A 112291-nucleotide genomic window follows, 5' to 3' on the forward strand; every position below is an offset into this window, starting at 1 on the left:
AAGCGGCCGGTATGCGTGTCATCTTTCACGATGTAGAAGCCAAGCTGCCGCTGGGCAATGCCCGTGCCACTACCTCGCTGAAAAAATTGCTGGCTCAGGCCGATGTTGTCACCCTGCACGTGCCGGGCGGGAAAAGTACCGCCAATATCATTAATGCGGCTGCCCTGGCTGCAATGAAACCCGGTGCCATACTTATCAATGCCTCGCGCGGTACGGTGGTCGATATTGACGCCCTGCACGCTGCCTTGCAGTCGGGCCATTTGTCGGGTGCGGCGCTTGATGTATTCCCTTCCGAGCCCAAGAGCACCGATGAACCGTTGAACAGCCCTCTTATAGGTATGCACAACGTCATTCTGACGCCTCATATCGGCGGCAGCACCCAGGAATCGCAGGAAAATATCGGCCGCGAGGTTGCTGAAAAGCTGGTTCGCTTCGGGCTGAGCGGTACCACCAAGGGGGCAGTCAATTTCCCCGAGATTGCCTATCAGGAAGCCCTGGGCGCCGCCCGCATTCTGCATGTGCATCGCAACCTGCCGGGCGCCATGGGTACGCTCAGCAACATGATGGCCGAGCACGGCCTGAATATTGTCAGTCAGCAGTTGCAGACGCGTGGGCAGATCGGCTATGTAATTTCCGATGTCGAGGGCAAGGTCGATGACACCGTTATGTCGGTATTGCGATCCCACCCCATTACCGTACGCTGCGACTTGGTGTAGCATCATCGTGTCTTGAACCAGATGCCCTGCATACAAGTAGCATGACGACCGCAAAGCCCGACAACTGCGCAAGTAACGGCCCCACCCAGGCCGACTACCAGACATTGGCACAATTTCGCCTGACGTTGCGGCGGTTTTATGCGTTCAGCGAGGCGGCTGCCCTGCAAGAAGGGCTGAAGCCGCAGCAGCATCAGGCACTGCTGGCGATCAAGGGCATCAGCGGCACGTCCCTGCCTAGTGTGGGCGACGTGGCCGAGCAAATGTTAATACGCCACCACAGTGCGGTAGAGCTCATCAACCGGCTCGAGCAAATGAATCTGGTGAAGCGTCTGGCTGATCCCGAAGACGGGCGCAAGGTGCGGGTGGCTTTAACGCCCAAGGCCGAAGAAACGCTGGCGATGCTCTCGGTTGCGCACATGAAAGAGCTTGATTCCCTGCGCCCCTTGCTGATGAAATTATTGCGGAATCTTCACAAGCCCGGCTGAACGCCAGGCAGGCGCATTAAACCAACCTTGCTGCCGTGGCGCAGCGCGCTACAGGCTTTCTTCAGCAGCCCGGGGGTTGTGAATAAATACCGGCTGCGACGCTTTCGGACATGGCTGCGGAATGATGTCGGCCAGCGTGTACTGATCTATGTGCTGCATGAATTTTTGCAACGCGCCTTCTATGATGGCGGTCAGGTTGCATTGTCCGCTAAGAGTGCAGCTGCTGCCCTCCAGAAAACACTCCACCAGAGCCAGATCGTTTTCAGTATCCCTTACGACGGCGCCCAGATTGATTTCTTCAGGCGGATGCGCCAGACGCATGCCGCCATTCTTGCCGCGTATGGTTTCCAGCCAGCCGCGTTGGGCCAGCCGGTGAGTGATTTTCATCAGATGCGGTTCGGATATGCCGTAAGCCTGGGCGACCTCGGCAATAGTGCAGAGACGCTCAGGATGGCGGCCCACATACATGAGCAGACGCATTGCATAATCGGTCATCGTCGTCAGGCGCATGATGGAATCCCGTTCAGGATGCGCGAGGACGTATGAGCATGGGCACAAAGCGCCACAGATACAGTGCCATGGCAGCAATCCAGGTCAGGGCGCTGGCTTGCAGCAGCAGCTGGCTGAAATTGCCCGGCCAGAGCGCGGCAAGTCTGAAGGCGACGGCGGCCATCGTCAGGTAGTAGCTGAGCAGCATGCTGCCATCGAGTTTCAGGGGGCGTCCAAGGTGTCCCAGGGCTGTGCGTGTAAGCATGCCGATGATCAGGATCATGAAGCCACCCATGCCTATGATATGCACATGCACGGCAGCACGGGCCAGCACGCCGGAGGCCAGCCCGCTTGCATGCCAGGCCGCGAACAGCAATCCGACACCCATGGCGATATAGCCCAGATACAGTATCCACAACATGGGTTTGTGCAGTACGGCCAGTGGTTTCCAGAGCAAAGTCTGCCACAGGCTGATGACGCCGATGATGGCCAGCGCCACCGCCATCAGCTGGACCTGGCCGATAATGCCCAGGATAATTGCCAGCACACTAACGACCATTTGCACATGACCGCTGCGTACCTGCATGGGTAGTTCCAGCCCCTGTACCATGCGCATGGAAAAGAAGGGAATGACCCGGCGGGCAATGAGCAGGGCAATGACCGTCATGCAGATCAGGCCCAGGTCGAAGCGCTGCATGAGCAGCAGATAGTCGCCGCCCAGCGCGGCACGCAGATAAAGCGCGTCGGCTACACCCAGCCCCAGTACCAGCAGGGGCAGGCCATAGTTGCGGCGACTTCTTCCCTTGATCATGACGCGCATGAGGCAGATGGCACTGATGCCGAAAAAGGCAAGCTCGCTGGCGCACGCGACATGCGTGGCAACATCGCCGCCGATCAGAAAGCCAATGCGCGCGACGACCCATAGCAGACATACCAGGCCCAGGGGTGTGCCCTTCAGGGGATTGAAGCCCGTCCAGGTGGCGCTGGCGGTAAGCAGAAACGCGACCGCGATGGTGGCAATAAAGCCCCACAGCATTTCGTGAGCGTGCCAGGCCATACCGACCAGTGGCGGGTTAAGCCACTGTGGCGCGAATATCCAGATTGCTATGGAGATCAGTGCCCAGCTGCCGCCGGCAATGTACAGGGGCCTGAAGCCCAGGCTGAGAAAGGCCTGCATGTTGGGACGGCTGGGACTTGCTTGGGAAGGCGAGGTAGGTTGCAAGACTTCAGCCATGATTGATCTCCGTCAGAGGCTGGTTGGGATTGTTGTTCAGCTGGTATCCGTACCACAGACTGCGCGCGATGCGTTGGGCATATTCGTTGGCGCGTTCGGCCAGAGCCCGATTTGGCAGTTCTTGTGTGGTCAGGTCAAACAGGGCCAGCCAATGCGAGAACATATTGGCTTTCAGGTCGGGAAGCGCAACGTGCTTGGGCATGGGGGTGCCTTCGTAGGTACCGGCGCCCAGCAACATGGAAGACCAGAACCGGACCATGATTGCCAGGTGTTCGTCCCAGTCATCAATGTGAGCATTGAAAATGGGGCCCAGCAGTGCATCTGCGCGGATGCGGTCATAAAAGTTGTGGACCAGCGTGGTGATTTCTTCTTCGGTGCAGAGTTCGCCTCTAGCCATGTGATTTCCAGCAGGGGAGGTTAAAAAGAAAGGACGCGATTGCGGTGATAATGCGTCTTTTTCTTAAAGATTCATTTGATAGTAATCTTATAAAAAATATGCCTGGCCGTCAATGAGGAAGGGCGCCATTTTGTGCATGGCGCGAATCTGGCGATACCTGCTGATGGCCTATTTTTCGGGCGGTTGCGACGGCAAATCGTTGGGTAAGGTAGTGCTGCCTGCGCCCAGGGCACGCTGCATGAATACAACATCAATCCATTGCCTGAACTTGAATCCCGTTGCCGGCTGCGTGCCGGCATGTGCAAAGCCCAGGCGGCGGTGCAGCCCTATGGATGCCAGGTTGTTGTTGCCCGCAATGACAGCGATCATTTGCCGCCACGGCCCCGATTCACAACGCGTTATCAGTGTCTGCAGCAAGGCGGTACCCAGGCCCTGGCCCGACAGGCCGTCAGCCAGGTAAATGGAGTCTTCCAGCGTGTAGCGGTAGGCGCTGCGCGGGCGGTACGGAGCGGCATAACAATAGCCGGCCACCTGGCCATCGACTTCGGCCAGCAGATAGGGCAGGTGCAAGGCCACGATGCGGGCACGGCGCTCCTGCATTTCGGAGGTGGACGGCGGGATTTCCTCGAAGGTTGCTGTGCTTTGCAGCACGTGCCGGGCGTAAATTGCCTGTACTGCGTCCATGTCGCCTGGCGTGGCGTCGCGTATTATGATGTTGTTTATGGTAGCCCTGCTGGTGGCTGGGTCGGGGTGAAGGGCTTGCGCGTGACTGGCGTCGACCATACTATTTGTTCAGGCAAAATGAGGGGTACACTGTCTTAACAGTATATACATCCGGAGGTCATCATGTCTGTTCCCATCAACGCACTTACCGAAGATTTTGCTGTAGCGCCACAGCTTGCCCCTGAAGACATGCAGGCGGTGGCCGATGCCGGATTCCGAAGCGTCATTATTAATCGTCCCGATATGGAAGGCGGACCTGATCAGCCCTTGTCCAGCGAAGTCATGGCGGCGGCACACGTTGCCGGACTTGAAGTGGTCTACCAGCCGGTTGTCAGTGGCGCCATGACGGCTGACGACGTTGTGCTGTTCGCAAAAAACCTGAAGTCGCTTCCAGCGCCCGTTCTTGCTTTTTGCCGTACAGGTACCCGTTGTACTTATTTGTTTCAGGCAGCCAGTGCTTTGTGACGCACTTGATCCCGATCAATAAGGCAGTGTATATACCAGTTATATTTACCATACGGTTGCGGTTAAGCTTGGCCTCATCGATTATTCACGGGGGTAAATGCCATGTTCAAGAAAATACTTATTCCAACAGATGGTTCCAAGCTGTCGGCTCAGGCAGCTAACAAGGGTGTATGTTTTGCACGCCAGATCGGCGCCGAAGTGGTCGCCTTGTATGTTACACAACCGTTTGCGGCTACGGTCGGTTTCGACGGCATGGCGGCAGCCTATGCCATCACCGATGAAGATTACGACAAAACCGCCCAGCAGCAGGCCGAAAAATACCTGAAAGCGGTGCTTGATCGCGCTGAAACCGCAGGCGTCAAGGCCAGTGGCAAGGCCGTATCCAATTTCAATGTGGCCGATGGCCTGGTGCAGGCCGCCGACGAAGAAGGCTGCGACCTTATATTCATCGGCAGTCATGGCCGCAGCGGCCTGTCGCGTTTGTTGCTGGGCAGCGTCACCATCAAGGTGCTTAGCCTGGCTAAAACGGCCGTATTGGTTTATCGCGTAAAAGAAAGCAACGACTAATCAAACAGTCTGGCACCTGCCAGAAAACAAGCCCGGTGAACTACTGTTGCACCGGGCTTGTTTTTGCCTAGTTGAATAAGGCGCCTGCCTTAAGCAGGGTTTCCCACATGCCGAGTGCCAGCGGGATACCGACATACAGCCAGAAAAGTACGAGCAAGACCGGCGAGGTTGCGCTGCCTTGTGCGACGGATACGGTATTTTGTTGCATGCTGAGTCTCCTTTATTTGGCGGCCATGGCGGGCGTCATGCCCGGTTGTTCGTTGCTCATGTGGTGGCGTGTGGCGACCGGTCGCACCAGCATGTTGCAGATAAAGCCAATAACCAGCAAACCGGCCATCAGGTACATGGTGACGGTATACGACTGTGCGGCCGGGATACCCTGGTCAACCTGGAATTGGCGTATGTAATTGACCAGCACGGGGCCGAATACGCCTGCGGCAGCCCATGCGGTCAGCAAGCGTCCGTGTATGCCACCGACATAGCGGGTGCCGAACAGGTCTGCCAAATAAGCCGGTACGGTCGAGAATCCGCCGCCGTACATGGACATGATGATGGCGTAGAACAGTACAAACAGCGCAACATTGCCGGCCGAGCCCATGCCGGGTACCAGGAAATACAGCACGGCGCCCAGGACAAAGAAGGTGTAGTAGGTATTCTTGCGTCCGATATAGTCAGACACTGACGACCAGAAGAAGCGGCCCAGCATGTTGGCCAGCGACAGCACGCCGACGAAGCCGGCGGCAGCTGCGGGGGTAATGGCGCCCTTGAAGCTTTCCTGAATCATGACCGAGGCCTGGCCCAGAACGCCTATGCCTGCCGTGACGTTCAGGCACAAGGCCCACCAGAGCAGCCAGAACTGGGGCGTTTTGATGGCCTGGTCAATATGCACGTGGTTGCGCGAGATCATGACATTCTGTGTGGCGGGAGGCGTCCAGCCATCGGGTTTCCAGTCAGCGGCCGGAATGCGAATGGCGAATGCGCCTATCATCATGGAAATGAAGTACACGGTGCCCAGGACGACAAAGGTTTCGGCCACCCCCGCCGATGTGGGCGACTTGAAATAGTTCATCAGCGAGACCGACAACGGCGATGCGATGAAGGCGCCGCCCCCGAAGCCCATGATGGCCATGCCGGTGGCCATGCCACGTTTGTCGGGAAACCATTTGATCAGGGTGGACACCGGCGATACATAGCCTATGCCCAGCCCTATGCCTCCGAGCACGCCGTACCCAAGGTACACCAGCCAGATCTGGTGCAGTGAAATGCCTGCCGCCGCCACCATGAAGCCCCCGCCAAAGCAGCAGGCGGCCACGAACATGGCTTTGCGCGGACCGACCTCTTCGAGCCACTTTCCGGCAAAAGCCGCCGACAAACCCAGAAATACAATGGCCAGGCTGAAAATCCAGCCCAGGGTGGGCAGATCCCAGTCGCCCGCCGTGGATTCGGTGATGCCCAGCAATTTGGTCATGGGGTTGTTGAACACCGAGAAGGCGTAGGCTTGCCCTATGCACAAGTGCACGGCCAGGGCGGCGGGTGGAATCATCCAGCGGTTGAAGCCAGGTGCAGCTGTGATGCGCTCCTTGCTGAAGAAACCGTTGTCTTTTGAAGCTATGCTCATGTTGTGTCTCCTAGTGGCTACTTCTGTAGAGGCCTTTGTTACTGATATGAGGAAGCAAAAAATCCCCCGCAACGGCTCGAAAGTCGTTGTGTGTGGAGTGCTGCAGGGATGGGTGGATCAGGGCGTGGTACGGGTCTTGGGAGTCAGTTGTTCCTTGTTTCGGATTATGGCCTGCAGGGCAATATCGCTGAGGGCGATATTGCTGGTCTGGCCATCCGGCTGGTGTTCCAGGAAATCCAGCATGGCAATGCGCATGCGCGGTTCCCAGAATTTCTGTATATGGTTGGCTATGCCGGCCAGACCTTCTTCGCGATCCGGCATGGCTTCAAAAAAATCGCCGATGCGGTTGGCCAGTTTTATGAGGTGGTCGATGTTGTTCAAGAGGCGCTCCCGCTATCCAGGTATTCGTGGTGGCTGTATACGGTAAAGAGGCTGCCGCGCGCGAAACCCGCCAGCATGACGTTCAGTTGATTCGCCATGTCGATGGCGTAGGAAGTGGGAGCCGATACGGCAACCAGGGTGGAAATGCCCGCCGAGGCGGCCTTCTGAACCATTTCGAAGCTGGCGCGGCTGGAAATCACCGCAAACCCGGCGTCGTTGGCCGCTGTTTCCTGCGGCGACAGGCGCAGGCGATGGCCTATGAGCTTATCCAGGGCGTTGTGGCGGCCAACGTCTTCACGCACGTATTCAATATCGCCGGCGCTGTTGGCCCATCCGGCTGCGTGGGTGGCGCCTGTGGTCTGATGCAGCGCCTGCATGGAGCGCAGTTGCTCTACCGCCTTTGCGATGGCCTGCGTGGTATACCGCCCGGGTTGCGGGGGTAACGGATCAAGCTGACGCTGTACTTCATCAAGGCTTTCGATGCCGCATAATCCGCAGCCGGTGCGTCCGGCCAGGTTGCGTCGGCGCAGTTTCAGTTCGTTCAGGCAGGCACTGGCGATGGTGACTTCCACCACCAGACCCTGCGGGCGCTCGACGATTTCCAGGTCGTAGACGTCGCGGGCGTTGCGGATAATGCCTTCCGTGTAGGCGAACCCGACGGCAAAGTCTTCAAGGTTGGCAGGTGTCAGCAGCAAGGTGGCATGGCTGATGCCGTTGAACTCCAGCGCCACGGGGACTTCCCGGGCGATCTGGTCGTCTTCCGCCAGCATGGGTTTGCCGGCGCCCGTACGCCAGACTGTGTAGGGTGTGTGGCCAGCCGACACCGTTGTGGTGTCGGGCTGATCGTTGCTTGTTATGGTACTGGTCATGCTATTGGGCGGGAGTTAAAGTTTTAGCCGTAGCCTCGATGGGATCGGCCGGTGCCTTGGGCCGTTCGGGTTCAGCGGCGGCTGCCGCTTCCTGCTTGCGCTGCTCCAGAAGCTCCATCTGGATGTCGCTGAAGCGCGACCACCGGGCCTGCCACTGTGAAGGTTCGGTGACCAGCCTGGCCTGCACGGCGGTCACCTTGTATTCGGGGCAATCGGTGGCCCAATCGGTGCTGTCGGTGGTGACGACGTTGGCGCCCGATTCCGGGAAGTGGAAGGTGGTGTAAAGCACGCCTGGCTGTACACGGGTTGTGACATCGGCCCGCAAGACGGTTTCGCCCGAACGGCTTTGTATGGCCACCATGTCGCCCGGGCGTATGCCGCGGTCTTCGGCGTCGGAAGGGTGTATTTCAAGAAGGTCTTCGTTGTGCCACAAGACGTTGGGGGTACGCCGGGTCTGTGCGCCGACGTTGTACTGCGAGAGTATGCGCCCGGTGGTAAGCAACAGCGGGAAGCGACGTGTGCTGCGTTCGTCGCTGGGGATGTACTTGGTGATCATGAACCTGCCTTTGCCGCGCACGAACTCGTCGACGTGCATGGTGGGCGTACCATCCGGGGCGGCGTCGTTGCAAGGCCACTGCACGCTGCCGCCCAGTTCATCGATTTTCTTGAACGAGACGCCCTGGAAGGTGGGTGTCAGGCGGGCGATTTCATCCATGATCTCGCTGGGATGGTTGTAGTGCATGGGGTAGCCCAGCGCGTTGGAGAGCGCGCAGGTTGCTTCCCAGTCGGCCATGCCGGCCTTGGGTTCCATGACCTTGCGCACGCGTGAGACGCGCCGCTCGGCGTTGGTGAACGTACCGTCTTTTTCAAGAAAGGACGAACCCGGCAGGAAGACATGGGCGTACTTGGCCGTTTCGTTCAGGAAAATATCATGGACGATGATGCATTCCATGGAGGCCAGCGCCGCGGCGACGTGCTGGGTGTCGGGGTCGGACTGCACGATGTCTTCGCCCTGGCAGTAAAGCGCCTTGAACGAGCCGCTGATGGCGGCATCAAACATATTGGGAATACGCAGGCCCGGCTCGGGCTGCAGCGTGACACCCCATTCGCGCTCGAACTGGCCGCGCACGACGTCGTCGGAAATGTGGCGGTAGCCGGGCAGCTCGTGAGGGAAGGAGCCCATGTCGCAGGACCCTTGCACATTGTTCTGGCCCCGCAGGGGGTTCACGCCCACGCCTTCGCGCCCCAGGTTGCCGGTGGCCATGGCCAGGTTGGCGATGGCCATGACGGTAGTGGAGCCCTGGCTGTGCTCGGTGACGCCCAGGCCATAGTAAATGGCGCCATTGCCGTGTGTGGCATACAGTCGGGCGGCGCCGCGCAGGTCGGCGGCCGGCACGCCGGTTTCGGCTTCCATGGCCTCGGGCGAGTTTTCGGGCAACGAGACAAAGTCGCGCCATTGCTGGAAGGCCGCTGTTTCGCAGCGTTCGGCGACATAGGTTTCGTCGATCAGACCTTCGGTGGCGATGACGTGCGCCATGCTGGTCAGGACAGCGGTATTGGTGCCGGGACGCACAGGCAGGTGATAGTCGGCCTTGATGTGGGGAGAGTCGACCAGTTCGATCTGGCGCGGGTCGATGACGATAAGCCGGGCGCCTTCGCGCAGGCGCCGCTTCAGGCGCGAGGCAAATACCGGGTGGGCTGCGCTGGGGTTGGCGCCCATGACGATGACGACGTCGGAATGCATGACTGAGTCGAAGGTCTGGGTACCGGCCGATTCGCCCAGCGTGGTTTTCAGGCCGTAGCCGGTGGGCGAGTGACAGACCCGGGCGCAGGTATCGACGTTGTTCGTGCCGAAGGCGGCGCGCACCAGTTTTTGAACCAGATAGGTTTCTTCGTTGGTGCAACGCGAGGAGGTCAGGCCGCCCACCGAGTTCTGGCCGTACTTGGCCTGTATGCGCTTGATTTCCGATGCGGCATGGTTCAGGGCTTCGTCCCAGCTGACTTCCTGCCATGGATCGCTGATGCTGGCGCGTATCATGGGCTTGAGCATGCGGTCTTCGTGGGTGGCATAGCCCCAGGCGAAGCGCCCTTTCACGCAGGAATGGCCGCGATTGGCCTGGCCGTCTTTCCAGGGCACCATGCGTACGACTTCCTGGCCTTTCATTTCAGCCTTGAAGGAGCAGCCCACACCGCAATAGGCGCAGGTGGTTATTACCGAGTGCTCGGCCTGGCCCATATCGATGACGGATTTTTCAATCAGCGAAGAGGTCGGGCAGGCCTGCACGCAGGCGCCACAGGAGACGCAATCGCTGTCCAGGAAAGAATCATGCTGGCCGGCTGTGATGCGCGAATCGAAGCCCTTGCCTGTGATGGTCAGGGCGAAAGTGCCCTGGACCTCGTCGCAGGCGCGCACGCAGCGGCTGCAGACTATGCATTTGCTGGGGTCATAGGTGAAGTAGGGGTTGGACTCATCTGCCGTGTCGTTCAGGTGGTTCTCGCCGTCGAATCCGTAACGCACGTTGCGCAAGCCCACCACGCCGGCCATGTCCTGCAGTTCGCAATCGCCGTTGGCCGGGCAGGTCAGGCAGTCGAGCGGGTGGTCGGAAATATACAGTTCCATTACGTTGCGGCGCAGTTCGTGCAGCTTGGGCGTTTCCGTTGTGATGACCATGCCGTGTTCGACCGGTGTGGTGCACGATGCCAGATAGCCGCGCCGGCCTTCGATTTGCACCAGGCAAAGGCGGCATGATCCAAAGGCCTCGAGATTGTCGGACGCGCACAGCTTGGGGATGTTGATGCCGGCTTCGGCAGCGGCGCGCATCACTGAAGTACCTGCAGGTACGTCGATTTCGGTGCCGTCTATGGTTAGCGTAACGGTTTCGCTGCTGGTCGAGGCTGGAGTGCCGTAATCCCGTTCACGTTTGGCGATGGTCTCTAGCATGGGGGCTCCGTCAGGCGACTTGCGCGTTGGTGGTGGTGGAAGAAGGCAGGCCGAAGTCTTCAGGAAAGTGCTCGAGCGCAGACAGGACGGGGTAGGGCGTCATGCCGCCCAATGCGCACAGGGAGCCGGCCAGCATGGTGTCGCACAGGTCGCGCAGCAAGACGACCTGTGCTTCACGCTGTTCGTTGCGGCGTATTTTTGCAATGACTTCGGTGCCGCGCACGGCGCCGATACGACAGGGCGTGCATTTGCCACAGGACTCGATGGCACAGAACTCCATGGCGTATTCAGCCAGGGCGGACATGTCGGCGGTTTCGTCGAAGGCAACCAGGCCGCCGTGGCCGACCATGGCCTGCATGGCTGTGTAGGCCTCGTAGTCTATGGGGGTGTCCCACTGCGATCGGGGCAGGTAGGCGCCCAGAGGCCCGCCAACCTGCACGGCCCGCAAGGGCTTGCCGCTGGCGCTTCCGCCACCGAAGTCGTGCAGCAGTTCGTTCAGCGTGATGCCAAACGCCTTTTCAACCAGGCCGCCTTGTTTCAGATTGCCGGCCAACTGGAAAGGCAGGGTTCCGGTGGAGCGGCCCATGCCGTAATCGCGGTAGAAGCTGGCGCCGCGGGCGAGGATGATGGGCACCGAAGCCAGCGATATGACGTTGTTAATGACCGTGGGTTTGCCGAAGAGGCCGCTTATGGCCGGCAGTGGCGGCTTGGCCCGAACCAGGCCACGCTTGCCTTCCAGGCTTTCAAGCAAAGAGGTTTCTTCGCCGCAGATATAGGCGCCGGCGGCGGTGCGGACTTCCAGGTCGAACGCCCGCCCGCTGTTGCGGATACTGCTGCCCAGCCAGCCGGCATCGCGCGCGCGGCCGATGGCGGCTTCCAGGGCCGCGATGGCGTACGGATATTCTGACCGTACATAGATATAACCATAGGTAGCTTCGGTGGCCAGGCCCGCGATGGTCATGCCTTCTATGAGTGCGTAGGGATCGCCTTCCATGAGCATGCGATCGGAAAACGTGCCCGAGTCGCCTTCGTCGGCGTTGCAGACTATGTACTTCTGGTCGGCCGGAGTAGCCAGCACGGTTTTCCATTTGATGCCGGTGGGAAAGGCGGCGCCGCCGCGCCCGCGCAAGCCCGATGCGGTGACTTGTTCGACGATGGCGGCGGGTGTCAAGGCGAGCGCTTGGGTAAGGCCTTTGAAGCCGTCGTGGGCCTGGTAGTCGGACAGTGACAGGGGGTCGGTGATGCCGACGCGCGCAAAGGTAAGGCGTTCCTGGTTCTTCAGGTAGGGGATTTCTTCGGTAAGACCGTGGGCCAATGCATGGGGTTTGCCTTCCAGCCAGCCTGCGTCGAAAAGCCCTGCTACGTCTTGCGGTTCGACGGGGCCATAGGCCGCGCGGCCGGTCGGCGTCTGGATTTCGACCAGGGTTTCAAGCCAGAGCAGGCCGCGCGAACCGTTGCGCACCAGCTCTATGGTCAGGCCGCGGCGTTCGGCTTCCCGGGTGATGGCGGTGGCAACGGCATCGGCGCCGACCGCGATGGCGGCGCTGTCTTTGGGAACAAAAATTTTTGTGATCATGCTCATGCCACACCCCCTTCGGCCGCCATCAGGCGGTCGAGTTTTTCGGGGGTCATGCGGGCATGTGGCCGGCCGTTGATCATGACTGCGGGTGATTGCGCACAGAGGCCCAGGCAGTAAACGGGTTCAAGTGTGACCGCCCCGTTGGCGGTGGTGCCATGGAAATCGCAGCCCAGGCTTGCACAGGCGTGCTCGGCCAAAGCATTGCCGCCCATGGCCTGACAGGACTCGGCCCGACAGACCTGGAGTAGCACCGGCCCGGCGGGCGTTTCGCGAAAATGTGGATAGAAGCTGATGACGCCTTGTATTTCGGCGCGCGATCGTTGCAGTGCCTGTGCCAGCAGGGGAACGGCCGTTGCGGGAATATAGCCCAGCACGTGCTGTATGGCGTGCAGGATGGGCAGTAGATTGCCCAATTGGCCCTGGTACTGTTGCAGTGCTTGTTGTGTGACCTGCCGGACGGTTTCGTAGGACGGGCTGAATTCATTTGAATCTGATGGCGTGTGCATGACGCGTTCCTTCCTTTGCGTAGCTTTTTGTGTTTTTTGTCTCTTATATGCTTTAAATTGCATATATATGATTATTTACTTTGATGTAATCTACACGCGGTAAATCAAACAATCAATAAGAAGAAATGTGCATATAAGATATTTTTGCTGAAATTTTATATGAAATAAAAAACATATAAAACCAGGTGTATATCGGGATGAGGTGACAAATGTCGTACAAATTCAAGGCGCGTCTAAGCTCCGATTGGGTGCTGGAAAAACCTTCGGGCACGGTGTTGCCATTAAGCGAGGTGCTGCGCTTGCTGGCGGCCATCGATGCCACCGGGAATATCTCCGGTGCCTGTAAGGCCTGTGGGCTGTCGTATCGCCATGCATGGGGGCTTTTGCGCAACGCCGAAAAAGAATTTGAGGTGGCGCTCATTGAAACCTCCCGGCGGCAAGGCTCCAAGCTCACGTCCTTCGCCCAGCATCTTATCTGGGCCAATCGCCGTGTCGATGCACGCCTGATGCCCACCCTTGAAAGCATGGCGTCAGAGCTGCAGGAGGAACTGGAAAGGTTGTATCCGGACAGCACCCAGCGTCTGCGTTTGCACGCCAGCCATGGCTTTGCCGTTGAAGGCCTGATGCAGCTGGCCAATGGCATGGATATGTTTCCGCTTGAATTGCGCTACCGTACCGCTATCGAAGCGCTCGCTTCGCTGGACCGCAACGAGTGTGATCTGGCCGGTTTTCAGGTCCCGCTGGGCGAGTTTGAGCAGCCCATACTCCAGCGCTATGCCCAGTGGCTGGATCCTGATCGCCATGTGTTGATCCATTTGGCCGTGCGCAATACGGGCATGTTCATCAAGCCCGATAATCCCAAGCGTATCAGCTCGGTGGCTGATCTTTGCAACCCGGACATTCGCTTCGTGAACAGGCAGATAGGGTCCAGTACGCGTTATCTGGTCGGCTTGATGCTTCAGGAATTGCAGATCGATACCGCACGGGTACAAGGTTTCGACAGCAACGAGTTCACCCATATGGCGATTGCCGCCCATATTGCCAGCGGCATGGCCGATGTGGGCATAGGTGTGGAAACAGCGGCCTGGCGCTGTGGGCTGGCATTCATTCCCTTGGTCAAGGAGCGCTACTTTTTTGCCGTGCACCGTGATACGCTGGGCACGCCCAACATGGAGCGCTTGCTGAATTTGATGAATGGCGACGAGTATCAGGCCTACGTCATGCAGCTGGTGGGCTATGATGCCAGTCGAATGGGGCGGGTGCAGACGCTGGAAGAGGCCTTTGGTGCCGAATTTGTTGCATCTCTGGGTAGATAGATCAATAGCTTTATGATTACAGCATGAGCAAAGTCATTTTCCATCAGCCGCAAGGCGCTGGCAGCATTTCGCAGGGCGGGTTGGCCGATCAGTCTTCCGATACGGCTGCACCTGTGCTCGATACGCGGCGCCGGCCGCTGCGCGATCTGCGCATATCTGTCACCGACCGATGCAATTTTCGCTGTACTTATTGCATGCCACGAGAAGTGTTCGGCGCCAGCTACAAGTTCATGCCTCATTCCTCCTTGCTCAGCTTCGAGGAAATCACGCGCATTGCCGGTGTGGCTGTTGGGCTGGGCGTGCAGAAAATCCGGCTGACTGGTGGCGAACCTTTGCTGCGCAAGAATATCGAAGCACTGGTCGCCATGCTTGCCGGCTTGCGCACGCCGGAAGGGCGGCCGGTCGAGATTACGCTTACCACCAATGGCACCTTGCTGGAAAAGAAGGCCCTGGCCTTGAAGCAAGCCGGGCTGTCGCGGGTATCCGTCAGTCTGGATGCGCTCGAGGAACCCTTGTTCGAGCGCATGAGCGACAGTCAGGTCAGCGTCGAAACCGTACTGCGAGGAATTGATGAAGCCGCGCGTGTTGGCCTGGCTCCGGTCAAGGTCAATATGGTGGTGCGCAAAGGCATGAACGACGGGCAGATTGTGCCCATGGCAAGTCATTTTCGCCGTAGCGGCCATATCCTGCGCTTTATCGAGTTCATGGATGTGGGTACGACCAATGGCTGGAATATGAGCGAGGTGCTTACCGGCGCCCAGATCCTGGAGCGTATTTCCGAGGTTTTCCCGCTCGAGCCTGTGGCGGCCGGCTATTCAGGCGAGGTGGCAAAGCGCTGGCGCTATACCGACCAGGCTGGCGAAATCGGCCTGATCACCAGTGTTTCGCAGCCATTTTGCGGAGACTGTACGCGTGGGCGCCTGTCGCCCGAGGGCAAGTTCTTTCTGTGCCTGTTTGCCGGGCAGGGTCACGACTTGCGCGCCCTGGTACGAGACCCGGCGGCCGGTGATGCGCAGATTGCCGCTGCGCTCTCGGGTATCTGGTCCCGGCGTGATGATCACTATTCCGAGCAGCGCGGGCAGGAAACTGCGGGCCGCGAAAAAATTGAAATGAGCTATATAGGCGGATGATCGCAAGCGATAGCGTAACCGGCCTGATTCTTGCCGGCGGCCAGGCCAGGCGCATGCAAATGGTCGCAGAGCACGCTGGCACGGTCATAGACAAAGGCATGCTGGATTTGCAGGGCGAGCCCCTGGTGCGGCATGCGCAGCGCTTTCTGGCGCCGCATGTGCAAAATATGCTGATCAGCGCCAATCGCAATGAGGCAGCCTATGGCGCCTACGGGAATGTCATCAAGGATGATCCATTGCTGGGCAGTGCCCTGGGCCCGTTGGCAGGCATAGAGCGTGCCCTTGCCCTGGCGCCAACACCCTGGTTGCTGGTGCTGCCTGTAGATGTGGTGAATCTGCCGTCCGACCTTGTGCCACGCCTGTTGCGGGTTGTCGATGAACAGGCCGCACCCATAGCCTACGCCCGAACGGAACAGCGGGTGCATCCCTTGTGCATGGCGCTGCACGTGCGTCTGGCCGACAGCTTGCGCCGCTATTTGATGGACGGTGATCGCAAGGTGCAATTATGGCAAAACCGGCATCATACGGTGCCGGTTTTGTTCGAAGGCGATGAGCTGTTCTTCAATGTGAACACGCCCGAAGACCTGAGCTATGCCAACCAGTGCTGGAAGTCGTAGTAGGGCACGATAGCGCCGTCCTGCACGGGGGTGTTCGCCGGAATCCGGGCCAGGCCACTGGCCCACGACAGTGAGCTGATAATGCCCGAACCCTGCTGGGTATGGGGTGTCAGTTGCATGACACCACTTGCATCAGGCCGGGCACTCACACGCAGAAACTCTTCACGGCTGTCATTGAATGTTTTTTGGGTACATAGCCGCCCGTACTGCAATATGGGCATGACCTGCGCGCGACCCTGCATGCTGCGTATCAGCGTGCTGACCAGGGTGGTAAAGACGGCAAAGGCGGATACCGGATTGCCGGGCAGACAAACGATGGGCTTGTTGGCGGCATGTGCCAATGCAACGGGCTTGCCTGGCTTCATGCTGACCCGCCATAAGTCCAGTGTGCCACCGAACTGTTCGATCGCGGGTTTGACCAGGTCTTTCTCGCCCACCGATACGCCTCCGACCGTGAGCACCAGGTCGCAGTCCTGCAGCAAGGTTTCAAAGGCCTCATGCAGGGATGCTTCGGTATCGAGTGCGTGCAGTACATGCACTGCCCTGGCACCCATGTTCTCGACCAGGGCGGCCAGCATGGCGCCGTTGGAGTTGTATATGTGTTCATCGCCGCGTGGCTGTCCCGGGTTCACCAGTTCGTCGCCAGTAGTGAGGATGCCGACTTTCAACTGGGCGTAAACGGATAGTTCGGCATAGCCTTGCGAAGCCAGCATGGCAATCTGTGATGCACCCAGCAACGTGCCTTTGGCGAACACCTGATCACCGGCGCGTATGTCCTCGCCGCGATATCGTATGTGGGCGCCTTTTGCCGGAGGCCGATGTATGGTGAGTGCATTGTCGACTTCTTCAGCATCTTCCTGCATGACGATGGTATCGGCGTGCTCAGGCAGCAGGCTGCCGGTGAACAGGCGTATGGTGTTGCCTGGTTGCAGGGCTTGCGGCTTTACGCCAGCATAGCAGCGCTGCTGTACCGGCAGGCTCCGGCCCGGCTCGTAGTCGGCATGGCGTATGGCATAGCCGTCCATGGCGCTGTTGTCGGCGGGCGGCAGATCGAGTGTGGCGAATAAAGTCTGAGCCAATACGCGGCCGCGTGCCTGGACCAGGGGGCAGTTTTCTGTAATGGAAGGATGGCCTCCGGCGGCGGCCAGCCGTGACTGGGCGGAATCGAAATCAAGCATGATATTGGCTGCCGAAATTGCAGGGCTTATGTGTGCTGTCGAGCTGCTCTTTGATGATGCCTTCCCACCCGGTCCGGCAAGCGCCGGTCGAGCCTGGCAGGCAAAACACCAGCGTATTGTTGGCGCTGCCCGCGAAGGCGTCTGACTGCAGCATGGAGCTGCCTATGTCCCGATAAGACAGGTGGCGGAACAGTTCGCCAAAGCCGCTGATGATCTGATCCATCAGGGGGGCGATGGCATCGACAGTGGATTTTTCATGTGTGAAGCCCGTACCGCCATTGGTGATGATGACCTGCAGCTCGTCGTTGGCGATCCAGTCGCTGATGATCTTGCGTAACTGATACAGGTTGCCGGATGTGATCGCGCGGGTATCGCAGCGGTGGCCGCTGGCACGCAGGCTTTCGACCAGATAGTCACCTGAGGTGTCGTTGCTGCTGTCGCGGGTATCGGATATGGTCAGGACCGCACAGTTCAGTGAAACCGGCGGCAGGTTGGGTGCTGCTTTGCTCATGGTATCCCTTGTGGTTCAGGTTTTTGTATGGGAGGTGTCCCAGGCGGAAGTTTTGCTTGCGTCGGCTTCGCGCTGCTCTACCCAGAACTGTTCGCCGCTGGCCAGCGTTTCGCGTTTCCAGAAGGGCGCGCGTGTTTTCAAGGCGTCGATGATGTATTCGCAGGCCTTGAAGGCATCGCCCCGATGGGCGCCGGCGGCGGCTACAAAAACGATTTGATCAGCGTTCTGAAGTTCGCCGACACGATGCACAACCAGGCAATCGTCGATGTCCCAGCGCGATTTGGCCGTGGAGCACAAATCTTCGATTTCTCGTTCGCACATGCCGGGATAGTGCTCGAGAAACAGCGATTGCGTGGCGGCGTCGGGAGTGTAGTCCCGCACGTATCCGGTGAAGGTCACCACGGCGCCGGCCTTTCCTGCACAACGCTGGCGCAGTTCGTTCATGAGCTGCGCGACATCGAAGTCGGCTTCTTGCACAATAACCACGGCTCAGCCTCCGGTGACGGGTTCGAAGACGGCGATCTCGTCACCAGGATGAATCAGGCTGCTGTGAGGCGAGTGATATTGGTTGATCGCAAGCTTCAGGCGTTCCATGGGCTCGAGCTGAGGGTAGCGCTGGCCCAGGGCGGCCAGCCAGTCTGTACCGCTTATGGGTTCGGACAGGGGCCATAGTTCTTCACGCAGCTGGGTGAGCTCTGCGATCCGGGCGAAATACTTTACTTTAATCGTTGCGCCATTCACCGCTTTTACCTCCGGATTTGTAGCGTAGTCGTATGTTCTCAAGGACGATGCCCTTGTCGGCGGCCTTGCACATATCGTAGATGGTCAGTGCGGCCACGCTGCAAGCCGTCATGGCTTCCATTTCAACGCCTGTGGTGTGGTCGGTGCGGCAGGTTGCCGTGATGGTGATGCTGTGCGTGGCGTCGTCGGGCATGAAATCTATGCCGGCAAAGCTCAGGGGCAGGCTATGGCACAGCGGAATGAGTTCGGCGCAGCGCTTGGCAGCGAGCACGCCTGCCACACGAGCGGTGTTGAGCACTTCACCCTTGGCGTTTTCGCGGCTGGACAACAGCTGATAGGCGGCGGGGCTCATGCGGATGCGGCCTTCGGCCACTGCACAGCGCTGGGTGGACTGCTTGCCGCTGACATCGACCATGCGGACCTGGCCCGACTCATCAAGATGACTAAGAACGGGTGTTTCGGTGGAAGAAGTGCTCATTGTGTTTATGTAAAGGCTATTGAAACTGCAGCTCTATATCATATACGCAATCCTGGCGGTGTCGACCACGCCGTCGTATGATGTTGGCTTCTATCAAAGGAGAACGTGATGACGATCAAAGTAGGTGATCGGGTACCCGAGGGGGCCTTGGCCGAGTTTATCGAAACTGCCACCGATACTTGCGCTGTGGGGCCCAATAGTTTTCAGGTTGCCGACCTGGTCAAAGGCAAGAAAATTGCCTTGTTTGCCTTGCCCGGGGCTTTCACGCCAACGTGCTCGGCCAAGCATCTGCCTGGCTACCTCGCCTTGCATGACGAGCTGAAAGCCAAGGGTGTGGATGAGATCTGGTGTGTATCGGTCAATGATCCTTTCGTCATGGGCGCCTGGGGCAGGGATCAGGGAGTAGATGGTCGTGTGCGCATGCTGGCCGACGGCAGTGCGATCTGGACCCGTGAACTGGGGCTGGAGCTCGACCTCACGGCTCGCGGTATGGGCATACGCTCGCAACGCTATTCGGCCTTGCTCGACGACGGAGTAGTCACCAAACTGAACATCGAAGAGAGCGGTCAGTTCCAGGTCAGCGACGCTCAAACATTGCTCAATCAGGTTTCCTGAAACCTGTACGAAGGTTCTGGTCCTCATGATGGTGCAAACGATAGGTGCTTTTTTCTCCCTGTATCTGGCAACGATACTGTTGCTGCTGGGGTCCGGGCTGTTCAACACCTATCTGGGCCTGCGCCTTACGTCTCTGTCGGTTTCCGAGTTGTGGGTGGGTGGCCTGATCGCCATTTACTACCTGGGGCTGGTGTTCGGCGCCCGGATAGGGCACAAAATCATTATTCAGGTTGGTCACATACGTGCCTATGCGGCAACCGCCGCCATTGTCACGGTGACCATACTGGCGCTGGCACTGATTGATAACCTGTGGGTTTGGCTGGGCTTGCGTTTCGTGGCCGGCATTGCCATGGTGACCCAGTTCATGGTGCTGGAAAGCTGGCTTAACGAACAAACCGAGAATCACCAGCGAGGCAGGGTGTTTGCCTTCTACATGGTGTGCTCCAGTCTGGGCACGGTGCTGGGCCAGTTGTCGCTGACCCTGTTCCCGACCTTGAACTATCAACCCCTTATCTTTGTCGCCATGTGCTCGGCCATGTGCCTGGTGCCGGTGGCGCTGACCCGACGCCTGCATCCCGCCCTGCAATTGCCCGCACCTTTGCACATCAAATACTTTGTATCGCGTGTGCCTATGTCCCTGACAGTCTTGTTCGTGGCGGGTACGATTACCGGCGCCTTCTACGGTCTGGCGCCTGTCTATGCTGCCAAGCAAGGCCTGACCAGCAGTCAGATAGCCGTATTCCTGGCGGCTTCGGTGGCTTCGGGTGTGGTGGCCCAATGGCCGCTGGGCTGGCTTGCCGATCGTATCAGCCGGGTTGGCATGATACGCGTCAATGCTTTGGTGCTGGCGGTTCTTGCCATTCCCCTATGGGGCTGGTGGACGCTGCCTTACTGGCTGCTGGTGGTGTTTTCCTGTTTTTTTGGCGCCTTGCAATTCACGCTGTATCCACTGGGCGCCGCCTTTGCCAATGACAACGTCGATCCCGATCGCCGTGTGGGTCTTAGTGCCATTCTGTATATGGTGTATGGCATAGGGGCTTGTATAGGCCCGTTAGTAGCCGGCGTCCTGATGCGTGAGCTTGATAGCAGTGTCTATTTTGTCTTTGTGTCCGCCTGCGCGGTGGTGCTGGTGGCGCTTGTACGTCCGCAACGCGTGACCGGAGAAAATTTAAGCGACGATGCCCCCACGAATTTTGTGCCCATGTCGGATACGCTGCATTCCTCTGAGGTGGTCGCTACACTTGACCCGCGGGTTGATGTGGAAACTGATATTTCCTTTGTTCCGGTCGAACCCGAGGAAGTCAAACAGCAAGCAGACAACACGGATCCGCATGAGGTTGCCACCCTGGTGCCCTCTGCAGATTCTGCTGTCACCGGTCAGTCGTCAGCGGGGAATCAGGATCACGATCGCGCTGATGGCCAGGACGATACCCAGCACATTGATCAGCGATAGTTTCTCTTTGAAGAAACCGGCACCGACCAGCGTGCCTAATGAAATAACGCCGATATTCATGGCCGAGAACACCAGGGTGGGGTTTTCGGGGAATACCTGGTGGGCCCGAATATAAAAGTAGATATTGCTGAAATTAAGCAGACCCAGCAGCACCCCTGCCAGTACATTGCGCCGTTTCCAGACGCTGCGGCGAATGATCAGATAGGCAAAGATCAATATGCCGGCCAGCGTGAAGGACGCCAGCAGGCTGCTGGAAAATACGGCGCCGCTCTTGGCCATCTGCTTGAACAGGATATCTATGGTGCCGTAGCCCAGCCAAACAGCGAGCAGGTAGAGCGCGCTCTTCAGTGTTTCCCCCGATCCTTGCTGTGTCTGCGGGCGGATCAGCAGGCAGACCAGGGCCGTCAAGGCTACGGCTATGCCTGTCAGCTTGCTGCCTGAAAGGGCTTCACCAAACAGGAGGAACGAGGCGATCAGCGGGATGAACAGCGACAGACGCTGGGCCGCATCGCTCAGCACGATGCCTGCGTGCCGCACTGCTGCAGCCATCGCCAGAAAGATGGTCGGCAGCAGTACGCCCAGTGTGACAAGTATCCACCAGGGGGTTGCCGGGTTAAGCAGCGTTGAGGGCTCAGGCTGCAATATGAACAGGCACAGCCCGGCGGCTACCACGTAGTTCACGGCAATGGCCTGATCTATCTGGATATCTTTCCGCCGGGCAACTTTCAGCAATATGGATACGGCAACACTGCAGGCGATGCTGATGATTAATGTGTACATGAAAGAGTGTCGGTGGCAGGTTGGTGGGTGTTTGCATTGGCAGCAGCGACCAGGCCGAGGCGCTCGAAAAGCTGCTGATCCTGGTTGAACTGCGGGTTGGACGTGGTCAATAGCTGATCGCCGTAGAAAATTGAATTGGCTCCAGCCATGAAGCACAAGGCCTGCATGGCGTCGCTCATTGCGTCGCGACCAGCCGACAGCCTGACGACAGCGCGGGGCATGGTCAGGCGTGTCACCGCAATGGTACGCACAAACTCAAAGGGGTCGATGTCGGGGGCGTCCTGTAGCGGTGTACCGGCAACCTTGACGAGATTATTGATCGGAACCGACTCGGGATAGGGCGTCAGGTTGGCCAGTTGTGCGATCAGGCCGGCGCGGTCACGGCGCGATTCGCCCAGCCCGACTATCCCGCCACAGCAGACGTGAATGCCGGCTTCACGGACACGCTCCAGCGTGTCCAGGCGGTCCTGGTAACTGCGTGTGGTGATGATGTGGTCGTAAAACTCGGGCGACGTGTCCAGATTGTGGTTGTAATAGTCCAGGCCCGCATCGCGCAGGCGCTCTGCCTGGCCCTGCTTGAGCATGCCCAGCGTGACGCAGGTTTCAAGTCCCAATGCTTTGACCGCAGCAACCATCTCGATCACGTTGTCCAGCTGGCGTGCAGTGGGCGAGCGCCATGCGGCACCCATGCAGAAGCGCTGGGCTCCATTGTCTTTGGCTTTTCTGGCGGCCTTGAGTACGGTTTCTAGCGACATCAGCTCTTCCCGCCTTCCGTCGGCATCGTGTCGGGCCGATTGCGGGCAGTACGCGCAGTCTTCGGGGCAGGCGCCGGTCTTGATGGACAGCAGGCTGGAAAGTTGTACAGCGTTGGCCTGATGATGTTCGCGGTGCACCGTTTGTGCCTGGTGCAGCAAATCCATGAAAGGCAGCTCATAAAGCTGCATGATCCGGGCAGGGGTCCAATCCTGGCCGGGAGTGAGCTGCGGGAGTATTTCGGTTCGGGCAATAGGTTTCATGGCGGCCATATTAGAAGGCCGGCGAGCACGCGACAAGCGAACGAAGGGTGGTTTTTAATTTGTTTTTAAGTGGTTTTGCTGTAATTTTGGCGAATATAGGGGCAATTTGTCTTAACTCGACGGGTGCCTCGGCAAAGCCGGTTTGACCATGCGTGTGTATTATTTTGTAACCTTGATGGGCTGCCCAGAGCGCAATCATGATCCGGCCTTCAGCTGACACCCGAGTAGCGTTGGCCGGCCTCGCGCAGTGCCCTTGCCAGCAGGGCGTAGGCGGGGCGGCGTGGATCCCGTTTTCGGGTGAACAAGGCAATCGGAGGCAGTGACCAGTTTAATGAATAGGGCACGATGGCTACGCCGGCAATGCGCACAAGTTCTTCGGCCACGTCGGCCGGCACGATAGAAATGGCCTGATCATTGGCGGCGATCAGTTCGCCGGTGAGCTTGGTCGAGTCGTTTTCGACTATGGGTGTGGGCGGTGTCAGGCCTGCTTCCAGGAAGATGGCGTTGACCTGCTCGCGTTCGGGGGTATGCAAGGTTCCCAGGATCCAGTCCAGTCCCAGCAGTTGCCCCCAGTCGGAGTGCCGGCGGGCCAGCTGGGCCGCCAGTCTTCGGCTGGAGATCAGGCGTGGTTGCTGGGTGTACAGCACTTCAAAATCCAGGCCGTCGATATCCAGTGCCGGCGTGCTGCGGCCTACCACCAGATCAAGCGTGTGGTCGCGCAGGTGGGCCAGCAGCTCATGGCTGTCGGCTTCGCGCAGGGTCATGACCAGGCGCTGATCGCCGGCCAGAGTGGCTTGCTGGATCGCGCTGGATAGAATCTGTCCGGAAATAAAGGGGATGATGCCGGCATGCAGACGGGCGGTGTGTCCGGCTGCAACCGCTTCCATGTCGCGGGTCAGGCGGTCGAGATCGTTCACCATGGCTCGCGCGTGGGCCAGGGCGACACGGCCCAGCGGTGTAGGGGCCATGCCACGTGTAGAGCGGTTGAACAGCTCTGCGCCGAACATGGACTCGAGTTCGGCCAAGGCTTTCGTGATGGCTGGCTGACTGGTCGACATGGCGTCGGCCACGCGAGTGAGCGAGCCCAATTCTTCGATGTGCAGCAGCAACACACAGTGGCGCATTTTGAAACGCTGGCTGAGCTTATGCAGGACTTCATCCGGGTTGAAGTAGGCCATAATTCCCAATAAATAACTTTTTTATTATTGAATAATACTAAAACAGAATAATTAAGTTATGGTGCAGGCATAGAATATTGCCATTACTCACGACAAGAGGTCAGAAAATGGCTACAGCAGATCGGCAAGCGGCGTTGGATTACCACGAGTTTCCCCGTCCCGGTAAGGTATCAGTCACGGCCAGCAAGCCCATGGCCACCCAGGGAGACCTGGGTCTGGCCTATACGCCCGGGGTGGCGGCGGCTTGCGAAGAAATCGCCGACAACGCCATGAACGCATTCCGGTTCACCGGGCGCGGCAATCTGGTGGGCGTGATCACCAATGGCACGGCAGTGCTTGGCCTGGGCAATATCGGTCCGCTGGCGTCCAAGCCTGTCATGGAAGGCAAGGCTGTCCTGTTCAAGAAGTTTGCCGGCATTGATGTGTTCGATATCGAAATCAATGAAACCGACCCCGACAAGCTGGTCGACATCATTGCCGGCCTTGAGCCTACGTTCGGCGGCATCAATCTGGAAGACATCAAGGCTCCCGAATGCTTTATCGTCGAGCGCAAACTGCGCGAGCGCCTGAGCATCCCCGTCTTTCACGATGACCAGCACGGAACCGCCATTTGTGTGTCGGCTGCCTTCATCAATGGCCTGAAGGTCGTCGAAAAAGAAATCACCCAGGTCAAAGTGGTGGTGTCGGGTGCCGGTGCAGCAGCGCTGGCTTGTCTGGATCTCATGGTAGATCTGGGGCTGCCGCTGGAAAACATCTGGGTTTCCGACATTGAAGGCGTGGTCTACACGGGGCGGGAAAAGCTCATGGATCCGCAAAAAGCCCGATTCTGCCAGGATACCGAGGCGCGCACGCTCGATGAAATCATAGACCAGGCCGATGTATTCCTTGGTTTGTCGGCCGGCGGCGTGCTCAAGCCGTCCATGGTTGCGAAAATGGCTGCCCGTCCGCTGATTCTGGCCCTGGCCAACCCGCGTCCTGAGATATTGCCCGAAGAGGCGCATGCAGTGCGCGATGACATCGTGATGGCCACGGGTCGTTCCGACTATCCCAACCAGGTCAACAACGTGCTGTGCTTCCCCTATATTTTCCGGGGTGCACTCGATGTGGGTGCCACCACAATTACCCGCGAGATGGAAATGGCTGCCGTCTACGCCATCGCCGCACTGGCCGAAGAAGAGCAAAACGAAGTCGTCGCCGCGGCTTATGGCACTTACGATGTTTCGTTTGGCCCTGAATACCTCATACCCAAACCCTTTGATCCGCGTCTGATCGTTCGCATCGCCAGTGCGGTGGCCAAGGCGGCCATGGACAGCGGAGTAGCAACCCGGCCCCTGACTGACTTCGAAGCCTATGTAGGCCAGCTTGAACAGTTTGTCTACCACTCGGGCGCGTTCATGAAGCCCTTGTTCTCCGCCGCCAAGCAACTGGTGCGCGAGGGCGGCAAGGCGCGTATTGTGTTTACCGAGGGCGAGGAAGAGCGTGTTTTGCGGGCCGTCCAGGTCATCGTGGATGAAAAGCTGGCTCGCCCCATTTTGGTCGGCCGGCCGCAGGTATTGCTCTCGCGTATTGAAAAATATGGCCTGCGCATACGCCTGGGTCAGGATGTTGAAGTCACCAACCCCGAGTACGACGAGCGTTTTCATCAGTACTGGACTACCTACTGGGAAATGCGTTGCCGCCAGGGCGTAACCAAGGAAATGGCCCGCGTTGAGATGCGTCGCCGGCTGACCTTGATTGGCGCCATGATGGTGCACCTGGGCGATGCCGACGGCATGATCTGCGGCACGGTCAGCGGCTTCCACGAGCACCTGCGGTTTATCGACGAGGTCATAGGGAAAAAACCGGGCGTACAGACATATGCCGCCATGAACGTACTTTTGCTCAATGAGCGTACGGTGGCGCTGGTTGATACGCACGTGAACGACGACCCCTCGGCCGAGCAGATTGCCGAGTTCACCATCGCTGCCGCAGAAGAAATGAAGTGGCTGAACATGACGCCCAAGGCGGCACTGCTGTCGCGCTCGAACTTTGGATCGGGCAGCTCACAGTCAGGAACCAAAATGCAGCGGGCACTGGCGCTGATACGCGAGCGTGAACCCGGCCTTGAAATCGATGGCGAAATGCACGGCGATTGCGCCCTGGATGCCGCGTTGCGGGCACGCATATTGCCCCAGTCCAGCCTGGAAGGTGCTGCGAACCTGCTGGTTTGCCCCAACGTCGACGCCGGCAATATTGCCTACAATCTGCTCAAGACCGCAGCAGGCAGCAACGTGGCCGTGGGGCCCTTCCTGCTGGGGGCCAATGCGCCGGTGCATGTCCTGACCAACAGTTCATCGGTACGGCGCATCATCAACATGGCGGCCCTTACGGTGATCGACGCCAATCGCTAGTGATAAAATCGCCGCGAACAACTAGCGGCGTAACACACATGAGACCAGGCCAACAGGCGCAACGCAAAGCCGGCTGGATAGCATTGATTGCTTTCCTGCTGGCTACGCTCATGCCTTCGGTTGCCCTGGCGGTATCAAACGATACGGTTGCAAAGGCCGTGTGGATGCAGCTATGTACTGCGAATGGTCCCGTATCCATTCAGATTGACCCTTCCGCAGACGCGGATCCCGACCTGGACAGCACCACCGTCAAGTCCGGCCACTGCGTATTGTGCTTTTATCCGGCTTGCCCGCCTCGGGCAGGCATCAGCGCCAGCGTCCATTTCAAGGGTCGCGATTTTGGCGCACCTCCTCTCTTTTATCGTGCCCCCCGGCTGTTTGCCTGGGCCGTTTCCCTGGCGCGAGCCCCTCCGCGCATAGCCTGAGCTTTTCTGACTTTACGCTGCCTGCGCGCCAAAGCCGGAGGCAGTGACGAAAAATCTGGAATCAGGCAACGTCGTTGCTGGTTCAGGGGAAACCACATGTACACAAAATATCAAGCCAGGCCTGCGGGTCTGGGCGCTGCGTCCCGCCTGGCCGCCGTATCGCTGTGGCTGGTGCTTTTTGCATTGCCGGTGGGGGCGCAGACCGATGTATCGACCCTTTCTGCCGTGACCGTGTCGGGATCACAGGCAGGTGCTGTCCTGACGAGGCCTGTTTCAACAGGCTCAAACCTGGATCTGACACCCATGCAGACTCCTGCAAGTCTGGAGATCATTAGCCGGGATCAACTGGAAGAGCGGGGTGATCACAGCGTAGTTGAAGCCGTGACCAGGTCGGGCGGCATCAGTGCCATGGGCCATCCGGGCAATGGCGGCAGCTCGTTGTCAGCGCGTGGCTTTACCGACACCACCTCGGTGATGAGGCTGTACGACGGAATGCGTCAGTACGGCGGCGTGGGCCTGACCTTTCCTTTCGATACCTGGTCCATCGAACAGATAGAGATTTTGCGAGGCCCGGCTTCGGTGATATACGGTGAAGGGGCCATAGGGGCCGTCGTCAACGTGGTTCCTAAGAAACCCGGGCGCGGACCGGTGGAAAATGAGCTGGAAGTCACCTTGGGCACCGACGATACCGCCCGGCTGGGACTGGGCAGCGGTGGCGCCTTGAGTGAACGCTGGTCCTATCGCGTAGACCTGAGCAGCATGCGCACGGATGGCTGGGTGGACCACGGCGAATCGCGTGATGCAAGCTTTTCGGGGGCGTTGCAGTGGGATGCGACCGAGGACCTGAGCTTGCGTTTAAGCCACGCCTACGGCTATCAACAGCCCATGAAATACTTCGGCACACCTCTGATCGAAGGCGTGCAGCAGGAAGGCCTGCGTGAGAGAAACTATAACGTTTCCGACAGCGAGATCCGCTACCGGGATCAATGGACCGATCTGTATGTCTTATGGACACCCAGCGATACGGCCACTGTGCGGGCCCGGCTTTATCACATAGACAGCCAGCGTGATTACCGCAATGCCGAGCGTTATATTTACAACCCGGGCAGTGGCCTGGTAGACCGCTCTGACAACACCGAGATACATCATGACCAGAAGCAGACTGGACTGACTGCAGATGCGGCCTTTGAGGGCAAACTGTTTGGCATGGATAACAGAGTATCGCTGGGGTTCGATACAAGTGTCAGCAGCTTCAGGCATAGCAACAACACATACACGGGCTCGTCGCCATCGGTTGATCCTTACCAGCCGGTGCCGGGCTATTTTCATAGCGATGAACCCACTATTCCACGCTATCGCAACAAGGCCAGCCAATACGCGCTTTTTATCGAAGATCGCCTGGCCCTGACGCCGGCATGGTCGGTGCTGGCGGGATTGCGTTACGACCATACGAAGCTCAGTCGACAGGATCTGTTGACGGACAGCACAGCCTTTGAGCGCCGCTATGCCGAATTCGGCTGGCGGATCGGTACTGTCTATGATCTGACGCCTGACCTGGCCGTGTATGCGCAGTATTCAGTGGCCGCCGACCCTGTGGGAGGCATGTTGTTGTTAAGTCCGGCCAACAGCGAATTTGAGATGTCCCGGGGCAAGCAGCTGGAGGTGGGGCTGAAACAGACTTTCTGGGAAGGTAGCGGTGAATGGACGCTGGCCGCCTATCAGATCAGGAAAACCAATATGCTGAGCCGTGACCCGGGCAATCCGGCGTTGCGTGTGCAGGTTGGCGAGCAGTCTTCGCGTGGCCTGGAGGCTACGCTGGCCGTCTCGCCGGCGCGAGGCTGGCGGCTGGAAGCCAATGCCACCATCTTGCGGGCCAGGTTTGATGATTTTCAGGAAGCGGTGGGAGGTGCGGCGGTCTCGCGCGAGGGCAATGTGCCGCCGAATGTGGCGCAGCGCCTTGCTAATATCTGGATCAGCTGGAACTTCCGGCCTGGCTGGACGGCCATGGCCGGTATGCGCTACGTAGGCAAGCGGTTTGCCGACAATGCCAATAGCCTGGAGTTGCCCTCGTATACGACAACAGATCTGGCCCTGCGTTGGGATGTCGGTAAAGACACAACCCTTACCGCGCGTGGCTACAATGTATTCGACAAAGCGTACGTCACCACGGCCTACTACACGCCCACACAATGGCTGTATGGGCCTGGTCGTCGGCTTGAGCTAACACTGAACCATAGATTCTGAACCAGGGAGGAAGACTCATGTCTGTTGGAGCACGTGCCCGGCGCCTGACCTACCTGGTGCATCGTTGGACCGGCATGGGCGGATGCCTGCTCATGGTCTTGTGGTTTGTGAGCGGGGTCGTCATGCTGTATGTAGGCTATCCCAAGCTCACGCCTTGGGAGCGCCTTGGAGCGCTGCCCGCGCTGAGCGCCACGCAATGCTGCCTGCCGCTGGATGCGGCACTGGCAAGCAGTGGTGTTCACCTTCCGGCGCAGTCGATGACGCTGACCTCGATACGAGGGCAGCCTCACTTCCTGATCCGCGACCACAATGGCGCGTACCGTGCGATCAATGCCCGGACGGCCAAACTGGCCGGCGAGGTGGACGCAGCGGCGGCGCAGGATGCGGCTGTGGCTTTCATGCCGGCGGGCACGGCCAGTTACGATGGCCTGGTGAATGAGGATCGCTGGACGCACTCCGGCAGCCTCAATGCGCACAGGCCCTTGCACGTGGTGCGGATGCAAGGCGAACAGCCTGCAACGCTGTATATATCATCGACCACCGGCCAGGTTGTGATGGATGCGCCACTGTCGCAGCAGCGCTGGAACTATGTCGGGGCGTGGCTGCACTGGCTGTATATGTTCCGCTTTCAATCGACAGATCCGGTATGGAGCTGGCTGGTCATTGTCTTGTCCGCTGTCGCAACAGTCAGCGCCATCACGGGGCTATGTGTGGGGTTATGGCGCTGGCGTTTCAGCGGACGCTACAAGAGCGGCTCCAGAACACCGTATCGGGCACCATGGATGTGGGCCCACCACATTACCGGCCTGCTTTTTGCAGGATTTGTCTTCACCTGGATATTCAGCGGCCTGATGTCCATGAATCCGCTGGGTGTTTTCAGCGCCAGGGGAGAGCCGCCCATCATGATCCTTTACCATGGCGGTGCTCCCGGCGTGAGCGGGCAGCTGGGCGATGCCCAAGGCGTCGTCGCACGCTTGCATGAGCAGGGCTTTGCCGTGGTTGAGATGGAGTGGCGCAGGCTGAAAGGGCGGCCATATATCCTGGCGCGCAACGGTCTGGGTGAATCACGCCTGGTTCTGGATGACGGTGAAGGCGGCCTGCAGATACGTGAGCGCTGGGCGGAAGCTGATGTCTTGCGGGCGGCTGCGCAGCTATTCCCGTATCAGATATCGGGCAGCCAGCTATTGACGCAATACGACAATTACTACTACGGACGCCAGCCCGAGGCCATGAATGGCTCGACAGAGCGCCGCTTGCCTGCCCTGCGTGTGGATTTTGACGACCCGGGCCAGACCAGGGCTTATATAGACCTGCATACGGGTGACGTAGCCGCAACCCTTGATGGCAGAGAGCGGGCCGGGCGCTGGCTGTTCAATTTTCTGCACAGCTGGGATACCCCTGGAATGCTGTCGGCCGCGGTCTGGCGCGATATTGTCCTGATACTGCTGAGTCTGGGCGGCCTGCTGGTGTCGGTGTCCGGCGTGGTGATTGCCTGGAACCGGCTGCGCCTGTGGCTGAAAGTGCTTAGGTGAAGATGGCTGCGCCGCCTGGTGTTCTTTGTTATTGTTGAGCACCTCACTACATGGATTGCAGCCGGAGATTTCGCAAAGATGGATACAAGACCCAGCACGGACGACTCAGCAGACCAGACATTCCAGGCGGTCAGGCATGCCATCACGTCAAGAAAAAGCACCCGTGCCTTTCTGCCCCGGCCCGTTGATCCGGCATTGATAGACGAGCTGCTGCAGATCGCAGGCATGGCACCCAGCGGCAGCAATATCCAGCCGTGGCAGGTGCATGTGATTACGGGCAAGGCGCGTGACCGCCTGTCTGCCGATCTGCTGGCTGCCCATCAGGAAAATGCCCCCGAAGAGCGTGAGTATCAATACTATCCAGTGAAGTGGCGCAGCCCTTATATCGAGCGGCGCCGGGCTACCGGCTGGGGCCTGTACGGCCTGCTGAATATCGTCAAGGGCGACCATGAGGCAATGGCCCGTCAGCACGGCCGCAACTACGAATTCTTCGATGCGCCTGTCGTCATGATATTCACGATGGACAACGACATGGAGACCGGCAGCTGGCTGGACTACGGCATGTTCCTGCAAAACATCATGGTGGCGGCGCGCGGATGCGGGCTGCACACCTGCCCCCAGGCGGCATTGGTGAGCTATCCGCGCATAGTCAGAAAGCATCTGAACATCCAGGACGACAAGATTCTTGTGTGCGGCCTGTCACTGGGTTACGAGGACACAACGAATATCGTCAATCAGTTCCAGCCTTCCCGCATGAGCCTGGACGAGTTCGTGACCTATCACCGCGATTAAGGAACTCGCCTTTATCCGCCAAGAATATCGGTCGCTCGATGACTGGGCGGTACACCTTGAACCAGAAACACCGTGCCGCTGCTGTTGTTGGTTCTCAGGGGCTTGATTTCGCGATATGCGGCTGATTCATACCACTGTGATGCCAGCTCCAGGGTTGGAAACTCAAGCATGACCAGATCTCCGTCAGGCTCGCCCTCCACGTACTGGTATGGTCCGCCATGGACGATATAACGTCCTTCGTACGGCTTGAGCGTCGGGTCGATACGTTCAAGGTAACTGCGGATATCGTCGTTCACGTCTGTTTCCTTAAGGATGGCTACGACATAGGCTGGCATATATGACTCCCGAAAAGAAGGATGTAAAGTGGCGCCCGGCGTGCTGCCGCGAAGGCGTGATGCCATTGTCGCGTATATTTGGCCCGACGGTTCAGGAACGGCCAGACGGCCGGCGTTGAGCGTCAGTGACGGGCGCATGGCGCGCCATCAACTCAATAACCCAGTCGATGAACACGCGTAGCTTCGTGCTTACATGCCGATTCGGTGGGAATGCAAGGTACATGGGCATGGGCGCCAGCTGCCAGTCCCGGAATAGCGGGATCAGTTCGCCGCGTTCGACAGGTGTGCCGGCCATATAGGTGGGCATCCACACTATGCCAAGCCCTGCCAGGCCCGCGGCAAGGTAGGCATTGCCGTCGTCGACGGCAAGGGAGTAGCGGCCCTGCAATGTCACGCTCTCTGCATTGCGCGAAAGGACGCACGGCAGAACACGGCGGTTGCGGGTCCATACGAAACCCACGATGCGATGATGGGCGTCTTCAAGATCCTGAGGGCGAGAAGGCATGCCGGCAGCCGCCAGATAGGAAGGCGCCGCGTATACACCCATCTGCAGATCGCCGACATGGCGCGCCACCAGAGACAGGTTAGCGACATTGCCGCCACGTATTACGCAATCCACATTCTCGTCTATAAGATCGACCACCCGATCGCTAACCCCCAAGTGCAGCTGGATGCCCGGATATTTTTCCTGAAATGCATGCAGGGCCGGTACAAGAATCAAGCTGGCGAATGGGCTGGGCACGTCCACGCGCAATGTGCCGCGCGTAATTGCCGAAGCACTGGAAAGGCTGGTTTCGGCGTCGTCCATGTCCGCCAGCAGCCGCAGGACTCTTTCGTAATAGGCAGCGCCGTCCGCCGTGACTTTCACCTTGCGGGTGGTGCGGTTGAGCAGCTTGACCTGCAAGCGCGCCTCCAGCTGCTGTATCAGCTGTGTCACGCTGGTTCTGCTCATGTGCAGCGTTTCGGCGGCTTTGGTGAAGCTTCCGGTTTCCACCACGCGGGCAAATGCCTGCATTGCGTCGAAACGATCCATGGTGACTCCCGTCTGTTTGATTGTTTGGGTTTTGCAAATAGTGCTGGGTGCGATTGCCAGTTTATCGCCTGGATGCGGGACGTTAAAGTTTCAGGCACGACAACTCAGGCCGATTCTGGCCAATATCCAAGGAGAAACTCCCATGACGGTACGCGACGCCATTTTCCCGGCTGATCGAAGTGAACTTTACAACCTGCACGGTTATTCGGCAGCCATCAGATCGGGTGATCTGCTGTTTGTCTCAGGCCAGGTCGGCAGCCGCAGCAACGGGTCGCCGGAGCCGGACTTCGAGGCGCAGGTCCGCCTGGCATTTGCCAATCTCAGGGCGACACTGCAAGCGGGTGGTTGCGGGCTGGATGATATCGTCGATGTGACGACCTTTCACACCGATCCCGAGAATCAGTTCGCTACGATCATGAGCGTGAAAAGTGAAATCTTTCCGAAGGCGCCTTATCCGAACTGGACGGCGCTGGGCGTGACCTGGCTTGCCGGTTTCGACTTCGAGGTCAAGGTCATTGCCCGGATCCCGGCCTGATTTCATCCAGTATTTCCTGAGTGTGCTCACCCAGCTCAGGCGCGTGCTTGTAGATGCTGACCGGTGTCTCGCTGAACCGGACACTCGGTCGGAATTGCCGGATGTGGCCAACGGTCGGGTGTTCGCCCTCCTGGAAGAAATCGACGGCTTTCAGGTGAGGATGTTCGGGCAGTTCTTCCAGCGCGTACAGGCGGGTAACCGGAATGTCGAGCTCGCTGCAAATGGCGATCCATTCATCGGTTGTTTTCAAGGGTGTTATTTCGGCGATCATCGCGTAGATTTCTTGAATTCTGGCGTTTCGTTTATGTCTGTCGGCAATGTCGAATTGCTTGATGAGTTCACCTTTGCCCACCGCATTGAAGAAAGCATTCCAGTGTTTTTCCGTATACGGCAGAACTCCGACCCAGCCGTCGCGGGTGCGATAGGGGCGGCGGCCGCCATTGACGATACGCTTGTAGCCTGCAGGCTCGTTCGAGTCTGGAAAGGCCAGCCCAGCCATGTGCTCGGACAGCACAAATGAAGTCATGGTTTCGAGCATGGGTACTTCGATGTACTGACCTTGACCGGATTGCTGGCGGTGGAACAGGGCGGCAAGAATGGCATTGGACACATAGAGCCCGACTGTCTTGTCGGCAATCAGGTTGGGCGAGTATTCCGGTATTTCCTTGCCCAACGAGCTGACGCCGACGAATCCGCAAGAGGCCTGGATAATGTCGTCGAATGCAGGTTTGTCCTTGAAGGGGCCGTCCTGGCCGAATCCTGTCGCTGCGCAATAGACGATGGACGGGTTCAAGGCTTTGACGGCATCGTATCCGAAGCTCAGTCTTTCGATGGCCTTGATGCGCATGTTGTGAACGACCACGTCGGCGGATTTGATCAACGCCGCCAGAGCCTCTTTGTCTTCTTCCTGTTTCAGATCCAGCACCATGGATCGTTTGTTCCGGTTGAGCGACAGATATATCGAACCCATGCCCTTTTTACGTGAGACACCGTTGGAGCGGATAATGTCTCCGGCCGGGCCTTCGACCTTGATCACGTCTGCGCCGAAGTCGGCAAGCAGCTGTGTGGCCAGAGGGCCCAGTACAACGGATGTAAGGTCGACGACACGAACTCCCGAGAGAGGGCCAGGATGTGGATTGCCAGATTTCTGTTGGCGGTTGGGCTCGGTAGTCATGATGTGTGTAATTCAATTCCAGGAAGGGTGGACGGGTTTGCGCCTGAGCATTCTACGGGTCTTTACAGCCCTATTATGATTCATAAATACGAATGTTTTAAATAATTTATTCATGTATGTGAATATTGGATTTCCTATTTCCTGATGTATTCCTATCATCGCTGTCAAATACACGGAGCAGCAGATGAGCGAACTCATTAGATTCTCGATGGCCGACGAGCCGGCAAACCTGAGGGCTTTGCGCCAGGAAGTAAGAGGTTTCATAAAAGACCAGATGGCGTGCGGCGCCATGGTGCCCAGTCCGTACGGATGGGCGGAGCCCAATGCAGCCTTCAGCCGTGCGCTTGGCCAGAAAAAATGGATAGGCATGACCTGGCCAAGCGTCTATGGCGGGCATGAGCGCAGCGCAATCGAACGTTTCGTGGTGACGGAAGAGCTGCTCGCTGCCGGGGCGCCGATCAGGGCGCACTGGGTCGCTGACCGCCAGAGTGGTCCTTTGCTGCTCAAGTTTGGTACCGAGGCACAGAAGCAGGCCTTCCTGCCGCGCATCGCCCGCGGAGAGTGTTTTTTTTGCATAGGCATGAGCGAGCCCGATTCGGGTTCCGACCTGGCTTCCATTCGTACGAAAGCCGAGAAGGTTGAGGGAGGCTGGAAAGTAACAGGCACCAAGATATGGACCAGCAATGCCCATCGCGTCGACATGATGATTCTGTTTGTGCGGACCGGGCCACGCGGCGAGTCCAGGCGTGAGGGGGTAAGCCAGTTTCTGGTGGACCTGACCCTGCCAGGCATCACCATAAGGCCCATCATCAACCTGGCGGGGGAACATGATTTCAATGAAGTCATTTTCGAAGAGGCGTTCATTCCCGACGACATGGTGATCGGCACCATCGAAAACGGCTGGAAGCAGGTGACCAATGAACTGGTCTACGAGCGCAGTGGCCCGGATCGCTGGACGAGTACCTTTCACGTTCTGGATGCCATGCGTTCGCTGGTCCGTCGACATCCTTCCGCGACACGTCAGGCAGAGGTGGCAAGGCTTACCGCCCGCTTATGGACGCTGCATCAAATGTCCACATCGGTGGCCGGGATGCTTGAGAACGGCGAAGTGCCCAATACCGAGGCCGCGTTGGTCAAGGATCTGGGCACCACGTTCGAGCAGGATATCCCCGAGGTGGCCAGAAAGATATTTCCCGAAGAGTTGCGTGAAACCGATGAAGATTTCGCCCAGTTCAATGAAGCCTTGCGCTACTGCACGCTGTACGCGCCCGGCTACACATTAAGGGGTGGAACCAAAGAAATTCTTCGCGGAATCATAGCCAAAAGCCTGGGGTTGAAATGAACGAAATCGATCAAATGCTGAATGACAGCGCCATCCGGTTCTTCACCGATCTTTGTACCCGTGATGTGCTCGACGAAGTCGAGCGCGGTGTATGGCTACAGGAGCCCTGGCAGGATATGCAGGCCATGGGTTTGACCTCGGCCGCGGTCATGGACACGGATGACATTGATGGCAACCTTGGCCTGAAATCGCTGGGACTGCTTGCCAGGCAAGCTGGGCGGTTCAATCTGCCGCTACCCCTGGTGGAAACATTCATGGCGCATCGGGCGCTCAGGACTGCAGGCATCCCGGTGGACGAGGACATGCCCATCGGCATGAGTACTTTGTGCAGCACCAGCACGCTGACTGCACAGCAGGACGGTGACGGATACATAGTGGATGGCAAGGCTGGGCGGGTGGCATGGGGACGACATTGCCCCTGGATACTTGCGACCGGCAGCAAGGAAGGCAAGCTGTTCCTCGCCTTGTTGCCGGCGGCAACTCGTGTGCAGCCAGGCGTAAACCTGGCGGGTGAGCCACGGGACACCTTGCATTACGAGAATGTAAGGATAGATGGAGCGCATCTGCGCGTTCTGGAAACAGACGAACTGCTTGATCAAATCATTTGCGAGGGCGCACTGTTCCGCTGCATGCAGCTGACCGGAGCCATGCAGCGTGCGCTCGAGATGACGATAGAGTACGCACGTGAACGCGAACAGTTCGGTCGTCCGATTGCCAAGTTTCAAGCCATACAGCACCAGATTGCCGAGCAGGCAGCCCAGACCGCCAGTGCTACCGCTGCGGCTGATGCGGCGGCCCATGCGAGCCGTGTCGGCCCTGCGCGACTGGAAATCGCGATGGCAAAAATCCGTTGCAGTGAAGCGGCCACCGTTGTCTACCGGGTTGCCCACCAGGTTCACGGCGCCATGGGTTTCACACACGAACACAACCTTCATTTGACGACACGCCGCCTGATGTCTTGGCGTGATGAGTTCGGCTCGGATGACTACTGGGCGCAGTGGCTGGGCGCAACCTTGTCAGGCATGGAAGAAGGTTCGATATGGCCTTTTATTACTGATCCGGCCGAGGCGCTGAACCAGGGAGCAGCATGATGACCGACCAGCTTCGTTTTGAAATCAACGACCACATCGCGACCATTACACTCAATCGCCCCGAGAAGCTCAATGCTTTCACGACCGGGATGCTGCATGCCTGGGCCGACGCTTTGCGGGAATGCCAGCGCAACGAGGACGTACGTGTCGTCGTGCTGACCGGAGCAGGGCGAGCCTTCTGCTCCGGTGGCGATGTGGGGGGTATGGGTGAGCGCAAGCAGGTCGAGACACCCATCATGCGCAAGGCCTCGCTGGCGGATCGTGTTCATCAGATACCCCTGATTCTGGAATCCCTTGGCAAGCCACTGATTGTTGCAGTCAATGGCGTTGCCGCCGGCGCGGGCCTTGATATGGCGCTGATGGGCGATATACGTATCGCGGCAGAGAGTGCACGTATGGCCGAGACCTATGTACGTATCGGCATTATGGCCGGCGATGGCGGTGCCTGGTATCTGCCTCGCATCATAGGCATACCCAAAGCGCTGGAACTGCTGTGGACGGGCCGTTGGGTAGAGGCACAGGAGGCGGAACGCATAGGTCTGGTGAATAAGGTGGTTCCTGATGATCGTCTGATGGAAGAGACCTATGCCATGGCCAGACGCATCGCCAATGGTCCACCACTCGCTATCCAGATGATGAAAAAGAGCGTTTATCAAGGGATGGCAATGAGCTTGCCCACGCATCTCGAGCAGGTGTCATCCCACATGGCAGTACTTTTTTCAACCGAAGATCACCAAGAGGCGCTGAGCGCATTCAAAGAGAAGAGAGATCCGGTCTTCAAGGGCAGGTAAGAATAGACACCGCCCAAACTTCAAGGAGATACAGCGTAATGAAGTTCTTCAAATATCTGGCCGTCACGGCGGCGGCCACGCTGGCATTTGCCGGCACTGCATCGGCAGACAGCTATCCGGATCGTCCGATCAGGATGATCGTGCCGTTCTCGGCCGGCGGGCCAACCGACAACATGGCCAGGATTGTGGCGGAGTACATGGGCAAGCAGCTTGACCAGACCATTATCGTTCTGAACAAGCCGGGTGCCGACAATCTGATTGCCGCTCGTGAGTTGATCAAAAGCCCCGCCGATGGCTATACCGTGATGTTCACGACCAATGGTTTGCTGAGTGTCGCCCCGGCCATCCACAAGGATTTCCCCGTCAAGCCGCTGGAGCAGTTCTCGTATATCGGCGGGGTAACGACGTATCCCTACGTCTTTGTGTCGAGCATGGAAGACAAGCGTGAGCAGTTCTCCGGCTTTCTGGAAGATACCCGCAAGGATCCGGGCAGTGTTTCTTACGCTGTGGTTGGCAACGTGAGTGCGGTGGCCGGTGGCTTGCTGACCGACTCGCTGAATGTCCAGATGCTGCCGGTCCGGTACAAGGGGAATTCGGAAACCGTGCCCGATATCATTTCCAAACGTGTTGCGCTCGGTATGTTTGCGCCGTCCTTCACGCTGACGCTCATCAATGACAAGAAGTTGCGCCCGCTGTTTGTGACCGGTGAGAATCGCCTGAAATCGCTGCCCGACCTTCCCCTGGCCTCTGAAGTTGACCCGGCGCTGAAAGAGTTTTCTGCAAGTGCCGTGGTCTGGACAGCCGTTGTTGCTCCCAAGGGGTTGCCGGATGATATACGTGCCAAACTTGAGTCTGCACTGAAGAGCGTAGTCGATGACGAAAGTTTTGTCGCCAAGGTTGAGGACCTGGGTGACCAGGTCGCCTGGAAAACCAGTGCCGATACACGAAAGCGTGTCGAGCAGGATGGCCAGACCTGGACGCGTGTCGTACAAAGCACTGAACTGGCATTATGATGCGAGGGGTATGCGCCGTACCGGGCTACTTGTACGATGTACGGTGCTCACCCTTCGCCCACGTCAGCTCCTTGTTTAAATGACCTCTTTCGAACCATCATCCACTGGTGTGGTCAAGTCGGCAGATCGCGTACTGGCCATACTGGAGCTGTTTGCACTGCGCCAGCAGCCGCTGAATCTGACGCAGATATCGTCTGAACTCGGCTATCCGATGTCCAGTGTGCTGGCGTTGATGAAAAGCCTGTGCGCCAAGGGCTATGTCGTACTGAATCCGGAGCAGAAAACCTATAGCCTGACCATACGGGTTCCGATGCTGGGTACCTGGGTTATGGGCGATTTGTTCCAGAACGGTGCGGTGATTGCGCTGATGGACCAGATCCAGAAAGACACGGGCGAAACAGTTATCCTTGGCGCGCAAAATGGCTTGCATGCCCAGTATCTGCATACAGTGCAATCCCAGAAGCTTTTGCGTTATTACCTCAAGCCCGGCCTGCTTCGTCCCATGACCCGGAGCGCCATAGGCAAAGCGCTTCTGATGCATCACGACGACGAAGCACTCACGGCATTTGCAGCCTCGGCCAATGCAGCGTCCTCTCTGGAAAAAAGCTATGTTGATGCTGCGGCACTGATTCACGAAGTTGGCCAGCTTCGCAAACAGGGCTACGCATACACTGAGGGGCTCACGGAAGGCATATGCGCCATCGGCCTGCCCTTGAGGCTGACGCACGGGGATTGCGCTGTGGCGGTTGCCGGGCCCGTCTTCAGGCTCAGGCGCAAGCGGGAAAAAGTCGTTTCTATCGTTCGACAACTGTCGGGCATATACCTGAATCAGTATCTCGGTCAGGGGGCGTTGTAGTAGTGTTCGGGACAGGCGCGCACATGTTCAATCCGTGCGCCCCGTCACTCAACCCAGCATCGCGTGAGGCAGAAATGTAACGAGTGATGGAAAGGCTATCGCCATGAGCGCTACGAAAAGATAGACACCTACAAATATTGCCATATAGCCGATACAGCGTCCAGGAGTCACTCCAGCCAGACCGCAGGTGACATTCAACAGGATTCCCACGGGCGGTGTGGCGCCTCCGATCTGCATCAGGATGGCCAGTATCACTCCAAAAAATATCGGGTCGAAGCCATATCCTACGGCCAGCGTATGCAGCAGCGGACCGAAGATGGTCGCAATAGCCAACACCTCCATCACGGTTCCCAGTACCAGAACAAAGACGATGACAATGGACAGATACATATAGGGAGTGGTGGCGAATGATTTGATCCATTCTCCGAGTGCTTCCGGCACATTCTGCCAGGCAAGCAGCCACCCGAATATGGCTGCAAACGCAATGATAGCCATGACCATCACGGTGACACCGGCTGAGGCAATGATGATTTGTGGCAAGTCGCGGATTCTGAAACCGCGATAATAGAAGCGTCCAATGAAAAATGCATAGACGACAGCTATTGAACCGGCTTCGGTGGCGGTAAAGATGCCTCCGGCAATACCGCCGATGATGATCAAAGGCATTGCCAGAGCAGGTAACGCCTGTATGGTTGCTGCCTTGATGGCTGCCCGGCCTGCAAAACGTTCGCGCACGATCCCAGGCTGGTATTTGGGAGATGTCAGCACGTGAACAGCAACCATCAATCCCAGGGCGATAAGGTAGCCTGGTATGAGTGCACCCAGGAATAGAGCGCCTATCGAGACATTGACGATAGAGCCATACAGAATCAACAAAATACTGGGTGGCACGATAGGGGCGAGGCAGCCGGCGCTTGCTTGCAGTGAAGCCACAAAAGTCCGCTTATAGCCCTTATCTACCATTGCCGGTATGAGAACAGACCCGATTGCGGTTGTGTCCGCGACGGCAGAACCGGACACGTTCGCAAAGATCAGACTCGAAAACACGCCGGTCTGACCCAATCCTCCGCGCAAATGGCCAATGAGCGACTGCGCAAAACCAATCAGACGTTTAGTCAGGCCACCATGGTTCATCAACTCGCCCGCGAGTACGAATAGCGGGATCGCCAGAAGCGAAAAACTATCTGCGGCATTGGCTGCTCGTTGTGCAAAGATCAGAAGGGGTACGTCGCTTAACATCAGCATGGTGAGTACCGACAGCCCGATTGAAAATGCAATTGGTATGCCTATCGTCAGAAAAACGAATAGCAACAACAGCATGATGACTGCTTCCATGTCGATCCCCTTCAGGCCTGGTCTTGACCGGACAATCTGCGCTTGATGCGCGAGATATATTCGATCAGCATGAGTACCGCACCGATCGGTATGGCCGCGTATACCCAGGACTTGGATATGCCCAGGCCTGGTGTAATCTGAGTCTGTGCCATCTCCATCAGGAGTACGCCCCCGTAAAGCAGGCCTCCAAATAGCACCATCCCGGACAAGTCAATCAAATTCAACATCCATACGCGGAGTTTCCCCTGATATTTGCTCAAGAGCTGTTCTACACAAACGTGCTGGCCGCGCACCAGAGAGCTGACCATGCCGATATAGACCAGCCAGACCAATGCGTAGCGGGCAACTTCATCCGCCCAAGGCAGCGAATATTCGAGTACGTAACGGCTGACCACTCCAAGAAAGGTAGCCAGCACAATCGCCACAAAACAAATAATGACGACCACCTCGCTGATCAGCGGATACAAGCGCTTTTGCATGAGGAAACTCCACTATGGTGAGATTATTTATTCAGTGTCTGACGAACCTTGACGACATAGTCATAAATTCCGCGTTCTTTCGCGTAGTCATCAACCATAGGGCCAAATAGGGCGTTCAGTTCCTTTTGATCCAGTTCGACAACTTTCACGCCGTGTTTTTCCTGAAGAATCTTGCGAGCGGCGAGTTCGGCATCCAGGCCGGTCATGGGCCTGAACCAGATCCCGGCCTCGCGTGCCGCATCCAGAAAGATCTGGCGATCTTTTTCGGGTAGCTTCTGGAAGAATTTCTCGCTCGCTTCCCAGACGGCAGATTGGTACATGTGGCGGGTTACTACAGCTGTGTTTTCTACTTCGTAGAACTTCATGGCCAGCATGCCCGGATCTTCCTGTTCGTGGCCGTCAACCACGCCTGTTTGAACTGCGGTGTAGATTTCGTTGAAGCCCATAGGTGCAGCATTGAAGCCCATGGTTGTCAGGACCTTGAGGTACAAGGGGGAGTTCGGTGAGCGCAGCTTGATGCCCTTGAGATCCGCAACAGACTTTACGTCCTTGTCATTAAGAAAGACGTTGCGATGCGCCTGGTCGACAAACCAGAGGATACGTACGCCGGTCTTGTCCAGGACTTTCTGGGCGAGATCTTCACCGATGGGGCCATTCATGACCTTGTGTACCTCGTCAAAGTTCGAGAGCAACCCAGGCAGGCCAATGATCTCGGTTTCCTTGACGTAGTTGGGCAAAATCGCGGAGTAGCCAAACATCATGTCAAGCATCCCGGCCTGCATTTGTTCGAACATCTCGGTTTCGCTGCCCAAGGTACTGTTGTAGTAAACCTTGAACTTGTATGCGTTATTGGTTTTTTCGCGGACTATCTCCTCAAACTTATGTATGTAAGGGTTCATGTAGAACTCTTCGGACTGAATGCTGCCTACGCGTACTGTTGTTTCTGCCTGCAGCACTGTTGGTCCAAAAGAGAACGCAAGTGATGCAGCACATATGGTCAGTAATTTTTTCATGGTTCATCTCCTTTGGTTGGTTGTGATCGCGAACTTGGTTTCTCGGTATTAATAATTTGACTGATGAGCATCCAGGACTGCAGCTGCCAGGCGCTCCTGATCCAGTGGGTATGTAAAAGCTTTGATATAAGGGGCGCGTTCCCAAGTGATTTTCGCGATCAATTGAGCAGCCGCGGCGGGATCACCTTGCAAGCCAAGATCTGTCAGGGTCTTTGGTAATCCGATACGGCCATAAAAAGACAGCAGATCGTTCATAAAAGACGAAGATCTGCCTTCCAGCAATAGTTGCACCAGCAAACCAAACGCGACTTGTTCGCCATGCAGTGCGGAAGCGGGTCCGGGAATCGCTGACAAGCCACGTGTCAAGGAGTGCGCAATGGATAAGCCTGCGTTCTCGAACGCCAGACCGGACAGCAGGATAGTTGCTTCAACAGTGCGCTCGAAATCATCATTGACCTGCCTACGCCTGACGGCCTCCAGGCCCCGTTCGGCATGTTCGCGCACTGTGTCGTAGCACAACCCTGAGACGGATTGTGCCAGGAGCGTTGCCTGGCCATCATAAAAATTATCTTTCCCGCTGGCGATGCATTGAGCCGCTTCGAACTTCTTGCTGAGTGCGTCGCCAACGCCGGAGATGTAGAAGCGTTCCGGAGCCTTGACCAGAATGTCGGTATCCACGAGAACCAGATCCGGATTGGTCGGCATGCGCAGGACTTCATCCACGGCATGGTCCGGCGTATACAGCACGACCAGACGGCTGGTGGGGGAGTCATTCGAAGCAATGCTGGGCACAATGAATAGGGGCAGCTTGCACTGAATCCGCACACCTTTTGCGCTGTCTATCGTTTTGCCGCCGCCGACCCCCACGATGAGGTCTGCTCCGCACTGGGCCGCCATCCGAGCCAGACGCTCAACTTCGGCTCGAGTGCATTCACCCGAGAAGTCCACGCAGTGTGCGGTATCGGCCAGTTTCCCAAGGCCTTGCATGACTTGGGGTAGCAAGAGGTCTTGAATAGACTCGTCGATGATAATCAAGGGTTGTCGGGCGCCCAGCGAAGCAGCGAGCTCACCGAGCTGGACAATTGCTCCTGGTCCCTGGACATAGCGGTGTGGGGCGCCGAAGGTTCTCAGCATGGCGACTACTCCTTATTCAGGGCGGATAAGCGATGATTGACATCAAATAGCGCCTTGGCCGCGTCACGGTAAATCGCATGTAGTTCGCGGTAATGCTGGTGCTGCTGCGCATTGGGCTCGTGGCGTGCGGCGATGGAAACTGTGTGCTCGGCGGCTGTAGGCAGATCGGGGAAAGCTCCTGCACCAACGGCGGCGACCAGAGCTGTGCCGAATGAAGCATCTGTAATCCGTGGCATGACAACGGTAATGCCGAGCACGTCAGCCACAATCTGGCGCCAGATGGCGCTGCGGGAGCCGCCGCCGATAATACGTGCCTCTGCCATGCCCTTGCCTTGTTCTTCAAGTGCCAGAAGTACGTCGTACAACGAAAAGGCAACACCTTCATACAGCGCACGTACAAAATGGCGACGGTCGTGAGCAAAGGTGATACCCAGAAAATCACCGCGCAACAAAGGGTCCCAGTATGGTGTTCGTTCACCTTGCAGATAGGGATGGAACAGTAATCCTTTCGCCCCAGGCGCTACGCTGCCGGCCGCTTTATCCATGGATGCAAAGGCCTGTGCGCCGGCGACCCCGTTTTCGGCAAAAAATGTATCGCGCAGCCAGCGATGTGCCGAGGCGCATGAGTTAGTTGCGCCTATCAGATACCAGTGATCGGGCACGCAAAATGGATAATTGATAACCGATGTGCTTTGTCCTGGTTCGGGGCTGACCATGGTGATTGTTGCTGCGGTTGCGAGCTTTACCGCTCCTGTACCCACAGCGACTGCTCCGGCGCCGTATGTCTCTATGGAAGTGTCGGAACTTCCACACACTACCGGGGTTGCAACAGGCAGGCCGGTTTCCCGAGCCGCGTCAGCCGTCACGCCGCCAATCACGTCGGTCACGTCAACAATAGGGGGCAAAACCGATGGATCGAGGCCGATCATTTCGCAGAGACGACCCGACCACTCCTTGCGGCGAGCGTCGTACAACATCGTGCCGGCCGCTTCCGTGTGATCAGTCTCCCATGTGCCGGTCAATTGGGCACGTAACCAATCCTTGGCGACATACAAGCGTTTGGTCCTGGTGAGCGATTCGGGTTCATGGCGTGCCAGCCAAAGTAATTGTGGTTGCGTCCATGTGGCGGCAGGAACATTACAGGCTATATCGAATATCTCGGTGCCGTGGTTGTCCTTCAGTTCGGCAGCCTCGACACGGCTACGCGTATCGCTCCATAAGATTGCCGGCCTTACGACTTGCCCGCCGGCATCGACCAGAACCGGTGTGTGGGCACCCGCGCTAAGGGATACCGCAGCAATATGTTCGGGGCGGATGCCTGACTCCGCCAGCGCTTGTCTTATGGTTTTGCACAAGGCTCGCCACCAGTCTTGCGGGTCCTGCTCACTCCATCCCGGGTGCGGATTGTGCGTTACCAATTCCTCGCTGGCCGACCCCGCAACGGTTCCGGCCAGATCGATAATCATTGCTGTAAGGCTACCGGCACCAACGTCAATGCCGACAAAGTATTGTTGAGTCATGGTTACCTGTATCGGTTGAAAACTATCCCCAGTAATAATCGCGGCGCCCACCGTCCATACAAATCAGTTCGCCGTTAATAAAGCCGGCGTGTGTTGAAGCGAGGAATGTTGTAAGTGCGGCAACCTCTTCGGGCAGACATAAACGACCTGCAGGATTCTGTTTTTTCAAGCGATCCATCATGTCGGCAGAGAATTGCGATATTAGCTCGGTTGCTACATAACCTGGCGCAATTGCGTTGACCGTGAGGCCGAACTTGGCGACTTCCTTGGCCATCGTTTGTGTCAGGCCAACGATACCGGCCTTGGCCGCTGAATAGTGGGCAACACCCGGACGACCGCCACCTGTGAAATTCATGGAGGAAGTATTGATGATTCGTCCGTAGCCATTCTTGCGCATAGGATCGACAGCGGCACGTGACCACACAAAGGTGCTGTCCAGGTGGATATGCAGCATCCGTTGCCAGTCGCTCAGTGGCATGTGTTCCACCTCGCTTGCGGGCTTGACGCCGATGCCTGCATTGTTGATCAGAATGTCCAGACGGCCGTGTTTCTCAAGAGTGAAAGACACTGTCTGGTTGACCACTTCGGGGTCCGTCGCGTCGCCAGTCTGGCTTGTGGCGTTGATACCTTGCGCCGACAGAACTTCGACGGCATGCATTGCCGCTGTGCTGTCCTGATCGTTGATAACGATCGAGACCCCTTCAAGACCGAGGGCGCGGGCATGTGCCAGCCCAATGCCTCGCCCTGCACCGGTTATGATTGCTACGCGTCCTGCAAGTCCTAGATCCATTGTTTCGCACCCATAATGTTCGTCTCCGGATTCTGGAACTCAAAACACATTAAATCGATATGCTTGAGTTCAGGCCCAGCTTTCCGGGGCATAGAATGCCTGCTGGATCCAGTCCTGATTTCACACCTTGCAGCAAGCTCATGCCTGCTGATCCAAACTGTGCTGCCATGTGTGGTGCCAGGCGCATGCCTACGCCGTGGTGGTCGTTGATGACACCGCCGGCAGCCAGCGTGGCGCGTACTGCGGCTGCCACGATCTGATCATGCAGGGCAACGGCTTCATCGAGGTTGTCGGGGCCGCGAGGGACGCCAACCCTCGCGTAGATCATCGCCCCCCATTCATACCAGTGTGACAGGTGCGTTTTTAATGTCAGGCCCCATTTGGGATCGATCGATTTTGCGAGGGCCTGGGTCACTCCGTCGTATAGCCCTTGAATGGAGCGGAAGTCGGATACGGCGTCCATGGTCATCCAGATCTGTGGCAGTTCCGGCGAATGAGGTGGGCGCGACATATCGTAGCGGTTGTCCCACCATAATTGCCCCATTTGCGCATCCAGCAATTTTCCGCCGTGTGAAATGCAAATCTGTTCGCAAGTGCTGCTTTCGAGGTCGACGAGTGCTGCGTGTTGACCCTCGACCATCACTACCATCGCGACGCCTTCAAGGCTGGATCTCACGATTTTTGACAGGCTCAGGGCCGTAGCCTTGGCGTCGTATAGACGGATCACGGCCGGACGAAGGCCTGTGGTCATGATCTCTTGTCCCGCAGCAATTCCGGCAGCGAGCGAGGGGAACTGAATCGCACTGAAACGACGTGCTTTAGGCTGACGCTGTACCTTCACACGTGCCGCAGTAACGATCCCCAGCACACCCTCACTACCCACGAAAAGCTGACTTAGTTCAGGACCCACCCCATGGCGAGGGACTGCAGGCAGCTGAACCACCTGGCCATCGGGCAGCACGACTTCCACGGATAATACGTGATCCTGAATGTTGCCGTAGCGTGTGGATAGTACTCCCGATCCACGCGCTGCAATGGCCCCCCCGATGGAGGCCCACTCAGCAGAGGCAGGATCGTGCGTGAAGGTTAATCCGCACTTGCCAAGTTCTGCGTCGAATGCCATGACGTTCATTCCGCATTCAACTGTACAGGTGAGGGACTGTTCATCGACTTCCCGGATGCGGTTCAGGCCGGTGAGATCCAGCAGGAGCCCACCCAGATTTGCGTTGGCAGCGCCCTGCACACCAGACCCTCCACCCAATGGGGTCACGGCCAGCTTGGTGCTGGACGCGAACTGCATGATCTTGGCAACCTGTTCCACAGTTGTAGGTGCTGCAGCCAGTTCGGGTTGATTCAGGGGACGCCCATGGTGTGCATGGACGATAGTGAGCCAACTCTTATCGCCTGGATAGCGTTGTTGTGCCTGTTGGCCACTCCAGACTCGATCTGCGCCCACAATGCGAACGAGTTCCGACGTGATGGAGGCAAGGGTTTCTGGGGAAAATGTCTGACTACGACGATACGCATCATGAACCTGGCTAACCACTCTTTTCTCCTTGAATTCCGTCTGGTCTTTAGACTCGTTCCATTGTATGGATGGTTCGAATCGAATAAAAGTTGAATATACTGACCATTTAATTCATAAATTCTGAACATGCGTGAGCTCAATCTTGATCATCTCAGAACATTGGTGGCCATCGTTGAACATGGGTCCTTTGTTGCGGCTGCGCGGGTGTTGCATCTGGCTCCTCCAACGGTCAGTCTTCATATCAACGAGCTCGAAGAGCGACTTGGGGCACAGCTATTGCTGCGCAAGCGCAAGAAAGCGGAGCCGACCGGAGTAGGGGCGGCTCTGATTGAACGAGCCCAGCGGCTCTTGAATCAGACTGATGCGATGCTCGACGATATTCAGCTATATGCCGAAGGCAAAACCGGACGTGTACGCGTCAGCGCCGCCACGCCTGTTATTGCTTATCTGTTGCCGGCAGCGCTTGAGCGGCTGTCACAGAAACACCCAGGCATTGAGGTAGAGCTGGCTGTGCTTAATTCGACTGCAGCCATGGACAAGCTGGCCAAGGGCATGCTGGACATCGCTGCGGTGGCTTTGCCGCAGGGCCAAATGGCAGAGGTGCTAGTGCGTCCCTGGAGGAAAGATCCGGTCGTAGCACTCATCCCCGCGCATTGGGATCATCCGGAAAAGGCGACAGCCAGCTGGCTGGCAACCAAGCCACTTATTCTGAATGACGACAGCACTCAGCTGGCCAGAATTACAAATGAATGGTTTGCCGCGGCTGGCTTGCGGCCCCAGGCCAATATCAGGGTCAATTACAACGACTCGGCAAAAAGCCTAGTGGGTGCGGGCTACGGTGCAACCCTGCTGTCGTATGAAACGCTATATCCTCAAATCGACAAACGGATCAAGACTCTTCAACTGGATCCGCCGTTATGGCGTCCCATGGGGATTGCACACCGCAGCGGCCCGCTGGAAATCGCAGTGAAGCATGTGCTTGAGGAGCTGAGGCGTATATGAGCCAAGGCGCGCGCCTTGGAGATTGTGTACTTTGTATGCCCGTCTTTGGTAGATCGCCCTGATATTCAAATCAGTCGGCTTGCTGATAAGGGCTCAGACGAAAAAAAAGCACCTACATGAAGTAGATGCTTTTGAACTCTTTGGCGGAGCGGACGGGACTCGAACCCGCAACCCCCGGCGTGACAGGCCGGTTATCGAAGTCAATGTTCATGCGGGTTTCCAGCCAAATCATATTCCCAAAAACGTTAAAAACAGGTCGATTTCATGCGGTTTTGCGAACTTTTATTCCAAAGTCTTTGGCTCGAAACTCTAGGGCCCAACACTAGGCAGGTTCAAGTACACGCATCTCAATGTGCAGTCCAGCGGCAGCGGTCATATTCACCAGTGCATCAAGACCAAAAACATTGATTTTTCCACGCATCAGGTCAGAGACGCGGGGCTGAGTTACGCCAAACAGCTTGGCGGCTTCGGCCTGGCTCATCTTGACGTGAATAATGTGCTGCTTCAGCGCTGTCATGAGGACTGAACGAAGTTTCATGTTTTCAGCTTCTTCCGTGGTGTCCTCAATGGCATCCCAGACGCTGGTAAATCGTTGCTTGCTCATTTGCTTAGCTCCTGCAATAGGTCCCGATAACGTTTCGAGGCCAGGTCTATATCCGCTTTACTGGTTTTCTCCGTCTTTTTCTGAAAGCAGTGAATCACATAGACGGCATCGGCGAACTTGGCGATGTAGATGACCCTGAAAGCGCCGTCACTATCGCGAACGCGGATTTCTCTGACGCCTTGGCCCACTGCTTTCATAGGCTTCCAGTCGTCCGGGTCCCAACCGTTTTGCACCTGATCGATCTGGTAACCCGCTTCGCGCTTGGCAGAGGGCGGGAAGGCGCGAAGATCATCAAGTGAGGTTCCGAGGAACTCGACAGGCTTGGATGGTGACATGCGCAATTTATATAATATTTTGTATGTTTTGACAAGCCCAATGTTGCTGTTTTATCAGCATATGGATAAACGACGCTGACCGGCAGTTATCGACCCATTGCAGCCGTTCACCTTTGAGGCAAGCAGTCGCTCAGCTGTTAGAGTTGACCGACACGCAGCGCGATGCCGCTGCGTGACCGAGTCGAACCATCTGCTAGAGAGTTCTCCCACCTTGACCACTGCTTATCGGATCTGCATCTATGTAGATGCAACCATCCTTGTCACAAACTCTCGGAAACCCATTGGCAAATCCGAGCGAGAGGCGAGCGAGCGGTGGGTAATGACAGTGGAAGAAAACTTTATATTCAAACGAGTCGTGAAAACTTCGCCAGAAGGATTCCGGGCCTCATCGGCAAGCCTTTCCACCCAAGTGACAAGAAACTGGAATAGGAACTTCCCCCGGTGGCGCGATTGCGGATCGAGTTGCTCGAAATCACTTCGTAAGGTTTCAACTGCTTCCTCCGGCAACTGAGATTCGACCGCAAGTTCCTTGTCAAGGACTTCTGGACCAACGTTTGCCTCGATTCGCCCTACATGAATGCGAGCAAACCTACGTACTTCTGGCGTGACGGAGGGCAAACGCACTCCCAAGCGCCTACAACAATAGATTCGAAAATTAGCGCTGGTGAGTGCAACTACCAAATCACGTAAAGTACGATGGTACGCTTGCTTTGCTGCATCGAATTCAGCAGAGCCTTCCTCAAGTCGAAACTCATCCCGCAACACACTTGCGACAACATGCTCATCAACAAGATAGCTCTCAACGGAGTAGCGATCCGTGCAGAAGATATCTGGTCCCGACTCCTGCCCCAACAGTTCGTCGAAGTCCCGATCCACCGCAAAGAATACGCCGGGACGAAGTTCGGTTTCGTCTCTGGCTAGCAACGTTCGAAGGCCCAGTAATTGCTCCTTGCCGTTGCCCGAGAGCATTCTTATCATGCAAATATCAGCGACTCGGTTGACCCAAGTTTCGTAGGGACCAATATCGTCGACACCCTCCACAATCAGAATCGGGGGCTCCTGAAACCGCGAGCGTAGCTGGCTCAGCCTCAGCTTCAATACGGTAGGAGACTTACGCGCCTCACGTGCCCTCTCCAATAACTGGGCGGTCATTTACGGCTTACCTCCCTGCCTACGAATCTGCATAGGTCCTGCATACTTGTCCAAGTCGTTGTCAAATATAAAGGGAGAGTGAGTAATCGCGAGAAGCTGGGCGCAACCGGGCGAAGTGATAACGTCAGGGAGTAGCCGCTTCTGCCAGTCAAGAGACAGAGAAAGCTCGGGCTCATCTATCAGCACGATTTTCTGTCCAGACTCCAAGTACAGATGCGAAAACAACGAGATTACCTGTTTTTCACCGGACGACAGCGCCTCGAGGTCAATTTCATCGCCGTTGAAGACGTTCCTGACTACCACTTTCATGAGGTTCGAATCGTACGTCAGCGTCTTCTCATCGCTGGACAGGCTCAAGTAGACATTCACCTGTTCAACAAACTTCTCCACATTGGTTTCGAGCTGCTTGGTACGGTCCACTACGGCCTTGAGCTTGGAGAGAAAGTATCTCAGTATCAACTGATCAGGTTGATGGATTTCACCTGTTTCATAGAGGTGTTTGAGTGATTCGAGCCGATTGGTTTTCGATTGGTCCGACTCTACTCTGGAGAAAAACAGGCGAAGTGCATCGATGTCGGGGAGAGTTTCAAACTGATGGCTATTCGGGTTGATCTTGCCCCCGAGTGCATCGTCAATGATCGCGGCACTGATTGTTCGATACTGGCTGTTCGAATATCTCTGGATGTCGGCTAGGATTTCAGCAAGTCGATCTTGGACATCGCGTAGACCGTATCTAATACGATCTGTATTCTCAGGCTCACGCTGTCGCCTTCCCGGGGTGGTTCGCCGTTGGGCCTTTGGAGCGGAAAGCTCTACACGTCGATACGTCGGAAGGTACAACAGTTGAAACTTGCTGATTAGTGAATTGAGTGTTGCAGTCGTTTCCGAGAGCGCCGTGGGCATCTCAGCTGCCGATTCTCGAATAGTCGAGAGTATTTCCGTGAAATCGTCTGCATCGTATGGAGATGAGTAGTAGATCTCGTTTAACAGGCGTACGTCGCCGAAAGACGAAATGTCTTCGGGGTCGAGTTGGAGGATGGCCTCCCGAATAGCTGCAGGAGAGCTCACGGTAAATCGGCTCAACTTATCGAGCTCAGCGTCAGTCGATCCCGCCATTTCAAAACCCAGCAGGTCCGTCTTGGCTACTTGTAGTGGTGAAGCATGACCTGAGATGTCGCACTCTATCTTGTCGAATCGGATCTTCGCCAGCCGATAGAAATCCCTCTTCAAAAACGCATACAGTGCAGCAAGAATCGTTGTCTTACCAGCACCGTTCTCAGCGATGATAACCCGTGCTGGCCCGGTGAATGCGATCTCGACGTCCTTGTATCCATGGAGGCCGGTTATTTGGAATCTCTTAATGATGGGTTCTGACATTTGGAATACCCTTGTTGTCATTCAGCTCTGCTGCGAACATATCTGAACTGGCAAGCTTTGTCACCTCGTGGTTATGGCCCTCGGGCTAAACGGATGTGGGTTGATAGCGACAAACCTTAAACGCAGATGGTCACTCTCTGAACGGCAAACGAATCGTTATACAAAATAATAAGGCCGGAAAAGCAGTAGCCAACGGCATAGTTGTTGTGCGCCCCACGTGGCATGAACGTAGAGCATATCGCTTCGCAGGAATGACCGCTATCAGAATCGGGTTGCGACTGGCCGCTTCTGGCCGTAAGCAGACGTTCTCGGCAACTCTGGCGCAGGCGCTCGCTATCTAGCAGGCGTCGCCTCCCGCACCCGCCGACGGTCATATACCTCCCGGATCATCCGTTCCGAAGAGTGCAGCGTTGCATCCATCACATCGTCATGGCCCGAGGCCAGCTTGTCTGTGATGCCCTTAGGGCGGCAATCTTGAAGAGAAAAGCGCTGGAAGGGCACATTCTCTTCATCTGCAAGCGCCTTTGCTTTCACCATGAGCTTGTGCAGCATTGTTTTCCAGCCGCCTTTCGTGTACCGCTCCCCGGTGCTGGTTCCAAACACGAAGCACTCCTGCGATGGTTCTGGACCTCGCAAGGAAAGGGCCTCACCGATGGTGGCCTTGAGCTCGGCGCTCCAATGTATCAGGCCTACAATGGGTACATCGCTGCGTCTGATCTTTCCCGCCTTCCAGGAGATGCCTTGCTCGTTGATTTGCTGCACCTGCAGCGCTCGGACCTCAACAGACCGGCGTAGGCACAGCCAAGCCGTCTTCAATGCCAAGGCAACCACCAGGTACTGTCCTCCCATCTGTCGGCCCGCCCTGACCGTCAGATCCATCTCATTGTCTGTCACCAAACGTGCAGTGCGTTTGGTTTTTGACTTCTTCACACGGTCGAATGGATTGCCGGCAAGAATGCCAAGCGTGATTGCATACTCAAGGATGAGTCTAGCCAATGCGATCTCTTTGTTGCCTTTCGCGGAGCGTCCCTTGCTTTGGGAGTCGCGCAGGTAGGTATAAGCATCAACTTTGGTAAGCGCTGTGACCCGTCTTCTGCCGAAGGCCCGATTGAGTTGAGCTATCTCCCTTTCGTTTTCTTCCAACGTGCTATCGGCTCGTTTTTCTGCTGAGTCCCGTGGTAAGGTCTTTTGCCAGCTGAGCCAATGCTTGGCAACGGTAGTGAATGTTTTACTGTGGAGGCAGTCTTGCTGATCTCCTGTGGCTCGATATGCTGCTTCCTCTCGAAGGGCGGCGATTTCCTCTTGGTCGGAAACATCACAACGCAGGCGAAAGGCCCATGTGCCATCGGGGCGCTTGTAGCCGATGGAATAGACTCTTACCCCGTGTCTCTCGTAGACGCGGGAAGGTAAAGTTCCGACTGGGTGCTGGCAATGCATGAGATGTCTCCCTGCGTTGTGGTGTGCTATTTGATCCAGGGCTTGCGGGGCCGAGTCGCCGCTAGGGGGCGCTCTGTTGGAACGAGTTTGCGAAAAACAGCCAAGTTTCGCAGGTATGTGCGGGGGGGCGTCGGAGCGTCGCTCGTCATGCTCCGCGAAATACGTATTGCGCAATGCGCATTGTGCATTGCATGATGAGCGGAGTGTAATGCGCACCCATCTGGGGGCGCATATCAGCAGGGAAGCGGGACACGAATACCGCCAGCCTGTGCCGGTATTCGTACAGGCGGGCCTACTTGGAAAGCCAGGCCTGGCGCGGCTTTCCAGCCAGACAGAAAATCGGGTAATCCAAATTTTGGAACAAAGACTCCGACTTTGGAATAAAAAAGCAGACGAAAAAAAAGCACTTACATGATGTAAGTGCTTGATTTTACTGAATTATTTGGCGGAGCGGACGGGACTCGAACCCGCGACCCCCGGCGTGACAGGCCGGTATTCTAACCAACTGAACTACCGCTCCGCAGCGGTGTACTACTTATGCCAGAATCTCTGGCGTCCCCTAGGGGATTCGAACCCCTGTACCCACCGTGAAAGGGTGGTGTCCTAGGCCTCTAGACGAAGGGGACCGGACAAAACAAGCTGCGTATCATAGCATATTTAATACGCTGTTTTACTGCTATCTGTCGTTACCGAACAGATTTTCTTCGAAAGACTGGTGGAGGTAAGCGGGATCGAACCGCTGACCTCTTGCATGCCATGCAAGCGCTCTCCCAGCTGAGCTATACCCCCGTACTGGCTTGTCTAGCGAAGAAGCGAGATTATGCACCATATTTTTAAAGTGTGCAAGTCATCGCGCCTTTTTAATCATTTTTTTAGTTGCTCATCCTTTTTCTTACTGAAAATCCCAGCAACAGCATCAGCAAAGATGCGACCAGCACGGGTGTATTACCCCAGCGCACATAGGGTGTCAGCCCGGTCATGCCTTGGACTTCCACGTCCAGTACGCCTTTGCTCATGGGGTTCAGGGCTGCGCGTACGTGGCCGTTGGGGTCTATGGCTGCGGTCATGCCTGTATTGGTGGCGCGCAGCATCGGTCTTGCGGTTTCCAGCGAGCGCATGCGCGATATCTGCAAGTGTTGGCGTAGCGCCCACGAATCACCAAACCAGCCAAGGTTGCTCAGGTTGACCAATATGTTTGCTCCTGGTCCTGCAGTGTCGCTGTCACGTACGGACTGGATGATTTCTTCGCCAAAGACGTCTTCGTAGCAGATATCCGGTGCAATGATCTGGCCCTGGATGGGAAACAGGGCTTGCCTGACCGGGCCGCGGTTAAAGTCGCCCAGTGGAATCTGCATGCTGTCCACAAACCATCGGAACCCTGTTGGCACGAATTCGCCGAATGGCACCAGGTGGTGTTTGTCGTAACGCAGGTCCAGGGCGCCGCTGATCAATGTCTGCAAAGGGGTGTTGGCGTCAAAGGTAATGGCGCTGTTGGTGTAGCGGTCACGATTCTCGTGGCGGTCGTGCAGGGGAATACCCATGAGAATCTGGGCGTTGCGCTCGCGTGCGACGGCAAGCGAGCGTTCCCAGACCTGCGGGGCAACCCGGTTCTGGAACAGCGGTATGACGGTTTCCGGCAGGACGATCAGATCGGGAGCGCCGTCGGGCTCACGCGGGGGAAGGGCCGCGAGCTCCAGGTAGGTGTTCAGTCCGTTTTGCAGCAGTTCCGGATCGAATTTTTCTGACTGGGGCACATTGCCTTGTACCAGCCGTACGATCAAGGGATCGCCTTGCGGTTTGGACCAGCTGACGTGACCCAGCGCAATGCCGGTCAGGCCAGAGAGTATCGCCAGCCCCACGCCGACGGCGGCTTTGGCGTCGTTGGTGGTGTCTTTGGAGCAGGCCAGCAGCGCGATGGCGCCGGCGGCAAAGGCCGCCAGCCACGCCAGGCCATAGACGCCCAGTATGGGTGCCCATGCCGCCAGCATGCCCTCGACATGGGCGTAGCCGATATTGAGCCAGGGCAGGCCGGTAAACAGCGTGCCGCGCAGCCATTCAAACAAAGCCCAGCTCGAAGCCCAGACGGCCGCCAGCAGCACCTGACGCTTGTAGCTGGCCTGGGTGTATGACTGATAGCCGGCCAGCAGGCGTGTGAGGGCTGTCGCCAGTGTTATGTACAGCGCCAGAGCGGCGGCGAGCAACACTACCGCCGTGGCTGCCAGTGGCGCAGCCATGCCGCCGTACTCGTGCATGCTGATATAAAGCCAATACAGGCCCACGGCGAAATGGCTGATGCCGAAAAGAAAACCGCCCAGTGCAGCTTGGGCGGTTGTGTTGGCTTTGAAGACAAAATATGCCAGCACTGCCAGCGTAAATATCTGGACAAAAGGCAGTATCCAGTGCGGCAAGGGGCCGGGCGCAAATGACAGTGCATGCGCGGCACCCAAAACCAGCAGGCCGGCCTGGCGTCGGTCGATGTGCTTGATTGTTTTCAAGTGATTATCCGGACGTGTTGGCGGGAGCCGCGGGCTCGGCGATGTCGTGCTGCAGATGCAGCCATAGCGCACGCTTGGCATCGGCACCGACGACAGTAATATTCAGGCCCTGGTGGCTGATGCTGTCTCCGCGCCGGGGTATGCGCCCCAGCTCGGCGGCCAGCCATCCACCCAGCGTATCGTAGTCATCGTTGGGCAGCTCGGTATTGAAACTGCGGTTGAATACGTCAATTTCGGTAATGCCCATGGCGCGCCAGCTATTGGTGCCTGTCTGGAAGATGGTTTTCTCGGCGTCTTCATCGTATTCGTCTTCGATGTCGCCAACAATTTGCTCGAGTACGTCTTCCATGGACACGAGGCCCGATATGCCGCCATGCTCGTCAACCACGATGGCCAGGTGATTGCGGCTGCTGCGAAATTCGTGCAACAGAACGTTCAGGCGCTTGGTTTCGGGGATGAAGACTGCCGGGCGTACGAGCGGGCGCAGGTCTATGGAGGGGTTGGAGATGGAGAGCAGTAAATCTTTGGCCAGCAATATGCCGACGATATTGTCGCGGTCGTCTTCATAGACGGGGAAGCGTGAGTGGCCGGTTTCTATAATGTCGGGCAGTACTTCAGCCAGTGGTTTGCCGACGTCCAGCATATCCATTTTGGATCGGGGAACCATGATGTCGGCGACGGTCTGGTTTGCGACCTCGAGTGCGCCGGAAATCATGGCGTAGGATTCGCCGTCGAGCACTTGGCGGTCGTGTGCGGCTTCAAGCACGGCCTTGATGTCTTCCCGGTCTTCGGGCTCGGAGCGCCGCATGAAGGTGGTAAGCCGTTGGAGCAGGGATTTGGAGCTGTTTTTTGCCGGGCGAGGCTCGGCGTCGGGTGAATTAGGTTCTGACATTGTCCATTGGACTGAATACAAGATGGTTTAGCATAACCGATATTATCGACCCGGGTGGAGGTCGGGATCGTCCTGGTAAGGGTCGGCAATTCCCATTTCGGCAAGTATGGCGGTTTCCAGCGCTTCCATGTCGGTTGCGTCCTCGGGGTCGATATGATCGTAGCCCAAAGCATGTAGTACGCCGTGCACGGTCAGGTGCGCGGCATGCGCCAGTACGGTTTTCTTTTGCGTCGCGGCCTCACTGTGCAACACAGGCACGCACAGCACGATATCACCGCCCGCCATGCCGTCCGGGTCTATGCCATACTCGAACGTCAGGACGTTGGTGGCATAGTCTTTCTGGCGGAATTCATGGTTCAGGCGACGGCCTTCGTCAGCGTCGACCAGGCGTATGGTCAGCGATACGGCGCGAAAGCGGTCGGGCATGCCTGCCTCGGTTTCGTCCTTGTGAACACCCGAGACGGCCTGGAGCACCCAACGGCGCAGGCGCCAGCGTGGCAGTTCGGGCACCGGTGTTGCATATTGAACCGATAGGGAAAGTTCAGGAACCATGACCGGCGGCCTTGTCGTAGGCGTCCACAATACGGGCGACCAATGGGTGCCGCACTACATCGCGGCTGGTGAAGTGAGTAGTGGCGATGCCCTGTACTGATTCGAGTACGTCGACGGCCTGGACCAGACCACTGGCCTGACCGCGCGGCAGGTCGACTTGGGATGGGTCGCCATTGATCACCGCTTTGCTGCCAAACCCTATGCGGGTCAGGAACATTTTCATTTGTTCCGGCGTTGTATTCTGGGCTTCGTCCAGAATGACAAAGGCGTGATTGAGCGTACGCCCACGCATATAGGCCAGCGGCGCGATTTCTATGGTCTGCTTCTCAAACAGGCGCTGGACCCGTTCTATGCCCATCAGGTCGTACAGTGCATCATACAGCGGTCGCAAATAGGGATCGACTTTCTGGGCCAGATCGCCGGGCAGAAAACCCAGACGCTCACCCGCTTCGACGGCGGGGCGCGTCAGTACCAGCCTTTGTACCGTTTCGCGCTCGAGCGCATCAATGGCACAGGCAACTGCCAGCCAGGTTTTGCCTGTGCCGGCCGGCCCCACGCCAAAGGTAATGTCGTGACGCAGTATGTTGTTCAGGTAGTCGCGCTGTCTGGGCGTGCGCGGACTCAGGTCTGATTTGCGGGTGCGCAGGCTCAGGCTCAGGTCGTCGACAGGCGGCAGTTCGGGTAATTCCGGCTGCGGTGCCTGAATCTTTTCCGTGGCCTGAGGGCGGCCTGCACCCAACTCAACCATGCCCAGCTGGATATCGTCGATAGACAAGGCCTTGTGTACCGCACGACGATGAAAAAGCGACAGTGCGTTCGCGGCGGCCTTGGCCTGGTCGCCGGAAATGGATACGCGATCGCCGCGCCGGCTCAGCGTGACATTCCAGCCGTCGGCAATCTGGCGCAGGTTTTCATCCAGAGGGCCGCACAGATTGGCCAGATGTGTGTTGTCGCCATCAAGGGTGACGACTATCGGGGCCTTGCTCCGGGCAGCACGCGTCATGCGCTTTCCTTGCTGTCGGATACGCGGGTCACGATGTCACCCTTCAGCGTATTGGTCATGGCCTGGGTGATGCGTACGTCCAGCATCTGGCCAATCAGGCGAGGCTGGCCGATAAAGTTGACGATGCGGTTGTTCTCGGTGCGCCCCGACAGCTCGTTGGGGTCACGCCGTGAAGGTTTTTCGACCAGAATTCGCTGGACCGTGCCGATCATGCTCTGACTGATGGCATCGGCCTGCTCGTTAATAAGAGCCTGCAGCCTGTGCAGTCGCTCGAGTTTGATCTCTTTTGGGGTGTTGTCTTCAAGGTCGGCGGCCGGTGTGCCCGGGCGACGCGAGTAGACAAAGGAGAACGATTGATCGAAACCCACGTCGCGTATCAGCTTCATGGTCTTTTCGAATTCGGCCTCGGTTTCGCCCGGAAAGCCAACGATGAAGTCGGAGGACAGTGTCAGGCCGGGGCGTGCAGCGCGCAGGCGGCGAACGATGGACTTGAATTCAAGGGTGGTGTAGCCGCGCTTCATCGCAGCCAGTATGGTGTCGCTTCCGGCCTGTACGGGCAGGTGCAGGAAAGGCACCAGCTTGGGCAAGGCGCCATGGGCTTCTATTAGCCGGGTGGTCATTTCCTTGGGGTGCGAGGTGGTGTAGCGTATGCGTTCTATGCCAGGTATTTCGTGCACGTACTCCAGCAGCATGGCAAAGTCGGCGATCCCGGCGCTGTCTCCCATGGGGCCGCGATAGGCGTTTACGTTCTGGCCCAGCAGGGTCACTTCCTTGACGCCCTGATCAGCCAGGTCGGCGACTTCCATCAGCACGTCGTCAAAGGGGCGAGAGACTTCGGCGCCCCGCGTATAGGGCACAACACAGAAACTGCAATACTTGCTGCAGCCTTCCATGATGGAAACAAATGCGGTACAGCCCTCGACACGGGCGGGGGGCATGGCATCGAATTTTTCGATCTCGGGAAAGCTGATGTCGACCTGGGCGCGCCCGGATTCGCGCCGGCGGGCGATCAAATCGGGCAGGCGATGCAAGGTTTGCGGGCCAAATACCACATCTACGTACGAAGCACGCTTGACGATGGCATCGCCCTCCTGGCTGGCAACACAGCCGCCAACCCCAATGATCAGGTCGGGATTGCTCTGTTTCAGGTGCTGGACACGACCCAGGTCGGAAAAGACTTTTTCCTGCGCTTTTTCGCGTACCGAACAGGTATTGAACAGAATGATGTCGGCATCTTCGGGCGTCTGGGTAAGTTCCACGCCCTGGTCTTCGCGCAGGACGTCCGCCATTTTGTCGGAATCATATTCGTTCATCTGGCAGCCAAAGGTCCGTATGAACAGCTTGCGCGTTTTCCTGGGAGTGGGCTCGGGTTCTTCCGGAATCAGGAGCCGGGCAGGTGCCTCGGGTTCGCTGGGAATGAGCAGGGCGGAAGGTTGGGAAGGCGCCGCGACAGCAGCGGGGCGGTTGCGCTTGACAGTGGTTTCTTGCATGACGGTTGCCGTTGCGGGTGTATATCCCGGGGGCTAAAGGTAAAACCCCTATTGTAACGTTCTTTGCCCGAGCGGAATGGTCATGCAGCCCGGCCCGGGCACGTCATGGTCTAGGCGATTCTTATCACTATGCGCTATATTAATATAGATCAATAATATGAGCGGAAGTGCCGCAGTCATTGTCACACCTATTAGTCGGCTGCACCGTTTGTCATATCCGTAAGGTCTTGCCCACATCAAAGGAGATAGGAATGAGTGAACTTAGCAATGCGAGCCGGCGCCGCATGCTCGCCTCCACCGGAGGCATTGTGGCTCTGGCGGGTCTGGGCGGGGTAGCCCGTGCCGATACCGGCGGCCCTGATTCGGCAGCCGCGAAAGCGGTCAAGTCTTTGCCCGACTATGCCAGCTGGAAGGATGCCGACAGCCTTATCGTGCACAGTGCCAACACCATTGAAACCAAGCGCACCGCTTTCGGCAGCAGCGTAATCACCCCAACTGACCGGCTGTTCGTGCGCAACAACGTTACGCCGCCCAAAGATCCCGCCATGATCAATGACCCTGACAGCTGGACGCTGGAAGTCAGTGGTGTGGGCAAGCCTCGCAGCTTTACCGTGGCAGAGCTCAAAGGCCTGGGCTTGGCCGCTGTTCCCATGGTTCTGCAATGCTCCGGCAATGGCCGTGGCTGGTTTCCCCACAAGCCCAGCGGTACTCAATGGACGGTGGGTGCAGCCGGATGCGTGATCTTTACCGGTGTGCCCGTCAAGGCGTTGCTGGAGGCCGTTGGCGGCATGGCAGACGGCATGGTCTACATGACCAGCACGGGTGGTGAGGAAATCCCGGCAGGTCTGGACCCGAACACCGTCAGGATAGAGCGTTCGGTGCCGATTTCGGCCATTGAGGATGCGATTCTTGCCTGGGAGCTGAATGGCGAGCCGTTGCCACTGGCGCATGGCGGTCCCTTGCGCATGATCGTGCCCGGCTATACCGGTGTGAACTCCATCAAATACATCAAGCATCTGGCCTTTACCAAGGAACAGTCCCCGGCCAAAATCCAGCAAACCAGCTACCGCTGGACGCCGGTGGGTGGCAAGCCCAGCCCCAGCGAGGATTCGATCTGGGAAATGCCGGTCAAGTCCTGGATCAACTACCCCTCCGATCCGGATCAGACCGTCAAGGCGGGCAAGGTGCAGATCAGTGGCGTGGCCATGGGTGGCATGACCGCTGCCAAGTCTATAGAAGTCTCGGTCAATGGCGGAAAAGACTGGCAGAAGGCCGAGTTTGTCGGGCCTGATCTGGGTAAGTATGCCTGGCGTGAATTCGTGTTTGCTGCCGACCTGGCTGCAGGCTCGCACGAGCTGGCATGCCGGGCTACCAACGAGGCCGGTGATACCCAGCCGGAAGAACGCCGCGAGAACAATCGGGGTTATATCAACAACAGCTGGCGTGACCACATGGTGGTCATCAAGGTTGCCTGAGCACTGGCTCGATAACTGACATGCCCCTTGAAATGGGGCATGTCTGCATTGGAACACCTAAGATGAGCATGAAGAAGTTTGCAGTATCACGCATGGCAGGACTGTTGTTACTGGGTGCCGCAGGCGCCAGTTGGGCGGGAGGGCCTGATGCCCAGTTGCTGGAAAAGGGCAAGGTCCTGTTCAGCACCGACGCTGTACCGGCCTGTGCTATTTGCCACACGTTGCAGGATGCAGGTGCCGAGGGCACCATCGGGCCTGATCTGGATGAGCTCAAGCCCGATGCCGATCGTATACGCAAGGTGCTTGCTGAAGGCATGGGTGCCATGCCTTCTTTTGCCGAAACGCTGAAACCGGACGAAATCGACGCGATTGTTGCGTACGTGGTCAACGCTACCGGCGGCGGGCAGTAAGCGCCGCAAGGGCGCGTACCGGCCCGGCGGCCACTACATTACTTCGGTGGCCGGGTCGTCTTTCTTGACGGGTTTGATCAGGTCTTCACGCTTGATGCCCAGCCACATGGATATCGCCGCGGCAACGAACACCGAGGAATAGATACCGAACCAGATGCCGATGGTCAGCGCCAGCGAAAAGTTATGCAGCGTGGGGCCGCCGAAGAAAAACATCGACAGAACCATCATCTGCGTGGAGCCGTGGGTGATGATGGTACGCGAAATGTTCTGGGTGATCGAAAGGTCGATGATCTCGGACACCGGCATCTTGCGTTGCTTGCGGAAGTTCTCGCGGATACGATCCATGACCACCACAGATTCGTTGACCGAGTAGCCCAGCACAGCCAGTACACCGGCCAGCACCGATAGCGAAAACTCCCACTGGAAAAGGGCGAAGAAGCCCAGAATGATCACCACGTCGTGCAAGTTTGCGATGGCGCAGGCCAGGGCCAGCTTCCATTCGAAACGGAAGGCCAGATAGATAAGAATGCCGGCAACCACGAATAGCAGGGCCATCAGCCCGTTGTGCAGCAGTTCCTGGCCGACCTGAGGCCCCACGAACTCGACGCGGCGCAATTCTGCGTCGGGGTGCTGCTGTTGCAAGACCTGCATGACACTGGCGCTTTGCTGGCCGGCATCCTGGCCTTCGCGCGCCGGCAGCCGGATCATAATATCTTGCGAGGTGCCAAAATTCTGAACCTGGAAATCGCTATATTCCAGGCTGTTGATGGCGGTGCGCACCTCATCGACCTGGACCGATTCCTGGTAGTGCACTTCCATGACGGTGCCGCCGGTGAACTCGATCGACAGGTGAAAGCCCTTCAGTACGATAAAGGCCACGGCCGCGATAAATGTCAGCAGGCTGATCAGATTGAGCACCAGTGCATGCCGCATGAACGGGATGGTGCGATGAATGCGAAAGAATTCCATGTTGCTATGCCTGTAGTTTTGACAGGCCGCAGGGCGTGTGCCCCACGGCGGCTTGCATTATTTTTGACCGGGTTTCCAGACTTGACCGATAGAGATGCTTTGCAGACGACGCTTGTTGCCATACCAGAGGTTGGCCAGCGCACGTACACCCACGACTGACGAGAACATCGATGTAAGGATGCCGATGCAGTGCACGACGGCAAAGCCGCGTATGGGGCCGGAGCCAAATGCCAGCAACGCGACACCGACGATGAGACTGGTCAGGTTGGAGTCGAAAATCGTGGCCCAGGCGCGGTCAAAGCCCAGGTGTATGGCCTGTTGCGGGCTGGCGCCGTTGCGCAGCTCTTCGCGGATGCGCTCGTTGATCAGCACGTTGGCGTCAATGGCCATGCCCAGAGTCAGGGCGATGGCGGCGATGCCTGGCAGCGTCAGGGTGGCCTGCAGCATGGACAGCACGGCCAACAGCAGCAGCACATTAAGGGTCAGGCCTATGGTCGAAAATACGCCCATCAGGTGGTAGTAGATAACGATGAAGACGGCAATGGCAATGAAGCCGTACAAGGTTGAGTTAAAGCCTTGCTTGATGTTGTCGGCACCCAGGCTGGGGCCTATGGTGCGCTCTTCGATGATCTCCATGGGGGCGGCCAGAGCACCGGCGCGCAACAGCAGGGCCGTGTCGGCGGCTTCCTGTGCGGTCATGCTGCCGCTGATCTGCACTTGTCCGCCTGGAATTTCGCTGCGGATGACCGGAGCGGTCACGACTTCGCCTTCGCCTTGCTCAAACAGCACGATGGCCATGCGTTTGTTGATGTTGTCGCGGGTGACGTCGCGGAAGATGCGTGCGCCTTTCGAATCGAGGGTCAGGTTGACCGAGGGTTGCTGGGTCTGCTGGTCACGTCCGGGCTGGGCGTCTTGCAGGTTTTCGCCAGTCAGGATGACCTGACGGCGCAGCAAAAGAGGGCGTCCGTCGCGGTCGTTGTAGCGCTCCAGACCAAAGGGCACGGTGCCCGAGGCGAGTGCGGCCATCGCCGAGGGGCTGTCGTCGACCATGCGGATTTCCAGCGTGGCCGTACGACCCAGGATTTCCTTGGCCTTGGCAACGTCTTGTACGCCGGGCAATTGCACCACGATACGGTCGGCACCTTGCTGCTGGATAATGGGTTCGGCCACGCCCAGCTCGTTGATACGGTTGTGCAGCGTGGTCATGTTCTGGCGCAGGGCATGGGTCTGGACCTGCGTGGCGGCGATATCGGTCAGTCGGCCGGTCAGCAGGAACTGGCCACCGTTTTCTCCGCTCTCGGTAAAGACCAGGTCGGGCATGCCGCGTCGCAGTTCGGAAACTGCGTTGTCACGCGCTTCGGCACTGGCAAAGCTTGCCACGATGGACATGTCGGAGCGCTCGACTCCGGTGGTGGCAACCTTGCCCTCGCGCAGTATGCTGCGCACATCGCTGGCAAGCGAGTCGTAGCGGCCGGTCAGGGCGCCTTGCATGTCGACCTGCAGCAGGAAGTGCACGCCGCCGCGCAGGTCAAGACCCAGATACATAGGGCGTGCGCCCAGGGCGGTGAGCCAGTTGGGTGACGATGGCAGCAGATTCAGCGCCACCGTGAAATCGGGGTTGGACGGATCCGGATTCAGGTTCTTTTCTATGATGTCCTTGGCCTTGAGCTGGACATCAGTGGTTTCAAACCTGACCCGGACGGTACCGATAGGGCCATTCTGCTCGAAATAGGCGCCTGTATGGGTGATGTTGTTCTTGGCGAGCGTGTCTTCGACACGGCTCAGTACGGCAGGATCGACTTTGACCGTGGATTTTGCCCCCGCTATCTGGACTGCGGGAGATTCCCCGAAGAAATTGGGTAGCGTATAGAGCAGGCCGATTAGCACGGCCCCCAGTACGAGGAGGTATTTCCAGAGAGGATAACGGTTCATTGTTGATCAGTGGCTAAAGCAAAAGAAACCCTGGAGATACTCCAGGGTATGCGCAGGGGATCAAAGAGCCTTGATGGTGCCCTTGGGCAGAATCGAAGTGACGGCATTGCGTTGCACAACCGTTTCTACCGGCTTGTCGCCCAGCATGCTGATTTCTACCGTGATGTAGCTGTCGCTGACTTTGGTGACTTTGCCCAGCAGGCCGCCGGTGGTGATGACTTCGTCGCCTTTGGCCAGTGCTGCGACCATGTTGCGGTGTTCTTTCTGACGTTTCATCTGGGGACGAATCATCAGGAAGTACAGAATAACGAACATCAAAATGATGGGCAGCATGCCCATCAATGCGTTTTCTCCGCCGGCGGCTGCCTGCGCAGTAATCAGTGTCAAAGTATCAATTGCAACCATCGGGGTCTGCTCCTGAAAATAATCTTGGTTAACTCTGTATTGTAGCGATATCTTGGCTATTCGATACCACGGGCCCGATCACGGGCAAATTTCTCCCGCCATTCCTGAAAATTGCCCTCTTCGATGGCGCTGCGCATTTCCTGCATGATGGTCAGGTAAAAGTGCAGATTATGCAGTGTATTCAGGCGTGAACCGGTAATTTCGTTGGCGCGTTGCAGATGATGCAGATACGACCTGGAAAAGTGCCGGCAGGTGTGGCAATGGCACGAGGGATCAAGTGGCCGGGTGTCGTCGCGGTAGCGGGCATTGCGTATCTTGATATCGCCGTAGCGGGTAAACAGCCAGCCATTACGCGCGTTGCGGGTGGGCATGACGCAATCGAACATGTCGACGCCGCGGCTGACACCTTCGACCAGATCTTCGGGCGTGCCTACTCCCATAAGATAGCGTGGCGCCTGCACAGGCAGACGTGGGGCGACATGGGCCAGCACGCGCATCATGTCTTCTTTGGGCTCTCCGACCGACAATCCGCCGATGGCGTAGCCCTCGAAGCCGATGTCGACCAGGCCCGCCAGCGATTCGTCGCGCAGGTTTTCGTACATGCCGCCCTGGACGATGCCGAACAGCGCATTGGGGTTGCCCAGCGCATGGAAGGCGTCGCGCGAGCGCTTGGCCCAGCGCAATGACATGCGCATGGATCTGGCCGCTTCCTCGGCCGTAGCCGGTCGCCCGTCTATGGAATAGGGGGTGCATTCATCAAAGACCATTGCGATGTCGGAGTTCAGGGCATACTGGATGCGCATGGACTCTTCCGGCGTAAGGAACAGCCTGGCGCCATCTATGGGCGATGCAAACTTCACGCCTTCTTCGGTGATCTTGCGCAAACCATTCAGGCTGAATACCTGAAAGCCTCCGGAGTCGGTCAGTATCGGCTTGTTCCACTGCATGAAACCGTGCAGGCCCTGGTGCTTTTGCATGACCTCGGTACCCGGACGCAGCCAAAGATGGAAGGTGTTTCCCAGGACGATCTGGGCACCGATCTCTTCGAGCTCGTGGGGCAGCATGGCCTTGACGCTGCCGTAGGTGCCTACAGGCATGAAGATGGGAGTCTGGACCACGCCGTGGTTGAGTGTGATCTGACCGCGGCGTGCGGCGCCGTCGGTGGCCAGCAGCTTGAAATGCAAACCGGTTGTTGTCATGGTTGGGTAGCGGATTCGATAAACATGGCATCACCATAGCTGAAGAAGCGATACCGGGATTGGACGGCATGCGCGTAGGCGCGTCGTATGGGTTCCATGCCTGCCAGCGCTGAAACCAGCATGAGCAGGGTGGACTGCGGCAGATGGAAGTTGGTCAGCAGGGCGTCGACCCAAGCGTAACGGTAACCCGGGGTAATGAACAGGCGGGTGTCACCCTCGATGGTACCTGCCTGGGGGGCATGCTGTGCTGCCGACTCAAGCGCGCGCACACTGGTGGTGCCTACTGCAATCACGCGCCCGCCTGCGGCCCGCGTGGCATGGATCAGCGCGATGGTTTCGGGCGGAACCGAATAACGTTCGGCATGCATGATGTGGTCTTCCAGCTTTTGCGTGCGAACGGGCTGGAAGGTGCCGGCGCCGACATGCAGGGTGACAAACGCCTGGGCGATGCCCATGGCTGTCAGTCGCTCCAGCATGGCCTGATCGAAATGCAGTCCGGCGGTCGGTGCCGCTACTGCGCCCGGCTCGCGGGCGTAGACCGTCTGGTAGCGTTCGTCATCTTCCTGTTCGGCGGCATGCTCTATATAGGGCGGCAGCGGCGTCGCGCCGTAGCGATCCAGCAGGTCGAGCACGCGTTCGGGAAATTCCAGTTCAAACAGCTCGTCCTGACGGCCGGGCACGGTTGCGGTGAACGTCTCGACCAGAACCAGCTTGCTGCCCGGCCTAGGTGATTTGCTGGCCTTGATATGGGCAAGTGCGGTGTTGGGACCGGTGATCCGTTCAATCAGAACCTCTACCTTGCCGCCGCTTTCCTTGCGGCCCAGCAGCCGCGCCTTGATGACACGGGTATTGTTGAATACCAGCAGATCGTTGGGCCGCAGTAGCTGGGGCAGGTCGACAAACTGGCGATCGTGCAGGCCGGCGTGGCTGTCCAGGTGCAACAGACGGCTGCCGGTACGGCGGGCGGCGGGAGATTGGGCAATCAGTTCAGGGGGCAGTTCATAATCGAACTGGGAAAGTTCTAGGTCAGGGTTCACGTAATGGATCTTTGAGGGCGGCTTGCTATGGGTCCAGGCCGTGCCTGGAGACATCTTGAGCGTTATTTTAAGCTGTTGCGATGTATTCCTGCTTGGCGCGCCGGCAAGCAACCGCCTGGACAGCCTCGTTTTGTATCGCAAAAATGTGTTGCCATGACCCACGGCTGGACGCAGTTTGGTTATGCTGACGTTTTTTGTTCCCGAGGATCTGCTCATGATGTTGCGGCAATTTCGACCATTGGCAGGCTATGCAGGAATGCGCCGGATAGGTCGTGTTGCGGCGGGTGTCCTGGTTGCTTTGGCCGGTACCCTGGCCCAGGCCCAGTCTTTGCCCTCCGAGCTGGATCAGGCACTGCGCGCCTCGCGAGTGCCGGTCAGTGCGTTGTCCCTGCATGTGCAAGAGGTTGGTGGTCCGGTGCTGATGTCCGTCAATGCGGCCGAGCCACGCAACCCGGCTTCGGTCATGAAAATGGTCACCACCTGGAGCGCGTTATCCGGGCTGGGGCCGGATTACCGATGGCGCACCACATTTTATGCGCGAGGTGGCGGACGGCTTGACGATGCCGGCACGCTGGCGGGCCCGCTGTACCTGAAGGCCGGCGGAGACCCCTTCATGACGGTCGAGGAGCTCTGGGGTTTGCTGCGTCAGCTGCGCTTGCGCGGCATCAAGAACCTGAGCGAGGTTATCGTCGACCGCTCTATTTTCGGGACTGTCGCCTCTGATCCCGGAGAGTTCGATGGCGCGGCGGATCGCCCGTACAACGCCAGTCCGGACGCCATGATGGTGGGGCTTGGTGCTGTGCGTCTGGTCTTTCATCCTGACCAGCAGGCCAGGCGATGGGTGCCGATAGTCGACCCGCCCGTCCATGGTGTACGTATCGATGGCGAGGTCAAATGGAGCGACGCCGTCTGCCCCGGGTCGCCTTCTGTGGCGACGCAGATGATCAACACAGGCACGGACATTGTCGTTCAGGTCAGCGGAACGGCCGTCGGGTCCTGCGGCGAATTCAGCGTCTATCGCCTGGCCCAGTCTCAGCCCGAATATTTTTCCGCCTTGTTCCAGATGCTGTGGCGGGAGCTGGGTGGCACGCTGGCCAAGGGGGTGAAGGCGGGAAAAGTACCGTCGGGCACCCAGCCGGTGGTCTGGCATGATTCCGAGAGCCTGGGAGACACCATCCGGCTGATCAACAAGCAAAGCAACAACGTCATGGCGCGTACATTGTTGCTCACATTGGGAGCGGAAAAGTTCGGGCCGGGTGCCACGACCAATACCGGTGGCCGTGCGGTGCTGGCCGTGCTGCAGGAGCAGCAAGTGGATACCCGGGGCTGGGTGCTGGATAATGGATCGGGCCTGTCCCGCACGGGACGCATTACCGCGCTGGGGCTGGCGGACATGCTGGATACCGCGTGGCGATCGCCGCTCATGCCTGAGTTCGTTTCGTCCCTGGCGATCTCGGGTGTCGATGGCACCGTCAAGCGCCGGCTGCGCAATGGCGATGCACAAGGCATGGCGCATCTTAAAACTGGAACCCTGCGCGATGCGCGGGCTTTGGCCGGTTATGTGCTGGGTGCCAGCGGAAAGCGCTATATTCTCGTCAGCATCGCAAATGGCGAGCGTTCAGCCGCCATACGCAGTTTCGACGACGCGCTGGTCAATTGGCTGGCAGCGCGCTGACTCATGCCACAATCAGAACCGGAAACAAGGAAGTACCATGCCTATACATGAAATTCGTCACCCTCTTATTCGCCACAAGCTTGGCCTGATGCGCAAGGCTGAACTCAGCACCAAGAACTTTCGCGAGATGTCGCAGGAGATCGCCGCACTGCTCACCTACGAAGCCACTAAAGAGCTGCCGCTGGAGCCTTCGCTTATCGAGGCATGGGCCGGGCCTTTGCATGTAGAGAAGCTGGCGGGCAAGAAAGTGACGGTTGTGCCTATTCTGCGGGCCGGCATAGGCATGCTTGACGGTGTGCTCAGCCTGATTCCGGGTGCCAAGGTCAGTGCAGTGGGCATTGCACGCAACGAGGAAACGCTCGAGGCACAAACCTATCTCGAGCGGCTGGTGGGTCAGCTGGACCAGCGCCTGGCGCTGATTGTCGATCCCATGCTGGCGACCGGCGGTTCCATGGTGGCCACGATAGATCTGCTCAAGAAGGCGGGTTGCCGCGATATCCGCGCCCTGGTCCTGGTGGCAGCGCCTGAGGGCATCAAGGCGGTCGAAAGCCGTCACCCCGATGTACACATTTACACGGCTTCCATCGACAGTCACCTGAACGAAGACGGCTACATTATTCCCGGACTGGGTGATGCGGGTGACCGCATTTTCGGCACCCGTCAGAAGGATGTCTGATTCCTGGCAGCCAATACGTTTTTTCCAGATACGTCAGATTTGCTAACGTTTCAACGTGAATTGTGAATGGTGGGGGCAGGCAAATCAGGTAGTATGAAACCTCGATCACTAGACCGGCGGTACAAGAATGCGAGTGTTCTGTTGTTCAGGCATGATGGCATTGCTGGCGAGCTTGCTGGCAACGCCGGCCACGGCAGGGCTGTGCCAGGCGCCTTTCATGCATGATGGCGGCCAGGTGCAGCTTAGCGGTTCGGGCGGATTGCAGCTGGGGGCCGACCTGTCCTTTTCCGAAGTCAGCCAGCACGGCGCCGATAATTGCGATGCCCGGGTGCAGGGCGTGGCCACTTATGGCCTGGCAGGCTTGCCGCCAGGCAAGTCCACGCTTGACTATCGAATGAGAATCCGTAATGGCAAGGCGTCATTCGAGCGGCCAGGGGCTGGCGGTAAAAGTGAGCCCACCGAAGGCAGATTCGATCTGCGCATGATCGGTTTGTTTTCCTACGGTGTACCGGTTACGCGCAGTGGCCAGACGTTTCCCGAATTGCGCTTCCAGATCAATCTGGACAAGAAAAAGGTGCAGACCCAACCTATAGTGGTGCAAACGGGTGTCAAAACGGTAGGCGAACGCCAGAACATCAGTACGGCAGCGGGCGACCAGTCATGCTGGCCCATCAGCTATACCCGCCATACCGAGGCGACGCAGGCCTCTTTCAGTGGTCTGGTGCTGCCCATCCCCGCCATGACCTCATCGGTGACTGACTGGTTCTGCCCGGATCTGAATATGGTCATGCGCCAGGAAAGTACGCAAAGCGGTGTGGCTTCTGTGGTCGAGGTGACCAAAATCCAATAGCAAGTAGTATGCTCTAGGCTAGCTAGTGGTTTCTTTTCTTAACTCATGAAGGAGCTGAATTATGGCAACGAAGAAAAGTGTACAAACCAGTGAAGAAGAATTCATTGCAAGCGTCAAGGAAAGCCTGGACGACGCCGAAAAGCTCTTGCGTGAAGCGGCCGATGCCACCGGTGACAAGGCAGCCGAATTGCGTGAAAGCGCCATGATTTCCCTGCGGCGTACCCGCGAGGCCTTGTACGATACGCAAGATGCAATGCTCGAGCGCGGACGCAAGGCCGCACGCGCCACCGACGACTATGTCCACGACAATCCCTGGCAGGCCATAGGCATGGCAGGCCTGGCCGGTGTGCTGATCGGTGCGCTGATCGGTCGTCGCTGATCTCCGGCGGCCACCACTCAACCATCGTCAAGGGCAAGTCATGGCATTAAGACAATCGGTAGGTGATCTGGCATGCACGCTGCTTTCCATCGTGCGTACCCGCCTCGAGCTGTTTTCGCTCGAGGCCTCGGAACAGAAGTCGCAGCTGATCACCATGCTGGGCATGGCGTTCGGGGCGCTGCTGTTCCTGACCCTGTCCGTGCTTGTGTTTTCCCTGACGGTGGCGTTGTTTTTCTGGCCTACTGAACATCGCTATCTGGCGCTGGGCCTGCTGACGCTTTTCTATGCGTTGGTGGGCGGTGGCCTGTTCTGGGGCGTACGACGCAAACTTCTGTTCTCGCCCATGCCGTTCTCGGGCACCATAGACGAGTTGCGTCGCGACCTGGCCCTGGCCGAGCGCCTGCGTGAACCAGACACGCCTCTGACCCGAACTGACGTACGCAGGGATCAACCATGAAGCAACAGGCTTTGACAGCAAAAGAGCGGGCCTTGCAGATCGAGCTGGTCAGGACCCGCGCTGCGCTCGAACGGCAGGCCATGTCTCGTGGTGTTCGCAACCTGGGCGAAGACCTCAGGCCCAGTGCCGTATTGCGCAGTGTATTTCCGCGCGCCACATCCAGGTCTGCCTCCGACTGGTTGTTTCAAGTGATTAGCCTGACCCGACGGTACCCGCTGCTTACATCCAGCGCGTCCGCCTTGCTGTCTGGCGTAGGCAAGCGACGCCGGTGGTGGCGTATCGCAGGGGGCTTGCTGCTTAGCTGGCAGGTGGCGCGCAGCATGGGCCGCAAGCACGACTGAGGCCGGCGCCTGGTGCTACAGGCCCAGATCCTTCCACAGCGCATCGACTCGTGCCGACACTTGCTTGTCCATGACGATGGGTGTGCCCCATTCACGTGAGGTTTCGCCCGGCCATTTGTTGGTGGCATCCAGCCCCATTTTCCCACCCAGGCCCGACACGGGTGATGCGAAATCCAGATAGTCGATAGGCGTGTTTTCGACCAGTACTGTATCGCGCGCAGGGTCCATGCGGGTCGTCATCGCCCATATCACCTCTTTCCAGTCGCGTACATCGACGTCGTCATCGACGATCACGATGAACTTGGTGTACATGAACTGTCGCAAGATGCTCCAGATACCGAACATGACGCGTTTGGCATGTCCGGCGTACTGTTTTCGCATGGATACCACGGCCATGCGATAGCTGCATCCCTCGGGCGGCAGATAGAAGTCGACGATTTCCGGCAGCTGGCGCTTCAACAGCGGGATGAACACCTCGTTCAGTGCTACGCCCAGCACGGCGGGTTCATCTGGTGGTTTGCCGGTATAGGTACTGTGGTAGATCGGGTTACGGCGCATGGTGATGCGATCGACCGTAAAAACAGGGAACCAGTCCTGTTCGTTGTAATAGCCGGTGTGATCACCGTAAGGGCCTTCCAGCGCCATTTCATAGCCGGTGTCGGTCGGGCCGGCGACCCCTTCGGGAGGCACGGCGGGGATGGCCCGGGGATCGGACGATGGCAGCAAATGCCCCTCGAGCACGATTTCGGCATAGGCGGGTACCGACAATGTGCTGCCTATTGCCTGGGTGACTTCCGTTCTGGAACCGCGCAGCAGGCCGGCAAACTGGTATTCGGACAGGCTGTCGGGTACGGGCGTGACCGCCCCGAGTATGGTGGCAGGATCCGCGCCCAAGGCGACCGCCACGGGAAATGGCGTACCGGGATGGGCGATTGCGTGGTCTCTGAAATCCAGCGCGCCGCCGCGATGTGACAGCCAGCGCATGATCAGCTTGTTGCGCCCGATGAGTTGCTGGCGGTAAATGCCCAGGTTCTGTCGTTTGGCGTTGGGGCCACGGGTGACCACCAGACCCCATGTCAGCAAGGGGGCTACGTCGCCAGGCCAGCAGCGTTGCAAGGGAATCTGGTTCAGATCGACGTCATCGTCTTCCAGTACGATTTCCTGGCAGGGGGCATTCTTCACCGTCTTGGGGCTCATGTCCCATAAGGCGTTCTTGAGCATGGAAACCGTGGCCAGCGCACTGCGCAGGCCACGCGGCGGCTCCGGCTCGCGCAGCGATGCCAGCAACTCACCGGTTTCCCGCAGGGCGCTGACCTCTTCGGCGCCCATACCCCAGGCCACGCGCTGTGGTGTGCCGAACAGATTGGTCAGGACGGGCATGCTGGATTGCGCCCCGTTGTGGGTGGCCTGCTCGAACAGCAGGGCCGGCCCGCCGGCGCGCAGTACGCGGTCGCTGATCTCGGTCATTTCAAGATCGGTTGAAACCGGAACCTTCAGGCGTTTTAGTTTGCCAGCGCGTTCAAGTTGGGCGATAAAGTCTCTTAGGTCACGATATTTCACAGCAATAGGCCAGTTGGGTTACATTCGGGCGGGAATAGAAGGTTAACATCGACTTTCTTCATTTTGTGTGGAAGGGGCACCATGGCGGTTATTTCTTCCGATAGCATGGCTGGACGTTCTGCCTTGGGCGTATCGCGCCGGGTCAGTGAGTTCACTTATGTGTGCGCGATTTATCTTGGCATAGCCGTGCTGGTCACCATCGTGCTTGGAGCCACGGTGCCGTCCTTGCGTCAGCAGGCGCAGCAGGTGCATCAGGCGTTGCTGATAGCTTTGCGCCCTGCCCAGGATCTGAATCAGATCTGGTATGCGTCGTACGGGGCAGACGAGCAGGCTGTGCCGGGCGCTGAAGCGGCAAGCGGGGCAGGGGCACTGCCGCCCGAAGATGTCAGGGCCGACAAGCTTGCCGAATCAGAGACGCGGGCGCCTGACTCTCCGCATCTGAGTTTCAGCCGGGCCTTGCAGGCCTCGGTCGCCGGACGTCATGTCACTGGCATCACCGCCGCTCAGGCGCAGGCTCTGCGCAGTTATCTGGCACGCAAATACCGGATAGCGCATAGCGTGGCAGGCGCTCTGGTCAATACGGTGTTTGTCGTGGCCCGCGAGAAAAATCTGGATCCGCAACTCGTGCTGGCAGTGATCGCCATCGAGTCGCGTTACAACCCTTATGCCGAAAGCCATGTTGGCGCACAGGGCCTGATGCAAGTCATGACCAAGGTGCACAAAGACAAATTCGAGGCGTTCAGCGATGGTCCGATTGCGGCCCTGAATCCGATCGCCAATATTCGCGTCGGAACACAGATTCTGTACGACTGCATCAAGCGCCGGCGCTCCGTCGAGGGCGGGCTGGCCTGTTATGTCGGGGCCACGGGCCCCAGCGACGGTGGTTATGGGGCCAAGGTGCTTGCCGAGCGCCGGCGCATAGCGCTGGCGTCGGGTATTCCTATCGGGCGTTAGCCCAGGAAGCGCTCCATTCTTGCTATTGCTTCCTGCAGTCTGTCCAGGCCTGTGGCATACGAAAACCGCATTGAATAAGCTGCGTGGGCCGGTCCGAAATCCCGGCCGGGCACGGCGGCAACGCCTGCCTCGTGCAGCAGCCGATGAGAAAAGTCGTCGCTGTCCTGGCTGTACTCGCGAATATCGGCATAAATGTAGAACGCGCCATCCGGTGCAACCGGTACATGCAGACGCAGGCGTTCGAATTCGGGCAGCAGGTAGTCCCGTCGTTGCTTGAACGACAGTCGTCGTTTTTCGTAGATCTGCATGACTTCGGGGTCGAAGCAGGTCAGGGCGGCATGTTGCGCCAGCGAAGGCGCGCAAATGGCCAGGCTGGCGGCCAGTTTTTCGATCGCAGCCACCATGTGTGGTGGAACAATCAGCCACCCCAGGCGCCAGCCCGTCATGTGAAAGTACTTGGAAAAACTGTTGATGATGACGATATTGTCGTCCAGCGTCAGGGCGCTTTGTGGTTTTTCATCGTAGTACAGCCCCAGATAAATTTCGTCCATGATCACAAAGCCGTCATGACGCTTTACTTCGGCGATCAGGGTTTTGAGGTCTTCCCGGGCAATAGTCGTGCCGGTGGGATTGCTGGGCGATGCAATCAATACCCCGCGTGTAGCCGGCCCCCAGTGCTTGCCTACGGTCTCGGCATCGAGCTGAAAACGCTGTTCGGCCGAGCATGGAATCAGGCGCGGTATGCCGCCGGCGCCGGTGATGAAGTTCTGGTTTGCCGGATAGGAAGGGTCGGGCATCAGGATTTCATCGCCCGGATTGATCAGGGCCATGCTGGCCAGCAGCAGGGCGCCGGAGGCTCCGGAGGTCACTATGACACGGGATGGATCAACGGATGCCCCGAATTGCTGATGATAGTAGTCGGCGATGGCGGCCCGCAGTGGGGAAATCCCTGCAGGCGGGGTGTAGCCGCTCAGGCCGGCCTGGGCCGCGCGATGCATGGTTTCGACAACCTGAGATGGCGCCGTAAAATCAGGTTCGCCTATTCCCAGGCTGATGATGTCGTGACCTTGTGCGTTCAACGCACTGGCCTGTTTGAATAATTCCACAGCGTAGAATGGCATCACTTGTTCAGTACGCTTGGCTAGGCGAGGCATAAGGCAAGAATCTCAGGCAAAAACAGGGATTGTAATCGTTGGCTCATTTAAGTGTTTTGGAACGTATCGGTAAGGAAGCATCTATGCAGTCTAACTCCCGGCGATCATTTTTGACCGGCCGTCGTGCGGCCCAGGGGCCCTGGAAGGCCTTTTGCCAGCGTATGCGCAATGCAATCGAAGGCAGTTTCCATGAATTCAATGGGAACGACGATACTGGCAGTGCGCGGCTGGTGCCCAAAAAAGCTGCCGATGTTCACAAGGCCCGTACACTTTGCGTTGAGTACGGTGTGTTGCTGGCACTCGACGGCGTGCAGCATGCTGCGCGCCTCGACGAGCAGTCCGTCTTGTGGGTAGACCCTGGCCGTGACATGAGCGCGTGCCAGCGGCTGGAGCCCGACAGTACCAGATGGTTCGTGCAGCCGGGTTGTTTGCTGGGTGAGCTTGCAGAGGCGGGGCTCAGCCAGTTTTCCGAACTGCCTTGCCATATTACGGTGGCCGCCTGGCTTGCCGATCGTGTTCTGTGCGACTGGGATACCGGATCAACCGGCGCCTCGGGCCTGGTCCATGCGTCCGTGCTGCTGGCCGACGGTACCGTGGCCAGTCTGGGGCCTTTTGGCGCACAGAACAAAAAACCGCTGGAAGGCGCACGCCTGCAAAAACTGGTTGCCTCGTTGTTTCAGCTGTCTGCGGGCGCCGAGTCCAGGGCTTGTGGCGCAGAGCGTCGCTGGCCGGCGCGCTACCGGCTCGATGCTCTGTTCCCGGCCAACGGGCAAACAGTGAATCTGGCGCACCTGTTGCTGGGCCACGGAGGGGATCTGGGTTGGGTTGAATGGCTGGTATTCGATGAGCGGCTGATTCAGCCGCAGCTTGAGCTGCCGTACTCTGAGCGCTTTGCCGCGCGCAGGGCGCACGACGTCGGGCTGACCGTACAGGCAGATGAGCTGGACATGCAGGTCAAGCATTTGTTCGACGAAGGCGGGGGCTATCCTCATCCGGGGCAAAATCTGTAACGATCGCTTATCCATTTGGCTCGCTGGGCTGGACCAGGCCCATAAAATGAGGTTCACTGACGCGTCATGGCATACGTAAACGTCGAGGCAATGGAACGCGAACCGGTCGGTCTGGTGCTGACCGGGGGTGGCGCGCGGGCGGCTTATCAGGTGGGGGTGCTCTCGGGCATTCTTGAAATCCTGGATCCTGAACGCCGCGCGGGCTTTGCCAATCCTTTTGATATCATCTGCGGTTCGTCTGCGGGAGCCATCAATGCGGCGGCCCTGGCCTGTCGCGCCAACGACCCTCATCGTGCGGTAACTGGCTTGCAGGATTTGTGGGGCAATTTGCACACAGGCGACATCTATCATGCAGATGCGCTCCGCTTGTTGCGCACAGGCGTGCGCTGGCTTGCCATGCTGACGATGGGCTGGCTGATGCCCGATCTGCGCAACCGGCAGCCTCGTTCGTTGCTTGATAATCAGCCTTTGGGCGAGCTGTTGTCGTCCGCGCTGGATTTCGACCGCCTGAAGCACAACCTGGATAGCGGCATGCTTCACGCCCTGGCAATCACGGCAACCGCCTATACAACGGGCGAGCACCTGACCTTTTATCAGTCGGATGACGTGATCAAGCCTTGGCAGCGCTCGCTCCGGCAGGCCGTGCCGTGCACCATAGGTGTTGACCATCTGCTTGCGTCCAGCGCCATTCCGTTTATCTTTCCGGCCCAGGCCATCCTGGTGCGGGGCCAGACCCAATGGTGTGGTGATGGCTCGATGCGGCAATTGGCGCCCATGAGCCCCGCCATCCACCTGGGCGCGAAAAAAATAGTCGTGATCGGTACGGGCTACAAGGACGACATCCACCCCGAAGAACGCGAGGTCAATCCCAAGTATCCCACTCTGGCCCAGATCGGGGGGCATGCGTTATCCAATATTTTCCTTGATAGCGTTTCCATGGATGTGGAGCGTTTGCAACGCATTAATCAGCTGCTCAGCCTGTTGCCTGAAGAGCGTGCGCAAGGGCTTTCCCTGCAGCCGGTCCGCACGTTTGTCGTCACGCCCAGCCAGTCGCTGGATTACCTGGCAACCGTACACCTGGAGCAACTGCCGCGCGCGGCACGTACCCTTTTTCGCGTCCTTGGTGTATCGTCAGCCTCCAGAGCTACAACAGGCGGCGCGCTGGTCTCATATTTGCTCTTCGAGGCCAGCTTCACACAGGAACTTATCCGTCTTGGAAGAGCCGATAGTCTGAACCGTATTGACGAAGTGAAAGCGTTTTTCAAGGAGACGCCAGCATGAGCCAGGTGCAGTCATTGCAGAAGAAGTTGCGTAAGGGTGGTTTGATCAAGGCGTCTGATGTGTCCAGGGACCAGGCGCTTGATGCCGCACGTGAGAGTGGCATGGCCGCGTACGTGGTGGATTGCAATCGCGCCCGAAGCCGTTCGGCCGTCTTGAGGGCAGTGGTCAAGGCGGTCGATTTTCCCGAGTTTTTCGGCGGTAACCTTGACGCTTTGTACGACTGCCTGTGTGACACCATCCTGGATAACAAACAGGGGCTTTTCCTGTGGTTCCATAATTTGCACTCCGGAGATCCTGCGCTGACCGAGGACGCGGGAGCCATACTTCAGGTGTGCGACGATGCAGTAGAGTTCGCCGCCAACAACGAGCGTTGTTTCGCCTATTTTGTTGTGCACGCCGGCAAGCATCCCGACCCTGAGCCCGGGGTGCAGCCCACGCCTTATTCAGGCGTTACCGAAAACGAATAAGGCTTGCGCAGGCCGCTCAGCTCCAGCCCCGCAATGCGCTGACTGCGGCAATCAGGGCCAGGCCGGCCGTTTCTGTGCGTAGCACGCGGTTGCCGAATCCCACAGTCGTCAGGTTGTGGGATTCGGCCAGCGCCAGTTCTTCGTCTGACCATCCGCCTTCGGGCCCCACCACCAATGCCAGCGCGTTGCCGGCCGCTTGTGCCGCCTGCGCAAGTGTCAGTGTGCTGCCGGGATGGCAGAAAAGAATGGAGGCCGGCGGCAAAGTCGATGCCGCGAGATACTGCTGCAGGGTTAGTGGCGGAACAACTTCCATGATGCGATTGCGTCCGCATTGCTCGCTGGCTGCCTGGGCAATGCGACGCCAGTGATCCAGCCGCTTGGTCAGCCGTTCTCCGGAGAGTTGCAACACGCTGCGCTGGGCAGCCACGGGCACGACCCGGGCTGCACCCAGTTCGACGGCTTTTTCAATCACCCAGTCCATTTTCTCACCCGAGGCCATGCCTTGCACCAGGGTGATTTGCCCGGTCAGTTCCGCCTCTGTGGATTCGTGGGGCCCCAGGCGGGCGGCGGCTTTTTTTCCGTCTATGAGCAAGGTTGCGGGGTATTGTCCGCCACTGCCGTCGAAGAGAATGACTTCGGTGCCAGTTTTAAGCCGCAGCACACGCACAGCATGGTGGGCGAGTGCAGCCGGCAGCTCGACCGTGGTTTCGGGTGAAAGCGGCGTGGCACAATAAAAGCGGGAAATGGCCATGGTGACGGTTGCGTTACAGGTGATGACCTTCGGATCATAACTCCGTCTACGATGGTAAAATCAGAAGCTTTGTAAACTTAAGCAGCCTTTTTCGGGCTGACGCTTCCTGCGAGTTTTAAATGAGCCTTACGCCTGCCCAAGATTCTTCCATGGCCAGCGCCATTCGTGCGCTATCCATGGATGCGGTTCAACAAGCCAATTCGGGCCATCCCGGTGCCCCCATGGGCATGGCAGATATTGCTCAGGTCCTCTGGACGCAGCATTTGCGTCACAATCCGACAGACCCGTCCTGGGCTGATCGCGACCGCTTTGTGTTGTCCAACGGCCATGGTTCCATGCTGATCTATGCGCTGTTGCACCTCACTGGCTACGACCTTCCCATCGAAGAGCTCAAGAATTTCCGCCAGTTGCATTCGCGCACGCCCGGCCACCCCGAAGTCGGTATTACCGCCGGGGTCGAAACCACCACGGGGCCCTTGGGTCAGGGTCTGGCCAATGCGGTCGGCATGGCGCTGTCTGAAGCTTTGCTGGCCCGGGAATTCAATCGCGAAGGCCATTCAGTCGTTGATCACTACACCTATGCGTTTGTGGGCGATGGCTGCCTGATGGAAGGCATTTCGCACGAGGCCTGCTCTTTGGCCGGCACGCTCAAGCTTTCCAAGCTTATCGTTTTCTACGACGACAACGGCATTTCCATTGACGGCCGCGTCGAGAACTGGTTTGGCGACAACACGCCTAAGCGTTTTGAAAGCTATGGCTGGAACGTGCTCACCGGTGTCGATGGCCACGACGTCGCCGCTATCGATGCGGCGGTGGTAAAAGCCAAGGCGCTGGCACAGCAGGGCAATGGTCCTACGCTTATATGCTGCCGCACCGTCATCGGCAAGGGTGCACCCAACGCGGCCGGCAGTGAAAAAGTACACGGCGCGCCTTTGGGGGCGGATGAAATCGCAGCAACCCGCGCAGCCCTGAACTGGCCGCACGAACCGTTTTTCGTGCCCGCAGATATCTACGCACGTTGCGACTGCAAGGAAAAAGGCCAGCAACAGCAGGCCGAATGGCAAACCCGCTTCGATGCTTATGCAAAGGCGTATCCTTCCGAAGCCGCTGAACTGTTGCGCCGCCTGAAAGGCGACTTGCCTGCCGATTTCTCGCAGCAAGCCGAACAGTTTGTCGAGGCCACCAACCAGAAGGCAGAAACCGTGGCTACGCGCAAGGCGTCGCAGCTGGCCATCAGCGCCTTTGTCGACCTGCTGCCCGAAATGCTGGGCGGCTCTGCCGACCTGACCGGTTCCAACCTGACCGACTGGAAAGGCGTGCAGCCTGTGCGTGCGGGCCAGACCGGCCTGCAGTTTGGTCGTCACATCAACTATGGCGTGCGTGAGTTCGGCATGGCTGCCATCATGAACGGCGTAGCCCTGCATGGCGGCTACCTGCCTTTTGGCGGCACGTTCCTGACCTTCTCCGACTACTCCCGTAATGCCTTGCGCATGGCTGCACTCATGAAGCAGCGCGTGGTGCACGTATTCACTCACGACTCCATCGGTCTGGGCGAAGACGGACCCACGCACCAGTCGGTCGAACACGCCGCCAGCCTGCGACTTATTCCCAATCTGCATGTCTGGCGTCCTTGCGACACAACCGAAGCGGCCGCTGCGTGGGCTTACGCCATACAGCGTCCGGTCAGTACAGGCATGACGGTACGCGACGGCGGCCCCAGCGCCTTGCTGTTGTCCCGCCAGAACCTGCCTTTCGTTGCTCGCGATGCTGAAACGCTGAACGCAATCCGGCGCGGTGGCTATGTACTGCGCGACGCGCCCGAAGCCAAGGCTGTCATCATCGCCACGGGGTCCGAGGTCGCTCTGGCGCTCAGCGCCCAGGAGCAGCTGGCGGGCAAGGGCATCGCCGTGCGCGTGGTTTCCATGCCGTGCACCAATGTATTCGATGCACAAGACCAGCAATGGCGTGATGCCGTATTGCCCAAGGGCTTGCCGCGCGTGGCAGTCGAGGCCGGCGCAACCGGTGGCTGGTATAAATATGTTGGTCTGGAAGGCGCTGTCGTGGGCCTGGACACCTATGGTGAATCCGCTCCGGCCGGCGCGCTGTTCAAGCATTTTGGCCTGACCGCCGAGCACGTTGCTGCGGCTGTCGAAAAAGTTTTATAAAACAGGAGAGTAGCAATGACGATTCGCGTTGCCATCAACGGTTATGGTCGTATCGGCCGCAATATTCTGCGTGCCCACTACGAAGGCGGCAAGAAACACGATATTCAAATCGTGGCAATCAATGATCTGGGTAATCCCAATACCAACGCCCACCTGACCCGCTTTGACACGGCTCATGGCAAGTTCCCGGGCACAGTAACTGTCGACGGCGATTACATGGTTGTCAACGGCGACAAGATTCGCGTATTGGCCAATCGTGACCCTGCGGCCTTGCCCTGGGGTGAGCTCAATGTAGACGTCGTGCTCGAATGCACCGGCTTCTTTACCAGCAAGGAAAAGGCCAGTGCTCATATCAAGGGCGGCGCCAAAAAGGTCATTATTTCGGCTCCCGGCGGCAAAGACGTCGATGCCACCATCGTCTACGGCGTCAATCACGACGTCCTCAAGGCCAGCGATACCGTCATTTCGAACGCTTCGTGCACTACCAACTGCCTGGCACCACTGGTTCAGCCCCTGCACCAGAAACTGGGCCTGGTCAGCGGTTTGATGACCACAGTTCACGCTTATACCAACGATCAGGTTCTCACCGACGTCTATCACGAAGACCTGCGCCGTGCCCGTTCGGCCACGCAAAGCATGATCCCCACCAAAACCGGTGCGGCTTCTGCCGTTGGTCTGGTGCTGCCTGAACTGAACGGCAAGCTCGATGGCTACGCAATTCGCGTTCCCACCATCAACGTCTCCATCGTCGACCTTTCGTTCATCGCATCGCGCGAGACCACGGTGGAAGAGGTCAATGGCATCCTGAAGGCTGCAGCCGAATCCGGTCCGCTGAAAGGCATACTGAACTTCAACGAAGAGCCTCTGGTTTCGGTCGACTACAACCACGACGCTGCGTCCAGCACGGTTGATGCCGGCCTGACCAAAGCGTCCGGTACCTTGGTCAAGGTTGCTTCCTGGTATGACAACGAGTGGGGTTTCTCGAACCGCATGCTCGATACCACCGTGGCCCTGATGTCGGCAAAATAAATGCCGGGCCAGCCTGTGTCGGCCATTAAATCGGCACGGGCTGTCGCGTAAGCCATGCATGAAGTGGGCGGGATTTCCCGCCCTTTTTATTCTTTTTCTGCGAAAAAACATGTCTACTGTCAAAACACTGTCCGAGCTTGCCAAGTCCGGCGCCCTGTCCGGCAAGCGCGTCTTTATCCGGTCCGACCTGAATGTGCCGCTGAAAGATGGCCAGATTACCGAAGATACCCGCATACGCGCCTCGGTGCCGGCCATACGCATGGCGCTGGACGGTGGTGCGGCTGTCATGGTGACCTCGCATCTGGGCCGTCCCACCGAGGGCACTGTGGGGCCTGACGATACGCTGGCGCCTGTCGGTCGCCGTCTGTCCGAATTGCTGGGTCAGCCCGTTACCCTGGTTACCGACTGGGTCGAAGGTGTAAAGGCCGAGGCCGGGCAAGTGCTCTTGCTGGAAAACTGCCGTTGCAATGTCGGCGAGAAGAAAAATGATCCCGGGCTTTCACGCAAGATGGCGGCTCTGTGCGACGTCTACGTCAACGATGCCTTTGGCACCGCGCACCGCGCCGAGGCTACCACGCATGGCATAGCCCAATTTGCCCCGGTAGCCTGCGCGGGCCCCTTGCTGGAAGCGGAACTGACCGCCCTGGGGCGCGCGCTGCAAGAGCCCAAGCGTCCGCTGGTGGCGATTGTGGGAGGCTCCAAGGTATCGACCAAGCTTTCCATCCTGCAAGCCCTTGCGGACAAGGTAGACCAGCTGGTCGTGGGTGGCGGCATTGCCAATACTTTCATGCTGGCTGCGGGTCTGCCTATAGGCAAATCCCTGGCCGAACCCGATCAGCTGGATCAGGCCCGGGCGGTGATTGATGTGATGAAGTCGCGTGGCGCTGCCGTGCCGATCCCGACCGACGTGGTGTGTGCCAAGGAATTCAGCCCTACGGCCGAGGCCACCGTCAAGCCCGCCGATCAGGTTGCCGATGATGACCAGGTGCTGGATATCGGACCCGACACCGCAAAGCACCTGGCCGGCATACTCGCCGAGGCAGGCACAATTGTATGGAATGGTCCGGTGGGTGTATTCGAGTTTGATGCATTTGCCCAGGGCACAAAGGTTGTGTCGCAGGCAGTGGCTGACTCTGCAGGATTTTCGATCGCAGGGGGGGGCGACACTCTGGCCGCAATAGCCAAGTATGGCATTGCCGACAAGGTGGGGTATATTTCCACAGGTGGCGGCGCTTTCCTTGAGTTTCTCGAAGGCAAGACCTTGCCGGCCGTCGATATACTGCAGCAGCGGTCACAAGACTGAATACCCGGAGACCTGCATCAGGTCTCCTTTCATATCTGGCCTGTCACTATGGAATCAAGCAATATGAAGTACAAAAATTTCATCGCAAACAAATGGGTTGATGCCTTGTCGGGGCAGTATGTAAAGGTGATCGATCCGTCGACGGGCCAGCCTTATGCCGAAATCGCCCGGTCCAGCGCTGCCGATATTGATGCCGCCGTTCAGGCCGCCCAAGGGGCCAGCGTGGGTGCCTGGGGCAAGATGGCGCCTGCGGCACGCAGCCGCTTGCTCTTGCGATTAAGCCAGGCCTTGCTGGATCAGCAGGAAACGCTCGCACAGATCGAATCGCGCGATACGGGGAAACCCATCAAGCAGGCCCGCTCTGATGCGGCCGCCGTGGCCCGTTACTTCGAGTTCTACGCCGGCGCGGTCGATAAACTGCACGGAACGACCATTCCTTATCCCCACGACTACACCGTACTGACGGTGCGTGAACCGCATGGGGTGACAGGTCATATCATCCCCTGGAACTACCCCTTGCAGATTTTCGGGCGCAGCGTAGGTGCGGCGCTGGCAACAGGCAATGCCTGCGTGGTCAAGCCTGCTGAAGATGCCTGCCTTTCCATACTGAAGGTGGCCGAAATCGCCGTGGAAGTCGGCTTGCCCGAAGGCACACTGAACATCTGCACCGGCCTGGGTTCGGAAGCCGGTGCGGCGCTTTCCGCCCATCCCGGTATCGCGCATATTTCCTTCACGGGTTCGCCCCAGACAGGCAAGCAGGTGGCCCAGGCTGCCGCCGACCATTTCGCTCCGGTCACCCTCGAACTGGGCGGAAAGTCACCGCAGATCGTCTTTTCAGATGCCGATATCGATGCGGCCGTGCCGGTATTGTTGAACGCCATCATCCAGAACGCGGGCCAAACCTGCTCGGCCGGGAGTCGCCTGCTGGTGCAGCGTGCCATTTACACTGACCTGATGGGTCGCCTTGCCGAACAGTTCAAAGCGACCCGCACGGGGGCCGCTGCCGATGATCCCGATTGCGGCCCATTGATCAATGCACGTCAGCTCGAACGCGTCAAAGCATTCCTGCAAGAGGCCGACGAGGCCGGCATCAGCGTGGTTGCGCAAGGCCAGCTCGACATCAATGCTCCCAAGGGCGGGTATTATCAGCCGCCTGTTCTGTTGGGTGACGTACCGCCTTCTCATCGTCTGGCCCAGGAAGAGATCTTCGGGCCCGTACTGGCAGCGATACCTTTCGACACCGAAGAAGAGGCCCTGAGCATCGCCAACAGCACGCCTTTTGGCCTGGTCGCTGGCGTCTGGACACAAGACGGCGCACGTCAGCTGCGATTCGCACGCAAGGTCCGGTCCGGGCAAGTCTTCATCAACAATTATGGTGCGGGTGGTGGTGTGGAACTGCCTTTTGGTGGTACCGGCCAGTCAGGCTACGGGCGTGAGAAGGGCTTCGAGGCCCTTTACGGCTTTACCGTACTCAAGACCATTGCCATCAAACATTAAAATCTTGATACCACGGTCGCTCCCATGGGTGGCCGACAGAGGAAAACATGTCCAGTTCAGTTCGTCTAGTCCGCCGTCATCCTGATGAGTTGCTCGTAGGCCTGGTGTCTGTTTCAGATCGGGCCGCCAGCGGCACTTACCAAGACGAAGGAATTCCAGCCCTGCAAGACTGGCTGAGCAAGGCGCTGACAAGAACCCCTCAGTTTGCGGCGCGCCTGATCCCCGATGAGGCAGCGCAGATTTCCGCGACCCTGACCGAGCTGGTTGATGAGCTAGGCTGTGACCTGGTGCTGACTACGGGCGGCACCGGACCCGCCGCACGAGACGTTACCCCCGAGGCCACGCTTGCGGTGGGCAGCAAGGAAATGCCGGGATTTGGCGAGCAAATGCGTCAGATCAGCCTGGCATTTGTCCCCACCGCAATCTTGTCGCGACAGGTTGCCGTGATACGCGAAACCGCAGATCATGCGGCGCTCATCATCAATCTGCCGGGACAGCCCAAGGCGATCAAGGAAACCCTTGAAGGCCTGAAAGATGCTGACGGCAACGTGAAGGTGCCGGGTATTTTTGCAGCCGTTCCCTACTGCATAGACCTGATCGGAGGTCCGTACACCGAGACCCGGCCGGACGTGATCAAGGCTTTTCGGCCCAAGTCGGCAATTCGGGTTGCACCGGGCGCAGCGCACGAATAACAAGTTTGAATTACCTTGTATCGCATGGATACGTGGCCGATCATGATTGCCGCCACATTCGGGTAAAATGATCACCATCCCTATCAACTGATTTCAGGAGTCTCTTCATGGCCCTTGTTTCCATGCGCCAGCTGCTCGACCACGCAGCAGAGAACGGCTATGGCATCCCCGCGTTTAACGTTAACAACCTTGAACAGGTCCAGGCCATCATGGAAGCCGCGGCTGAAACCGACAGCCCGGTGATCATGCAGGCTTCGGCTGGTGCGCGAAAGTACGCAGGCGAAGGCTTTCTGAAGTATCTCATTCAGGCAGCTGTTGAAACCTATCCCAACATTCCTGTCGTCATGCACCAGGACCACGGTCAGTCGCCCGCCATCTGCAAGGGCGCCATCGATCTGGGCTTTTCCAGCGTCATGATGGACGGCTCGCTCGAGGAAGACGGCAAAACCATTGCCGACTACGAATACAACCTTGACGTCACCCGCCGTGTGGTGGAAATGGCCCACAAGCTGGGCGTGACCGTCGAAGGAGAGCTGGGTTGCCTGGGTTCGCTGGAAACCATGAAGGGCGACAAGGAAGATGGCCACGGTGCTGAAGGCACCCTGACCATGGATCAATTGCTGACCGACCCCGAGCAGGCTGCCGATTTCGTGCGCCGGACCCAGCTTGATGCTCTGGCCATCGCCATCGGTACCAGCCACGGCGCGTACAAGTTCACCCGCAAGCCCACAGGCGACATTCTCTCTATTTCCCGCATCAAGGAAATCCACGCACGCCTGCCCAACACCCACCTGGTCATGCACGGCAGCTCCAGCGTGCCTCAGGACCTGCTGGCGGAAATTCGCGAATTCGGCGGCGACATGAAAGAAACCTACGGTGTGCCCGTGGAAGAAATTCAGGAAGCCATCAAGTTCGGCGTGCGCAAGGTCAACATCGATACCGATATCCGCCTGGCCATGACCGGCGCGATTCGCCGTTTCATGGGCGAGAATCCATCGAAGTTTGATCCTCGTGAATACCTGAAGCCGGCCCGTGCGGCTGCCAAGCTGATTTGCAAGCAGCGCTACGAGCAATTCGGCACAGCAGGCAACGCCAGCAAGATCAAGGTTATCCCCCTGACCGACATGGCAAAACGCTACGCTGCAGGCGAGCTGGCCCAGGTCGTTCAATAAAATCAGCTGCAAGTTTTGTCAGGGCCTGTCAGCAGGCCCTTTCTTTTCAAGGAAACATCGTGCTCAAGGCCCTACATCAATCCAGCATCACGTCTTTGCCGCTGCTTGCACGAGGCAAGGTGCGCGACATGTATGCGGTGGGCGATGATAAATTGCTGATTGTTGCGACCGACCGCATCTCGGCCTTTGATGTCATTCTTGATGATCCTGTTCCGGGCAAGGGCCAGGTGCTGACCGAGCTCACCGAGTTCTGGCTCAACAAGCTGGCCCACATTTTGCCCAATCATTCCACGGGCATTGATCCGGCCGATGTCGTGACCGCACAAGAGCGCGATCAGGTGCAGGGCAGGGCAGTAGTGGTCAAGCGGCTCAAGCCCATTTTGGTCGAAGCCGTGGCACGTGGCTACCTGATCGGTTCGGGCTGGAAAGACTACCAGCGTACCGGCAGCATATGCGGAGTCGCTCTGCCACCAGGTTTGCAGCAGGCCAGCCGTCTGCCTGAACCCATCTTCACGCCGGCCGCCAAGGCGGAATTCGGCGAGCACGATGAGAACGTCGATTTCGGGTATGTGGTCAATCAGGTAGGCAGCGAGCTGGCCGAGGCCATACGTTCGGCCACCTTGTGCCTGTACTCCGAGGCTGCGCAATTTGCCGCCGACAAGGGCATTATCATTTCCGACACGAAGTTCGAATTCGGGCTCGACGAGCAGGGTCAGTTGCATCTGATGGATGAGGTTCTCACGCCAGACTCCTCACGGTTCTGGCCCGCGTCCGAATACGCCGTCGGCATCAGCCCGCCATCGTTCGACAAGCAGTTCGTGCGTGATTGGCTCGAAACCCAAACCTGGGACAAGACACCGCCCGCTCCGCGCCTGCCGGCCGATGTGCTTGAAAAAACGGCAGCCAAGTATCGCGAAGCGGCAACCCGGCTGATGGCCTAGACTGACATAGTGGAACTCAACATGAGCAATACGACACAGCATGATGCGCCCATTGTGGGTCTGATCATGGGATCATCCAGCGACTGGGATGTCATGCAGCATGCGGCCGCAATGCTCGATGAATTCGGCATTGCCCACGAAACCCGAGTGATTTCTGCGCATCGTATGCCGCACGATATGGCCGACTACGGGGCGAGTGCCGTCGATCGCGGCCTGAAGGCGATTATCGCCGGTGCGGGCGGTGCGGCACACCTGCCAGGCATGATGGCGGCCCTGACGCCGCTGCCGGTCTTTGGTGTTCCGGTACCATCACGTTACCTCAGGGGCGAAGATTCGCTTCTGTCCATTGTTCAAATGCCCAAAGGCGTGCCCGTTGCCACTTTCGCTATAGGCGAGGCCGGCTCGGCCAATGCGGCCTTGCATGTCATTGCGTGCCTGGCAACAACCGACGCCGCGTTGCAACAGCGACTGATAGCCTTTCGCGCCCGACAAACCGAAGCAGCACGCGCCATGGTGGTTCCTCCGCACGTTACGCTGTGAATCCCGCAGATCGGTGCGCCGGTCTGTGCTGACAATCATTTTTTGCATTACCGATTACAGGTCATATTTTCATGAGCCCAACTTCACATGATTCTTCCATAGCGCCGGGTGGCTGGCTGGGAATACTGGGTGGAGGCCAGCTGGGCCGCATGTTCTGCCATGCAGCGCAAAGCCTGGGCTATAAAGTGGCGGTGCTGGATCCTGATGAATCCAGTCCGGCCGGTGCTGTGGCCGACCTGCATATACAGGCAGGCTACCAGGACCAAGCTGCATTGGCACGCCTGGCCGAGCGTTGCCAGGCCATCACGACCGAATTCGAGAACGTTCCCGCATTCAGCCTGAAGACCCTGGCGGACAAGGTTCGCGTCAGTCCGGCGGGTGAGGCTGTGGCCATCGTACAGGATCGCATTCAGGAAAAAGCCTTTATACAGTCCGCAGGTGTTCCGGTCGCGCCTTATGTGCCCGTGCGTGAGCAAGCTGATATCGCAGCCGCACCCGACGCGCTCTTTCCGGGCATACTGAAGGTCGCGCGCCTGGGCTACGACGGCAAGGGTCAGGCCCGGGTCGGCAGCCGTGCTGAAGCGGCCGCTGCGTTCGATGAATTCGGGCAGGCAGAGTGCGTGCTCGAAGCGATGCTGCCGTTGGCCAGCGAGCTGTCTGTGGTCATGGCGCGTGGCCATAATGACGAAGTCGTACTGTACCCCTCGGCACAGAACGAGCATCGCAACGGCATCCTGGCCGTATCCACGGTCGATGCGGCATTGCTTGATGCCGCGCAGGCACAGCAGGCCGCCGATGCGGCGCTTGCGATTGCGCGAGCGCTGGACTACGTCGGCGTGATGTGCGTCGAGTTCTTTATTCTGCAGGACGGCAGTCTGGTCGCCAACGAAATCGCACCCCGTCCGCACAATAGCGGACATTTCACCATGAATGCCAGCGTCTCCAGCCAGTTCGAGCAACAAGCCAGGGCCATGGCCGGCCTGCCTCTGGGCAATACCGACAGCCTGTGTCCGGTGGTTATGCTGAACCTTCTGGGCGACCTCTGGTTCGATGTCAACGGCACCCAGCGTGAACCCGACTGGAGCGGCGTACTGGCGGTGTCAGGTGCCAAGCTGCACCTGTATGGCAAGACCCAGGCAAGGCGCGGGCGCAAGATGGGCCATGTGAACGTGTTGGGCGCCACATTGCAGCAGGCACGCACAAGGGCAGCGCAGGTCGCACAGATACTGGGTCTGGAATATCACCCATGAGCGAGCCTGCAGCACCTGCGACCCCAAACATCGATCGCCAGCTGACGCAGGCGACCCGACGTTTGCTGGATGGCGGTCTGGTCGCTTTTCCCACTGAAACCGTTTATGGCCTGGGTGCCGATGCAGAGAATCCGCAAGCCATTGCGCGTATTTATGCTGCCAAGGGGCGTCCGGTCAATCATCCGGTCATCGTGCATGTGGCTCCCGAAGCCGACCTGAGTTATTGGGCTGCCTCGGTACCGGCTCAGGCACGAGCCCTGATACAGGCGTTCTGGCCGGGACCACTGACTTTGATCCTGCCACGCGCCGCCCATATTCCCTCTGCTGTCAGTGGCGGGCAAGACAGCATAGGGTTACGTTGCCCGTCGCATCCTGTTGCACAGGCTCTGCTGCGGGAGTTTGCTCGTGGCAAACCCAATGGCCAGGGCGGTGTTGCCGCACCATCGGCCAACAAGTTCGGTCAAGTCTCGCCTACCCATGCGGCACATGTGCGCGCCGAGTTTCCCGAGTTGGGCGTCGATCGCCTGCTGATACTGGAAGGCGGCCCGTCCGAAGTGGGTATAGAGTCCACGATTATCGACGTGTCCCGGGCGGACGAAGGCGTTGGCGCCGTATTGCTGCGGCCCGGGCATATCTCTGCAGCCCAGATAGCAGAGGTGCTGGGCGTGATGCCGGCGCGGCCCGACGAAGGTGCTCCCCGGGTTTCGGGCTCGTTAAAGGCGCATTATGCGCCGCGCACACCCTTGCGGGTTTTGCCTCTGGAGCACTTGCTGCAGGCTGCACGGCAAGGTGTTCCGGGGCAGTCACGCGGGCGTACCGCAGCCCTGGTGTTTGAGCCACAACATCAGGAAGATACTGTCGGCGTTGACTGGCTCAAGTGTGCCAGCGAGCCGGTCGCATACGCACGCGAGCTGTATGCCTTGCTGCGACGGCTCGATGGTCAGGGGTATGACCGCATCCTGCTCGAGCAGCCGCCGCTGGACTCCGGCTGGCAGGCGGTTAACGACCGTATAGGCCGAGCTTCCGCCGCATTTTTCTAGAGCCCGTCCACGCACTTGCTCCTGGCGCTGGTCTTGAGTTCCTGGCGGCTGCGCTGCTGCCGGCCCTTCAATGTGTATTAAGGGTAAACTGTAAGGTTTGTTGCTAACCACAAAGGTTCTGGCCTTACCATGAAATTTAGCGAGTTTAAAGTCGGGATGGTCATCAGGCATGACCCGATTGTCGTCACCGAAGAGGAAATGCTGGCGTTTGGCAAGGCATATGATCCTCAGTGGTTTCACGTCAATCCCGAGCAGGCCAAGGAAGGCCGCTGGGATGGGTTGATTGCCAGTGGCTGGCTGACTTGCAGCCTGGCCATGCGCATGGCTGTCAATGCAGCATTGCGCAATTCCGAATCGTTCGCGTCTCCCGGTCTTGAACGCTTGCGCTGGATTCTGCCTGTGCGGGCTGGTGACGCCCTGCGTCTCGAGGCAACTGTAGACTCGCTGCGTACCTCGTCGACCCGCAGCGATCTGGGCATACTGCGCTGGACCTGGCGCGTATTCAACCAAAAAGATGAACAGGTTCTTGAGGTCGAGGCTACCAGTCTGTTTGATCTCGAGGCCGAACCTCGCTAGCACAAAGGAAACAGGGGCAGTTCATTATGAACTGCCCCTGTTTTTATGTGCGGCGCATTTGCCGGATTAGAAGAATGCCTGCAGTCCCGTCTGGGCACGGCCCAGAATCAGGGCGTGCACGTCATGCGTCCCTTCATAGGTATTGACCACTTCCAGATTGACCAGGTGCCGGGCAACGCCGAACTCGTCGGAAATGCCGTTGCCGCCCAGCATGTCGCGGGCCAGGCGGGCGATATCCAGGGCCTTGCCGCAGGAATTACGCTTCATGATCGAGGTGATCTCGACGGCTGCAGTGCCTTCATCTTTCATATGGCCAAGACGCAGGCAACCTTGCAGCGCCAGAGTGATTTCGGTTTGCATGTCGGCCAGTTTTTTCTGGATCAGCTGGTTTTGTGCCAGCGGACGGCCAAACTGCTTGCGATCCATGGTGTACTGACGGGCAGTGTGCCAGCAGGCTTCAGCTGCGCCCAACGCACCCCAGGCGATGCCGTAGCGTGCCGAGTTAAGACATGTGAACGGGCCGCGTAAACCGGTGACCTTGGGCAACATCTGTCCGGCGTCGATCTCGACTTCGTCCATGACGATTTCTCCGGTAATGGAAGAGCGCAGGCCTACTTTGCCATGTATGGCAGGTGCCGACAGACCCTTCATGCCTTTTTCCAGAATGAAGCCACGGATCTTGCCGTCGTCTTCACCGCCAACGACCTTGGCCCACACGACGAATACGTCGGCTATAGGCGAGTTGGTGATCCACATTTTGTTGCCGCTGAGCTTGTAGCCGCCATCGGTCTTGACTGCACGTGTTTCCATGCCGCCGGGATCGGAGCCATGGTTGGGTTCGGTCAGGCCAAAGCAGCCTATCCATTCGCCGCGCGCAAGCTTGGGCAGGTACTTCTGTTTTTGCTCTTCGCTGCCGAACTCATTGATCGGCACCATGACCAGCGACGATTGCACACTCATCATTGAGCGATAGCCTGAATCGACACGCTCGACTTCGCGGGCGATCAGGCCGTAGCAGACGTAGTTCAGGCCGGCGCCGCCGTATTCCTCGGGAATGGTTGCGCCCAGCAGACCGAGTTCGCCCATTTCGGAAAAAATCGCGGCATCGGTTTTTTCGTGACGAAAGGCTTCGAGCACGCGTGGTGCAAGTTTGTCTTGTGCATAGGCGTGTGCGGCGTCGCGCACCATGCGTTCCTCATCCGTCAGCTGGGCGTCCAGCAACAGGGGATCTTGCCAATGAAAGGTTGGGGCTGCCGACATAGTGGGGTTCCGTTATCAGGTTGAATTAAAAATGGGTGCCAGGCTGGATTGGTGCTGGCCGTCAGGCCTGTGCGGCCTGAGCCTGTTCTCGTATCTTCTGCAGTGTGGTCGTCGGGGAAATTGCTTCCGGATCGATCAGGCAATGCAGGATGGCGGGTTTGCCACTGGCCAGTGCGCGCTCGAATGCGGGTGCGAATTGCTCGGTGGTTTCCACGCGCTCGCCATGGCCGCCAAAAGCCTGGGCATAGGCGGCAAAGTCAGGGTTCTGCAAAGCGGTTGCCGACAGACGCGCAGGGTAATTGCGCTCCTGGTGCATGCGTATGGTGCCGTACATGCCATTGTCGATCAGCAGCACGATTATGGGAAGCTGATACTGCACGGCGGTGGCGAATTCCTGGCCATGCATCATGAAGCAGCCGTCGCCGGCGAAGCACACGACCGTTCTCGAGGGGTTGATGCGCTTGGCGCCCACGGCAGCGGGCAGGCCGTAGCCCATGGACCCGGATGTAGGTGCCAGTTGGGTGCCGTAGCGGGTGAACGGATGAAAGCGGTGCACCCAGGTGGCGTAATTGCCCGCGCCATTGCACAGAATGGCGTCGTCGGGCAGGGCCGTACGCAGGTAATTCATGACCTGGCCCATTTGCAGCGTGCCCGGATGGGTGATGGCTGTCGGGTCGTTCCAGGCCACGTAACTGGCGCGCAGGCGATCACGTTCGGCAGACCAGACCGGTGTGTGTGCAGGGCTCAGGTCAGACAAGGCCTGGGCGAACGCCATGGGCGACACGTTAATGCCCAGGTCGGCCCGATAAACACGGTTCAGCTCGCTTGCGTCGGGGTGTACGTGAATCAGGTTCTGGGCTGGTACAGGAATATCGAACAGACTATAGCTTTGGCTGGCCACCTCGGGCATGCGTCCACCCACCAGCAGGACCAGGTCGGCTTCTTTGATGTAGCGCATCAGCTCGGGATTGCTGCCCAGGCCGACATCACCGACGAAGCAGGGATGGGCGGTCGAGCAGAGCATTTGCCGGCGGAACTGAACGGCTACGGGTAACTGGTGGCGTGTGCAGAAGTCGGAAAACTGGTCAACGGCCGATTGATTCCAGCGGGTGCCACCCAAAATGGCGATGGGCTTGCGGGCCTGGGCCAGCTGTTGTGCCAGTGCCTGCAGTTGCTGGGTGGTGGGAGCACTTTCAATGACCTCGTAACGAGGAGCGTCGGCGACGGCGGCCATCTCGACCAGCATGTCTTCGGGCAGGGCAATGACGACCGGGCCCGGACGACCCGAGGTCGCAATGTGAAAGGCTCGTGAAATAATTTCCGGTATGCGCTCGACCTGGTCTATTTCGGTCGTCCATTTGGTCTGCGTACCAAACACTGCGCGGTAATCCATTTCCTGAAAGGCTTCGCGCTCACGCATGCCACGTTCAATCTGACCAACGAACAGAATGAACGGCGTGGAGTCTTGCATGGCAATATGCACCCCTGCCATCGCATTGGCCGCGCCCGGTCCGCGCGTTACCATGCAGATGCCAGGCTTGCCGGTCAGCTTGCCATAGGCATCGGCCATCATGGATGCACCGCCTTCCTGACGGCATACGGTTACCTGTATGTCGGCATCGTGCAGGCCGTCAAGAACCGCCAGATAACTTTCGCCAGGTACGCAAAATACGTGCTCGGTGCCGTGTGCAAGCAGCTGATCGACAAGTATGTGTCCGCCCATACGGGGGCTGGGTGTGGGAAGAGTGCTGGATGTCATAATGGGTGAGGATAATGTGCGTTGCATGCACAACGCAATTGATAAAATTGCACAATGTCTTGCTATTTCCGCAAGACATGCCATACAGTCCGGAAAGCTGATTCTACTCTGGTAGCATCGGGCGATGGCCTGTGCCGGCATATTGCACCCCGTATCCGCAGTATGGTGATCAAGGTATATGAGAAACGGAATTCCCCATTTGGGAGCTTTACAGGCGTTCGAGGCAACCGCAAGGCTGGGTTCGTTTTCCCGGGCTGCGGAAGAGCTGTCGCTGACGCATAGTGCCATTTATCGTCAGGTGACCGGGCTGGAAGAAAGGCTCGGCGTTCAACTGTTGACGCGCGTGCGCCGCCGTGTCGCGGTAACCGATGCCGGTGCGGAATACGCGGCACGGGTGCGCCATCACCTGGAACAGCTCGAGAAAGACACCTTTGGCCTGATCTCGCGCTCCGGCATGGGCCGCAGCCTGCATATCGCCGTGTTGCCGACCCTGGCGACTACCTGGCTGCTGCCGCGTCTGCCGGATTTCCAGCGGCAACATGAAGACGTGGTCATCAGCCTGTCGGTTCGCACATTGCCTTTTCAGTTCAAGGACCATCCCTTCGATGCGGCCATCTACCATGCCGCGCAGATATGGCCGGATACGGCCGGAATCAAGCTGTTCGACGAAAGAGAGCTGCTGCCCGTGTGCATTCCCGAGCTCCGGGATCGGGCTAAAGCGTCCGGACGCGGTATTGCCGGCCTGGTTCATCTGCACATGAGTTCGCGTCCGGATGCCTGGCGCAACTGGTATAAGGCGCAAAATAAAGAGTACATTCCCTCCATCAGTGCCGGGCCACGCTATGAGCTGTTTACCATGACACTGGCGGCGGTCAGGGCCGGTCTCGGAGTTGCACTTGTGCCGCGCTTTCTGGTTCAACAAGAGATTTCAGATGGTGTGCTGGTCACCCCGGCGGAAGGCATGTTGAAAGTGCCTGAGGCTTATTTTTTCAGCTATCCCTTGGTCAGCGAGCGATCCGAGGCGTTGGCATCATTCGAGACGTGGCTGGCGCAAGCTGCCCATTCCAGCAAGGAGTTTGATTGATGAATAGCGTTCAGGCCCGGTTCAAAGGTCTGCTGATGGCGGTAGCTTTGTTGTGCGTGTGGCCGGCCGCCCGGGGGGCCGACATCCCCGCGCTGTTGCTGCGCGGGGATCCGGGGCAAGGCGGTGTGCTGGCCAAGGAAGATACTCAACCGGAAATCGCCACTGGCCGGCAGCGCTCGCAAGCGGCTTACGCTGAACATTACATGGTCAGCAGCGCCAACCCGCTGGCGACCGGGGCGGGTGTCGACATACTGGCGCAAGGGGGCAGTGCCGCCGACGCAATCATTGCGGCCCAGATGGTGCTGACACTGGTCGAGCCTCAGTCGTCCGGCATAGGGGGCGGCGCTTTTCTGGTCGGCTATGACGCACAGACTCAGAAAGTCCAGGCTTACGATGGCCGCGAAACCGCACCGGCAACGGCACGAGGCAACCGTTTCATGCTGGGAGGCGAGGCCATAAACTTCAAGAGTGCCGTCAATAGCGGCCTGTCGGTGGGTACGCCTGGCGTGCTGCGCATGCTCGAGCAGATCCATAATGAGCACGGCAAGCTGCCGTGGGCGCAGTTGTTCGAGCCAGCCATACATATGGCGGAACATGGCTTTGCCGTGTCGCCTCGTTTGCATCACATGCTGGTGGATGACGTCGAGCTGCGCCGACAGAAAGCGTCGGCTGCTTATTTTTACGATGACAAAGGCCAGGCCTGGCCGGTAGGGCATATCCTGAAGAATCCCGCCCTGGCGCAAACCCTGCGTGAACTGGCGGAGCGTGGGGCAGACGCTTTCTACAGCGGCCGGATAGCAAACGATATCGTGCAGGCTGTGGCTGCGCACGTGGTCCCGGGTGACCTCAGCATGGATGACCTGGCCGGTTACCGGGCGCTGGAACGTGAGCCGCTATGCGCGCCGTATAAAGTCTATGTTTTGTGTGGTGCTCCGCCGCCCAGTTCGGGGCCGTTGGCTATCATCCAGATGCTGACGATGTTGTCCCATACGCCTATCGCCACGCTGGCGCCCGAGTCGGCGGGTGCCATACATTATTTTTCCGAGGCCGGGCGGCTGGCCTTCGCAGACCGGGCCATGTACGTGGCGGATCCGGCCTTTGCCAAGGTGCCTGTCGAAGCCCTGCTGGATCCACGATACCTGAGCCTGCGTGCAGACCTGATCATGCCCAAGCGTTCAATAGGCAGGGCACCGGCAGGTGATCCTCTGGGCATGCTGGCGGTACTCGGAGCGGATGCCTCGCCCGAGTTACCGTCCACGACACATGTGGTGGTCGTCGACAGCGATGGTGACGTAATGTCCATGACCAGCAGCATTGAGTCGGCTTTCGGCAGCAAAATATTTGTGGATGGCTTTTTACTGAATAATCAGCTGACTGACTTTTCCCTGTCTGACGTTGATGCCGATGACAAACCCATACTCAATCGGGTGGAACCCGGCAAGCGTCCGCGCAGTTCGATGTCGCCTATGCTGGTTCTGAAGGATGGCAAGCCTTATATGGCACTGGGCTCACCCGGTGGCGCCTCGATCGTTAACTATGTGGCGAAGGTGTTGCTGGGCGTGCTTGACTGGGACATGAGCATGCAAGAGGCGATAGATTTCCCCAACTTCGGCAGCCGCAATCTTTATACGGATCTTGAAAAATCCACGAGCTTGCGGGGAGTGGCCGATGAGTTGCGGATGATGGGGCACGAGGTGCGGCAGATTGATTTCCCGAGTGGTGTGCAGGCGGTGCGCCTGTTGCCCGGTAAGCTGGAGGGAGGTGCCGATCCACGCCGGGAAGGACTGGCGGCCGGCGACTGAAAGCGTCTGCCTGGGCGCTCGGCTGATGCCGGGCCCGGGCGCCAGAAGCCGGTTACCGGAAAACCACCGTCCGCTGGCCATTGAGCAAAATGCGGTGTTCTACATGTGATTGCACAGCCCGCGCCAGCACCAGAGACTCGACGTCGCTGCCGACCCGGGCCAGATCGTGGGCTCCCAGTGCGTGGTCCACGCGCTCGATGTCCTGTTCGATGATGGGGCCTTCATCCAGGTCTGCGGTTACGTAGTGGGCTGTGGCCCCTATGATTTTGACACCGCGTGCGTGGGCCTGGTGATACGGGCGGGCGCCCTTGAAGCTGGGCAGGAAACTGTGGTGGATATTGATGGCTTTGCCCGACAAGGCCTGGCACAGATTATTGGACAGAATCTGCATATAGCGGGCCAGCACAACCAGATCTACGTTCTCTTGTTTTACCAGATCAAGAATCTGCTGCTCCTGTGCTTCGCGGGTCTCGGGACTGACAGGCAGATAATGATAGGGAATCCCGTAGGCCTTGGCCATGCCTTCATAATCCCGGTGGTTGGACACGATTCCGGCAATCTCGACCGGAAGCTGGCCGCTATGCGTGCGGAACAGCAGGTCATTCAGGCAATGGCCCTGGCGACTGACCAATATCAGCAGACGCGCCTTGCGCTGCGCATCATGGATATTGGCCTGCATGTTGAACTTGTTTGCAGTGCTTTCGAAAGATGCCTTGAGCTCGGCTACGTCGGCGGCTTCGGGCAAGGCGAAGTGTACGCGCAGGAAAAAACGTTCGGTTTCTACCTCGCCGAACTGCTGTGCATCGATAATATTGCCGTGCAGGCCCAGCAGCCAGCCGGTGACGCTGTGCACGATGCCTATGCGATCAGGGCAGGACAGGGTCAGGATGTAGTCATTCATGTTTTGGTGTTCCATCAGGCTTGGGCGCTTTGCCAAGCGCTTCGTGTACGTTTCGGGCGATGGCCAGGCTGGCCGTCAGGGCCGGAGATTCCATGCCAAACAGGTTCACCAGGTTGGGAACGCCGTGCACGGCAGGCCCTACGATGGCGAAGTCGGCGGCGGGTTCGCCGGGGCCGACAATCTTCGGCCGGATGCCCGTGTAACCTGGATTAAGCGCGCCATCGGGCAAAGCCGGCCAGTAGCTGCGTACTGCGGCATAGAAGCTATCGGCCCGGCGGGGATCCAGTGAATAGTCTTCGCCGTCTATCCATTCCGTATCGGGGCCGAACTTCGCCTGCCCTCCCAGGTCTATGGTCAGGTGTACGCCCAGACCTGCGCTGTCGGGCATGGGATAGATCAGACGGTTGAAGGGAGAGCGGCCAGACAAGGTAAAGTAATTTCCCTTGCAGAAGTACGCTTCCGGAATGAATTGTTCGGGCTGGCCGGCCAGTTTGCGGGCCACGGACGGTGCATGCAGGCCGGTAGAGTTGATCACGCAGTTGGCTGTCAGCGTCATGGGCTCGTCGCCATCGAACTCCAGTTCGAATTCTCCTGAGTCCAGGATCTTGCCTTGGCGGAAAGTGGTATGAAATACGCACTGTGCACCATGGTTTTCCGCATCGCCCTGCAGGGCCAGCATCAGGCCATGGCTGTCGATGATACCGGTCGAAGGAGAGACCAGTGCTGCATCACAAACCAGCGCCGGCTCCAGCGCGCGAGCCTGTTCGCCACTGATCTGATACAGGTCATCCACACCATTACGTCGGGCTCGCTCCGCAATCAGGTGCAGTTGTGCACTCTGTTCCGGTGTGGCCGCGACGATGAGCTTGCCGGTTCTTTTGTGCGCGATGCCGCGCTCGGCGCAATAGTCGTAAAGCATGTGCTTGCCGGCGACGCACAGTTGCGCCTTCAGGCTGCCTGCCTCGTAATAGATCCCGGCATGAATGACTTCCGAATTGCGTGAGCTGGTACCTGTGCCGATAGCCTCTGTGGCCTCTACTAGCAATACTTCCCGTCCTGCCAGGGAAAGTTCACGCGCGATGGCAAGGCCGACGACGCCGGCGCCCAGTACGACGCAGTCTATATCTGCTGTCATAGTATGTCCTGCATGGTTGTTAATTCCGTCTGTCGCCTGTCAGTTGCTTGATAAAGGTTCGGTGGACGGAGTCAAGTCGAAATCGCCCGCATGATACACCAGCGGCTGATTGAAATTTCGATGGCAATGCTCGACCTGCCCGACAAATATCACGTGGTCGCCTGCATCGTGCTGCGTAAGGTTGAAGCACTCGAACCAGGCAGCGCATTCCTGATCATCAAGCATCAGTGTACCGCCGGGCGCACGTGTCAGGGCCAGGCCTTCAAAGCGCTTTGTTTGCGGGCCGTAGGCAAAGCGCTTGGCCAGATTCAGCTGGGGCGCGGCAAGCACATGGATGACATAGCGCTGTGCAGCCTGGAAGTGAATCAGTGACGAGGCATTGCGTGTAAGAGACCAAAGCACCATCGGCGGTTCCAGCGAGACCGAGTTGAATGAGCTGATGGTAAGCCCGAGTGGCTTGTGATTCGTCGGGTCTTCAGTGGTGATCACCGTGACGCCGGTTGCAAATCGGCCCAGGGCGGAGCGAAAGAAAGCCGAATCAAAATCGGGACGTGTTGGCGCCATGGTAATTCTGGTGCCGCTGCTTACGGCGCCAGCCGCACATGCGTCCAGGCCTGGTGTGCATCGCGTTGGAACACCAGCCTGTCGTGCAGGCGCGATGGGCGCCCCTGCCAGAATTCAACGCGCTGCGGATCAAGGCGGTAGCCGCCCCAGTGTTCAGGCCGTGCCGGATTCTCGCCCAGTGATGCAGTCAGTTTTTCCTTGCGTTCTTCGAGCTCTTCACGGGTGATGGGCTGGCTTTGTGGCGATACCCATGCCCCTATGCGCGAGCCCAGGGGGCGGCTGTGATAGTAGGTGTCAGATTCCTCGCCAGCCACTTTTTCGATTGAGCCTTCCAGCCGTACCTGGCGCTCGAGAGCCGGCCAGAAGAACAGCAGGCTGGCGCTGGGGTTTTCTGCCAGTTCGTGACCTTTGCGGGAAAGATAGTTGGTAAAAAAGACAAAGCCACGTGAATCAAAGCCTTTCAGCAGCACGATGCGGGCCGAAGGTTTGCCAGACAGCGTGGTTGTCGCCAGTGTCATGGCATTGGGCTCGGGTACGTTGGCCTTCAGGGCTTCATCGAACCACAGTGCGAACTGTTCGAAAGGGTCAGCCGCCAGCGATGCCTCGGTCAGTTCGAATTTTTCGTAGCTCTGGCGGATATCGGCAACGGTCATGGTGGCGGCAGAAAATGAGGGAAGGAAGAAAATACTAGTTTACCGGATGTCGCACTGGAACGACGCCGGATGCAGTTCAGTTGCGCTCTTCCATGGAGTGACGCAGTGCGCCGACCAGGTGCTGCAGCCGTTTGTCGTGGATATTTGACTGTTTCAGCGCTTGTGCAGTTTCCAGCACATATTCTATGCATGGGCCGTAACTGCCATGAGCGTTGCGTACGATTTGCACCAGGCGCTCGACAGGCAGTCCGCTTACGTAAGCGTCGGTATTGCGGTTCATGGTGAAGGCCAGGGCAGAAACAGATCCGTCGCGCGTACGACAATTGAGCCATTTGGGGATATAGGCGCCGCTGGGCATTTCGCGCCGCCACAGGGCTTCCATGGTGGTGGGCACATCGCCGGCCGGGATGCGGAATACGACACCCTGGCAGGAACCGCCGGTATCCAGGCCAAACACCAGCCCCGGCTGATCAGGCGTACCCCGGTTAACCCGTGACCACAGGCACAGGGCTCGATGATAGCCATGCAGCAGGGCTATGCGTTTCTCGGCAAAGTCGAATTCGGGGCGCCATATCAGTGAGCCATAGCCGTACAGCCAGAGATCCTGATCAGGTTGCCAGTCAGCCAGCGCTGCCTGCAGCGACTCATGACGTTCGGCGTCGGTAAGGAGCCGGAAATTGGCGGGAGCGGGAATCGAATGGGGGTCTGGCGAAAATGTAGACACTTTGCTGGCGGCTCCAGGGGTTGGGAACAGTGCTATTTTAAGCCTCTCGTGGAATGCCGCTAAAGTCCGCTGTCTGTTTGTGGTTTTTTTGTAAACTGCTGACTGAACGTGGCGATGCCATTTCGCGCCGAGTTCCAGGGTCTTTATCACTCTACATTTTTTCCGGGTTTGCGATGTCCGATGCTGTTTCTGTTGATCCGGGGCGCCGTTTTGGCGGCCTGGAGCGCTTGTATGGTCCGTCCAGCCTGGAAAGGCTGGCTGGAGCACATGTGGTCGTGGCCGGTATAGGAGGGGTGGGCTCGTGGTGTGCCGAAGCGCTGGCCCGTACCGGCGTTGGGGCGATCGGGCTGATCGATCTTGATCATATCGCCGAGTCAAACATCAACCGTCAGTTGCATGCCCTGAGCGCAACCCTGGGTCAGGCCAAGGTCGAGGCCATGGCTCACCGTGTACAAGGCATTAATCCTGGCTGTCGCCTGCAGGTTATTGACGATTTCGTCAGCCCCGAGAACGTGGCGGATCTGTTTGCCGATGATGTCAGCGTCATTATTGACTGCACCGACCAGGCCCAGGCCAAGATCGCCATGATTCTCGAAGCGCGGCGCCGCCGGATACCTGTCGTGGTGTGTGGTGGCGCTGGCGGCAAGACCAATCCCCTGACCCTGCGGGCGGGCGACCTGTCTGCCGCTGTCAATGATGCTTTGCTGTCCAGGTTGCGAAATACACTGAGGCGGCTGCACGGCTATCCCAAGGCAGCCGATCAGGCAGGCAAGGTACGCAAGCGGATACCCAAAATGAATGTCCGGGCGCTGTGGTTTGACCAGCCGGCCCTGTTGCCGGCGCAATGGCAGCAGGCGGCCGGGCAGGGAACAGATACAGAAGCCCTGCAGGGTTTGTCGTGTGCAGGTTATGGTTCGGCCGTCACCGTAACGGCGACCATGGGTATGGCGGCCGCCAACGAAGCCATTCAATACATTCTGAACGGAAAATTTGTCAGCTAATTCGCCGCTTGCTCAGCGGCTCAGGCGGCTGTCCAGCTGGCGCGGCCCTGAAGGCGTAAGAATACGCGCGGTCAGGTAAGGGGCCTCTCCGGTTTCCAGTGACGTGACAGTACATGGGCCTTCAAAGCCGGTTTGCTCGAGCAGTTTCCGGATGCTTGCGGCATCGGGATGAAAGACTTCAAGTCCTTGCAGTGTGCAGCCTATGTCCTCCATGCGCAGGACGGGGTGTTGCTCGCCTGCCCACTGTATCAGAGCCGGTGCGGCGCCTTGCATGACCAGGTTGCCGTCATCGGGGATGGTGATTTGCCATGCCAGTGATCCGCGCGTCATGGCCTCTACCTGGCCCAGCGGTATTGGCGATGCCTGGCTGGCCGCCACTAGGTCATTTGTTCTGGCAACCCAGCCTGCCAGGCCGGTAGTCTGATGATGGTCGTCGCTCAGGCCAAACCAGTGGGGTCGGTCTGGCTGCTGGGCTTCCGGGTTGATGGCAATGACTTCCAGATAGCAGTCGTCGCCCAGACGCAGCAACAAGTTATGTGTGCCCATGCGGGGGTGCTCGCCGCCTGCTTCAAGTTGAACGCCCAGCGCCCGGTAAATATATTCCGATCCCGCAGCCAGTGATGATGCGGTAATGACAATGTGATCGAGTTGAGTCTTGAGCATGACAAATTCCTGTAGTGAGTCCCGATACTTGTGTGGAAGGATTATGGCGTGGCGATGTCTTTGGCCGGCCCGTCCTGGTGCAGCACGGCATCAAGCCAGCCACGCAAGGCGTTGGAGACACGGATGGCTGGTGCCTCGAGAAAATCACGCCGGCTGATTACGGCTTCCGCAACAAGCCCCCGATCCAGCAAGACCTGTCTTTGTACCCCAGGCAGCAGACCGCAGGAAAGCGGTGGTGTCAGCCAGCGGCCTGAGGCGTCCTGTATGTACACATTGCTGCGACTGGCTTCACATACTTCGTCACGGACATTGCAGTAAACAATATCAAAGAAGGCCGGGTTTTCGGTAAGCCAGGCTTGTGTCGCGTCATACCAGGGCCTGTGCGTGGTCTTGTGCCTGAGCCAGTGGTGGTCGGCCTGCAGCGCCTCAGCCTGCATGGCAAGCAATACAGGCTGAGGGGTATCGGGCAGGGCAGCGGAAGTCAGTGTGTAGCTGCCATCCTGGCTGAGCAGCAGTCGAAGACGGTGGCTTTTGGTGCTGTCCAGTCCAGCCGCATGCTGGCGTAGTGCCGTGTCCAGGGCCATGCCGGGAGACGTGTACTCCAATGCCAGGCAAGTGGCGTTTAATCGCCGTATATGGCCTGCCAGCAAGGGTATGGCGCCGCCGGGTTCGACACGCATGGTTTCTATCAACTGTATGTTCGGGGGCGCCGTCATGCCGTCTCCGTGAGTCCGTTTGTACCGGCCGTATTCAGCAGGCGGGCCTTCCAGAGGCACTCCTGCCATTCCTGCTCCGGCACCGAGTCGTACACGATGCCGCCTCCCACCCCAAAAATGCCGTGCCGGTCATCATGCATTTCTATAGTGCGTATGGCCACATTCAATGAGCAGTCTCCGTCGGGGGCCAGCCAGCCTATGCTGCCGCAATAAATACCGCGAGGCTGATCTTCCAGCTGCCTGATTTTTTGCATGGCAGCGATCTTGGGTGCGCCGGTAATCGAGCCGCAGGGAAACAGGGCTCGCAGCAGTTGCTCAAGGCCGACATCAGGTGCCTGGGCGGTGATGGTCGATGTTAATGTCCAGACGGAAGGGTATTGTTCCAGTGTGAACAGCTTTTCTACCTTGACCGAGCCGGGCGTGGCCACGCGGCCCAGATCATTGCGCAGCAGGTCGACGATCATGAGGTTTTCGGCACGATTTTTTTCACTGTGCAGCAACTCCTGGGCCGAAGCCTGGTCCTGTGCCGCATCGGCATGGCGCGGTGCCGTGCCTTTCATGGGGCGCACTGTCAGCGTTGTGCCCTGGCGCGCAATAAAAAGCTCGGGCGAAAACGAGAGCAGGCTGCGTCCGTCGTCTTCCACATAAGCGGAATGGGCAGCGGGGTGCCTGGCGGCAATCCGTCGATAAAGCTCTTGCGGAGGCACCTGGCTTTCGATGGCGATCGGGAAGGTGTAGTTGGTCTGGTACAGATCTCCCTGGGCTATGCATGCACGCAAGGTGTGTATGTCGGCCAGGTAGCGTTGGGTGTCTATCAGGGGGCGTGACGCCAGAACAGAAGCTGAGCCCGTTTCGGGCGCAGTCCATACGGCTTGCGGCTGTGCCTGTTCAAAGGCCAGTGCGGTAAAACGGGGTCGTGCTGCCGCGTCGGAATTCATTGCCGCAGGCATGAGGGCGGGCTCCAGCCACGCGCCCAGCTCGTAATCCAGCAGCAAGGCCAGCCACAAGCCTTGCTGCTGGGCCTCGATGATTTGCGCAAAGGCGGCGTCGAGCTCCGGGGCCGCCTTTGCTGTGATACGGTGGCTGAATCCGGTCAGTTCCAGGGCCTGGCCCGACAGGCGGTTTTCAAATCGGCAAAGCATGTCAACAGGCCCTAGCTCGATGTTTGCTTCAGGAACGCTTCCAGTGCCGCTCCGGTATGCGAGACGTCCTTAAGGCTGATGACCTGCTCGGGTGTGCCCTGCGCAACCAGATAGCCACCACCGTTTCCGCCCTCCGGACCCAGGTCCAGTACCCAGTCAGCTTCAGCGACTATATCCAGATTGTGTTCGATGACCAGCACGGTATTGCCGGCATCCACCAGGCGATGCAGTACATGTATCAGCTTCTCGACGTCGGCAGTCGACAAGCCCACGGTGGGTTCGTCCAGCACATATAAGGTGTGCGGAATCCGGGAAGCACGGCCGGTCTTGATCACACCTTCCGTTAGGCGTGCCTTGGCCAGTTCCGCCACCAGCTTTATGCGCTGCGCTTCGCCGCCCGACAGGGTGGGCGAGGGCTGGCCCAGGGTCAGATAGCCCAGCCCGACGTCCTGCATCAGCTGCAAAATGCGTGAAATTCTGGAATGTGCGGCGAAGAATTCCACTGCTTCATCCACTTCCATGCGCAGGACTTCTCCCGCGCTTTTGCCGCGCCACGTTACGCTCAGGGTGTCGCGGTTGAATCGCTCGCCATTGCAGCCGTCGCATAGCACCTTGACGTCAGGCAGGAAGCTCATTTCTATGGTGCGCAGGCCCTGACCTTCGCACACCGGACAACGACCCTCACCGGTATTGAAGGAAAAGCGCGCAGCGGTCCAGCCGCGTATCCGGGCTTCGCGCGTATCGGCGAAAAGCTTGCGCACGTCATCCCAGAAGCCCACGTAGGTGGCCGGACACGAGCGCGGAGTCTTGCCTATGGGGGTTTGATCGACTTCCAGCACGCGGTCGATTGCTTCCCAACCGGTGATGCCGGTGCAGCCCTGCCATGGCGGATCCTTGCGCTGCGAAACGGCCTGTGCAAGGTTATCGAGCAACACGTCGCGGGCCAGTGTGGATTTGCCAGATCCCGAGACGCCGGTGACGACGCTCAGTCGTCCAACCGGAAGCTGTGCCTCGACGTTGTGCAGATTATGCAAATGTGCGCCCTGTACCGTGACCATGGGTGTGTCGCTGGTGACGGCACGGCGTGCCTGCAAGGGGTGTGACAGGGGATGCTTCAGGTAGCGGCCGGTAACGGATGTGGGACTGTCCATCAGGTCTTGTGCCGTGCCTTGTGCAACCACCATGCCGCCCCGCGTACCAGCCCCCGGGCCGATGTCAATAATATGCGATGCCCGTCGTATGGTGTCTTCGTCGTGCTCGACCACAACCAGCGTATTGCCATTGCCCTCCAGCGTTGCCAGGGCATTGAGCAGGATCTGGTTGTCGCGCGAATGCAGGCCTATGGTGGGCTCGTCCAGCACATAGCAGACACCTTGCAGATTGGAGCCCAGTTGGGCTGCCAGTCGTATGCGCTGTGCTTCGCCTCCCGAAAGGGTGGGGGCGGCGCGATCCAGCGCCAGGTAGCCTAGCCCGACTTCCCGCATGAAGTTAAGCCTGCCCTTGATTTCGGCCAGTATGTCTCGCGTGATTTCGCCTTCACGTCCGCGAATGATCAGGCCATCGAAAAACACCTGCGCGTCAGATACCGGCATGGCGGCCAGTTCGGCGATGGATCGTCCGCGCCACAAAAAGGCGCGGGAAACCGGGTTAAGACGCTCGCCATGGCAACTGGTGCAGGCCGCGGTGCTGCCTTCGTACCATGCATTCCATGCGGTTTCTTCGCCGGTTTGTTCGGCGTCGAACCCCGTCAGTTGCAGGCCGGTACCAAAGCAGCTGGTGCACCAGCCATGTTTGGAGTTGTAGCTGAACATGCGCGGATCCGGCTCGGGAAAGCTGGTGCCGCAACTTGGGCATGCACGTTTGACGGAAAAATGCCTTTGCTCTGCAGATGCGTTGGGGCTGGCGCTGCGGCGCTCATCCAGGCTGGCGGCCTGTGGGGCAGACAGGTCCAGCAATATGCTCATGGAGCCCTGGCCGTGTTCGAGTGCGCTGCGCACGGCCTCACGCAGTGCTGCCTCTTGCCCGGCATCGACCACCAGATCGGCGACGGGCAGCTCCAGTGTGTGTTCTTTATAGCGATCCAGCCTGGGCCACGGGGTTACCGGTATGAATTCGCCGTCAACGCGCAAATGGGTATGACCTTTGCCGGCGGCCCACTTGGCCAGATCGGTGTAATAGCCTTTGCGTGCGCTGACCAGCGGCGCGAGTATGCCTATATGGCGGCCCTTGCAGTCCTTCAGTATCTGGGCAACGATCTGTTCGGCTTTCTGCGGTTCGACGGCCACATTGCAGGTGGGGCACATTTGGGTGCCCAGCTTCACATACAGCAGACGCAGAAAATGATGGATCTCGGTCATGGTGGCGACCGTTGATTTGCGGCCTCCACGGCTGGTACGTTGCTCGATGGCGACGGTGGGCGGTATGCCGTAAATGGCATCCACATCAGGTTTGCCTGCAGGCTGCACAATGGCCCGGGCATAGGCATTGAGCGATTCCAGGTAGCGACGCTGTCCTTCGTTGAAAAGTATGTCGAAAGCCAGCGTTGACTTGCCCGATCCCGACACACCTGTAATCACGGTAAACGTATCGTGCGGAATGCTGACGTTGATGCCCTTCAGGTTGTGCTCACGCGCATTGACCAAGTCTATGCTCGAGCCCTGGCCGCGCTTGCGCCGCAGGGCGGTCTGCAGTGGCGTGCCGGCCCCGTCCTGATAGCGTGGCGCAGGCTCGGCCAGCTGTCTGGCTTGCTGCGACTTGTCTTCGTAGACAATGGCGCTGGTGTAGTCGGCCAAGGCCTGGCCGGTATGTGATGCCTTGTTCTGCATCAGGTCTTGCGGGGTGCCGGTGCCTACGATGTATCCGCCGCCGTCGCCCCCTTCAGGCCCCAGGTCTATCAGCCAGTCGGCTGCGCGGATCACGTCCAGATTGTGTTCGATGATCAGCAGTGAGTGACCGGCGGCCAACAGCTTGCGGAAAGCGCGCATCAGGCGGGCCACGTCATCGAAATGCAGGCCTGTCGTGGGCTCGTCGAAAAGAAAAAGGCTGCCTTTCTTGGCCACCTTGGCGGACGATATGCCGCTGCGGGCGGCCGTGGCCAGATGTCCGGCCAGCTTGAGGCGCTGGGCCTCGCCACCTGACAGGGTCGGCACCGGCTGACCCAGGCGCACGTACTCCAGGCCCACGTCGGCCAGGGGGGCCAGTGCCCACTGCACGTCGCGCAGACCACTGAAGAAGCCCAGGGCTTCGCTGATGGTCATCTCCAGGACTTCGTCTATCGAGGCGCTGCGGCCCAGATGTTCGACACGCACCTCTTGTATTTCAGGACGAAAGCGCTTGCCGTCGCAATCGGGGCAGCGCAGGTAGACGTCGGACAGAAACTGCATTTCAACGTGCTCGAAGCCGGTGCCGCTGCAGGTCGGGCAGCGCCCGTCGCCGGTATTGAAGCTGAAGGTGCCCGCGGTATAGCCGCGCTCTTTGGACAGCGCAGCCTGGGCGAACAGCTTGCGTATGGCATCGAAAGCGCCGACATAGCTGGCCGGGTTGGAACGTGCCGTCTTGCCTATGGGGCTTTGGTCCACCATGACGACTTCCGCCAGCTGTTCCGCGCCCAGCAGGTGATCGTACTCGCCCGGCGCCTCGGTGGGCTTGCCCTGCTGCTTGAGCAGGGCCGGATGAAGCACATCCTGGATGAGTGTGGATTTGCCCGAGCCTGATACGCCGGTCACGCAGACCAGTCGTCCCAGCGGCACGGACAAGGAGACGTTCTTCAGATTATTGGCCCTGGCGCCTTCCAGGATTAGCCTGGGCGTGTTGTCGGCCACCGGCATGGGGCGCGGCGCCTCGACGCGCAGGCGGCTGCCCAGATAGTTTCCGGTCAGGGTGTTGGCGTTGCGAAGCTGTTCCGGCTTGCCGTCGAATACGACCTGGCCGCCGCGCTCGCCGGGTCCGGGACCCATGTCGATGATCCGGTCGGCGGCGATCATGACCTGGGGGTCGTGTTCGACCACGACCAGGGTATTGCCATTGGCACGCAAACGATGCATGACCTGGACTACGCGATGCATATCGCGCGGATGAAGGCCGATGGAGGGTTCGTCGAGCACGAATAGTGTGTTGACCAGCGAGGTGCCCAGGGCCGTGGTCAGATTGATGCGCTGGACTTCACCGCCCGACAGGGTCCGGCTCTGGCGATCCAGCGACAAATACCCCAGACCCACATCACACAGAAATTTCAGCCGGTTGCGGACCTCGTCCAGCAGCAACTCGATGGCGGCATCCATGCTGGCGCCAAAGCTGATGTCCGCAAAGTAGTCTTTTACCCGGCTGATGGGCAGGCGCATCAGGTCGTGTATGCCTAGTCCGGGCAGGGTGTTGAGCTGTTCACGGCTCCATTGCGCATGCACCGGCATGAAGCGCGGATAGTTGTCGTCGGTATCGGCGATCTGGCTGCCAAGACGCCATAGCGTTGCATCCGGCTTGAGCCGGGCGCCGCCACAAGCGGGGCAGGGCGTGTAGCTGCGGTACTTGGAAAGCAGCACGCGCACATGCATTTTGTAGGCCCGTGACTCCAGCCAGTCGAAGAATCGCTGTGCCCCATACCACTGGGTTTTCCAGGCGTTGTTACCGCCTTTCCAGTCAGGGGTGCCTCCGATGACCCATTCCTTTTCCTGTTCGGTCAGATCTTCCCAGGGCGTATCAAGACGTATGCCGGCAGCCGGTGCGTACTGCTCCATTTCGGTCTGGCATTCGTTGTAGCTCTTGGTTTGCCAGGGTTTGATGGCGCCACCACGCAGTGTTCTCTTTTCGTCCGGAACGACCAGCCCGTAGTCTATGCCCATGACGCGTCCGAAGCCGCGGCATGATTCGCAGGCACCCAGCGGGGAGTTGAAGGAAAATGTGCTGGGCAGCGGCGTTCCGTATTCGATATTGCAGGCAGCGCAATGCAGGCGGTTGCTGAAGCGCCACACGGTTTCCTGGCCGTCTTCTGTGTCGGGCAGCGCGTGAATGGCAATATGGCCATCGCCTTGACGCAGCGCCGTGTCGAGGGCCTCCATGACGCGCTCGGGCTCGGCGGAGCCGTGGCGGAACCTGTCCTGCACCACATGCAGCACCCGCAGTTTCTCTGCCTTGGGGACGCGCTTGCTTTTGCCTTTGGCCGGAGCAGGCGTATGCATGCGCATCTCTTCATGATGGATGCGTGTGTAACCCTGCTGTTCCAGAAAGCCACGGACTTCTTCTTCGGTGTAGTTGGCGGGAATGACGATGGGAAAGGTAATTACCAGACGGGGATCGCCGGCTTCGGGTGCGCGTACAGCAAGGTGTTGCTGTATGGATCCGGGGTTGTCGCGTTGCACGCGCTGGCCGCAACACTGGCAGTAAAGCCGGCCCAGACGGGCGAAAAGCAGTTTCAGGTGATCATTCAGCTCGGTCATGGTGCCGACCGTACTGCGTGAATTACGGACCGGATTGACCTGGTCTATGGCGATCGCGGGCAGTATGCCCTCGATGCGTTCGACCTGTGGTTTGTCCATGCGGTCCAGGAACTGCCGGGCATAGGGGGAAAATGTTTCCACATAGCGGCGCTGGCCTTCGGCGTACAGGGTATCGAAAGCCAGCGAACTTTTGCCGGATCCGGATACGCCCGTCACGACCAGGAGTTCGCCGGTGTTGATGGACACATCAAGGTTCTTGAGGCTGTTCTGGCGTGCGCCGAAAATGCGGATATGTGAGCTCATTTCGCTATGATAATCGTTCTTGCGTTGCGACTTTTTGAAGCTGGTTTTTGTGGAATTGACCCATTTTGGGGTAGAATCATGGGTTAACTGAATTTTTAGGACCGCGTCTTTGCGTGCCTTCTACACACAGATCGGAGATCATCATGGCAGAAATCAAACGTACGCGTCGCAATACTCTTGAACGTCGTTGCCTTGGCAAAGCATTCAAGCGCCTTTTCGTTCGCGCACCCAAGGGCGTTTTCAAGATGCTGGAAAAGGTCAAACGCGTCTAAGGTGATACCCTGCCGGTAAAGGCCGCCCGCCTTTCCGGTATCAAGACGTAACGATGGCAAGAAATCCGCAGATCCTGTGTCTGCGGATTTTTTTTGTCCTATCATGACCCATGGAGAGGGGAAAAATGGCGTGGCACAGCATATTCAGGCCCGCCTTTCATAATTAAAGAAGATCAGCATGTCGAATTGGCGCCATCTTTTTACGGTTGTGACACCAACCTACAACCGGGCCCATACGCTGGAACGGGTCTATGAATCTCTGTGCGAACAATCGTTCCAGGATTTCGAGTGGGTGATTGTCGACGACGGCTCCACTGACGAAACCAGGCCCATGGTAATGCGCTGGCAACAGGAAGCCAGTTTTCCCATCCACTATATGTGGCAAAAGAACCAGCACAAGAAAACCGCATTCAACCGAGGGGTCCGGAAAGCCAGTGGCGAGCTTGTGGTCGCACTGGACAGCGATGACAGTCTGGATACCAATGCGCTGTACGCCATGGCCACGGTCTGGCGTGACATACCGCTAAACGAACGCGACCGTTTTGTGGCGATTACAGGCTTATGTGCCCGCCCCAATGGTCATATTGTGGGCGATATGTTCCCCAGCGATCTGATCGATGCGTCGTCGCTCGACATGACTTTCAAATATCACGTCAAAGGCGAGAAATTCGGCTGCTTGCGCACCGATGTGCTGCTGCGCTTTCCCTTTCCCGAAGAAATTGCCGGTTTTGTACCCGAAAGCCTGGTGTGGCGTGCCATCGCCCGCGCAGGCTATCTGACGCGCTTTGTCAATCAGGTATTCCGGGTTTATCACGACAGCCACGACTCCATTTCCGGCCAGGGCCGCGACGGGCAGCAGCATGCGCTGGGATTGTGGCTGCTGGCTCATGACACGGTCGTCGAGTGCTTGCCGTGGTTCCGCTACCGTCCTCAGGCATTCCTGATGGCGGCAGCGCGTTACACGCGATTTTCCATGCACCTGAGGCGTGGCAGGCAGACGCTGCCACAGGGAAGGTCGCTGCATGGCTGGGCATCAAGGGCGCTGGTGGGTCTGATGTGGCCGGTAGGGTGCCTGCTGTATGTGCGGGATCGGGTGCGCTAGCAAGGCTTAGTGCAATATGCGAGGCTGGTCGGGGTCGTCTGCTTCAGAGGGTTCGTCGTCATCGTCGTCTTCGGGGGCTGCCGTGGCATCGTCGGTCATGATGAAGGGCAGGATTTCCTGCAAGGTTTCCGTCCAGGCAACTTCATCGCCATTCTGGTCGACCTTGATAAACCTGATGCCCTCGAGGTCGGACAGCTGAATGGCCCATAGATACTCGCAGTCGAAGATGTCGCCGTCTTTCATGGTCAGGCCGCCGGTATTGCCTGCGAATCGTGCGCCTGGGCCGCCGATTTCGACAACGACGTAGTCATCGGGGCTGTCGTGGATGTCGAGCGGGACGGCAAAGATGACCCATTCGAAGCCCGTCTCTTGTGCGTCCATGATCTCGGCCAGCACGGGCTTGCCCATGTACGCGCTCATGGCGTCGGCGGTGCGGCCGATTAAATCGATCTCGTCGGCAGTAAAGGTTAAGGTTTCGTTAGACATGGCTGCTGCCGGGATAAGGAATTGTCCAATTTTAAAGCATCTTCAGGCCCGCCCTCTGCCGCTGCTGCTTTTTTGGGGAATGACGGCCGATTCCCGGTTTTAATTTTCCTTACGGCCTACAATCTGGGATTGTTCAATTTTTGACTTGCTTGTTATGGCCCAATACGTTTATACGATGAACCGGGTTGGCAAAATCGTGCCCCCAAAACGCCAGATTCTGCGCGATATTTCCCTGTCTTTTTTTCCGGGCGCCAAAATTGGCGTGCTGGGTCTGAATGGTTCGGGCAAGTCGACATTGCTCAAGATCATGGCCGGCATCGATCGCGAGATCGAAGGCGAGGCGATTCCCATGCCCGGGCTGAACATCGGCTATTTGCCGCAAGAGCCCGTTCTGAATCCCGAACATACCGTGCGTCAGTCGGTGGAAGAGG

The 112291-nt window shown here is 58.3% G+C and carries 110 protein-coding genes and 4 tRNA genes (2 of these 114 cut by a window edge); 51 read left to right on the forward strand and 63 right to left on the reverse strand.

Annotation, left to right across the window (positions count from 1 at the left end):
• Window positions 1-716, forward strand: partial view of a phosphoglycerate dehydrogenase gene (gene serA / locus LKR43_RS00525; protein WP_227681871.1) — the 3' portion only. The gene continues 484 nt to the left of window position 1, outside the view; 716 of the gene's 1200 nt are visible here — the last part of the coding sequence; the start codon falls outside the window, past its left edge; it ends in the stop codon at window positions 714-716.
• Between the two features lie 41 nt (window positions 717-757).
• Complete coding sequence (locus LKR43_RS00530; RefSeq protein ID WP_227681873.1) at window positions 758-1201, forward strand: MarR family winged helix-turn-helix transcriptional regulator; 444 nt, start codon at window positions 758-760, stop codon at window positions 1199-1201.
• A gap of 48 nt (window positions 1202-1249) precedes the next feature.
• Here the strand turns inward: LKR43_RS00530 and LKR43_RS00535 are convergent, their stop codons facing one another.
• The 4 genes from LKR43_RS00535 to LKR43_RS00550 all read right to left on the reverse strand — a co-directional run bounded on the left by LKR43_RS00535 (window position 1250) and on the right by LKR43_RS00550 (window position 4104).
• Complete coding sequence (locus LKR43_RS00535) at window positions 1250-1711, reverse strand: Rrf2 family transcriptional regulator (RefSeq protein ID WP_227681875.1); 462 nt, start codon at window positions 1709-1711, stop codon at window positions 1250-1252.
• A 13-nt stretch (window positions 1712-1724) separates the two neighbouring features.
• Entirely contained in the window at window positions 1725-2924 is a 1200-nt protein-coding gene (locus tag LKR43_RS00540; RefSeq protein ID WP_227681878.1) for an NnrS family protein, read from the reverse strand.
• The gene (locus tag LKR43_RS00545) at window positions 2917-3321 is read right to left on the reverse strand and encodes a group III truncated hemoglobin (protein ID WP_227681880.1); all 405 of its coding nucleotides are present in this window, start codon (window positions 3319-3321) and stop codon (window positions 2917-2919) included. The genes LKR43_RS00540 and LKR43_RS00545 overlap by 8 nt, the downstream gene beginning before the upstream one ends.
• A 168-nt stretch (window positions 3322-3489) precedes the next feature.
• On the reverse strand, window positions 3490-4104 hold the full coding sequence (locus LKR43_RS00550; protein ID WP_227681882.1) for a GNAT family N-acetyltransferase: 615 nt from the start codon (window positions 4102-4104) through the stop codon (window positions 3490-3492).
• Between the two features lie 63 nt (window positions 4105-4167).
• Here LKR43_RS00550 and LKR43_RS00555 point away from each other — a divergent pair, with 63 nt between their 5' ends.
• Window positions 4168-4509 carry a TIGR01244 family sulfur transferase gene (locus LKR43_RS00555; RefSeq protein ID WP_227681883.1) on the forward strand — a complete coding sequence of 114 codons (342 nt, stop codon included), beginning with the start codon at window positions 4168-4170 and terminating at the stop codon, window positions 4507-4509.
• Between the two features lie 102 nt (window positions 4510-4611).
• Window positions 4612-5076, forward strand: a complete 465-nt coding sequence (locus LKR43_RS00560) for a universal stress protein (protein ID WP_227681885.1) — start codon at window positions 4612-4614, stop codon at window positions 5074-5076.
• Window positions 5077-5143: 67 nt separating this feature from the next.
• On the opposite strand, the gene LKR43_RS00565 is transcribed toward LKR43_RS00560, so the two are convergent.
• From LKR43_RS00565 to LKR43_RS00595, 7 genes are all read right to left on the reverse strand, one after another.
• Window positions 5144-5284 carry an oxalate:formate antiporter gene (locus tag LKR43_RS00565; RefSeq protein WP_227681888.1) on the reverse strand — a complete coding sequence of 47 codons (141 nt, stop codon included), beginning with the start codon at window positions 5282-5284 and terminating at the stop codon, window positions 5144-5146.
• Between the two features lie 12 nt (window positions 5285-5296).
• Complete coding sequence (locus LKR43_RS00570) at window positions 5297-6694, reverse strand: OFA family MFS transporter (protein WP_227681890.1); 1398 nt, start codon at window positions 6692-6694, stop codon at window positions 5297-5299.
• A gap of 117 nt (window positions 6695-6811) precedes the next feature.
• On the reverse strand, window positions 6812-7075 hold the full coding sequence (locus LKR43_RS00575) for a formate dehydrogenase subunit delta (RefSeq protein WP_227681892.1): 264 nt from the start codon (window positions 7073-7075) through the stop codon (window positions 6812-6814).
• Window positions 7072-7944: a formate dehydrogenase accessory sulfurtransferase FdhD gene (gene fdhD / locus LKR43_RS00580; protein ID WP_227681894.1), complete on the reverse strand. Its 873-nt coding sequence runs from the start codon at window positions 7942-7944 to the stop codon at window positions 7072-7074. Before fdhD ends, LKR43_RS00575 begins: the two co-directional genes overlap by 4 nt.
• 1 nt (window position 7945) lies before the next feature.
• The gene (gene fdhF / locus LKR43_RS00585; protein WP_227681895.1) at window positions 7946-10885 is read right to left on the reverse strand and encodes a formate dehydrogenase subunit alpha; all 2940 of its coding nucleotides are present in this window, start codon (window positions 10883-10885) and stop codon (window positions 7946-7948) included.
• 10 nt (window positions 10886-10895) lie between these two features.
• The gene (locus tag LKR43_RS00590; RefSeq protein ID WP_227681897.1) at window positions 10896-12467 is read right to left on the reverse strand and encodes an NADH-quinone oxidoreductase subunit NuoF; all 1572 of its coding nucleotides are present in this window, start codon (window positions 12465-12467) and stop codon (window positions 10896-10898) included.
• Window positions 12464-12970: a formate dehydrogenase subunit gamma gene (locus LKR43_RS00595; protein ID WP_227681899.1), complete on the reverse strand. Its 507-nt coding sequence runs from the start codon at window positions 12968-12970 to the stop codon at window positions 12464-12466. Before LKR43_RS00595 ends, LKR43_RS00590 begins: the two co-directional genes overlap by 4 nt.
• A gap of 209 nt (window positions 12971-13179) precedes the next feature.
• On the opposite strand from LKR43_RS00595, the gene LKR43_RS00600 reads away from it, so the two are divergent.
• From LKR43_RS00600 to mobA, 3 genes are read left to right on the forward strand one after another with little or no spacing between them, the layout of a single operon-like run.
• Window positions 13180-14286 carry a substrate-binding domain-containing protein gene (locus LKR43_RS00600; RefSeq protein WP_227681901.1) on the forward strand — a complete coding sequence of 369 codons (1107 nt, stop codon included), beginning with the start codon at window positions 13180-13182 and terminating at the stop codon, window positions 14284-14286.
• Window positions 14287-14309: 23 nt separating this feature from the next.
• Window positions 14310-15416, forward strand: coding sequence for a GTP 3',8-cyclase MoaA (gene moaA, locus LKR43_RS00605; RefSeq protein ID WP_227681903.1), 1107 nt, complete (start codon window positions 14310-14312; stop codon window positions 15414-15416).
• A complete protein-coding gene (mobA, locus tag LKR43_RS00610; protein ID WP_227681905.1) occupies window positions 15413-16033 on the forward strand; it encodes a molybdenum cofactor guanylyltransferase MobA in 621 nt (206 codons plus the stop codon). Before moaA ends, mobA begins: the two co-directional genes overlap by 4 nt.
• Here mobA and glp read toward each other — a convergent pair.
• The 5 genes from glp to moaC are packed head-to-tail and all read right to left on the reverse strand — an operon-like array spanning window position 16006 to window position 18941.
• A complete protein-coding gene (gene glp, locus LKR43_RS00615) occupies window positions 16006-17211 on the reverse strand; it encodes a gephyrin-like molybdotransferase Glp (RefSeq protein ID WP_227681907.1) in 1206 nt (401 codons plus the stop codon). The two genes, mobA and glp, sit on opposite strands and share 28 nt — an antisense overlap.
• Entirely contained in the window at window positions 17204-17722 is a 519-nt protein-coding gene (gene moaB / locus LKR43_RS00620) for a molybdenum cofactor biosynthesis protein B (protein ID WP_227681909.1), read from the reverse strand. Before moaB ends, glp begins: the two co-directional genes overlap by 8 nt.
• 15 nt (window positions 17723-17737) lie before the next feature.
• The gene (locus tag LKR43_RS00625) at window positions 17738-18208 is read right to left on the reverse strand and encodes a molybdenum cofactor biosynthesis protein MoaE (protein WP_227681911.1); all 471 of its coding nucleotides are present in this window, start codon (window positions 18206-18208) and stop codon (window positions 17738-17740) included.
• Between the two features lie 3 nt (window positions 18209-18211).
• Window positions 18212-18463 carry a MoaD/ThiS family protein gene (locus tag LKR43_RS00630; protein ID WP_227681913.1) on the reverse strand — a complete coding sequence of 84 codons (252 nt, stop codon included), beginning with the start codon at window positions 18461-18463 and terminating at the stop codon, window positions 18212-18214.
• Window positions 18444-18941, reverse strand: coding sequence for a cyclic pyranopterin monophosphate synthase MoaC (gene moaC, locus LKR43_RS00635; protein WP_227681914.1), 498 nt, complete (start codon window positions 18939-18941; stop codon window positions 18444-18446). Before moaC ends, LKR43_RS00630 begins: the two co-directional genes overlap by 20 nt.
• Window positions 18942-19049: 108 nt before the next feature.
• Here moaC and LKR43_RS00640 point away from each other — a divergent pair, with 108 nt between their 5' ends.
• Entirely contained in the window at window positions 19050-19556 is a 507-nt protein-coding gene (locus tag LKR43_RS00640) for a peroxiredoxin (RefSeq protein ID WP_227681915.1), read from the forward strand.
• A 28-nt stretch (window positions 19557-19584) separates the two neighbouring features.
• Entirely contained in the window at window positions 19585-21009 is a 1425-nt protein-coding gene (locus LKR43_RS00645) for an MFS transporter (protein ID WP_227682287.1), read from the forward strand.
• Here LKR43_RS00645 and LKR43_RS00650 read toward each other — a convergent pair.
• From LKR43_RS00650 to LKR43_RS00660, 3 genes are all read right to left on the reverse strand, one after another.
• Window positions 20941-21789: an EamA/RhaT family transporter gene (locus LKR43_RS00650; RefSeq protein ID WP_227681916.1), complete on the reverse strand. Its 849-nt coding sequence runs from the start codon at window positions 21787-21789 to the stop codon at window positions 20941-20943. The two genes, LKR43_RS00645 and LKR43_RS00650, sit on opposite strands and share 69 nt — an antisense overlap.
• Window positions 21777-22805, reverse strand: a complete 1029-nt coding sequence (gene bioB / locus LKR43_RS00655; RefSeq protein ID WP_227682288.1) for a biotin synthase BioB — start codon at window positions 22803-22805, stop codon at window positions 21777-21779. The genes LKR43_RS00650 and bioB overlap by 13 nt, the downstream gene beginning before the upstream one ends.
• A gap of 209 nt (window positions 22806-23014) precedes the next feature.
• The gene (locus tag LKR43_RS00660; RefSeq protein WP_227681917.1) at window positions 23015-23983 is read right to left on the reverse strand and encodes a LysR substrate-binding domain-containing protein; all 969 of its coding nucleotides are present in this window, start codon (window positions 23981-23983) and stop codon (window positions 23015-23017) included.
• A gap of 107 nt (window positions 23984-24090) precedes the next feature.
• Between LKR43_RS00660 and LKR43_RS00665 the strand changes: the two genes are divergently transcribed.
• The 5 genes from LKR43_RS00665 to LKR43_RS00685 all read left to right on the forward strand — a co-directional run bounded on the left by LKR43_RS00665 (window position 24091) and on the right by LKR43_RS00685 (window position 31366).
• Window positions 24091-26373, forward strand: coding sequence for an NADP-dependent malic enzyme (locus LKR43_RS00665; RefSeq protein WP_227681918.1), 2283 nt, complete (start codon window positions 24091-24093; stop codon window positions 26371-26373).
• 38 nt (window positions 26374-26411) lie between these two features.
• Complete coding sequence (locus LKR43_RS00670) at window positions 26412-26798, forward strand: DUF2946 domain-containing protein (RefSeq protein WP_227681919.1); 387 nt, start codon at window positions 26412-26414, stop codon at window positions 26796-26798.
• A gap of 96 nt (window positions 26799-26894) precedes the next feature.
• On the forward strand, window positions 26895-29042 hold the full coding sequence (locus tag LKR43_RS00675) for a TonB-dependent siderophore receptor (protein WP_227681920.1): 2148 nt from the start codon (window positions 26895-26897) through the stop codon (window positions 29040-29042).
• 17 nt (window positions 29043-29059) lie between these two features.
• On the forward strand, window positions 29060-30574 hold the full coding sequence (locus LKR43_RS00680) for a PepSY domain-containing protein (RefSeq protein WP_227681921.1): 1515 nt from the start codon (window positions 29060-29062) through the stop codon (window positions 30572-30574).
• A gap of 78 nt (window positions 30575-30652) precedes the next feature.
• A complete protein-coding gene (locus LKR43_RS00685) occupies window positions 30653-31366 on the forward strand; it encodes a nitroreductase (protein ID WP_227681922.1) in 714 nt (237 codons plus the stop codon).
• Window positions 31367-31377: 11 nt separating this feature from the next.
• Here the strand turns inward: LKR43_RS00685 and LKR43_RS00690 are convergent, their stop codons facing one another.
• Both LKR43_RS00690 and LKR43_RS00695 read right to left on the reverse strand, forming a co-directional pair.
• Complete coding sequence (locus LKR43_RS00690; protein WP_227681923.1) at window positions 31378-31701, reverse strand: DUF1330 domain-containing protein; 324 nt, start codon at window positions 31699-31701, stop codon at window positions 31378-31380.
• Window positions 31702-31792: 91 nt separating this feature from the next.
• A complete protein-coding gene (locus LKR43_RS00695) occupies window positions 31793-32734 on the reverse strand; it encodes a LysR family transcriptional regulator (RefSeq protein WP_227681924.1) in 942 nt (313 codons plus the stop codon).
• Window positions 32735-32876: 142 nt separating this feature from the next.
• Between LKR43_RS00695 and LKR43_RS00700 the strand changes: the two genes are divergently transcribed.
• A complete protein-coding gene (locus LKR43_RS00700; protein WP_227681925.1) occupies window positions 32877-33269 on the forward strand; it encodes a RidA family protein in 393 nt (130 codons plus the stop codon).
• Here the strand turns inward: LKR43_RS00700 and LKR43_RS00705 are convergent.
• Entirely contained in the window at window positions 33247-34443 is a 1197-nt protein-coding gene (locus tag LKR43_RS00705) for a CaiB/BaiF CoA-transferase family protein (RefSeq protein WP_227681926.1), read from the reverse strand. The genes LKR43_RS00700 and LKR43_RS00705 overlap by 23 nt on opposite strands.
• Window positions 34444-34627: 184 nt before the next feature.
• Here LKR43_RS00705 and LKR43_RS00710 point away from each other — a divergent pair, with 184 nt between their 5' ends.
• The 5 genes from LKR43_RS00710 (at window position 34628) to LKR43_RS00730 (ending at window position 39536) form a co-directional block, all read left to right on the forward strand.
• Window positions 34628-35785, forward strand: a complete 1158-nt coding sequence (locus tag LKR43_RS00710) for an acyl-CoA dehydrogenase family protein (RefSeq protein ID WP_227681927.1) — start codon at window positions 34628-34630, stop codon at window positions 35783-35785.
• Window positions 35782-36876 carry an acyl-CoA dehydrogenase family protein gene (locus LKR43_RS00715; protein WP_227681928.1) on the forward strand — a complete coding sequence of 365 codons (1095 nt, stop codon included), beginning with the start codon at window positions 35782-35784 and terminating at the stop codon, window positions 36874-36876. The genes LKR43_RS00710 and LKR43_RS00715 overlap by 4 nt, the downstream gene beginning before the upstream one ends.
• Window positions 36876-37667 (forward strand): enoyl-CoA hydratase/isomerase family protein, encoded by a 792-nt coding sequence (locus LKR43_RS00720; protein WP_227681929.1) that lies wholly within the window; start codon window positions 36876-36878, stop codon window positions 37665-37667. The genes LKR43_RS00715 and LKR43_RS00720 overlap by 1 nt, the downstream gene beginning before the upstream one ends.
• Before the next feature lie 38 nt (window positions 37668-37705).
• Window positions 37706-38680, forward strand: coding sequence for a tripartite tricarboxylate transporter substrate binding protein (locus tag LKR43_RS00725; RefSeq protein WP_227681930.1), 975 nt, complete (start codon window positions 37706-37708; stop codon window positions 38678-38680).
• Window positions 38681-38759: 79 nt separating this feature from the next.
• The gene (locus tag LKR43_RS00730; RefSeq protein WP_227681931.1) at window positions 38760-39536 is read left to right on the forward strand and encodes an IclR family transcriptional regulator; all 777 of its coding nucleotides are present in this window, start codon (window positions 38760-38762) and stop codon (window positions 39534-39536) included.
• Between the two features lie 48 nt (window positions 39537-39584).
• Here LKR43_RS00730 and LKR43_RS00735 read toward each other — a convergent pair whose 3' ends face one another.
• The 7 genes from LKR43_RS00735 to LKR43_RS00765 are packed head-to-tail and all read right to left on the reverse strand — an operon-like array spanning window position 39585 to window position 47353.
• Window positions 39585-40871 carry a TRAP transporter large permease gene (locus LKR43_RS00735; protein ID WP_227681932.1) on the reverse strand — a complete coding sequence of 429 codons (1287 nt, stop codon included), beginning with the start codon at window positions 40869-40871 and terminating at the stop codon, window positions 39585-39587.
• Window positions 40872-40882: 11 nt separating this feature from the next.
• Window positions 40883-41350, reverse strand: a complete 468-nt coding sequence (locus LKR43_RS00740; RefSeq protein WP_227681933.1) for a TRAP transporter small permease — start codon at window positions 41348-41350, stop codon at window positions 40883-40885.
• Window positions 41351-41373: 23 nt separating this feature from the next.
• Window positions 41374-42363, reverse strand: coding sequence for a TRAP transporter substrate-binding protein (locus tag LKR43_RS00745; RefSeq protein ID WP_227681934.1), 990 nt, complete (start codon window positions 42361-42363; stop codon window positions 41374-41376).
• 48 nt (window positions 42364-42411) lie between these two features.
• Window positions 42412-43497: a glycerol dehydrogenase gene (locus LKR43_RS00750; protein ID WP_227681935.1), complete on the reverse strand. Its 1086-nt coding sequence runs from the start codon at window positions 43495-43497 to the stop codon at window positions 42412-42414.
• A 5-nt stretch (window positions 43498-43502) separates the two neighbouring features.
• Window positions 43503-45017, reverse strand: a complete 1515-nt coding sequence (xylB, locus tag LKR43_RS00755) for a xylulokinase (RefSeq protein ID WP_227681936.1) — start codon at window positions 45015-45017, stop codon at window positions 43503-43505.
• 22 nt (window positions 45018-45039) lie between these two features.
• Window positions 45040-45807, reverse strand: coding sequence for an SDR family NAD(P)-dependent oxidoreductase (locus LKR43_RS00760; RefSeq protein ID WP_227681937.1), 768 nt, complete (start codon window positions 45805-45807; stop codon window positions 45040-45042).
• A 49-nt stretch (window positions 45808-45856) separates the two neighbouring features.
• Entirely contained in the window at window positions 45857-47353 is a 1497-nt protein-coding gene (locus tag LKR43_RS00765; protein ID WP_227681938.1) for an FAD-binding oxidoreductase, read from the reverse strand.
• Window positions 47354-47461: 108 nt separating this feature from the next.
• On the opposite strand from LKR43_RS00765, the gene LKR43_RS00770 reads away from it, so the two are divergent.
• Complete coding sequence (locus LKR43_RS00770; protein WP_227681939.1) at window positions 47462-48337, forward strand: LysR family transcriptional regulator; 876 nt, start codon at window positions 47462-47464, stop codon at window positions 48335-48337.
• Window positions 48338-48478: 141 nt separating this feature from the next.
• Here LKR43_RS00770 and LKR43_RS00775 read toward each other — a convergent pair.
• The 6 genes from LKR43_RS00775 to LKR43_RS00800 form a co-directional block, all read right to left on the reverse strand.
• Window positions 48479-48574 (reverse strand) — tRNA-Asp (locus LKR43_RS00775).
• 85 nt (window positions 48575-48659) lie between these two features.
• Window positions 48660-48941: a helix-turn-helix domain-containing protein gene (locus LKR43_RS00780; RefSeq protein WP_227681940.1), complete on the reverse strand. Its 282-nt coding sequence runs from the start codon at window positions 48939-48941 to the stop codon at window positions 48660-48662.
• A complete protein-coding gene (locus tag LKR43_RS00785) occupies window positions 48938-49276 on the reverse strand; it encodes a type II toxin-antitoxin system RelE/ParE family toxin (RefSeq protein WP_227681941.1) in 339 nt (112 codons plus the stop codon). Before LKR43_RS00785 ends, LKR43_RS00780 begins: the two co-directional genes overlap by 4 nt.
• Window positions 49277-49513: 237 nt before the next feature.
• Window positions 49514-50428, reverse strand: coding sequence for a DUF4435 domain-containing protein (locus LKR43_RS00790; protein WP_227681942.1), 915 nt, complete (start codon window positions 50426-50428; stop codon window positions 49514-49516).
• On the reverse strand, window positions 50429-51805 hold the full coding sequence (locus tag LKR43_RS00795) for an AAA family ATPase (protein WP_227681943.1): 1377 nt from the start codon (window positions 51803-51805) through the stop codon (window positions 50429-50431).
• Window positions 51806-52138: 333 nt separating this feature from the next.
• On the reverse strand, window positions 52139-53242 hold the full coding sequence (locus LKR43_RS00800) for a hypothetical protein (RefSeq protein WP_227681944.1): 1104 nt from the start codon (window positions 53240-53242) through the stop codon (window positions 52139-52141).
• 208 nt (window positions 53243-53450) lie between these two features.
• Between LKR43_RS00800 and LKR43_RS00805 the strand changes: the two genes are divergently transcribed.
• Window positions 53451-53657, forward strand: coding sequence for a hypothetical protein (locus LKR43_RS00805; protein WP_227681945.1), 207 nt, complete (start codon window positions 53451-53453; stop codon window positions 53655-53657).
• A gap of 28 nt (window positions 53658-53685) precedes the next feature.
• On the opposite strand, the gene LKR43_RS00810 is transcribed toward LKR43_RS00805, so the two are convergent.
• The 8 genes from LKR43_RS00810 to miaB all read right to left on the reverse strand — a co-directional run bounded on the left by LKR43_RS00810 (window position 53686) and on the right by miaB (window position 59674).
• Window positions 53686-53762, reverse strand: a tRNA-Asp gene (locus LKR43_RS00810).
• Window positions 53763-53792: 30 nt separating this feature from the next.
• A tRNA-Glu gene (locus LKR43_RS00815) sits at window positions 53793-53868 on the reverse strand.
• 87 nt (window positions 53869-53955) lie between these two features.
• Window positions 53956-54031: transfer RNA gene (locus tag LKR43_RS00820), tRNA-Ala, on the reverse strand.
• Between the two features lie 83 nt (window positions 54032-54114).
• A complete protein-coding gene (gene lnt, locus LKR43_RS00825; protein ID WP_227681946.1) occupies window positions 54115-55737 on the reverse strand; it encodes an apolipoprotein N-acyltransferase in 1623 nt (540 codons plus the stop codon).
• Between the two features lie 4 nt (window positions 55738-55741).
• Window positions 55742-56629, reverse strand: a complete 888-nt coding sequence (locus LKR43_RS00830) for an HlyC/CorC family transporter (protein WP_227681947.1) — start codon at window positions 56627-56629, stop codon at window positions 55742-55744.
• A gap of 42 nt (window positions 56630-56671) precedes the next feature.
• Window positions 56672-57181, reverse strand: a complete 510-nt coding sequence (gene ybeY, locus LKR43_RS00835; protein WP_227681948.1) for an rRNA maturation RNase YbeY — start codon at window positions 57179-57181, stop codon at window positions 56672-56674.
• Window positions 57171-58184 (reverse strand): PhoH family protein, encoded by a 1014-nt coding sequence (locus LKR43_RS00840; RefSeq protein WP_227681949.1) that lies wholly within the window; start codon window positions 58182-58184, stop codon window positions 57171-57173. The genes ybeY and LKR43_RS00840 overlap by 11 nt, the downstream gene beginning before the upstream one ends.
• Window positions 58181-59674, reverse strand: coding sequence for a tRNA (N6-isopentenyl adenosine(37)-C2)-methylthiotransferase MiaB (gene miaB / locus LKR43_RS00845; protein WP_227681950.1), 1494 nt, complete (start codon window positions 59672-59674; stop codon window positions 58181-58183). The genes LKR43_RS00840 and miaB overlap by 4 nt, the downstream gene beginning before the upstream one ends.
• Window positions 59675-59925: 251 nt before the next feature.
• Between miaB and LKR43_RS00850 the strand changes: the two genes are divergently transcribed.
• Window positions 59926-61149: a sulfite oxidase gene (locus tag LKR43_RS00850; protein ID WP_227681951.1), complete on the forward strand. Its 1224-nt coding sequence runs from the start codon at window positions 59926-59928 to the stop codon at window positions 61147-61149.
• A 68-nt stretch (window positions 61150-61217) separates the two neighbouring features.
• A complete protein-coding gene (locus LKR43_RS00855) occupies window positions 61218-61559 on the forward strand; it encodes a cytochrome c (RefSeq protein ID WP_227681952.1) in 342 nt (113 codons plus the stop codon).
• A gap of 33 nt (window positions 61560-61592) precedes the next feature.
• Here the strand turns inward: LKR43_RS00855 and secF are convergent, their stop codons facing one another.
• From secF to queA, 5 genes are read right to left on the reverse strand one after another with little or no spacing between them, the layout of a single operon-like run.
• Window positions 61593-62528, reverse strand: a complete 936-nt coding sequence (gene secF, locus LKR43_RS00860; RefSeq protein ID WP_227681953.1) for a protein translocase subunit SecF — start codon at window positions 62526-62528, stop codon at window positions 61593-61595.
• A 57-nt stretch (window positions 62529-62585) separates the two neighbouring features.
• Window positions 62586-64460, reverse strand: coding sequence for a protein translocase subunit SecD (gene secD, locus LKR43_RS00865; RefSeq protein WP_227681954.1), 1875 nt, complete (start codon window positions 64458-64460; stop codon window positions 62586-62588).
• A gap of 60 nt (window positions 64461-64520) precedes the next feature.
• On the reverse strand, window positions 64521-64865 hold the full coding sequence (gene yajC / locus LKR43_RS00870) for a preprotein translocase subunit YajC (protein WP_227681955.1): 345 nt from the start codon (window positions 64863-64865) through the stop codon (window positions 64521-64523).
• 56 nt (window positions 64866-64921) lie between these two features.
• Complete coding sequence (tgt, locus tag LKR43_RS00875) at window positions 64922-66064, reverse strand: tRNA guanosine(34) transglycosylase Tgt (protein WP_227681956.1); 1143 nt, start codon at window positions 66062-66064, stop codon at window positions 64922-64924.
• Window positions 66061-67101 carry a tRNA preQ1(34) S-adenosylmethionine ribosyltransferase-isomerase QueA gene (gene queA, locus LKR43_RS00880; RefSeq protein ID WP_227681957.1) on the reverse strand — a complete coding sequence of 347 codons (1041 nt, stop codon included), beginning with the start codon at window positions 67099-67101 and terminating at the stop codon, window positions 66061-66063. The genes tgt and queA overlap by 4 nt, the downstream gene beginning before the upstream one ends.
• A 256-nt stretch (window positions 67102-67357) precedes the next feature.
• On the opposite strand from queA, the gene dacB reads away from it, so the two are divergent.
• The 6 genes from dacB (at window position 67358) to LKR43_RS00910 (ending at window position 71479) form a co-directional block, all read left to right on the forward strand.
• Window positions 67358-68776 (forward strand): D-alanyl-D-alanine carboxypeptidase/D-alanyl-D-alanine-endopeptidase, encoded by a 1419-nt coding sequence (gene dacB, locus LKR43_RS00885; RefSeq protein ID WP_227682289.1) that lies wholly within the window; start codon window positions 67358-67360, stop codon window positions 68774-68776.
• 37 nt (window positions 68777-68813) lie between these two features.
• The gene (upp, locus tag LKR43_RS00890; protein ID WP_227681958.1) at window positions 68814-69452 is read left to right on the forward strand and encodes a uracil phosphoribosyltransferase; all 639 of its coding nucleotides are present in this window, start codon (window positions 68814-68816) and stop codon (window positions 69450-69452) included.
• A 151-nt stretch (window positions 69453-69603) separates the two neighbouring features.
• Window positions 69604-70302 carry a hypothetical protein gene (locus LKR43_RS00895; protein ID WP_227681959.1) on the forward strand — a complete coding sequence of 233 codons (699 nt, stop codon included), beginning with the start codon at window positions 69604-69606 and terminating at the stop codon, window positions 70300-70302.
• A gap of 61 nt (window positions 70303-70363) precedes the next feature.
• Window positions 70364-70681, forward strand: a complete 318-nt coding sequence (locus LKR43_RS00900) for a YqjD family protein (protein WP_227681960.1) — start codon at window positions 70364-70366, stop codon at window positions 70679-70681.
• A gap of 40 nt (window positions 70682-70721) precedes the next feature.
• Window positions 70722-71138, forward strand: a complete 417-nt coding sequence (locus LKR43_RS00905; RefSeq protein WP_227681961.1) for a phage holin family protein — start codon at window positions 70722-70724, stop codon at window positions 71136-71138.
• The gene (locus LKR43_RS00910) at window positions 71135-71479 is read left to right on the forward strand and encodes a hypothetical protein (RefSeq protein WP_227681962.1); all 345 of its coding nucleotides are present in this window, start codon (window positions 71135-71137) and stop codon (window positions 71477-71479) included. The genes LKR43_RS00905 and LKR43_RS00910 overlap by 4 nt, the downstream gene beginning before the upstream one ends.
• Window positions 71480-71494: 15 nt before the next feature.
• Here LKR43_RS00910 and ubiD read toward each other — a convergent pair whose 3' ends face one another.
• Window positions 71495-73039, reverse strand: a complete 1545-nt coding sequence (gene ubiD / locus LKR43_RS00915) for a 4-hydroxy-3-polyprenylbenzoate decarboxylase (protein ID WP_227681963.1) — start codon at window positions 73037-73039, stop codon at window positions 71495-71497.
• 81 nt (window positions 73040-73120) lie between these two features.
• Between ubiD and LKR43_RS00920 the strand changes: the two genes are divergently transcribed.
• The gene (locus LKR43_RS00920) at window positions 73121-73993 is read left to right on the forward strand and encodes a transglycosylase SLT domain-containing protein (protein WP_370632043.1); all 873 of its coding nucleotides are present in this window, start codon (window positions 73121-73123) and stop codon (window positions 73991-73993) included.
• Here LKR43_RS00920 and LKR43_RS00925 read toward each other — a convergent pair.
• Window positions 73990-75147, reverse strand: a complete 1158-nt coding sequence (locus LKR43_RS00925; RefSeq protein WP_227681965.1) for a pyridoxal phosphate-dependent aminotransferase — start codon at window positions 75145-75147, stop codon at window positions 73990-73992. The genes LKR43_RS00920 and LKR43_RS00925 overlap by 4 nt on opposite strands.
• Window positions 75148-75230: 83 nt before the next feature.
• Here LKR43_RS00925 and LKR43_RS00930 point away from each other — a divergent pair, with 83 nt between their 5' ends.
• From LKR43_RS00930 to LKR43_RS00940, 3 genes are all read left to right on the forward strand, one after another.
• On the forward strand, window positions 75231-76157 hold the full coding sequence (locus LKR43_RS00930) for a hypothetical protein (RefSeq protein ID WP_227681966.1): 927 nt from the start codon (window positions 75231-75233) through the stop codon (window positions 76155-76157).
• A gap of 66 nt (window positions 76158-76223) precedes the next feature.
• On the forward strand, window positions 76224-77438 hold the full coding sequence (locus LKR43_RS00935) for a patatin-like phospholipase family protein (RefSeq protein ID WP_227681967.1): 1215 nt from the start codon (window positions 76224-76226) through the stop codon (window positions 77436-77438).
• Window positions 77435-77905, forward strand: a complete 471-nt coding sequence (locus tag LKR43_RS00940; RefSeq protein ID WP_227681968.1) for a barstar family protein — start codon at window positions 77435-77437, stop codon at window positions 77903-77905. Before LKR43_RS00935 ends, LKR43_RS00940 begins: the two co-directional genes overlap by 4 nt.
• A gap of 16 nt (window positions 77906-77921) precedes the next feature.
• Here the strand turns inward: LKR43_RS00940 and LKR43_RS00945 are convergent, their stop codons facing one another.
• On the reverse strand, window positions 77922-78656 hold the full coding sequence (locus tag LKR43_RS00945) for a 16S rRNA (uracil(1498)-N(3))-methyltransferase (protein WP_227681969.1): 735 nt from the start codon (window positions 78654-78656) through the stop codon (window positions 77922-77924).
• Window positions 78657-78775: 119 nt separating this feature from the next.
• Here LKR43_RS00945 and tkt point away from each other — a divergent pair, with 119 nt between their 5' ends.
• From tkt to LKR43_RS01000, 11 genes are all read left to right on the forward strand, one after another.
• Entirely contained in the window at window positions 78776-80821 is a 2046-nt protein-coding gene (gene tkt, locus LKR43_RS00950; protein WP_227681970.1) for a transketolase, read from the forward strand.
• A gap of 15 nt (window positions 80822-80836) precedes the next feature.
• Complete coding sequence (gene gap / locus LKR43_RS00955; protein ID WP_227681971.1) at window positions 80837-81850, forward strand: type I glyceraldehyde-3-phosphate dehydrogenase; 1014 nt, start codon at window positions 80837-80839, stop codon at window positions 81848-81850.
• A 109-nt stretch (window positions 81851-81959) separates the two neighbouring features.
• Complete coding sequence (locus tag LKR43_RS00960) at window positions 81960-83153, forward strand: phosphoglycerate kinase (protein WP_227681972.1); 1194 nt, start codon at window positions 81960-81962, stop codon at window positions 83151-83153.
• Between the two features lie 63 nt (window positions 83154-83216).
• The gene (locus tag LKR43_RS00965; RefSeq protein WP_227681973.1) at window positions 83217-84650 is read left to right on the forward strand and encodes an aldehyde dehydrogenase family protein; all 1434 of its coding nucleotides are present in this window, start codon (window positions 83217-83219) and stop codon (window positions 84648-84650) included.
• Window positions 84651-84697: 47 nt separating this feature from the next.
• The gene (gene mog / locus LKR43_RS00970) at window positions 84698-85342 is read left to right on the forward strand and encodes a molybdopterin adenylyltransferase (RefSeq protein WP_227681974.1); all 645 of its coding nucleotides are present in this window, start codon (window positions 84698-84700) and stop codon (window positions 85340-85342) included.
• A gap of 107 nt (window positions 85343-85449) precedes the next feature.
• On the forward strand, window positions 85450-86514 hold the full coding sequence (fba, locus tag LKR43_RS00975) for a class II fructose-bisphosphate aldolase (RefSeq protein ID WP_227681975.1): 1065 nt from the start codon (window positions 85450-85452) through the stop codon (window positions 86512-86514).
• Between the two features lie 59 nt (window positions 86515-86573).
• Window positions 86574-87455, forward strand: coding sequence for a phosphoribosylaminoimidazolesuccinocarboxamide synthase (locus LKR43_RS00980; RefSeq protein ID WP_227681976.1), 882 nt, complete (start codon window positions 86574-86576; stop codon window positions 87453-87455).
• Between the two features lie 21 nt (window positions 87456-87476).
• Window positions 87477-87995, forward strand: coding sequence for a 5-(carboxyamino)imidazole ribonucleotide mutase (gene purE / locus LKR43_RS00985; RefSeq protein WP_227681977.1), 519 nt, complete (start codon window positions 87477-87479; stop codon window positions 87993-87995).
• A 71-nt stretch (window positions 87996-88066) separates the two neighbouring features.
• Window positions 88067-89245 carry a 5-(carboxyamino)imidazole ribonucleotide synthase gene (locus tag LKR43_RS00990; protein WP_227681978.1) on the forward strand — a complete coding sequence of 393 codons (1179 nt, stop codon included), beginning with the start codon at window positions 88067-88069 and terminating at the stop codon, window positions 89243-89245.
• Window positions 89242-90285, forward strand: coding sequence for an L-threonylcarbamoyladenylate synthase (locus tag LKR43_RS00995; RefSeq protein WP_227681979.1), 1044 nt, complete (start codon window positions 89242-89244; stop codon window positions 90283-90285). Before LKR43_RS00990 ends, LKR43_RS00995 begins: the two co-directional genes overlap by 4 nt.
• Before the next feature lie 129 nt (window positions 90286-90414).
• Complete coding sequence (locus LKR43_RS01000; protein ID WP_227681980.1) at window positions 90415-90861, forward strand: MaoC family dehydratase; 447 nt, start codon at window positions 90415-90417, stop codon at window positions 90859-90861.
• Window positions 90862-90927: 66 nt separating this feature from the next.
• Here the strand turns inward: LKR43_RS01000 and LKR43_RS01005 are convergent, their stop codons facing one another.
• Window positions 90928-92121, reverse strand: a complete 1194-nt coding sequence (locus LKR43_RS01005) for an acyl-CoA dehydrogenase (RefSeq protein ID WP_227681981.1) — start codon at window positions 92119-92121, stop codon at window positions 90928-90930.
• 61 nt (window positions 92122-92182) lie between these two features.
• The gene (locus LKR43_RS01010) at window positions 92183-93880 is read right to left on the reverse strand and encodes a thiamine pyrophosphate-binding protein (protein WP_227682290.1); all 1698 of its coding nucleotides are present in this window, start codon (window positions 93878-93880) and stop codon (window positions 92183-92185) included.
• Window positions 93881-94058: 178 nt separating this feature from the next.
• On the opposite strand from LKR43_RS01010, the gene LKR43_RS01015 reads away from it, so the two are divergent.
• Window positions 94059-94964, forward strand: coding sequence for a LysR substrate-binding domain-containing protein (locus LKR43_RS01015; protein WP_227681982.1), 906 nt, complete (start codon window positions 94059-94061; stop codon window positions 94962-94964).
• Window positions 94964-96766 carry a gamma-glutamyltransferase gene (gene ggt, locus LKR43_RS01020; protein ID WP_227681983.1) on the forward strand — a complete coding sequence of 601 codons (1803 nt, stop codon included), beginning with the start codon at window positions 94964-94966 and terminating at the stop codon, window positions 96764-96766. The genes LKR43_RS01015 and ggt overlap by 1 nt, the downstream gene beginning before the upstream one ends.
• A 52-nt stretch (window positions 96767-96818) precedes the next feature.
• On the opposite strand, the gene purU is transcribed toward ggt, so the two are convergent.
• From purU to LKR43_RS01045, 5 genes are all read right to left on the reverse strand, one after another.
• A complete protein-coding gene (gene purU, locus LKR43_RS01025) occupies window positions 96819-97682 on the reverse strand; it encodes a formyltetrahydrofolate deformylase (RefSeq protein ID WP_227681984.1) in 864 nt (287 codons plus the stop codon).
• Complete coding sequence (locus LKR43_RS01030; protein ID WP_227681985.1) at window positions 97660-98802, reverse strand: NAD(P)/FAD-dependent oxidoreductase; 1143 nt, start codon at window positions 98800-98802, stop codon at window positions 97660-97662. Before LKR43_RS01030 ends, purU begins: the two co-directional genes overlap by 23 nt.
• A gap of 39 nt (window positions 98803-98841) precedes the next feature.
• Complete coding sequence (locus tag LKR43_RS01035) at window positions 98842-99366, reverse strand: flavin reductase family protein (protein WP_227681986.1); 525 nt, start codon at window positions 99364-99366, stop codon at window positions 98842-98844.
• Window positions 99367-99386: 20 nt separating this feature from the next.
• Window positions 99387-100019, reverse strand: coding sequence for a pyridoxamine 5'-phosphate oxidase (pdxH, locus tag LKR43_RS01040; protein ID WP_227681987.1), 633 nt, complete (start codon window positions 100017-100019; stop codon window positions 99387-99389).
• A gap of 76 nt (window positions 100020-100095) precedes the next feature.
• Window positions 100096-100743 (reverse strand): gamma-glutamylcyclotransferase, encoded by a 648-nt coding sequence (locus LKR43_RS01045; RefSeq protein ID WP_227681988.1) that lies wholly within the window; start codon window positions 100741-100743, stop codon window positions 100096-100098.
• Window positions 100744-100916: 173 nt separating this feature from the next.
• Between LKR43_RS01045 and LKR43_RS01050 the strand changes: the two genes are divergently transcribed.
• Window positions 100917-101744 carry a ThiF family adenylyltransferase gene (locus tag LKR43_RS01050; RefSeq protein ID WP_227681989.1) on the forward strand — a complete coding sequence of 276 codons (828 nt, stop codon included), beginning with the start codon at window positions 100917-100919 and terminating at the stop codon, window positions 101742-101744.
• 12 nt (window positions 101745-101756) lie between these two features.
• Here LKR43_RS01050 and LKR43_RS01055 read toward each other — a convergent pair whose 3' ends face one another.
• Genes LKR43_RS01055 through uvrA form a run of 4 tightly spaced genes read right to left on the reverse strand, consistent with a single transcriptional unit; the run spans window position 101757 to window position 110000 of the window.
• Window positions 101757-102407 carry a VOC family protein gene (locus tag LKR43_RS01055; RefSeq protein ID WP_227681990.1) on the reverse strand — a complete coding sequence of 217 codons (651 nt, stop codon included), beginning with the start codon at window positions 102405-102407 and terminating at the stop codon, window positions 101757-101759.
• Window positions 102408-102448: 41 nt separating this feature from the next.
• Window positions 102449-103123, reverse strand: coding sequence for an aminotransferase class IV (locus tag LKR43_RS01060; RefSeq protein WP_227681991.1), 675 nt, complete (start codon window positions 103121-103123; stop codon window positions 102449-102451).
• Window positions 103120-104265, reverse strand: coding sequence for an aminodeoxychorismate synthase component I (locus tag LKR43_RS01065; RefSeq protein ID WP_227681992.1), 1146 nt, complete (start codon window positions 104263-104265; stop codon window positions 103120-103122). Before LKR43_RS01065 ends, LKR43_RS01060 begins: the two co-directional genes overlap by 4 nt.
• 11 nt (window positions 104266-104276) lie before the next feature.
• Entirely contained in the window at window positions 104277-110000 is a 5724-nt protein-coding gene (gene uvrA, locus LKR43_RS01070) for an excinuclease ABC subunit UvrA (RefSeq protein WP_227681993.1), read from the reverse strand.
• Window positions 110001-110143: 143 nt separating this feature from the next.
• On the opposite strand from uvrA, the gene LKR43_RS16160 reads away from it, so the two are divergent.
• Window positions 110144-110272 carry a hypothetical protein gene (locus LKR43_RS16160; RefSeq protein WP_003803595.1) on the forward strand — a complete coding sequence of 43 codons (129 nt, stop codon included), beginning with the start codon at window positions 110144-110146 and terminating at the stop codon, window positions 110270-110272.
• A gap of 178 nt (window positions 110273-110450) precedes the next feature.
• Window positions 110451-111374: a glycosyltransferase family 2 protein gene (locus LKR43_RS01075; RefSeq protein WP_227681994.1), complete on the forward strand. Its 924-nt coding sequence runs from the start codon at window positions 110451-110453 to the stop codon at window positions 111372-111374.
• A 6-nt stretch (window positions 111375-111380) separates the two neighbouring features.
• On the opposite strand, the gene LKR43_RS01080 is transcribed toward LKR43_RS01075, so the two are convergent.
• Window positions 111381-111860, reverse strand: a complete 480-nt coding sequence (locus LKR43_RS01080) for a hypothetical protein (RefSeq protein WP_227681995.1) — start codon at window positions 111858-111860, stop codon at window positions 111381-111383.
• A 154-nt stretch (window positions 111861-112014) separates the two neighbouring features.
• On the opposite strand from LKR43_RS01080, the gene ettA reads away from it, so the two are divergent.
• A protein-coding gene (ettA, locus tag LKR43_RS01085; protein ID WP_227681996.1) for an energy-dependent translational throttle protein EttA crosses the window boundary here: on the forward strand, window positions 112015-112291 show its 5' end (the start). 1397 nt of this gene lie beyond the right edge of the window; the window shows 277 of its 1674 coding nt (coding positions 1-277); its start codon is at window positions 112015-112017; its stop codon lies beyond the right edge, outside the window.

The organism is Pusillimonas sp. MFBS29 (assembly GCF_020687695.1).
Taxonomy (GTDB): domain Bacteria; phylum Pseudomonadota; class Gammaproteobacteria; order Burkholderiales; family Burkholderiaceae_B; genus Pusillimonas_C.

What these genes read in the sequence shown, in the direction of transcription:
- LKR43_RS00530 (WP_227681873.1), top strand. Translation starts at nt 758, where the DNA reads ATGACGACCGCAAAGCCCGACAACTGCGCAAGTAACGGCCCCACCCAG.
- LKR43_RS00535 (WP_227681875.1), bottom strand. Translation starts at nt 1,711, where the DNA reads ATGCGCCTGACGACGATGACCGATTATGCAATGCGTCTGCTCATGTAT.
- LKR43_RS00540 (WP_227681878.1), bottom strand. Translation starts at nt 2,924, where the DNA reads ATGGCTGAAGTCTTGCAACCTACCTCGCCTTCCCAAGCAAGTCCCAGC.
- LKR43_RS00545 (WP_227681880.1), bottom strand. Translation starts at nt 3,321, where the DNA reads ATGGCTAGAGGCGAACTCTGCACCGAAGAAGAAATCACCACGCTGGTC.
- LKR43_RS00550 (WP_227681882.1), bottom strand. Translation starts at nt 4,104, where the DNA reads ATGGTCGACGCCAGTCACGCGCAAGCCCTTCACCCCGACCCAGCCACC.
- LKR43_RS00555 (WP_227681883.1), top strand. Translation starts at nt 4,168, where the DNA reads ATGTCTGTTCCCATCAACGCACTTACCGAAGATTTTGCTGTAGCGCCA.
- LKR43_RS00560 (WP_227681885.1), top strand. Translation starts at nt 4,612, where the DNA reads ATGTTCAAGAAAATACTTATTCCAACAGATGGTTCCAAGCTGTCGGCT.
- LKR43_RS00565 (WP_227681888.1), bottom strand. Translation starts at nt 5,284, where the DNA reads ATGCAACAAAATACCGTATCCGTCGCACAAGGCAGCGCAACCTCGCCG.
- LKR43_RS00570 (WP_227681890.1), bottom strand. Translation starts at nt 6,694, where the DNA reads ATGAGCATAGCTTCAAAAGACAACGGTTTCTTCAGCAAGGAGCGCATC.
- fdhD (WP_227681894.1), bottom strand. Translation starts at nt 7,944, where the DNA reads ATGACCAGTACCATAACAAGCAACGATCAGCCCGACACCACAACGGTG.
- fdhF (WP_227681895.1), bottom strand. Translation starts at nt 10,885, where the DNA reads ATGCTAGAGACCATCGCCAAACGTGAACGGGATTACGGCACTCCAGCC.
- LKR43_RS00590 (WP_227681897.1), bottom strand. Translation starts at nt 12,467, where the DNA reads ATGAGCATGATCACAAAAATTTTTGTTCCCAAAGACAGCGCCGCCATC.
- LKR43_RS00595 (WP_227681899.1), bottom strand. Translation starts at nt 12,970, where the DNA reads ATGCACACGCCATCAGATTCAAATGAATTCAGCCCGTCCTACGAAACC.
- LKR43_RS00600 (WP_227681901.1), top strand. Translation starts at nt 13,180, where the DNA reads ATGTCGTACAAATTCAAGGCGCGTCTAAGCTCCGATTGGGTGCTGGAA.
- moaA (WP_227681903.1), top strand. Translation starts at nt 14,310, where the DNA reads ATGAGCAAAGTCATTTTCCATCAGCCGCAAGGCGCTGGCAGCATTTCG.
- mobA (WP_227681905.1), top strand. Translation starts at nt 15,413, where the DNA reads ATGATCGCAAGCGATAGCGTAACCGGCCTGATTCTTGCCGGCGGCCAG.
- glp (WP_227681907.1), bottom strand. Translation starts at nt 17,211, where the DNA reads ATGCTTGATTTCGATTCCGCCCAGTCACGGCTGGCCGCCGCCGGAGGC.
- moaB (WP_227681909.1), bottom strand. Translation starts at nt 17,722, where the DNA reads ATGAGCAAAGCAGCACCCAACCTGCCGCCGGTTTCACTGAACTGTGCG.
- moaC (WP_227681914.1), bottom strand. Translation starts at nt 18,941, where the DNA reads ATGAGCACTTCTTCCACCGAAACACCCGTTCTTAGTCATCTTGATGAG.
- LKR43_RS00640 (WP_227681915.1), top strand. Translation starts at nt 19,050, where the DNA reads ATGACGATCAAAGTAGGTGATCGGGTACCCGAGGGGGCCTTGGCCGAG.
- LKR43_RS00645 (WP_227682287.1), top strand. Translation starts at nt 19,585, where the DNA reads ATGGTGCAAACGATAGGTGCTTTTTTCTCCCTGTATCTGGCAACGATA.
- LKR43_RS00650 (WP_227681916.1), bottom strand. Translation starts at nt 21,789, where the DNA reads ATGTACACATTAATCATCAGCATCGCCTGCAGTGTTGCCGTATCCATA.
- bioB (WP_227682288.1), bottom strand. Translation starts at nt 22,805, where the DNA reads ATGAAACCTATTGCCCGAACCGAAATACTCCCGCAGCTCACTCCCGGC.
- LKR43_RS00660 (WP_227681917.1), bottom strand. Translation starts at nt 23,983, where the DNA reads ATGGCCTACTTCAACCCGGATGAAGTCCTGCATAAGCTCAGCCAGCGT.
- LKR43_RS00665 (WP_227681918.1), top strand. Translation starts at nt 24,091, where the DNA reads ATGGCTACAGCAGATCGGCAAGCGGCGTTGGATTACCACGAGTTTCCC.
- LKR43_RS00670 (WP_227681919.1), top strand. Translation starts at nt 26,412, where the DNA reads ATGAGACCAGGCCAACAGGCGCAACGCAAAGCCGGCTGGATAGCATTG.
- LKR43_RS00675 (WP_227681920.1), top strand. Translation starts at nt 26,895, where the DNA reads ATGTACACAAAATATCAAGCCAGGCCTGCGGGTCTGGGCGCTGCGTCC.
- LKR43_RS00680 (WP_227681921.1), top strand. Translation starts at nt 29,060, where the DNA reads ATGTCTGTTGGAGCACGTGCCCGGCGCCTGACCTACCTGGTGCATCGT.
- LKR43_RS00685 (WP_227681922.1), top strand. Translation starts at nt 30,653, where the DNA reads ATGGATACAAGACCCAGCACGGACGACTCAGCAGACCAGACATTCCAG.
- LKR43_RS00690 (WP_227681923.1), bottom strand. Translation starts at nt 31,701, where the DNA reads ATGCCAGCCTATGTCGTAGCCATCCTTAAGGAAACAGACGTGAACGAC.
- LKR43_RS00695 (WP_227681924.1), bottom strand. Translation starts at nt 32,734, where the DNA reads ATGGATCGTTTCGACGCAATGCAGGCATTTGCCCGCGTGGTGGAAACC.
- LKR43_RS00700 (WP_227681925.1), top strand. Translation starts at nt 32,877, where the DNA reads ATGACGGTACGCGACGCCATTTTCCCGGCTGATCGAAGTGAACTTTAC.
- LKR43_RS00705 (WP_227681926.1), bottom strand. Translation starts at nt 34,443, where the DNA reads ATGACTACCGAGCCCAACCGCCAACAGAAATCTGGCAATCCACATCCT.
- LKR43_RS00710 (WP_227681927.1), top strand. Translation starts at nt 34,628, where the DNA reads ATGAGCGAACTCATTAGATTCTCGATGGCCGACGAGCCGGCAAACCTG.
- LKR43_RS00715 (WP_227681928.1), top strand. Translation starts at nt 35,782, where the DNA reads ATGAACGAAATCGATCAAATGCTGAATGACAGCGCCATCCGGTTCTTC.
- LKR43_RS00720 (WP_227681929.1), top strand. Translation starts at nt 36,876, where the DNA reads ATGACCGACCAGCTTCGTTTTGAAATCAACGACCACATCGCGACCATT.
- LKR43_RS00725 (WP_227681930.1), top strand. Translation starts at nt 37,706, where the DNA reads ATGAAGTTCTTCAAATATCTGGCCGTCACGGCGGCGGCCACGCTGGCA.
- LKR43_RS00730 (WP_227681931.1), top strand. Translation starts at nt 38,760, where the DNA reads ATGACCTCTTTCGAACCATCATCCACTGGTGTGGTCAAGTCGGCAGAT.
- LKR43_RS00735 (WP_227681932.1), bottom strand. Translation starts at nt 40,871, where the DNA reads ATGGAAGCAGTCATCATGCTGTTGTTGCTATTCGTTTTTCTGACGATA.
- LKR43_RS00740 (WP_227681933.1), bottom strand. Translation starts at nt 41,350, where the DNA reads ATGCAAAAGCGCTTGTATCCGCTGATCAGCGAGGTGGTCGTCATTATT.
- LKR43_RS00745 (WP_227681934.1), bottom strand. Translation starts at nt 42,363, where the DNA reads ATGAAAAAATTACTGACCATATGTGCTGCATCACTTGCGTTCTCTTTT.
- LKR43_RS00750 (WP_227681935.1), bottom strand. Translation starts at nt 43,497, where the DNA reads ATGCTGAGAACCTTCGGCGCCCCACACCGCTATGTCCAGGGACCAGGA.
- xylB (WP_227681936.1), bottom strand. Translation starts at nt 45,017, where the DNA reads ATGACTCAACAATACTTTGTCGGCATTGACGTTGGTGCCGGTAGCCTT.
- LKR43_RS00760 (WP_227681937.1), bottom strand. Translation starts at nt 45,807, where the DNA reads ATGGATCTAGGACTTGCAGGACGCGTAGCAATCATAACCGGTGCAGGG.
- LKR43_RS00770 (WP_227681939.1), top strand. Translation starts at nt 47,462, where the DNA reads ATGCGTGAGCTCAATCTTGATCATCTCAGAACATTGGTGGCCATCGTT.
- LKR43_RS00780 (WP_227681940.1), bottom strand. Translation starts at nt 48,941, where the DNA reads ATGAGCAAGCAACGATTTACCAGCGTCTGGGATGCCATTGAGGACACC.
- LKR43_RS00785 (WP_227681941.1), bottom strand. Translation starts at nt 49,276, where the DNA reads ATGTCACCATCCAAGCCTGTCGAGTTCCTCGGAACCTCACTTGATGAT.
- LKR43_RS00790 (WP_227681942.1), bottom strand. Translation starts at nt 50,428, where the DNA reads ATGACCGCCCAGTTATTGGAGAGGGCACGTGAGGCGCGTAAGTCTCCT.
- LKR43_RS00795 (WP_227681943.1), bottom strand. Translation starts at nt 51,805, where the DNA reads ATGTCAGAACCCATCATTAAGAGATTCCAAATAACCGGCCTCCATGGA.
- LKR43_RS00800 (WP_227681944.1), bottom strand. Translation starts at nt 53,242, where the DNA reads ATGCATTGCCAGCACCCAGTCGGAACTTTACCTTCCCGCGTCTACGAG.
- LKR43_RS00805 (WP_227681945.1), top strand. Translation starts at nt 53,451, where the DNA reads ATGCGCACCCATCTGGGGGCGCATATCAGCAGGGAAGCGGGACACGAA.
- LKR43_RS00830 (WP_227681947.1), bottom strand. Translation starts at nt 56,629, where the DNA reads ATGTCAGAACCTAATTCACCCGACGCCGAGCCTCGCCCGGCAAAAAAC.
- ybeY (WP_227681948.1), bottom strand. Translation starts at nt 57,181, where the DNA reads ATGGTTCCTGAACTTTCCCTATCGGTTCAATATGCAACACCGGTGCCC.
- LKR43_RS00840 (WP_227681949.1), bottom strand. Translation starts at nt 58,184, where the DNA reads ATGACGCGTGCTGCCCGGAGCAAGGCCCCGATAGTCGTCACCCTTGAT.
- miaB (WP_227681950.1), bottom strand. Translation starts at nt 59,674, where the DNA reads ATGCAAGAAACCACTGTCAAGCGCAACCGCCCCGCTGCTGTCGCGGCG.
- LKR43_RS00850 (WP_227681951.1), top strand. Translation starts at nt 59,926, where the DNA reads ATGAGTGAACTTAGCAATGCGAGCCGGCGCCGCATGCTCGCCTCCACC.
- LKR43_RS00855 (WP_227681952.1), top strand. Translation starts at nt 61,218, where the DNA reads ATGAAGAAGTTTGCAGTATCACGCATGGCAGGACTGTTGTTACTGGGT.
- secF (WP_227681953.1), bottom strand. Translation starts at nt 62,528, where the DNA reads ATGGAATTCTTTCGCATTCATCGCACCATCCCGTTCATGCGGCATGCA.
- secD (WP_227681954.1), bottom strand. Translation starts at nt 64,460, where the DNA reads ATGAACCGTTATCCTCTCTGGAAATACCTCCTCGTACTGGGGGCCGTG.
- yajC (WP_227681955.1), bottom strand. Translation starts at nt 64,865, where the DNA reads ATGGTTGCAATTGATACTTTGACACTGATTACTGCGCAGGCAGCCGCC.
- tgt (WP_227681956.1), bottom strand. Translation starts at nt 66,064, where the DNA reads ATGACAACAACCGGTTTGCATTTCAAGCTGCTGGCCACCGACGGCGCC.
- dacB (WP_227682289.1), top strand. Translation starts at nt 67,358, where the DNA reads ATGCGCCGGATAGGTCGTGTTGCGGCGGGTGTCCTGGTTGCTTTGGCC.
- upp (WP_227681958.1), top strand. Translation starts at nt 68,814, where the DNA reads ATGCCTATACATGAAATTCGTCACCCTCTTATTCGCCACAAGCTTGGC.
- LKR43_RS00895 (WP_227681959.1), top strand. Translation starts at nt 69,604, where the DNA reads ATGATGGCATTGCTGGCGAGCTTGCTGGCAACGCCGGCCACGGCAGGG.
- LKR43_RS00900 (WP_227681960.1), top strand. Translation starts at nt 70,364, where the DNA reads ATGGCAACGAAGAAAAGTGTACAAACCAGTGAAGAAGAATTCATTGCA.
- LKR43_RS00905 (WP_227681961.1), top strand. Translation starts at nt 70,722, where the DNA reads ATGGCATTAAGACAATCGGTAGGTGATCTGGCATGCACGCTGCTTTCC.
- LKR43_RS00910 (WP_227681962.1), top strand. Translation starts at nt 71,135, where the DNA reads ATGAAGCAACAGGCTTTGACAGCAAAAGAGCGGGCCTTGCAGATCGAG.
- LKR43_RS00920 (WP_370632043.1), top strand. Translation starts at nt 73,121, where the DNA reads ATGGCGGTTATTTCTTCCGATAGCATGGCTGGACGTTCTGCCTTGGGC.
- LKR43_RS00925 (WP_227681965.1), bottom strand. Translation starts at nt 75,147, where the DNA reads ATGCCTCGCCTAGCCAAGCGTACTGAACAAGTGATGCCATTCTACGCT.
- LKR43_RS00930 (WP_227681966.1), top strand. Translation starts at nt 75,231, where the DNA reads ATGCAGTCTAACTCCCGGCGATCATTTTTGACCGGCCGTCGTGCGGCC.
- LKR43_RS00935 (WP_227681967.1), top strand. Translation starts at nt 76,224, where the DNA reads ATGGCATACGTAAACGTCGAGGCAATGGAACGCGAACCGGTCGGTCTG.
- LKR43_RS00940 (WP_227681968.1), top strand. Translation starts at nt 77,435, where the DNA reads ATGAGCCAGGTGCAGTCATTGCAGAAGAAGTTGCGTAAGGGTGGTTTG.
- LKR43_RS00945 (WP_227681969.1), bottom strand. Translation starts at nt 78,656, where the DNA reads ATGGCCATTTCCCGCTTTTATTGTGCCACGCCGCTTTCACCCGAAACC.
- tkt (WP_227681970.1), top strand. Translation starts at nt 78,776, where the DNA reads ATGAGCCTTACGCCTGCCCAAGATTCTTCCATGGCCAGCGCCATTCGT.
- gap (WP_227681971.1), top strand. Translation starts at nt 80,837, where the DNA reads ATGACGATTCGCGTTGCCATCAACGGTTATGGTCGTATCGGCCGCAAT.
- LKR43_RS00960 (WP_227681972.1), top strand. Translation starts at nt 81,960, where the DNA reads ATGTCTACTGTCAAAACACTGTCCGAGCTTGCCAAGTCCGGCGCCCTG.
- LKR43_RS00965 (WP_227681973.1), top strand. Translation starts at nt 83,217, where the DNA reads ATGAAGTACAAAAATTTCATCGCAAACAAATGGGTTGATGCCTTGTCG.
- mog (WP_227681974.1), top strand. Translation starts at nt 84,698, where the DNA reads ATGTCCAGTTCAGTTCGTCTAGTCCGCCGTCATCCTGATGAGTTGCTC.
- fba (WP_227681975.1), top strand. Translation starts at nt 85,450, where the DNA reads ATGGCCCTTGTTTCCATGCGCCAGCTGCTCGACCACGCAGCAGAGAAC.
- purE (WP_227681977.1), top strand. Translation starts at nt 87,477, where the DNA reads ATGAGCAATACGACACAGCATGATGCGCCCATTGTGGGTCTGATCATG.
- LKR43_RS00990 (WP_227681978.1), top strand. Translation starts at nt 88,067, where the DNA reads ATGAGCCCAACTTCACATGATTCTTCCATAGCGCCGGGTGGCTGGCTG.
- LKR43_RS00995 (WP_227681979.1), top strand. Translation starts at nt 89,242, where the DNA reads ATGAGCGAGCCTGCAGCACCTGCGACCCCAAACATCGATCGCCAGCTG.
- LKR43_RS01000 (WP_227681980.1), top strand. Translation starts at nt 90,415, where the DNA reads ATGAAATTTAGCGAGTTTAAAGTCGGGATGGTCATCAGGCATGACCCG.
- LKR43_RS01005 (WP_227681981.1), bottom strand. Translation starts at nt 92,121, where the DNA reads ATGTCGGCAGCCCCAACCTTTCATTGGCAAGATCCCCTGTTGCTGGAC.
- LKR43_RS01010 (WP_227682290.1), bottom strand. Translation starts at nt 93,880, where the DNA reads ATGACATCCAGCACTCTTCCCACACCCAGCCCCCGTATGGGCGGACAC.
- LKR43_RS01015 (WP_227681982.1), top strand. Translation starts at nt 94,059, where the DNA reads ATGAGAAACGGAATTCCCCATTTGGGAGCTTTACAGGCGTTCGAGGCA.
- ggt (WP_227681983.1), top strand. Translation starts at nt 94,964, where the DNA reads ATGAATAGCGTTCAGGCCCGGTTCAAAGGTCTGCTGATGGCGGTAGCT.
- purU (WP_227681984.1), bottom strand. Translation starts at nt 97,682, where the DNA reads ATGGAACACCAAAACATGAATGACTACATCCTGACCCTGTCCTGCCCT.
- LKR43_RS01030 (WP_227681985.1), bottom strand. Translation starts at nt 98,802, where the DNA reads ATGACAGCAGATATAGACTGCGTCGTACTGGGCGCCGGCGTCGTCGGC.
- LKR43_RS01035 (WP_227681986.1), bottom strand. Translation starts at nt 99,366, where the DNA reads ATGGCGCCAACACGTCCCGATTTTGATTCGGCTTTCTTTCGCTCCGCC.
- pdxH (WP_227681987.1), bottom strand. Translation starts at nt 100,019, where the DNA reads ATGACCGTTGCCGATATCCGCCAGAGCTACGAAAAATTCGAACTGACC.
- LKR43_RS01050 (WP_227681989.1), top strand. Translation starts at nt 100,917, where the DNA reads ATGTCCGATGCTGTTTCTGTTGATCCGGGGCGCCGTTTTGGCGGCCTG.
- LKR43_RS01055 (WP_227681990.1), bottom strand. Translation starts at nt 102,407, where the DNA reads ATGCTCAAGACTCAACTCGATCACATTGTCATTACCGCATCATCACTG.
- LKR43_RS01060 (WP_227681991.1), bottom strand. Translation starts at nt 103,123, where the DNA reads ATGACGGCGCCCCCGAACATACAGTTGATAGAAACCATGCGTGTCGAA.
- LKR43_RS01065 (WP_227681992.1), bottom strand. Translation starts at nt 104,265, where the DNA reads ATGCTTTGCCGATTTGAAAACCGCCTGTCGGGCCAGGCCCTGGAACTG.
- uvrA (WP_227681993.1), bottom strand. Translation starts at nt 110,000, where the DNA reads ATGAGCTCACATATCCGCATTTTCGGCGCACGCCAGAACAGCCTCAAG.
- LKR43_RS16160 (WP_003803595.1), top strand. Translation starts at nt 110,144, where the DNA reads ATGGCAGAAATCAAACGTACGCGTCGCAATACTCTTGAACGTCGTTGC.
- LKR43_RS01075 (WP_227681994.1), top strand. Translation starts at nt 110,451, where the DNA reads ATGTCGAATTGGCGCCATCTTTTTACGGTTGTGACACCAACCTACAAC.
- LKR43_RS01080 (WP_227681995.1), bottom strand. Translation starts at nt 111,860, where the DNA reads ATGTCTAACGAAACCTTAACCTTTACTGCCGACGAGATCGATTTAATC.